A 115,343-nucleotide genomic window follows, 5' to 3' on the forward strand; every position below is an offset into this window, starting at 1 on the left:
CATCAGCCAACTCGAGCGCGGGCTGGCGCGGCCGCGGATCTCCTCGCTGCATCGCGTTGCCCGAACGCTGGGAACGACGGCGCAGGCGCTGTTGTCGAGCGGCGAGGCACGCAGCTATTCGCTCGTGCGGCGCCGGTCTGGTGACCGTGTCGTGGGGCTCAACGAGGAGTTGTCCGACAACGTGCGTCCCCTGGTCCGCGGCGACCGTCCGCTCACCGGTATCGAGTTCCGCGGTCTCGCGGACGAGATGGGTGAGTACTACGAGCACCCCGGGGAGGAGTTGTTCCTGGTCGTGACCGGCACGGTCGAGGTCGACCTCGACGGCGACCTGCTGGTACTCGAGTCCGGCGATTGTCTCTCGTACGACGGGCGTCTGCCGCACCGCAGCCGCTCGGTCGGTGACGAGTCGGCGCTGGTGTACCTGATCACGGCACGTGACGAATCGCGTTGACCAACGGTGTGTCGCCACTGTTCGTTCTGGGTGAACACGTCGAGGCGGTCGCGCCGAGCGGTCGTTCATCCTGCGGACGGATATCAGGGAGATCCACGGCGTTCACATTCCGGAAACCTGCGGCTCGTCGACCATGGCTAGTGTTCACCCAGGATGAACACTCGGGCCAAGAGGCTCGGCCGAGACCAAGGGATGGAACATGCTGAAGAGACGTGCGTTGTGGTCGGGACTGATCGTGATCGGCGTGCTCGCAGCCTGTGGCGACGACGAGCCCGTTGCGAGCCCGTCCGCGGCAACGCCGACGACCGACCCGTCAGCGGAGGAGTCCGGCTCCGACGCTGCCTCGGAGGAGAGCGATGACGGAGCGGAACCGGTTGCCGAGCCGACCGACGAGACCGAGCCGACCGACGAGACCGAGCCGACCGACGAGACCGAGCCGACCGACGAGACCGAGCCGACCGACGAGACCGAGCCGACCGATGAAGCGTCCGCCACCGACCTGACCGGCGTCTGTCCGAATCCGCTCGTGCTGCAGACCGACTGGTTCCCGTCGCCCGAGCACGGCTACGCCTACGGGTTGATCGGAGAGTCCGGCAGCCTCGACGCGGAGACCGGCACCTTCTCCGGCCCACTGCTCGACACCGGCATCGATCTGGAGATTCGCGCCGGCGGCCCGTATCTCGGGTACCAGCCGGGCACGAGCACGATGTTCCTCGACGACAGCATCCATCTCGCCTACGTGAGCACCGACGAGGCGGTGGCAGCCGCAGCCGACGGGCGCCCGACGGTCGCCGTCGTCGCGCCGCTCGAGATCAACCCGCAGATCCTCATGTGGGACCCGACGGTGCACTCGTTCGACTCGTTCGCCGACATCGGCGCCTCAGGTGCCACCGTGCTGTACTTCGCCGGGGCGACCTACATCGACTACATGGTCGAAGCGGGAATCCTGTCACGGGACCAGGTCGACCCGTCGTACGACGGGGCGCCGGCTCGATTCGTCGCCGAAGAGGGCGCCGTGGTGCAGCAGGGTTTCGCGACCAGCGAGCCGTACTTCTACGAGAACGAACTCGCCGAGTGGATGCGTCCGGTCGAGTACCTGCTCGTGCACGACGCAGGCTTCGAGGTCTACTCCCAACCCCTGGTCGTCCGTGAGGACGCGCTCGAGGAGCTGCGTCCGTGTCTCGAGGCCGTCGTGCCGATCTTCCAGCAGTCGGTCGTCGACCACTGGTCCGATGCCGACGCGACGAGCCAGCTCATCCTCGACATCGTCGAGGACCTCGACTCCTTCTGGGTGCTCTACCCCGGCCAGATGACCTACTCGGTCGAGACCGCGCTCGAGCTGGGCGTGGTCGGCAACGGCCCGGACGACGTCGTCGGGAACTTCGACGAGACGCGGATGACCGAGGTCGTCGATCTCCTCAAGTCGGTGCTGCCCGACGTCCCCGACGAGCTGACCGCCGAATCGACGTACACGAACGAGTTCATCGACTCGAGCATCGGGTTCTGAGCGATGCCGGTCTCCGCCCGTGTCCCGCTCGTCGACCTGACGGGGAGCGACGCTCCGGGCCCTGACCGCGACGCCGTGGTGGCGACGATCGCGAAGGCATGCACGGACGTCGGGTTTCTCGTCGTCCGCGGCCACGGTGTCGCTGACGAGGCGATTCGCGAGATCGAGTCGGCGGCGAGGGAGTTCTTCGCGCTGCCCGAAGACGAGAAGCTCCGGTGCACCCGAACCGGAGGCGCCTATCGGGGTTTCACCCCGGCGCAGCGGTCCGCCCTCGCCGCCTCGCGTGACGTCGAGACCCCACCCGACCTGTGCGAACTGTTCACGATCAACCGGTTCGACGACCCCGACGTGGCCCGTCGGTCGGGCCTCGAACCGGGGCGCGAAGCCTTCTTCGCCCCGAACGTCTGGCCCGACGAACCCGAACGGTTCCGGGGTGCATTCGAGCGGTACTACGGCATCATGGAAGAGCTCGCGGCGCGACTGATGAGGTTGATGGCGCTGGCGCTCGATCTCGACGAGGACTGGTTCGCCGACAAACTCACCGATCACATCACGAATCTGACGGTGAACCACTACCCGGAGATCGCGACGCCGCCGGCGCCGGGACAACTCCGGCGCGGCGAGCACTCCGACTGGGGGAGTCTGACCATCCTCTACACCGACGGCGAACCCGGGCTGCAGATCCGATCGCCGGCCGGGGTGTGGGAGGACATCCCGATGGTGCCCGGCGCGTTCGTGATCAACCTCGGTGACCTGATGGCGCGGTGGACCAACGGTCGCTGGACGTCGACGACGCACCGCGTGGTCGTGCCGTCCGATGTCCGCGGCGATCGCATTTCGATCGCGTTCTTCCAGCAGCCGGCCTACGACGCGTTGATCGAGTGCATCCCGACGTGTGCGACGCCGGACGCCCCGTCGCTGTTCGAGCCGATCACGTCGGGCGAGTGGATCGTCTCGATGCTGGACAAGACGCTGTACTGAAACGAGCATGGGAGCCCGATGAACGACGATCCGGACGTCTCCGATCCCGACGGCACGTCGGCACTTCGCGCGGCCCTCGGGCAGGCGAGGCTCGGGCTCGACGAGGGTGGTGTTCCGATCGGAGCCGTGCTCGTCGACGGGACGGGCACGATCATCGGGTCCGGTCGTAACGGGTCGGTCCAGTACGACGATCACCTGATGCACGCCGAGACGGCAGCCGTCAGATCCGCCGGCAGGTTGTCGGACTACGCCGCGACGACGTTGGTCACGACGATGACGCCCTGTTGGTACTGCGCAGGCCTGGTCCGATTTCTGGGAATCGGGTCGGTCGTGGTCGGCGACGGTCGGTCGTGGTCGACCGAAGCGGCCGAGTGGCTCGCTGATGCGGGTGTTGCTGTCTCAGTGGTCGACGACGACGGCTGTATCGAGCTGTTCTCGTCGTGGATCGCGACCGCTCCCGCGGCCTGGACGCTGCCCGAGAGCGTCGACGGGGACACCGGTCGATCATGAGTCTGTTCCGAGTGATGTACTCACCCGACGACTTCGACGCTGCTGCGCACTTCTTCCAGGAGGTCCTGGGTCTCGGCGTGGTCGGTTCGTGGGACGACGACGGTCGCGGCGCGATCTTCCAGGCGCCGGCGGCCCAGATCGAGATCTTCGGTGGGCCGGCGTCGCCCGAGCGGCCGCACCGACCCGATCCGGCCGCCGGTCCGGTGCCGATCGGACTCGCGTGGGAGGTCGTCGACGTCGACGGTTGGACCGAGACGGTCGTCGCCCGCGGCGCCGAACTCGTCGCTCCGCCCGTCGACCGGCCGTGGGGTATGCGTGCCGCGACGGTGTGCGGTCCCGACGGCCTTCTGGTGACCGGCTTCGAGTTGATCTGATTCGTTCCGGTCGGTCGGGTTCGCTCACGAGGTTCGCTCACTAGGGTGGTGGCGTGGCCGACGTCGTCTTGATCTCCGGGTTGTCGGGTGCCGGCCGAAGTGCGGCCGCCGACGTACTCGACGATCTCGACTTCTACGTGATCGACAACCTGCCGACGTCGCTCGTTCCCACGATCGTCGACCTCGCATCGACACCCGGCAGCCCGATCGGCCGGCTCGCGCTGGTGTCGGGGCGCAATCACGACGACCTGCTGCCGGGCGTGTCCAAGATGCGCGGTGCGGGGCACAAGGTCGTGCTGCTCTTCCTCGACTCGCAGACGCCGGCGCTCGTGCAGCGATACGACGCGACGCGACGCAAACACCCGTTCGCAGGCGAGGCCGACGGGCTCCTCGAGGCGATCGAGACCGAACGACGACTCCTCGAACCGGTCAAGGCGCAGGCCGACCTCGTGATCGACACGACCGAGCTCAACGTGCACCAATTGAAGGAGCGGCTCGTCGCTGCGTTCGACGAACCCGACCGGGAGCACCTCCAGATCGCGATCGAGAGCTTCGGCTACAAGAACGGTCTACCGCTCGACGCCGACATCGTGATGGACGTCCGGTTCCTGCCGAACCCTCACTGGGACGAAACGTTGCGTCCGCTGACCGGGCACGACCCACGTGTGAGCGACTACGTGCTCGAACGCGAGGCGACGAGCGGGTTCCTCGACAATCTCGAGACGCTGCTCGTCGACCTGCTGCCGCGCTACAAGGCCGAGGGCCGCAGCTATCTCACGATCGCGATCGGTTGCACCGGCGGTCGCCACCGGTCGGTCGCCATCGCCGAGGAGTTGTCGCGGCGGTTCGGGGCGCGCGGCGTCGCCGTCCGGACCTCACATCGCGACGTCGGCAGCGGCGGCTGAACCGGAGCGCGATCGGTCCGTTCGAGCTGATCGGTCGATCACTTACATACCGTTCAGTAGTGGTGCAACTAGTGTCTGTGTCCGGTAGGTCTGAACGCGGTCGACACGATGTCGGCGACAGAGCATCCCCCATGAAAGGAACCTGGACATGACGGTGCGAGTTGGCATCAACGGCTTCGGTCGAATCGGGCGGAACTTCTTCCGTGCAGCGAAAGAACGCAATGCGGACATCGACTTCGTCGCGGTGAACGATCTCGGGTCGCTCGACACGATGGCCCACCTCCTGAAGTACGACTCGGTCATGGGCACGCTGCCGCAGAAGATCCGGGCCACCAAGACCGGCCTGCGCGTCGGCAACGACTCGCTGCGTGTGCTGTCCGAGCGCAACCCGGCCGATCTGCCGTGGGGCGACCTCGACGTCGATGTCGTCATCGAGTCGACCGGCTTCTTCACCAAGCGCGACGACGCCGCCAAGCACGTCGACGCGGGTGCCGGCCGGGTCATCGTGTCGGCCCCGTCGGCGGGTGCCGACCTGACGGTCGTGTACGGCGTCAACCACAAGGACTTCGACAAGAAGCAGCACCAGGTGATCTCCAACGCCAGCTGCACCACGAACTGTTTCGTGCCGCTCGTCAAGGTGCTCGACGACGCGTTCGGCGTGACCAACGGTCTGATGACGACGATCCACGCCTACACCGGCGACCAGCAGCTGGTCGACGGCCCGCACAGCGACCTGCGTCGGGCCCGCGGTGCGGCGATCAACATCGTGCCGACCAGCACGGGTGCAGCCCGGGCGACGAGCCTCGTGATGGAGTCGATGAAGGGCAAGCTCGACGGCACCTCGTTCCGCGTGCCGGTGCCGACCGGCTCGATCACCGACTTCACCGCCAACCTGAAGAAGAAGGCATCGGTCGACGACATCAACGCCGCCTACGCCGCCGCTGCCGCCAAGGGTGATCTCAAGGGCATCCTGCGCTACACCGAGGACCCGATCGTGTCGAGCGACATCGTCGGTGACCCGGCCTCGTCGATCTTCGATGCGGGCATGACCATGGTCAACGGCAAGATGGCCAAGGTCTGCTCGTGGTACGACAACGAATGGGGCTACTCCAACCGCCTCGTCGACCTCGTGCTGCACGTGGGGCGCTGAGGCCGCCGGTGATCAACGGCATTCCGACGCTGGAGGACCTCGGCGACATCGAGGGCCACCGCATCCTGGTCCGCACCGACTTCAACGTGCCGATCGACGGTGATCGCATCGTCGACGACTTCCGCATCCGGGCCGCGCTGCCGACCATCCAGTGGTTGCAGCAGGCCGGTGGCAAGGTCGTGTGCGCCAGCCATCTCGGGCGCCCGAAGGGCGAGCCGGACCCGAAGTACTCGATGGACCCGGTGCGGGCTCGGTTGGCCGAGCTCGCACCGGGTGTCGAGTTGCTCGAGAACCTGCGCTTCGATGCGGGCGAGACCGCCAACGACGACGCGTTCGTGGCGAAGCTGGTCGACGGCGTCGACCTCTACGTCAATGACGCGTTCGGTGCCTCGCACCGCGCACACGCGTCGATCGTCGGGCCCCCCAAGACGTTGCCGTCGGCGATGGGCCGGTTGCTCGCCAAGGAGGTCGAGATCCTGGGCGGTCTGCGCGACCGCCCGAAGCGCCCCTTCGTGGCCGTGCTCGGCGGCGCCAAGATCTCCGACAAGCTGGGCGTGGTCGAAGCGCTGCTCGACACCGTCGACTCGTTGGTGATCGGCGGGGCGATGTGTTTCACGTTCTTCGCCGCGCAGGGCAAATCGATCGGCGACTCCCTGTACGAGCCGGACCAGGTCGACACGTGCAAGCGGATCCTCGCCGAGAGCGGCGACAAGATCCATCTGCCCGACGACCTCGTCGGGGTCGACGCATCCGGCGAGTTCGCGACGTTCGGCACGCAGTTGCCCGACGGTGCGAAGGGGTTCGACATCGGCCCGGGTTCCGCGGCTGCGTTCACCGACGTGATCATGGACGCCCGCATGGTGTTCTGGAACGGCCCGATGGGCATGTTCGAAGACGAACGGTTCGCGAACGGCACCAAGACCGTTGCGCAGGCGATGGCCGACACCAAGGCGTTCACCGTCGTCGGAGGTGGCGACTCGGCGGCAGCGCTGGCCCAGTTCCGGCTCGACGACGAGGTCGACCACGTGTCGACCGGAGGCGGCGCGAGCCTCGAACTCCTCGAGCTCGGCGACCTGCCGGGCCTCGCCGCCCTCCGCAGCGCCCCGAACGCCTGACATCACGAGTTGTGCCAGGCACAACTCGTGATGGGGCAGCACTCGTACACGCCACGAATCGAAGGATGACCCGATGACCAAGCGAACTCCCATCATCTCCGGCAACTGGAAGATGAACCTCAACCACTTCGAGGCGATCCAGACCGTGCAGAAGCTGCACTACTCGCTGCCGAAGGAGATCTACGAGCAGGTCGACGTGAGCGTGCACCCGCCGTTCACCGACATCCGCAGCGTGCAGACCGTGATCGAGGCCGACAGTCTCGAGCTGCTCTTGGGTGCCCAGCACTGCCACCACGAGGACGCCGGAGCGTTCACCGGCGAGGTGTCGCCCGCATTCCTGGCCAAGCTCGACGTCAAGTACGTGATCTGCGGCCACAGCGAACGCCGCGAGATCTTCGGTGAGACCGACGAGACGGTCAACGCCAAGGTGCGGGCCATCCTCAGGCACGGCATGACGCCGATCATGTGCTGCGGGGAGACGCTCGAACAGCGCGAGGCCGACGAGACCGAAGCGGTCGTGCTCGGCCAGGTGGCCGCCGGCCTCACCAAGGTCAAGGCCGACCAAGTCGCCGCGATGGTGATCGCCTACGAACCGATCTGGGCGATCGGCACCGGCAAGACGGCGACTTCCGACGACGCACAGGCGGTGTGTCACGCGATCCGCGGCGCGATCGGTGCCCAGTTCGGCGCCGAGACCGCGGCCGCGGTGCGGATCCAGTACGGCGGGTCGGTCAAGGCCGGCACCACCGAAGAGCTGATGGCGCAACCCGACGTCGACGGTGCGCTGGTCGGGGGAGCGAGCCTTGACCCCGACGAGTTCGCTCGAATCGTGCAGATCGCGGCCGGCTGACTGCTCGCTGCGTCAAATTCTGGAACAGATCGACCGGACCTTTAACGCGTTCGAAATGCCTCCGTCGCTACCGATGGGTAGGAACTGCTGCTAGGTTTGGCCAAGGCCCGAATTGCTCGGGGAGGACGATTCGGGTTCGCTGACGCATCAGCGCTGACCACGGGGCCGGGACAATTTGGTTCCTACGTGGGTGCTGGGCGACACGACATACCTCCCTCCATCAATCCCCAGGAGGATCTACGTGAAGACCCGCAGGAGTACCAAACTCTTCGCTACGGTCGCCGCTGCATCGCTCGTTCTCGCCGCTTGTGGCGGAGACGACGACGACGCCGGTGACGACGACACGACCGAGGCCGACGACACGGCTGACGGCAGCGCTGACGAGCCGACCGACGACGGCGATGAGCCGACCGACGACGGCGATGAGCCGACCGACGACGGCGATGAGCCGACCGGCGACGGCGATGAGCCGACCGACGACGGCGACGAGCCGACCGACGACGGCGACGAGCCGGCCGGCCAGGCAGTTGCGTACGGCAACGCGCAGGAGTTCAGCAACTACAACAACGGTCTCGCATCGAGCAACTCGGTGAAGAACACGATCGTGCTGACGCAGGTGCTCCCGGCGCCGTTCAACTTCGCCGGCCCCGGTGGCGAGCTGCAGATGGACGAAGAGTTCGTCGACGCCGTCAACGTGGTCAGCGATGACCCGCAGGTCATCGAGTACGTCATCAACGCCGACGCCGTCTGGTCCGATGGTGATCCCATCGACTGCAACGACTTCTACTTCGGTTGGGCATCGAGCAACGGCACCTACAAGCAGCTCGACGACGAGGGCAACCCCGTCGTCGACGAGGAGTCGGGCTCCGAGCTCGGTCTCTTCGAGGTCGCCGGCACCGGTGGCTACGAAGACATCGAGTCGGTCGAGTGCTCGGATGACGGCAAGACCGTCACCACCTCGTACAGCGCGATCTACTCCGACTGGCGTGCCCTGTTCGCCGGTCTGCTGCCGGCCCACATCATCGAGGCTGCGGCAGGTGCCGAGCCCGGCGGTTCGGTCGAGGCGTTCCAGTCGGACAACCTCGAGGCGATCACCGCGATGGCCGAGTTCCACAACAACGGTTGGTCGCTGAACCCGGGTGAACTGAAGCCCGAGATCATGCCGTCCGGTGGCAAGCTCATCATCGACTCGTGGGAAGCGGGCGCCAGCCTGACCCTCGTGCCGAACGAGAACTACTGGGGCACCATGGCCAACGGCCCGGTGACGATCCGCTACATCGCCGAAGAGGCACAGGCCCAGGCGCTCGCCAACGGCGAGATCAACGCCATGGACCCGCAGCCGACCCCTGACCTGCTCGCGCAGCTCCAGGGCACCGACGGCGTCGTGGTCGAGACCGGCAACCAGTACGTCTGGGAGCACTTCGACTTCAACTTCAACACGGCGTTCGGTAACCGCGACGTGCGTGAGGCGTTCGCGAAGTGCCTCCCCCGCCAGCAGATGGTGTCGAACCTGATCCAGCCGCTCGTGCCCGATGCGCAGATCCTCAACAACCGCACGATCCAGGAGTTCGAGGCGGCATACGTCGACAACTCCGGTGGCCAGTTCGACGAGGTCGACATCGAGGGCGCGGCGGCACTGCTCGCCGGTTCCGGTGAGGCCCTGCCGATCGACGTCCGCGTCGGCTGGTTCGACAACGGTGGCAACCAGCGTCGTACCGACCAGGTCGCCCTGACGGTCGAGAGCTGCAACCAGGTCGAGGGCTTCAACGTCATCGACGCCGGTTCGGAGACGTTCTTCGACGTCGAGCTGTCGGCCGGCGACTGGGACGTCGCCATGTTCGCATGGGCCGGTAGCCCGCTGAAGTCCGGCCAGGACGCGATCTACGGTTGCGAAGGTGGCATCAACTTCACCGGCTACTGCAGCGAGGAAGTCGACGCGGTCGCCGCGGCGATCAACGCCGAGCTCGACGCCGATGCACAGCTCGAGCTGTCGAACGAACTCGACGTTCTGATCTGGGAAGACCTGGTCACCATCCCGGTGTTCAGCTTCCCGGGTGTCGCCGCCTGGAGCGAGAACGCCGAGAACATCGTCTACAACCCGTCCAACAACGGGCTGATGTGGAACGCTGCTTCCTGGCAGCTCTCCTGAGCCGCCAGGTCGGTGATCCACTGACCTGACGCTTCGTTGGTGTGCCGGGCCGCTTCGGCGGCCCGGCACACCGCACGATCCGGACCTCATCTCACATGTTCTTCTTCATCGTTCGTCGATTCCTGGTGTCGATCCCGATCCTGTTGGCGTCGACGTTTCTTTCGTTCTTCCTGGTCACCATCTCCGGTGACCCCCTCGCCGAGTATCGCCAGTCGAGAGACCCGAACCGCGAGCAGACGATGGCGCAGATGCGCAAACTGCTCGAACTCGACGTGCCGTTCCACGAGCGGTACTTCTCCTGGCTCACCGGTCTGTTCCGTGGTGACTTCGGCGTCAACCGTGACGGCCAAGACGTCTGGGCACTGTTGTCCCAGGCGATGGGCACCACGTTCCGGCTGATCATCCTCGCGACCCTCGCGTCGATCCTGATCGGCCTCGTGATCGGCATCATCACGGCCGTTCGCCAGTACAGCGCCCTCGACTACACGTCGACCTTCGCTGCGTTCCTCTTCTTCTCCCTGCCGGTGTTCTGGCTCGCCGTGATGCTCAAGGAGTTCGGCGCCATCAAGCTGAACAACTACCTCGAGGAGCCCGGCTTCTCGGTGGTCGGCATCATCGTGATCGGCGTGTTGTCCGGGCTGATCGCCGCGGGCCTCGTCGGCGGGGCACTCCAACGACGAGCCGTCGCGTTCTTCGCCGTCGGCGCCGTCATGGTCGGCCTGTTCGCCGTGCTCGACGCCACCGACTGGATCGTCAACCCCGGCCTGTCGTTGCCGGTCGTCATCCTGCTGTCGCTCGCCGGTGGTGTGCTGGCCGCCATGATCTACGCGCCGCTCAGTGCGCAGCAGGTCGTCATCTCCGCGCTCGCCGCAGCGTCCCTCGCCGTCGTCGCCTCGCTCGTGTTCGATTCGTGGATCGACGACATGACCTGGACCCGCATGTTCCTGCTGACCATCCTGACCCTCGGTCTCGGTGCTGCAACCGGTGCCGCACTCGGTGGCGAGATCGACCGCCGTCCAGCGATCCGGGCCGGCATGACGGCGGCGTTCCTCGTCGGCGCGATCGTGTCGTTCGATCGCTTCATCTCCGCCTGGGAGCCCGGTCGCACCATCGCGACGATCGGTCCGAAGACGCCGAACCTCGACGCTCCGTTCTGGGAGACGATGGTCGACTACGCCGGTCACCAGATCCTGCCGTCGCTCGCGCTCGCGCTGATCGGGTTCGCCACGTTCATGCGGTTCACCCGCTCGTCGATGCTCGACACGTTGAAGTCCGATTACGTCCGCACGGCCAAGGCCAAGGGCCTGCCGGGTACGCAGGTCATCATGCGTCACGCATTCCGTACGGCACTCATTCCCGTGATGACCGTCGTCACGATCAGCTTCGCCACCATCATCGAGGGTGCGGTCATCACCGAGCGTGTCTTCGCCTGGAAGGGCATGGGTTCGCTCTTCGTCGAGGGCCTGGTCGACGTCGACCCGTACCCCGTCATGGGCTTCCTGGTCATCACGTCCGTCTCGATCGTGTTGCTGAACGCGGTCGCCGACATCATGTACGCCTATCTCGACCCCAGGATCCGCCGATGAACACCGAGAATCAGGGCACACCGCCGATCACGGGCGAGGGCAACTCCTCGATCGCCGGCAGTGTCGTCACCGACGCCATGACCTACGACGAGACCGCCATCGCCGGCGACATCGACCGAGAGTTCACGGTCGAATCCAAGACGCAGCGCCAACTCGTCATCTCCCGCTTCTTCCGCCACCGGTTGGCCATGGTCAGCCTCGCGATCCTGGTCGCGATGGTGATCCTCGCCTACGTCGGTCTGCCCCTGTGGAAGTACCCGGCCGACAAGAGCGGCATCCTCGAAGACGGTGGCCGCCCGACGCTCGACGCGATCCCGTGGCTCGACGGTGACGGGCTCCAGCTCGGTGAGCACCCGTTCGGCCAGGACAACATCGGTCGTGACTACTTCGCCGTGACGCTCCGTGGCGCCCAGCAGAGCCTGCTGATCGCCGCCGTCGCCGGTCTGCTGGCCACCTTCATCGGCACGGTCGTCGGCGGACTCGCCGGCTACTACCGCGGATGGGTCGACAACGTGCTCATGCGCTTCGTCGACGTGCTGTTCACGATCCCGCTCCTGGTCGTGGCCGCCGTGCTCGGCCGTCGCATCCAGTCCGACAGCTTCCTGGTGGTCGCGCTGATCATCGCGCTGGCGTCGTGGCTCACGACGTCCCGTGTGGTCAGGGCCGAGTTCATGTCGCTGCGCGAGAAGGAGTTCGTCGAAGCAGCCCGCGCCATGGGTGCGAGCAACTCGCGGATCATGTGGAAGCACATCCTGCCCAACGTGATCGGATCGGTGATCGTGCTCGGCACACTTCTGATCTCGGCCGCGATCCTGGTCGAAACGGCGCTCGCGTATCTGGGTATCGGTGGTGGTGAGATCTCGCTCGGCAAGCAGGTCTCCAACTACCAGACGGCGTTCAACACGCGGCCGTGGCTGTTCTGGTGGCCGGGACTGTTCATCGTGACGATCGCACTGTGCATCAACTTCATCGGTGACGGCCTGCGCGACGCGTTCGACCCCCGCCAGACGCGGGTCCGTCAATGAGCGCCGACACGGGCAGCGACGTGTCCAAGAGCGATGAGATCCTGCTCGACGTCGACGACCTGAACGTCACCTTCCCGTCCGAGGACGGCATGGTGATGGCGGTACGCGGTGTCAGCTACCAGGTGCGACGCAACGAGGTGTTCGGCATCGTCGGCGAGTCGGGTTCCGGCAAGTCGGTGTCGCAGATGGCGCTCATGGGTCTGCTGCCGAAGACGGCGTTGATCACCGGCACGGCCAGGTACCTGGGCAACGACCTGATCGGCGTGCCCGACCGCCAGGTCCGGCATCACCGCGGGAACGACATCTCGATGATCTTCCAGGATCCGATGACGTCGCTCAACCCGGTGTACACGATCGGCTACCAGCTCGGCGAGATCGTTCGTGCGCACCACCGGGTGACGCCGAAGGAAGCCAAGATGCGTGCGATCGACGCCTTGCAGCTCGTCGGAATCCCGCAGCCCAAGCAGCGGGCCGATTCGTACCCGCACGAGTTCTCGGGTGGCATGCGCCAGCGCGTCATGATCGCGATGGCGATGATGAACGATCCCGACATCATCATCGCCGACGAGCCGACTACTGCGCTCGACGTGACCGTGCAGGCGCAGATCCTCGAGACGTTGATGTCGGTCAAGGACGAGCTCGGCGCCGCGATCATCCTGATCACCCACGACCTCGGTGTGATCGCCGGCGCCGCCGATCGGGTCGCGGTCATGTACGGCGGGCGCTTCGTCGAACGTGGTTCGGTCGACGAGATCTTCGAGATCCCGCGCATGCCCTACACGCTCGGACTCCTCGGTTCGATCCCGTCGCTCGACCAGGACGAAGACGAACTGACACCGATCCCCGGCACGCCTCCGAGCCTCGTGAATCCGCCCGACGGTTGCCCGTTCGAGCCGCGTTGCACGATGGCGATCGACACGTGTCGCAAGGTCGAGCCCGACCTCGAACCGACCGAGCGGCCCGATCACCTGGCTGCGTGCCACCGGTGGGAAGACCTGGTCGGCCTGTCCGATGAGCTGAAGGCGTTCAAGCGTCCCGCCGAGAACCAGGGAGCGATCTGATGGCCCTCCTCGAAGTCCGTGACCTCGTCAAGGAGTTCCCGGTCAACAGTGGTGGCCTCATCCGACGTCAGGTCGGCAAGGTCCACGCGGTGTCCGGTGTGTCGTTCGACCTCGACGCAGGGGAGACGCTCGGTCTCGTCGGCGAGTCGGGTTCGGGCAAGAGCACCACGGGCCGAGCGATCCTGCAGCTCCACGAACCGACTTCCGGATCGGTCAAGTACGACGGCCGCGAGCTGATCGGCCTCGACCGTCGACAGCTCCGCGATCTGCGCAGAGACATCCAGATGGTGTTCCAGGACCCGTACGCATCGCTCAACCCGAAGATGCCGGTCAACGACATCGTCGCCGAGCCGTTCGTGATCCACGAGGATCTGAGCGCATCCGAGCGCCACGAGAAGGTCGCCGACCTGCTCAAGGCCGTCGGACTGCGCCCCGAGCACGGCAACCGCTACCCGCACGAGTTCTCCGGTGGCCAGCGTCAGCGCATCGGTATCGCCCGGTCGCTCGCTCTCGACCCCGGTTTCATCGTGCTCGACGAGCCGGTCTCCGCGCTCGACGTCAGCGTGCAGGCGGGGGTCATCAACCTGCTGCGCCGTATCCAGGAAGAGCGCAACATCGCGTACCTGTTCATCGCCCACGACCTGTCGGTGGTGCGCCACGTGTCCGACCGGGTGGCGGTGATGTATCTCGGCAAGATCGTCGAGATCGCCAACCGTCGCGACCTGTACCAGAAGCCGACCCACCCGTACACGGCCGCGCTGCTGTCGGCCGTGCCGGTGCCGTCGCCGAGCCGCGAGCGCGAACGCAACCGCATCGTGCTCCAGGGTGACGTGCCGTCGCCGGTAGATCCGCCCAGCGGGTGCCGGTTCCGGACCCGCTGCTGGCGAGCCACCGACGTCTGCGCCGAAGTGGAGCCGCCGCTCGTGGAACGTTTCGAGGGATCGTTCTCGGCGTGCCACCACCCGCTCGAGCCGGGTGAGCCGATCGAGGTCACGGCCGCTCACGCCTCCGCCTGATCGGCGTGGCGATCTTCTCGAACGTTCCCGTCTACGACGACCGCTCGATCACCCTGCACTCCACCTGGACCGGCATCGTGATGTCGTTCCTCGGCGCGACCATGTTCTTCGCGTTCTCGGTCCTGCTCGTCTGGGACATCGGCGCGAACCTGGTCACCGTCGGGTTGCTGGTGTTGTCGGTGCTCTTCGCCGGGGTGGCCGTGTTCGACCTGCCGATCTCGGCCGAGTTCCGTCGTGACGGCGTGGTCCGGCGCACGCTGCTGCGGCATCAGTTCATCGAGTGGGACCGCCTCAACCGTCTGCGGCGCCTCCGGGTGGGTGTGTGGCGGACGCGGCGCGACGGGCGCGGCGGCGGACTGATCGCCGACATCAAGGGTCGCAACTACGTGCTCGTCGACACGATGGAGAGCGCGATCGAGTTCGACGACATCCGACGACTGTTGGGGGAGTGGGCCGACGCCCTTGCGCTCAACGACGAACTGCGTCCGCCCGACGGCCGTAGCCCGACGTGGTTGTATCGCCGCGATCGTTGGAAGCCGGACTCGGCCAGGAGCAGATAGCATGCCCAATCGTGCGTGACGTCATGCTGTACATCGTGTTGGTGATCAATGTGGTCTCCATGTTCGCCCTGATCGCCGGCATCCTGCTGCACAGTGGGCGTGGCGGTGGTTTGTCCGACATGTTCGGCGGCGGCAGCGGCGCGGCCCTCGGGTCGACCGCAGCGGAGCGCAACCTGAACCGCATCACCTTCGTGTTGTCGCTGGTGTGGATTTTCACGTTGGTTGCTCTGAGTTTCCTGTTCGTCCGGGTCTGACAGCCGATAGCCTGGCGGCTCACGCAACACAGTCACGTCGGAGTGGCGGAATGGCAGACGCGCTAGCTTGAGGTGCTAGTGCCCTACTAATGGGCGTGGGGGTTCAAGTCCCCCCTCCGACACAACAGGTCCCGTACCACTGGGGTGGAGTCCGACCTCGTCGAGTTTGACGAGGAAGGGCGGAGCCCCGGTGACGGTGACTTCGAGCCGGTCGGCGTGAATCGTGACGGTTTCGATGAGTTCTTCGACGAGCACGCGGCGTTCTTTGTCGTTGGCGTTGGCCCAGATGTCGTCGAAGTCGAAGTCGGGATCGCGCAGGAGTGCGGCGGCTCGTTCGAAGGCTTGTGCGAGTGCGTTGGTGGTCTTGGCGGTTTCGAGGGTTTCGGCGTGGTCGGCTTCGAGGGCGTTGATCTTGTCGGTGATCTGGCGTTCTTGGGCGGCGAAGTAGTCGTCGGTGATCTTGTCGTCGAGATACAGCTGGAGAAGCCTGTCGCGTTTCCTGGTCAGGTTGGCCAGCGCTCCGGAGCGTGTCGGCTCCGCCGCCCCGCCTCCGGCTCGCTCGGCCTTTCCTGCGAGCTGAAACCGGATCGCGTCGATCAGCTGGTCATCGGTGCGCAGCAGCTCGATGCCGAGACGTGCCGCGCGATGTAGCCCGGCAGCGGAACGGCCGGGGATGCGGCAGCCGTGGCCGCGGTGTCGGCACCGGTAGATCGGTTGGTTTCGTCCGTTGGTGTCGATCGCGGTGAGACGCCCGCAGAGGCCGCAGCGGACGCGGCCGGTGAGCAGGTCGGTGCCACGGCGTCGTCCAGGGACGTGCCCGCGGTGGGCAGCGTCGAACTGCTCCGGCGAGACGAGGGCTTCGTGTCGGCCGGGGAACCAATCGTCACGGATGCAGACTTCTCCCAGGTAGACCCGGTTCTGCAGTAGGTGCCGGACACGGGAGTACTTGAGCCCGGTCGCGTCGGAGACCTGGGGCAGTGATGCGCCGGCGGCCCGGGCCTCGAACGCCCGGCGGACGAGATAAGCATCGTCGTTCGCGACGAGGACCCGGTCGACGAGGTCGTAACCGATGGGCGGGGTGTTGAGCCAGTACCCGGCGCGGGTGAGTTCGTGCATGCTCGTCGTGACATTCTCGATGATCTTCTCGCGTTCCAGCTGCGCCAACAGCCCGTGCATGCCCGCCGTAAACCGCCCCGAGGCTGTGACGGATTCGACGGTGCCTTCGCTGAGTGAGTGCACGATGACGCAGTGACGCTCGAACAGCTTCAGGAGCCGGTTGACGTCGCCTGAGTCACGTGAGAGGCGGTCGATGCGCCACACGATCAGGTTCGCGACCTGGTCGGCTTCGATCAGCTCGATCAGCTGTTGCATTGCAGGCCGGTCGAGGTTCTTGCCCGACAGGCCTTCGTCGCACAGGAACCGGGGTAGCTCGAGGCCGTTCGAGCGGGCGTACTCGGCACAGCGTTTCCGTTGGGCAGCGGGGGAGTGCTCGACTTGGTCGTCAGTCGATACCCGGACGTATCCGATCGTCAGCATCAGCAAACTCCTCGGCTGGGTGGTGTGACCAGGACCATACGCGCTCGCGCCGAGTGCGTCGGAGATCAAGAGCGTTCCGCCATCGCCCACCGGGCTCGGCAACTCAGAAGGGGAGTGCCCAAGGAGGTACTGTGCAGTTTGAGGGTGCTGTATTACAGAGAACGCACCCGCAACACATTCTGTGGACGTTTACGGGCGAGATTCGGAGATTCACTGGCTAGCCGAGTCGCGCGCGGGCCTTGCGGTTCTGGTCGGTGACTCAGGTGTCGGCAAGTCGACAGTCCTTCGGCAGGCCCAGACAGCCTCGGCTGATGCGATCGCCCCAGCTCCCGTGCTGATGTCCCGCGCGCCCGGCAGCCTTCAGATCGCGTTGCTCGATGCACTGGGGAGTGCGGTAGCGATGATCGCCATCAGGGAAGATGCCCTGCAACGGATCGGGCGCACGCTCGTAGATGCCGCTGAGCGGGTAGGGCAAGCCCGCCTCAAGGACCTCGGGGCCGCAGTCGGCAACTATCTCCTTCATGCGGTGAGACGTCACCTCGGTGATGACGCTGCTCAGGTGTTATCGGACATGGCCGACTCTCTCATCGCCTCCCAGGGTGAGTCGCTATCGGCCAGGATCACCGCAGCGAGCGACGACGATGTCGTCGATCTCCTAGTCGGCTTTCTCCAGGAGGCTTCAGCGCTTGCTGGCGAAACGTCAGTCCTTCTTGCGCTCGATGGACTGGAACGTCTAAGTGATGACGATCAGCGGAGGCTCGCCGACGTGGCGGACAAGCTTCCTGGCGGCGTTTCTATCCGTGCCAGTTATGCAGCCTCCGACTCCGACTCACGCCGACGTGCCGACGAACTCGCAATAGCGGGCGCGCAGCTCCTGCCCTTGACCGGGCTCGACGTGGACGCAGTCAGAGAGTGGCTAGCGAATGTCGGTCTCGACGCTCGGCTAGCGGAAGCAGTCGTCGCGGCGACCAATGGCTATGGCATGCACGTCGCGGATGCAATCTCGCTGCTGGCGTTCGATCCGCGCCCAGCCACTCTTCAGGCTCTGACACCAACCGACGTCGTGAGCGCCCGGGCCCGCCTCGCATGGAACTCCCTAGACTTCTTGACCCAGATTTCCGTTGCCAGACTGCTCGTGTACCCGTCTGCCGTAACGGACGAGCGCGTCTGCCAGTTGCTAGCAATGGATGGCTTTGCCTGGCGAGCGCTTCAGCTGCGTCTTATCGATGCAGGTTTGATGGTTGAGTCGGCCAACCCCTGGTTTCACGAATTGCGGCGACGGGTTCTGTGGGACTTCGTTCTCACCGAGGAAACTAAGCAGAGCGCGCTAGAGGCCGCTCGGATCGAACTGAGCGCCCAACTGGAACTCCCTGGCGCACAGGCTTCAGACTTCATGACCTTCTCGATGGTCAGCGCGCAGACCATCGATGGAAATGCTCCCGGAGTCAACGAAGCGCTCGCACTGTCAGTTGACGAGTTGGCGATTGCAGCGGCCACACTGGAGCTGGTTGAGTTCGATCAAGGCGAACAGGCCATCATTGCATCCCCGGTCGTTCAACATGCCCGATCCGCGTTCGGGTTGGCCGGCAACGCTGCAGACGCGATCGAGGGTCTCGCAGCAAGCGGCCTTATTCACGTGGCCTCCAACGAGACCACTACTGTCATCGTGCCAACATGGCGGAGCGCGGACGCTGTGGCGGCCCTCCTTGGGCGGTCGGCGAACGAACTTGGTCGCCTACCTATCACCCAAATTGCGTCGTTGCTGTTCCAGACCGTAGTGGCGCGCGAGCTCGGCGAGTTCGATCGAGGCATCTACGGCGTCGGCGACCCAGACGGTCCAGAACTTGTCCGACAGCTGGCGGAACTACTGCGCGATATCAACCGTGGAACTACGCGTCTCCCGCCGCCCGAGACGCCCTGCATGCTGGCCAAGGCGGACTTCGGCGGCGTCCCGCTCTACTTGGCCATCGCGTTCTTCACAGCCGAGCAGAGAGACGGCGCTCTAGCACGCTTGACCGGGCTAGAGGCTGAAGTGCTCGACACGCTGCTGCGCGTTCACTTTATCGCCCCGAACCCGGGACCGCCCGTGCCATCCGGGCGCTTCGCCAACGCCTGGCGATTGGTGAGCGGTGCGGTCGACGATTCGCAGCGCTCGAACTTGAGTCTCGATGAAGAGGTGCGGGAACGCGTCCAGCTCTTGAATGCTCTTCGCCTTGTGTGCACTCCACTTGAGCGCACGGTGTACGGCCTCGAGCGCGAGATCGGGTACGTGTACGGCGGCGACGCATCCGGCAGCACGCTGGTCGAGATCACCGGCCTCAATCAGGCGCTTCGGGTTCCAGGCGACAGTCATCAAGGTCTATTCGTATCGAACGATCGCCTCCGGATGCTTCATTCGCTTGAGGTTCCCGCTAGCGCACGTTTCGGCCGAGCGACGACCCGATTTGGGATCGCAACCCGGGATGGCATCGAGGCGGAGATCAAGGCGCTGGATGAGAGCGCAAGATCCTTCAATCAGCATTCCCGGCGTGCTGAGTTTGCGCTGACGGAACATCACCTTGGGCCGGCGCTTGACGAAGCGATGAAGCGCCGGTACTCGGACGCAGCTCAGATTGTTGGCTCCATGACCGCTGGCCAGCCCGACCTTTCCGTCACCAGAACGCTCATCTTGCTTGAGTTAGACGAACCGCAGCGTGGCTTCGTCGATGGGGCCCATGCTCGGTTGCTTACCGCTACGTTCGACCACGGCGGAGCCGATCAACCGGAGACTGAGCTAAGGGTGGTGCCCGGTGATCCAACCACAGGCCACCGCAGGAGTCGTGAGGAACCCCTGGAACGCGTGAAATCAGCCTTCGGTGTTGATACGTCGAACGCGTTGTCTTGGACCTCCGGGATGGCGCTCTTCTCCCTATCAGCCATGCTTGGCTATCAAACCGATGAGGTCCGCTTTCGCTATTGATCGGATCCTTGAACGCGTCCTGCGTCAGCCAAGCCGCCAGTGGCTGGTACGGGATCGCGTCGTTCGGTCCTCCGACACCAAATGACCAGGGCAAATGCCCTGGTCATTGTCGTTCTCACCGGCGGCGGTCGACGCCATGCCGGGCCCGCGTCTCGGGTCGATGAGCCCTCGCTGGATTCCTGGTGGCTTGCTTCGGGCAAGTCGCATCGGTCCACCGGGGCCGTGGGGCCGCGTCGAGATCGGTCCCCGTGAACGACCATGTTCCGCTACGTGTCACGATGAGCGCATCGGACCACGAATGCGGAGGACACCATGTCGATCATCAGGACCCGTTGGGCAGCGATCGGCGCGCTGGTCGCGACCACGCTCGGCGGCGGTGGGGTCGCCATCGTCTCGGCGGCGCAACCCGACGGTGCTCTCGCGTTCGTGCCGATCGCCCCGTGTCGGGTGATGGACACCCGCGCCGAGTTCGCGGTCGGCCCGAGAACGTCGCCGCTCGGCACCGGTGAGACCTACACCGTGAACACGACCACCTCGGACACCGGCAACTGCACCGAGATCCCGCTGACGGCTCGCAGCGTCTCGATGAACGTCACCGCCATCGATGCGACATTGCCGACGTTCATCGTCGTGTGGGCGACGGGGACGACGCAGCCCGCCGTGTCGAACCTCAACCCGGTGCCAGGTTCACCGCCGACGCCGAACGCGGTCACCACCGGCATCAACGCGAACGGCCAGTTCGACGTCTTCAATCTGCAAGGCGACGTGCACGTGATCGCCGACGTCAACGGCTACTACACCGACCACCGTCACGACGATCGCTACTACACGAAGGCCCAGGTCGACCTTGCGATCGCCGCCACGATCGACGACCTGCCGGTCGACACCGCTGCACTGGAATCCCGGATCTCCGCCCTGGAAGCAGCGCTCGCCGCGGTGACCGACCCATCGGGCAACTGGGCATTCCCCGGCGACGTCGCCATCGCAGGGTCGGTGTCGGTCGGCAGTTCCGTGTCGGCCGGCGGAGGCGCTTCGTTCGGCAAGTCGTTGGCGGTCGCGGGGGACGCGGCGGTCAACGGTGGAGCCACGATCTCCGGCCCGCTCGCAGCAGGCGGCGATGCGACGCTCGGACGGTCGTTGTCGGTCGGCAACGGTCTCGCGGTCGGCGGTGCGCTGGCGGTCGACGACGGCGCGTCGGTCGGTGCCGATCTGTCCGTCGACGGCAGCTTCGCAGCGGGGCGGGACACGGTGCTCGGCAGGTCGTTGCAGGTCGGTGCCGGTCTGAGCGTCGGCGGACCCGTCGCTGCAGGCGGTGACGTGATCACGAACGGCGACTTCATCGACAACACGCCGTGATCGACGACCGAGGCGGCGAGCCACCATCGAGCGCCGCTCGAGCACAGTCGCTCGCGATCGCAGCCGGCCGGGCCGAGCGTGGTGGGAGCGTCGATGAGAGCGTGGGCCAGTCGTATTGTCGGTGAACGCATGGCGAAGGCCTCGCCGGCGTGTCGCCGGGCCGGGTCGGGCCGAACACGGCCGCGAGTCAGCGGTCGCGGAAGCCCTTGCCGGCGAGGATCTTCGGGACGAACTTGTCGATCCGGCGCTCACGCGTTGCCGACTGCTTCGCCGAGGAGATCTGGAGGTGGTACTCCCGCTGTCGGCCCGGGGTGAGCGATTCGAACGCCGCCTTCAGCTCCGGGTTCTCGTCGAGCCGGTGCTGCAACTCGTCGACCAGTTCGAGTTCCGGGGCGGGTTCGACCTCGAGCCCGGCCTCCTCGACTGCGATCGCCTCGTCGAGGTACTCGGCGACGACGCCGGCCAGGCGTTCCACATCGTCGACGGACGTGAACTGGATGCGACGCGCCGAGCGCGAGTTCGGACCCTGCGCGTGGAGAACACCGGCCGGATCGCTCAACAATGCGCCCTTGAAGAACATCAGGGCCAGGAAGTGCTTCATCTCCTGCACGATGGCGATGTTCGCACCACCATGGCGGTAACACGGCTTGCCCCACTTGGTTGCCTCGGTCAACCCGCTCGCGAGCAGGATCGGACGCAACGCCGTGATCTCGTCCGGCCACTGTTCGGTGCGGCTGATGTACGTGTCGACGTCGATGTCGGTGTCCATGGGTCCTCCCTCCCGTAGATCACCGCATCGTAGGGGCTTCGGCCCGATGAGGTCAGCTGTCGGGGTCGCTCCGAACGCAGGCGCCGATAGCGTCCCGACGTCACATCTCCGGCCGCCGGACGGCCCGACTCCCTGGAACTCCCATGATCGACAGTGCCCTGCTCGCCCTCGCCTCGAACCACCGGTGGTCGTGGCACCAACCGACCCGACGGTTGCTCGGCACACTGCCCGGTGCAACCGCCGGCACACATCCGGTCACCGTGCTGCAGCGAGCAGATGTCGCAGCGCTGGACTCCTGGGTCGAAAACCACCGATCGACGCTCGACGAGTTGGCCACCGAATTGGCCGCCGTGGTCGACGCCGTGTCGACGGTGAGCATCGCCTACTTCTCCCCGGAGTTCGGGATCGCGGCGGAACTGCCGCAGTATTCGGGCGGCCTCGGCATCCTCGCCGGCGATCACCTGAAGAGCGCCAGCGATCTCGCCCTGCCGCTGGTGGGTGTCGGCCTCTTCTACCGCGAGGGCTTCTTCCGTCAGTCGATCGACGGGACACAGCAGCACGAGCGCTACGAGCAGGTCGACCCCGAAGCGGTCGGCGCCGTCGACACCGGTGCGGTCGTGCACGTCACGATCGGCGGGTTCGAGGTGGCGGCAAAGGTGTGGCAGCAGCAGGTCGGCGCCACTCGGCTCGTCCTGCTCGACACCGCCGTCGACACCAACCCGGCGTGGGCGCAGCAGATCACCGACCGTCTGTACTCGGGCGGTCGTGAACATCGCCTCCACCAGGAACTGATGCTCGGGATCGGTGGAGTGCGAGCGCTGCGCGCGCTGGGGTTGCAGCCCGACGTCTTCCATCTCAACGAAGGTCATGCCTGCTTCCTGCTGTTCGAGCTGCTCGCCGAGCACGTCGAGGCGGGGCGGAGCCTCGACGACGCGATCACCGATGTGCGTCACCGTTCGCTGTTCACCACGCACACGCCGGTCCCTGCTGGGATCGACCGGTTCGCCGCAGACCTCGTCGGGCCCGAACTCGGCGTCTGGGCCGATCGGCTCGGCGTCACGGTCGACACGCTGTTCGACTGGGCTCGACTGCCGAGCGACCCGCCCGCCGAACCGTTCAACACCGCCGCCCTTGCGTTCGAGCTCTGCGGTCGAGCCAACGGCGTGAGCCAACTGCACAGCGGCGTCAGCCGGAAGCTCTTCGGCTCGCTGCCGCGAGCAGCCGGCGTCGAGGGCATCACGAACGGTGTCCACGCCCGGACCTGGGTCAGCCCGGAACTCCAGACCTTCTTCGACGAACACCTGGGCCCTCGCTGGTCCGACGGCGCAGCGACGGCATGGGCGAGTATCGGAGCGGCGCCGCGCGAGGCGTTCGACGCGGCACGAGCCCCCGGCCGTGCACGGCTGGTCGACCTGATCCTCGATCGCACCGGGGTCACGTTCGACGCCGACCGGTGCATCATCGGTTTCGCCCGTCGATTCGCCACCTACAAGCGCGCAGCACTCCTCCTGCGCGACCGTGACGGGTTGCGCCGCTCGCTCGACGCCGGCGCCCAGTTCGTGTTCGCCGGCAAGGCGCACCCGGCCGACGGTGAGGGCAAGGCCGTGCTCGCCGAGATCGCCGCCTTCGCGGCCTCGGACGAGGCGCAGGGCCGGTTCGCACTGATCCCCGACTACGACATCGAGATCGCTCAGGAGATGTACGGCGCGTGCGACGTCTGGCTGAACAACCCGGTCCGACCGCGCGAGGCCTGCGGCACGAGCGGCGAGAAATCGGCGCTCAACGGCGGCCTCAACTGCTCGATCCTCGACGGTTGGTGGGCCGACTGGTTCGTCGACGGCATCGGCTGGGCGATCCCGACCAGCGATCTCGACGACCCGACGGCCCGTGACCTGGCCGAAGCGAGGGCGCTGCACGATCTGCTGGCGACCGAGGTGCTGCCGACCTTCGACGACCGCGACGCCTGGTGGTCGATGACCACGGCGATGCTGCGCCACCTCGGCCCGCTCGTGACGTCCGGCCGGATGGTCGCCGAGTACGACGAGCGCTTCTACCGGCCGCTCGGGCGACGCTAGGACGCACCTCCGAAGCGTCCGTACACTGGGACGCGCATCCAATGAGGTGGGACACGCCTCATCCGAACCGCAATCCCGTCGAATCGATCGACGGCAGAAGGACAACACCATGGTCACCGTGAACGCAGCTCGTCGCACCAAGATCGTCGCGACGATCGGCCCCGCCTCCGACTCGCGCGAGCAGGTCGCCGCCCTGATCGAGGCGGGCGTCGATGTCTTCCGCCTCAGCATGGCCCACGACGACATCGCCTCCGTGCTCGAGCGGGTCAAGCTGATCCGCTCGGTCAGCGACTCGATCGACGCAGCGCCGGCGATCCTCATCGACCTCCCCGGCCCCAAGGTTCGGGCCGGAACGTTCGGCGACGAGGGCGTGATGCTCGAAGGCGGCAGCGAGGTCGAACTGCGTCCGGGGCTCGAGCCGAGCACCGCCGAGGTCATCCATGTCAGCCACGACGCGCTCGTCTCCGACGTGCGCGAGGGCGACCTGATGCACCTGGGCGACGGCAAGGCGACCATGCGCGTCAAGCACGTCACCGACGACGCCGCGATCGCCGAGATCGTGCACGGCGGTCTCATGCGGGGCCGGCCCGGTGTGCACATCCCGTCCGACCGCCTGAGCATCACCACGCCGACCGACTTCGACCGTGAGGCGCTGGCCGCCGTGGTCGCCGCGGGCGTCGACATGATCGCGATCTCGTTCGTGCGCAGCGCCGCCGACCTCCTGTCGCTCGAACTCCCACCGCCGCCGGCGGGCCCGATGGTCGTCGCCAAGATCGAGACCCGCGCCGCCGTCGACGATCTCGACGCGATCTTGGAGGCCAGTGATGCGCTGATGGTCGCCCGTGGTGACCTCGGCCTCGAGTGTTCGCTCGCACAGTTGCCGGCGTTGCAGAAGCAGATCATCGAGGCGACCGTGCGCGTCGGCCGCCCGGTCATCACCGCGACGCAGATGCTCGAGACGATGATCGACAACCCGCAGCCCACTCGGGCCGAGGTGTCCGACGTCGCCAACGCCGTGTTCGACGGCACGTCGGCGGTCATGCTGTCGGGGGAGACCGCCATCGGGCGTGACCCGGTCAACGTCGTCACGATGATGGACGAGATCCTGCGAGAGGCCGAGAGCGCCTTCGACTCCGACTCGTGGGCCCACGCCGTCGAGGAGATCGGCCAGACCGAGGCCAAGACCGACAACGGTCGCGTCGCCAACGCGGTGTCGGCCGCCGCCGCCCGCGCGATCCGCGCCCTGGCGCCGCCCGCCGTGGTGTGCATCACGGGCAGCGGGGCGACCGCCCGTGCGATCACCCGCTACCGCCCGAAGGCCGCCGTGCTGGCGGTGACGGGCAACGAACGGGCCTTCCGGCAGCTCAATCTGGTCTGGGGCGCGACGCCGATCCTGGTCGCCTCCCACGGCGAGGACGCCGGGCGCGTGCGCCGCGTGCTGTCCGAACTCGAACAGCGCGGCTATCTCGACGTCGGGCAGATCGTGCCCGTCGTCGCCGGTTCGTCGAACGAGGCCGTGGCGTCCAACATTCTCCGCGTCGAAACGGTCGAGCCCCGGCTCTGATCCGGCCTCGCCCCGGCCACGGGGCGGCGGTCGTCAGTCGGTCAGCGCAGCGGTCATGGCCGCCGGTCGGCCGGCGATGACCCCGTCGACGCCGTCGGCGAGCAGCTCGCGGTAGAACGTCTCATTCTCCTGCGACGACGCGTCGTCGGGCCATACCCAGACGACGCGTCCCTCGGCGTGGATCCGGTCGACGACCTCGGCGGTGATCACTTCGATCTCGCCCTGGAACGGAGGGAGTTGGAGCACCTCGAAGTGCGGCTCGAGTTCGGCCGCCGAGAGGAACCACTCGGTGAGGCGCCCGAGCCCGGGGCTGACCGAGACGTCGGGTGCGATCGCGTGGAACGCGTCGACGACCTGATCGTCGAACGACACGACGACGACGCTGCGTTCGCGTTCCAACTCCACGAGTTCCTCGGACAAGCGTTCGGCGACCGCAACGGCATCGGGGAACGTGCCCTTGATCTCGATGTCGAGCGGGAGATCGGGGAACCGGGTCGCGATCTCGCGGAAGGTCGGCACCGCGAAATCGTCGGCGGTGTAGCCGGGCGGGGGAGCGACCGTTCCCGTTCGCACACCCCGGTACACGTACTCCTCGGTGGGTCGGTCCTTGCAGGGCCAGCACTCGGGCGAGAACCAGTAGGCGTTGTCGAGCGCGTGCAGTTCGTCATAGGTGAGCGCCGAGACGGGCCCGGTGGCCTCGGTGGTCTTGTCGACGGTGTCGTCGTGCTGGACCACGAGCACGCCGTCGGCGCTCAGTTGCACATCGAGTTCGAGCACGTCGGCACCGGCAGCGACCGCCTCGGCGAACGCGAACGGTGTCGAATGCGGAGCATCCTGGTCGCCGCCCGCGTGGGCCAGGTTGAGGACCGCGCCACTGTCGATCAGGTCACGGATCGACGGAGCGCCGGTCGTCGGGGGAGCGGCCGACGTCACGGGCACGGATGATGCCGGAGCGCTCGTCGCGGTCGTCGCGGTCGGCGGTGGAGCGGTCGTCGGCGCGGTGTCGGTGGGAGCGGACGTCGTCGGTGGGGCCGATTCGGTGGTCGTCGGCGTGGTCGACGTGACGGCAACCGTGGTGGTGAGGTCCGTCGACGACGGTGTCGCCGCCGGGTCGTCGCTCGAGCCGCCACAGGCTGCGACGAGCACCGCAGCCGATACGAGCAGGCAGATGCGCCGCGCCATCACGCGCGCCGCCGTCCGTCGGCGATCAGCAGGCGTTGGTACCACCCCGCCGGGAGTCGCGACACCAGGTCGAAGACTTTGGCGTCGGGGCCGATGAGCGCCCGGCGTCGGTTGCGTTCGACCGCGGTGAGGATCTGTTCGGCCGCCCGCTCGGGTGTCGTACGGGCGAGTCTGTCGAACTCGTCGGCGAATCCGCCGGCGTCGCCGCCCACGTCGGCCACGCTCGCGTCGACCCGAGCGTTGCGGGCGATGTTGGTCTTGATCCCGCCCGGGTGGATCGTGGTGACCGAGACGTCGGCGCGCTCGATCTCGAGTTCGATTCGCAGGGCATCGGAGAAACCCCGCACGGCGAACTTCGCCGCGTTGTACGCCGACTGGGTCGGGATGCTGACCAGGCCGAACACGCTGGAGATGTTGACCACATGTCCCTCACCGGACGCCTTGAGGTGGGGGAGGAACGCTTTGGTGCCATGCACGACACCCCAGAAGTTGATGCCCATCAGCCACTCGATGTCGTCGTACGACGATCGCTCGACCGTCGCCCCGACGGCGACGCCGGCGTTGTTGACGATCATGTTCACGCGGCCGTGGTCGGCGACGACCTCGTCGGCCCAGGCGAACACCGCCTCCCGGTCGGCGACGTCGACCATCGCCGACGTCACCTCGGTGCCGGAACCGTGGCACATCGCAACCGTCTCGGCGAGTCGGTCGGGGTCGATGTCGCTCAACGCGAGGTGTGCCCCGCGCCGCGCCAGGTCGATCGCGAGCGCCCGACCGATCCCCGAGGCCGCCCCCGTGATCGCGACGACCCTGCCCCCGAAGCCCTGCATGAGCCGGAGGTTAGGCGGATCAGATGTCGAACACGGCGTCGGCGATCAGCAGCGCTGCACCGGCGACGGCGACGAACGACAGCACCCGGCCGATCCACACGAGGACGGGCCGTTCCGGATCGGCGCCGATCTCGAGGGCGCTGAGCGCGGTGAGGACGGCCACCGCGATCGCCAGGCCGATCGCATACACGCCGGGGCCGTGGTCGGCGACGACGCTGAACCCGGCGAGCAGGATCGCCGGCCGCATGAACAGGGGGAGCGCGACCGGCATGATCGCCGCCCGCAGGCCGTCGAGTGCCGGTTCGTCGGTCGTCGGGCGTCGGCCGATGTCGATACCGGCCGAGAGCAGGCAGAGACTGCCGGCGGCCAGGCGCATCGCCGGTTCGCTTGTCCCGACCAGGTCGATCACCCAGCCGCTCGCGGCGCCGACGGCGAAGAGTACGACGGATCCGAGCAGCCCGCCGAGCAACGCCAACGACGTCCGACGGCCGAGTGTGCCGTTGCGCGGCATGCTGAATGCCGCTCGCACCGGGTTGATCGTGCCGAGGATCACGAGGATCCAGAGCCAGGCCGCCGGCGACGGATGCCCCGTGTCGAACGGGGCCGCTTCGAGGATCGGCATCGCGAGGAGCAGCGCGCTCAACGCGTGCTGCTGATCGTCCATGCGAGTCACGTCGTCGATGAACCAGGCGCCCTCGACCTTGCCGGGGTCGGGATACTCGGCGGCCTCGTCGGCGTCGGCTTGGGCCTCGACTGCGAGGCCGCTGATGCACAGGGCTCGCTCGCCGAGCGGTGCCCGTTCCTCGACGAGTCGATCATCGAGCTCGGCCGCTTGCCAGAGCCCGGCGAGTCCCTCGCCGAACACGCCGTAGCCTCCGCCGCGTGGGGTGAACGTGCCGCGAACGACGGTTCCCCAGGGGCCGAACCGTTGGCTGATCGAACGGACGCGTTGACCCATGAGGTCTCCCTGTCGTCGCACGAACTCCACCTCTTCCTCGGTCAGCGGCTCGCCGCGCGGGCGATCCGGAAATGCAGCGGTCTCGGCCAGCCCGTAGCCCGACCAGTGGTCGGCCAGCGGTGGCCAGATGTCTTCGACGTCGTCGCGAACGGTTGCCATGTACTCGCCCATCCGGTCGGCGGTGGCGCCCCATCCGGCGGTCGGATCGACACGGTGCAGTCGTCCGAGCGCCCAGTAGGCCTCACCGGTGTAGTAGATCGAATACGTCTCGGGCCGAGCCTGATCGGGCCCCAGGTCGTAGTAGGCGAGCAGCGCTCCGCTCGGCTCGACCTGCCGATCGAGGAATCGCGCCAGGTTGCCCATGAACACGTCGTAGGTCTCTTCGCCCGTCATCAGCCGTCGCTCGACCAGCGCTGCCAGGAGGAGCGCGTTCGTGCCGGCCTGGATCGTCGATGTCGTGGTGACCCCCGCCCAGTCCTCTCGCTCGACGACGTTGTCGAGCGCCCACATCAGGCCCCGGTCGGCACTCTCGAGGGCGCCGTCGATGTCACGTGCGGCCGCCTGGTAGAGCGACGACATGACGCCGGCGTGTCGCACGATGTTGTAGTCGTCGACCGCCCGGTCGCGGACCCGGTCGTACTCGTACAACCAGGTACCGTCGGGCTGCTGGTTGTCGATGAGCCAATCGGCAGCCGACGTCGCCGCCGCCCGCAACGAACTCGGCGTGAGATCGGGGCAACGCTCGGGCGGAGCGCCGGCACCGAACATCAGCACCCCGGCGCCGAGCGTGCCGCCGAGCAGCGTGGCGACCCGACGGATCGCAGCGTTCACCACGGCTCGGCGCGCGTCGACGGGGGATGCATCCGTCGATTCTGCAACATCGGAGCCCTCGTGCGGGGGACTCCGAGCGGAGCGAGTGCGCGTCGGATCAGGCGGCGACGTCGGCGACGGCCAGAACGCCGTTGATGTGCGGGGCCGCCATACGGAGATCGCAGCCGATCTGCACGAGCGCGTCGCGGGTGCGGGTCGTCCCCGACGCCGCGCCCACCGCTGCGATCCGGTGCAGGAACCCCTGCTTGCCGAACGCTGTCAGCTCATGGCCGACTCGACGCAACCGAAGCCGTGCCTCGACCTCGCTGAGCGACCGGAACGCTTCGTCGAACGATGCAACGTCCGTCGAGAATCCGGCTTCGTCCAACGCCACGGCCGCTGCGGCCCGCGCCGCCGCCAGGTCGCCGGCCTCGGTCGCCCGAACCGCGATCACCAGCGCCCCCAGTGTGGCCTCGCGCAGGAGGACCGAGAGCTGTGCCGTCGTGGGCACCTCGAGCACCCCGAGGTCGGAGGTGTGTCCACACTCGTCGCAGGTGACGATCGGATCGTGTTCGCCGAGCGGCACGATCGGCACGCCGAACACGCACGCCCATCGAGCCGGGACCGTCTCCGCACCAGTGCGGTCGAGACCGCATCTCGGGCACACGAGTTCGACCGAACGAACTGCTCGTTGCCGCACTTCGATGCTGAAGATCATGGAGTCACGTCCTGGGGGTCCGTCCTCACCGGAGTGTGAGGTGCACTGCCATCGACGGGATGGAAAGGGCGCTTGATGAACCCTGAGACAGTCTTGAGGGGCCACGTGCGATCGCTGTGTGATAACGCCCGTTCCACGTCAAGTCCGATCCAAGTCGGACGCGATCCGACGGCGCTCGTGACGTCCGGCCGGAGGTGCCGGTGTCGGGTGTGCTCCAATGTGCGTGTCACGTCGACGATCGAGGGGGACTCGGCATGGAGTGCAAGGCGGGGGTGGTCCGTGGGATCGGTGAGATGTGGTCGATCGATGTCGACGCGCCCGAGACGTGCGGGGCGGTGGTGCAGCGGACCCACGTGATGCGCTGCCACGGCGACGAGCACCCCGGACTCGACGAGCTGATCACGATCACCTACTCGCTCGACGGCATCGACGTCGGCGACCAGGCGATGCGCGACGGTGAGAACATCCGCGGCGTCATCGTGCACGGATCCTGAAGGGACCACGACCATGGACGAACTCCGACCCGAGCCGGGAGCGATCACCCGACTCGCCGACATCAGCGCGTACTGGGCCGGCGCAGCACCCGACCGCATTGCCCTGACGGCCGGTGACCGCAGTTGGACGTACTGCGAGATCGACACGGAGGCGCAGCAGGTCGCCCAGGGGCTGACCGAACTCGGTGTCGGCGCCGGCGATCGCATCGCGTATCTCGATCGGAACACGCCCGAGTACTTCATGCACCTGTTCGGCGGTGCGAAACTCAACTCGGTGTCGGTCGCGGTCAACTGGCGACTCGCGCCGGTCGAGATGGAATACATCATCGACGACGCCGACGCCAAGATGCTGTTCGTCGGCGAGGAGTTCATCGGGCACCTCGACCAGATGACGCTCCCGAAGGTCGAACTCGTCGTGGTGATCGGTGACCCCGGCGACAGCGGTCATCTGCGATATACCGACTGGGTCGCCGGCTACGACCCAGTGGAGCCCGACGTCTCCATCGCCGGCGACGACACGTGCTACCAGCTGTACACGTCGGGCACCACGGGTCTACCGAAGGGCGTCGAGCTCACCAACGACAACTTCATGTCGACGATGGCGATCGGGCGAGAGGCGTGGAAGTTCGACTCGACCGCGGTCAATCTCGTCGCGATGCCGCTGTTCCACATCGCCGGGAGCGGCTGGGCGCTCGCCGGCATGGTCAACGGTGCGCACACGGTCATGACCAAGGAGGTCGACCCGATGGAGATCATCGGGTTGATCCCGAAGTACGGCATCACCCACGCGCTGTTGGTGCCGGCGGTGCTCCAGTTCGTGCTCGCCGTACCCGGCGCGAGCGACGCCGACTTCTCGTCGATGCGGACGCTGGTCTACGGCGCCTCACCGATCAGCGAGGCGGTGCTCGTCGGCTCGATGGCACTGTTCGGGTGCGACTTCGCCCAGGCATACGGTCTCACCGAAACGACCGGGGGCGTGGTCCAACTCGACCCGGAGGACCACGATCCGGGAGGTGAACGCTCCCACCTGTTGCGCGCCGCCGGCCGGGCGTGGGGCGACGTCGAGCTCCGGATCGTCGACGTCGAGTCGCAGCGCGACGTGGCCGACGGCCAGGTCGGCGAGGTCTGGGTGCGGTCGTCGCAGGTGATGAAGGGGTACTGGAAGAATCCCGGTGCCACCCGCGACGCGATCGTCGACGGGTGGTTCCGCACCGGCGATGCCGGCTACCTCCGCGACGGCTACCTGTACATCCACGACCGGGTCAAGGACATGATCGTGTCGGGTGGCGAGAACATCTATCCCGCCGAGATCGAGAACGCCCTGATGCGCCACGACCAGATCGCCGACGTGGCCGTCATCGGCATCCCGAGCGAGCGTTGGGGCGAGACGGTGATGGCCCTGATCGTGCGCTCGGACGATGCGCTCGACGAGGACGGGGTGATCGACTTCGCCCGCACCCAGCTCGCCGGCTACAAGGTGCCCCGCTCGGTGCAGTGGGTCGATGCGCTGCCGCGCAACCCGTCGGGCAAGGTGCTGAAGACCGAGCTGCGGGCACCCTTCTGGGAGGGCCACGACCGCCAGGTCAACTGACCCTGTCCGGCGGATCAGAACGAGGCGTCGAGGTCGAGGTCGACCATCAACTCGTTCGCGAGCTCCTCGAGCGCCGAACGAAGCGACTCGAGATCGGTGCCGGTTCGGATTTCGAGCTCGGCCGTCGCCTCGAACAGGAGCCCACCCGCCATCGGGGCCTCACGCGTTGCGGTCGCCAACGACTCGATGTTGACGTCGTGCGCGGTCAGCACCCCGGTGATGTCGCTGACGATGCCCGGCCGGTCGGAGCCGAGCAGGTCGAGCGTGAAACGCCGTCGGCCGTCGGGGTCGGCGTCGGTGCCGTCGCCGACGGCGCGCTGGACGGTGACGTCGAGCAACCCGCTGAGCGGTTGCATCGCATCGGTGAACTCGTCGACGCGATCGTCGGGAATCGTCACGAGCACGATCCCGGCGAACTTGCCGGCCAACTCGGCCATCTCGCTGCGCTCCCAATTGCCGCCGTGCCGGGCGACGGCGGATGCGATCGCGTTGACGAGCCCCGAGCGGTCGTCGCCGATCAGGGTGAGCACGAGTGGGGTCATCGGCACATCGTAGGCAACGCACGTTCTCGGCTGTGCTGTGCCCGCACCGTGGGCCGACGGGGTCGCGTTCTGCGATACTTACCCGATGGGCGTTCAGCTCGATCCGGTCAGCGTCGTCGAGCAGTGGCAGGCGCGCGCCTGGGGTGCTTGCGATCTCAGCGTCGTCGACGAACTCGCGGCCGACCCGCTCCTTCGTCACGGTCCGGCCGGTACCGAGTACCGATCGCACGCCGAACTCAAGCGTGACCTGAAGAGCTATCAGCGTGCACTCGGGGCCGCCGAGATCACCGTCCACGACCGTTTCGTCGACGGCGACCGTGTGTGGAGCCGGACGACGATGCGCGGCGCCAACATGGAGACCGGGATGCCGCGGACGCTGCAGTGGCTCCAGATCCACCGCGTCGTCGACGGCAAGCTCGTCGAGGTCTGGTCGCTCTACGCCTCCGATGTCAAGTGGTGAGACATCGTGAAGTGTCGGAGTGATGTGACGCCGATCGATGCGACGTCACGCAATGCGTTCGAGTTCGCTCGGATCGTTCACGCCAACGCGACGGCGTCACCGAACCGCTGACGCGTGCGTTTGCTCACCGCCAGGAACACCACCATCGCGATGATCACCGACGCGCCCATCATCGCCAGGGTCTCGCGTAGCCCGAGGCGATCGGCGAGAATGCCGAGCGGGAGCGCCGCCATCCCGAACCCGCTGAACGAGAGCATCATCAGGCTCTGCACCCGGCCGTGATACTCGAGGTCGGACAGAGCGAGCACGAGCGAGTTGTTCATCGCCTGGAAACCCGCTGACGCCGCGCCGACAGCGATGATCACCGGCACCGACGCGAGGTAGGAGGGTGCGATCGCGAGGACGATGAGCGCAACGCCAAACGTCATGCCCGAGGCGGCCTGGATCCGCCACGCTGCGCGACCCGTGCCGCGGCCGGCGATGAACGCGGAGATGGCGACGGCGCCGACAGCAGACAACGCAGCGAGGAACCCGTATCCGGCGGACCCCACCTCGAGGACGTCGGTGGCGAAGCGGGGGAGGAATGCGATGAAGGGAAACCCGATCATCACCACGACGAACGAGACGACCACGAGGTTGACGATGTGGCGCCGCTCCCAGACGTATCGGAGGCTCTCCGCGAACTCGGCGCGAGCGGTCGTGTCGAGATCGTCGCCACGGGGGAGCCCGGGCGGCAACTTCCGGCAGGAGAAGAACGCCATCGCGCTGAGCGCCGCCGAGAAGTAGTAGACGCCGGCCGTACCGATCCATGCGATCCCGATGAACATCCCGGCGATCGCCGGCCCGATGACGCGGGCGCTGTTGATGCTCATCTGACCGAGCACGATCGCGTTCGCGATGAGTCCGTGGCCGACCACCTCGCCGGTCAACGCCATGGTCGACGGCACGAGGAACGAGAACGCGGTCGCCTGCATCGCGGAGGTCGCGAGCAGCATCCAATACTCCACGAAGTCGAACGAGACCGCGACGGCGATCCACAGGGCGCTCATCGTGAGGAGTGCATTGGTCAGGAACAAGATGGTGCGTTTGGCGTACCGGTCGGCGGCGACGCCGCCGAGCGGAGTCGCGATCAGCATCGGCACGCCGAAGGCCATGAACACACCGCCGAGGCCGGTGTTGGAGCCGCTCAGTTCGTTGGCCAGCCAGCCCCGAGCGATCGCCTGCGCCTGGGTCGCCACGAATCCGAACGCGCCGATGGTGAACAGGGTTCGGTACGCAGGGATCCGCAACGAGGCGTACGTGTCGACCCGGGCCCGCTCGTTCGATGAGGGTGGGGGGTCGGGCATCGGATCAGTCTGGCGCGCCCGGACGACGAACTGGCTGATGGCGGTCGGCATGGAGCCGCTGACGGCGCGGCCGACCCTGGTGGCGAACCCACCAGGGTGCCCACGGCTTTCGGTCGATACGATGTCACCCATGTCCGAACAGGTGTCCATCACTGGGTCGTTCCCCGTCAAGCGGGGACTCGCGGAGATGCTGAAGGGTGGCGTCATCATGGACGTCGTGACCCCCGGCCAGGCCAAGGTGGCCGAAGACGCAGGGGCGACCGCCGTCATGGCGCTCGAGCGCGTGCCGGCCGACATCCGTCGCGACGGCGGCGTGTCGCGGATGAGCGACCCCGACATGATCCAGGGCATCCAGGAGGCCGTGTCGATCCCGGTCATGGCCAAGGCCCGCATCGGCCACTTCGTCGAGGCACAGATCCTCGAGGCGCTCGGCGTCGACTTCGTCGACGAGTCCGAGGTGCTGTCGCCGGCCGACGAGGCCCACCACATCGACAAGTTCGCGTTCACCGTGCCGTTCGTGTGCGGCGCGACCAACCTGGGCGAGGCGCTCCGCCGTATCTCCGAGGGCGCCTGCATGATCCGCTCCAAGGGTGAGGCCGGCACCGGCAACGTGATCGAGGCCGTCCGCCACCTGCGCAGCATCATCGGCGACATCAAGAAGGTCGGCCAGGCCGACTCGGCCGAGCTGTTCGAATGGGCCAAGCAGCTCCAGGCGCCGCTCTCGCTGGTGCAGGAGATCGCCGAGACCGGCAAGCTCCCCGTTCCGCTGTTCTGCGCCGGTGGGCTCGCCACCCCGGCCGATGCCGCGCTCGCCATGCAGCTCGGTGCCGAGGCCGTGTTCGTCGGCTCCGGCATCTTCAAGAGCGACGAGCCGGAGCGCCGCGCCGCTGCCATCGTCGAGGCCACGACCCACTTCAACGATGCGTCGATCCTCGCGAAGGTCAGCCGGGGCCTCGGCGCCCCGATGACCGGCATCGGGATGGACGAGATCAACCAGCGGTACGCCGACCGCGGTTGGTGAGCCCCGGCGTCCACATGATCGGCGTGCTGGCGTTGCAGGGCGCCTTCCACTCCCATCAGGCGCTGCTCGACGGCCTCGGCCACCGCACGCTCCAGGTGCGCACGCCGGCGGATCTCGCTCGCGTCGACGCGCTGGTGATGCCCGGCGGTGAGTCGACCACGATGTCGAAGCTGCTCGTCACCAGCGAGCTGTTCGACCCGCTGGCCGCCCGCCTCGCCGACGGCATGCCGGCGTTCGGCACCTGCGCCGGCATGATCCTGCTGGCCGCAGAAGTCCTCGACGGCCGCCCCGATCAACGATCGTTCGGCGTGATCGACATCTCGGTGCAGCGCAACGGTTACGGCCGTCAACTCGACAGCTTCGAGACCGACCTGCACGTACCCGGACTCGGCATCGACGCCGATCGATTCCACGGTGTGTTCATTCGTGCGCCGAAGGTCACTCGTGTCGGTGTCGACGTCGAGATCTTGGCCGAGCACGCCGGTGTCCCTGTACTGCTGCGCCACGGACCGATTACCGTGGCATCGTTCCACCCGGAGCTGGCGAACGACGCGAGGTTGCACGCCCAGTTCCTCTCGAGCTTCCTCACTACATCGCAGACGGAGATCTGACATGTCGGGCCATTCCAAATGGGCAACCATCAAGCACAAGAAGGGCGCCGCCGACGCCAAGCGCGGCAAGCTGTTCGCCAAGTTGGCGCGCCAGATCGAGGTCGCGGCGCGCGCCGGTGGAGGCGACGCCGACATGAACCCGACGCTGCGCACCGCGGTGCAGAAGGCCAAGGCGGCCTCGATGACCAACGACGCCATCGATCGTGCGATCAAACGCGCCACCGGCGAAGGTGACGGTGGCACCTACGAGGACATCATGTACGAGGGGTACGCGCCAGGAGGAGTGGCGCTGCTGATCGACGTCTTGACCGACAACCGCAACCGCACCAGCGCCGACATCCGCAACATCCTGTCGAAGCTCGGCGGCTCGATGGCCGAGCCGGGCGCGGTCGGATGGCAGTTCGCCCGCCGTGGCGTCGTGCTCATCGAGGGAGCGGTCGACGAGGACGAGTTGATGATGGCAGCGCTCGAGGCCGGTGCCGACGACGTCTCGGGCTCTGGCGAGGCGTGGACGGTGACGTGCAACCCGAGCGACACGTTCGAGGTCAAAGAGGCGCTCGAGGGAGCCGGTTACACGGTGATCTCCGCGGACATGCCGATGGTGAGCGACAACCTGGTGCCCGTCGACTCGGTCGAGGATGCCAAGAAGCTGCTCCGGATCCTCGACGCGATCGAGGACAACGACGACGTGCAGGACGTGTACTCCAACTTCGACATCAGCGACGACGTCATGGAAGCGGCGTCGGCGTGAGTGTCGGGATCGGCGACCGCGCCCCGGAGTTCACGTTGCCGGGTCCCGGAGGTCGGACGGTCTCACTGTCCGACTACGCGGGCAAGCCGGTCGTGCTGATCTTCTATCCGGGCGACGATTCGCCGGTCTGCACCAAGCAGCTCAACGCGTACAACGACGGTCTCGACCAGTTCGAGGCGCTCGACGCGCAGATCCTCGGCGTCTCGGCACAGGACGTGGAGAGCAAGGACGCATTCGTGGCGAAGTACGGCTACGAGTTCCCGTTGCTGGCCGACACCGACAAGGAGGTCGCGGCCGCGTACGGCACGCTCGGCCCGATCGGGTTCCCCCGACGCAGCACCTTCATCATCGACGGCGACGGCGTGATCCGCTACGCCCATCGGGCGATCGCAGGCCTGACGTACCGGCCGGTGAGCGAGCTCATTCAAGAACTCGACAAGCTTCGCTGAAACGGCGGACTTGACGTTTACTTTGCACAAATCGGGGCATAGCTTCGTGGTCGCTCGGGATGTGCCGAGTTCCGCTCAAATATGTCAGGAAAGTGCAAAGTCGTGTTCGCCTCCCAAGTCTCCCCCCAGAACGTCGAAGCGCCGGGTGTCACCCGTGACGCCGGCCTGTCGTTGATCGAGCTGCTCTGCGTCATCGTGGTGCTCGGCGTGCTCGCCACCATCGTCGTGTTCTCCGTCGGCGGCACGACCGACCGGGCGGCAGAGGCCGCCCGCGGTGCCGATGAGACCACCCTCGTGACCGCGCTCGAGGCGTACCACGTGCAGCACGGGTACTACCCCTCCGAAGAGGTGCTGGTCGGTACCGGCCTGCTGCGTGCCCCGTCCGCTCTGTGGGACGTCGTCGTGGCCGACGACGCCGACGACTTCACGCTCGTGCCGGTGGACTCCACCGTGCCGACGACGGTCGCCGCCGCGCCGACGAACCTCCCGACCACGGCCGCGCCGACGACCACGGCCGCGCCGACGACCACGGCCGCGCCGACGACCACGGCCGCGCCGACGACCACGGCCGCGCCGACGACCACGGCTGCTCCGACGACCACGGCCGCTCCGACGACCACCGTCACGCCGACGACCACCGTCACGCCGACCACCGTGCCGGCACCGAGCGCGGTGACCTGCTCGTTCGTCGTGTACGACGCCTGGGGCAGCGGCGGCAATGCAGCGCTCTCCATCCGCAACGGCGGCGACGCCAAGATCACCACCTGGACGGTCCGTATCGCCCACGGAGGGCGCACGATCAACCTGTGGGGAGCATCGGATGCGGGTGTCGACGGCACATACTTCACGGCGAGCGATGCCGGTTGGAACGCGGTCGTCGCTCCGGGCCAGACCGCCCAGCCGACGGGCGGGTCGGTGTCGGGAGCCGGACTGACGAAAGGTCAGGAACTCGGTTGCACCGTCGTGCCGACGCAGGTCGACACCGGCAAGGTGACGTGTTCGTTCACGGTCACCGGCACGCCCTGGCCGACCGGCGCGAACGCCACCCTCACGATCGCCAACGATTCGTCGGCCAGGATCACCAACTGGACCGTCGCGATCGCGACCTCGGCGAAGCGGGCGATCAGCGTGCGCAACGCCTCGACCACCGTCGACGCCACGTCGGTGACGGCATCGAGCCTGTCGTGGAACGGCGTCGTCGAAGCCGGCACGTCCGCCACGCCGGCCAGCGGTTCGATCTCCGGTCCGGGGATCATGGCCGGCGAGTCGATCGACTGCGTCGTCGTCAGCGTCGGCTGAACCGGCCGCGTCCGCGACGAGCGGCGTGTGACCGGCCACACTGGTCGGATGGTCATCGACATCATCGACCACCCCGATCCGGAGCGTGCGGCCGAACCGGCCGCCACCGTGGTCCTCCTGCGTGACGGGCCGGCCGAGGAACTCGAGGTCCTGATGATCCATCGGGGCATCGACACGGCGTTCGGTGGCTTGTGGGCGTTCCCGGGCGGGGTGATCGAGGCGCACGACGTGCCGGCCGACACCGCCCCCGACCCGCTTCCGGCCGCTCGGCAGGCGGCGGTGCGTGAAGCGCACGAGGAGCTCGGGTTGGTCGTCGATCCCTCGTCGCTCGTCTACTGGAGTCACTGGCTGCCGCCGGACGATACGCGCCGTCGATTCTCGACCTGGTTCTTCGTGGCCCCGGCCGACGCGTCGCATGGTGACGAGCACATCACGGTCGAGGAGGGCGAGGTGCTCGACCACCGATGGATCGCCCCCGCCAACGCGCTCCGGATGCAGGCGAGCGGCGACGCGTTGGTCGCACCACCGACGTTCGTGACACTCGAACAGCTCGTCCGGTACGGCGACGTGGTCTCGGTGCTCGCCGCCGTCGAGCCGGCCCACTTCGCCACCGAGATCGTCGTCGCCCCCGACGGGGCCCGGATCTGCCTGTGGGAGGGCGATGCCGGATATGGCATCGGCGACCCGATGGTGCAGGGGCCACGTCGCCGACTCGTGATGGACGAGGACGCCGGGTGGCGCTACCTCGTCCACGGCTGACAGGCTGCGCAGATGTCGGTGCTGTCGATCGGATCGTACGTGTCCGTCGGGTCGATCGACTCGGCGGCTGCCGTGGGGTCGATCATGTCGGTGGGGTCGGCAGGTTCCATCGCGTCGGTGGCGTCCGCAGGTTCCCTGCTCTCGATCGGGTCGGCAGGATCGGTCCTGTCGCTGGGGTCGGCGGGCTCGCTGCTCTCGATCGGCTCGGCCGGCTCGATCCTGAGCTATCGCAGCAGCGAAGCCATCCTGCACTGGAACGGGCGCCGGATGAACGCATCGCAGATGCTTCGCCACATCGCCGCCATCGCGGCGGTGGGGATGTTCGCCGCCTCGGTCGGGGCTACAGGCGTCGGACGGCTCAAGCGACGCTGAGCGTCGGCCGGCGGCAAGCGCGGACGACGAGCTGACAGGTGTGGTGCTGCGTCACATCAGGAGCGGGACGACCACGGCATATGCAGCGACGAGGATGATTCCCTCCCGGCGGCTGACGACGTAGCTGCTGCGCATCGCGAGCGCGGCGAGACACGCGACAGCGATCGATGCGATCACCGCGACCGCCGTGAGCGATTGGTTGTCGATCCGCGGACCACCGATCAGCCCGACGACGCCTCCGGCGACCAGGGCGTTGAACAGGTTCGAGCCGAGGAGATTGCCGACGATCAGGTCGGTCTCCGAACGGCGCGCCGACTGGACGACCGTCACGAGCTCCGGCAGCGATGTGCCGACTGCGACGAGCGTTGCGCCGACGAAGCCACCCGACAGTCCGGCACGGTCGGCCAGGTCGATCGCTCCCCAGAGCAGCAGCTGGGCGGCCCCGAGCGTCCCTGCGAGCCCGATCACGAGCCGACCGGTCTCGCGGGCCAGGCGGTGTTCCGTCGTGTCCGAGAACTCGATCACGTCCGTTCCCAGCGGGTCGTCAGTGCTGGTCCGGATGACCACCACGAGTACTGCCACCATCGCCGCCAGCAGCCCGACGCCTGCGATCCGTCCGATGCCGCCACCCTGCACGGCGAGACCGAACCCGACGGTCGCCGCCACGACCAGCATCGCCTCGCGTCGGACCGTTCTGGAATCGACGGCGAGGGGCACGAGGAGTGCGCCGACACCGAGCAGGAGTGACAGGTTGGCGATGTTCGAGCCGACGATGTTGCCGATCGCCACTTCGGGTTCGTCGCCCACCACGGCGAGAACGGAGACGAGGAGTTCGGGAGCGCTCGTTCCGAATCCGACGACGACGATGCCGACGACGAGGGCCGGTACCTGCTTGATCAGGGCGACACGTGCCGCCCCGATCACGAACTGATCGGCAGCGACGGCGAGAACACCTGCCCCGATGAACAGGGCAGCTAGAGCGGTGAACACGATGAACCTTTCGACTCCGGACGATTCCGGTGGCGGGAATCTATCGACCGATCGCCCGGCTGCGTGTGCCGTCGGGCGTTCGGCGACCCGGTCGGTCACCGCCGGGGAGCGGAGCGGTCAGTCGTCCGACGTGAGCTGGGCGACGACGTCGCCGACCGGCACGTCGGACCGTTCGCCGGAGCGACGGTCCTTGACTTCGACGAGGCCGTCGGTGATTCCGCGGCCGACGACGACGATCGTGGGGACGCCGATCAGCTCGGCGTCCTTGAACCGCACGCCGGGCGAGACCCCTTCACGGTCGTCGAACAGCACCCGGAGGCCGGCGGCTTCCATCGCCGTGGCGAGCTCTTCGGCGGCGGGCCGTTGCGGGCCGCCCTCCTTGCCGGCGATCACGAGATGGACGTCGGCGGGGGAGACCTCGCGCGGCCAGATCAGGCCGATGTCGTCGTGGTTGGCCTCGGCCAGCGCGGCGACCGCGCGTGACACACCGATCCCGTACGAACCCATGGTGGGCGTGACCCGCTTGCCGGCTTCGTCCTGCACCTGCAGGCCGAGCGCCTCTGAGTACTTGCGACCGAGCTGGAAGATGTGGCCCATCTCGATGCCGCGAGCGATCTCGACGTCGCCGCCACAGTTGGGGCAGACATCGCCTGCCTGCACCTCGGCCGCCTCGATGACGCCGTCCGCGGTGAAGTCGCGTCCATACGTCAGGTCGATCACGTGTTTGCCGGGCTCGTTGGCGCCGGTCACCCAACGGGTGCCGTCGACGATTCGAGGGTCGACGAGGAGCCGAATGCCCGACGCGCTGTCGCTACCGAGAGCTCCCGGGCCGATGTAGCCCTTGACCAGGGCGGCGTTCTTGGCGAAGTCGGCTTCGTCGAACGCTTCGATCTCGGCCGGCTCGACCTGGGCGCCGAGACGCTTGAGGTCGACCTCGCGGTCGCCGGGGACGCCGATCGCCACCGGTTCGGTGGTGCCGTCGGGGTGGCGGAGTTTCACGATGACGTTCTTCATCGTGTCGGCGGCGGTCCACGCACCTTCTGGCCGCGCGAACTCCGCGTGTGCGTTGAGGTGGTCGACGAGCGTCTGGATGGTCGGGGTGTTCGGGGTGTCGACGACCGTGGCCGGGCGGGCGTCGTCGAACGGCACGGTGTCGGGCACGGGCACCCGGACGGCTTCGACGTTGGCGGCGTAGTCGCAGGCGGTGCATCGCACGTACGAGTCTTCGCCGACCTCGGCCGGAGCGAGGAACTCTTCGGACGCCGAGCCACCCATCGCCCCTGACATCGCGGAAACGATCACGATCGGCAGCCCGAGTCGCTCGAAGGTCTTGATGTAGGCGTCGCGGTGGGCCTGGTACGAGTTCGTGAACGACTCGTCGTCGATGTCGAAGCTGTACGAGTCTTTCATCACGAACTCGCGGCCGCGCAGCAGGCCGGCGCGGGGCCGGGCCTCGTCGCGGTACTTGGTCTGGATCTGGTAGATCGACAGCGGCAGGTCCTTGTACGACGCGATCAGATCCTTCACGACGAGCGTGAACATCTCTTCGTGCGTCGGGGCGAGCAGGAAGTCGTTGCCGTGGCGGTCTTGGAGGCGGAACAGGTTGTCGCCGTAGTCCTCGTACCGGTTGGTGGCCTCGTACGGTTCCTTGGGGAGCAGCGCGGGGAAGTGGACCTCCTGGAACCCGGCCGCGTCCATCTCTTCACGGACGATGCGCTCGACGTTGCGGAACACGATCCAGCCGAGCGGCAACCACGTGAACCCGCCGGGTGCTGCCCGACGGATGTAGCCCGCACGAACGAGGAGCCGGTGCGATGGCACCTCGGCGTCGGAGGGATCGTCACGCAGCGTCTTGAGGAACAGTTTCGACATCCGGAGCACGCAGCGACGATACCCGTCATCACCCCGGCGCAGGGTGGGCGTTCGGCGAGGATCGATTGATTCGTCGGCGGCGCGCATCACGCAGCGGTTCTTCGCGTGTGTGCTCGGGCCCGGGTGTGTTCGGCGAGGTCGGGTCGGGTTCGGCCGAACACCGTGCCATCGGGTTGGTGGATGATCAGCGTTCGGTCGGGTTCGAGCACGAGCGACCACCCCACCTCGTGCACCACGTGGTGGTGCCGGGAACAGATGGGGATCAGGTTGAGCAGATCGGTCGGGCCGCCGTGCTCCCATGGCGTGATGTGGTGGATCTCGCAGCGGTCGAACACGACGTCGCAGCCGTGGAAGGCGCAGGTCCGGTACATCGCCCTCAGGGCCCGGCGCTGCTTGCGATTGGCGAAGCGAACCGTGTCGCCGGCGTCGAGCGCGTTGCCGTCGGTGTCGACGATGATCGGTGTGACCCGGCCGCTGCAGAGCAGGCGCAGGATCGAGGCGGGTGGCAACTCGAGCCCGTCGCCGGTCTCGCAGGCCGAGTGGTCGTTCAATTCGCCGGTCGTCACGGTGCGTTCGTCGACGATCACCGTGATGTCGGCCTCGAGCGGGCGCACCGCCTGATGTCCACCGGCCACGAGACAGCCGAGCGCTTCGGCGGCGACCCGATTGCGATCGACAGCCCGATCGACGAATGCCGGATCGCCGTTGCGTTCGCCCTCGGCGATCATCGCTGCCACCTGTCGGTCGACGGCACCGAAGACCTGGTTCGCCAACTCGGGGTGGAAGGCGAACCGCCCCTCGACCATGCCCGTCGCTCCGTTCAGCTTGCGGGAGAGGTACGTCTCACGACGTTGACGCGTGTTGCGCTCGACGCCGTTGTCACGCTCGATCCGCCTGGCGCGGTCACGGACGTGCCGACCGAAGCGCTCCGGCGACATCGACGCCGCTGCGCCGAGCAGATCGGAGGTCTCGCCGAGGAGTGATGCCTTGACCTCGTCGTCGAGCCGGGCGGTGGCATTGGCGAGTGCGTCGACGTGCTCGGCACCGATCGCGCCGTCGGCGAGCGCATCGCCGAATGAGGGTGCCTCGTCGAGCGTCTTCGAGCGGCGTTCCTTGCGTTTGCCCTCCGCTGCCGACACGCCGCCGCAGCGGGTGTGCAGGTCGGCCGCCGGAGCGGCGCCGGCGGAATCGTGGAGCACGGTCATGCGCGAGGTGATGCGGGCCTCGGCGGCGTCGAGCCAGCCGCGTGCGAGGCGGACGTCTCGGAGCAGATCGGCGCATCGGGCCGAGTCGGCCGCGGTGACATCGCCGTCGATTGCCTTGATCGCAGTGATCACCCCGTCCCGATTCATGCCCCCATCATGCGCATGAGGGTGTCACAGGGAACCGGCCGCCGAGGTACACCTGGACGTCGTCTCCCAAGATCTGCTCGTGGGTGGACAACACGACGACCGAGCCGTCCGGGCGGATCACCACCTGGGAGGTCGGGCTCGAGAACTGGTCGCCCAACCGGCACCGGCGAGCCGCGCTCCCGGAACCCGCGGACGGTGCGAACCCCGACGCCTATGGTGTCGGTGTGACGACGCCGACTCGGTACCTGGACGATGGCGACAGCGCTCGCTGGCTCGACTTCGAACTCCGGGATGACGACATCATCATCAGCACCCGTTCCAAGTCCGGTACCACCTGGGTTCAGATGATCTGTGCGCTGCTGATCTTCGACTCGCCGGATCTCCCGCGGCCGCTTCCGGAGCTGTCCCCGTGGCTCGACTGGCTCGTCCTCCCGAAAGACGAGCTCTTCGAGGACCTCGGGGCGCAGACGCACCGCCGGTTCATCAAGACGCACACACCGCTCGACGGGCTGCCGCACGACGATCGAGTCACGTACATCGTCGTCGCCCGGCACCCGCTCGACGCCATCGCGTCGCTGTATCACCAGATCCTCAACATCAATCGCGAGCGCCTCGCCGAGCTCATCGGAAAACCGGACCTCGCCCAACCCAGACCTCTGCCGCCGCTCGATGAATGGCTCGCCGAATGGATCGAATCGGAAGAAACCGCACAGGAGGACCTCGACTCGTTCGGCGGGATGTTCCACCACCTCACCGATGCGTGGAGTCGACGAGGCGAACCCAACGTCGTGCTCGTGCACTACGCCGACCTGCTGCACGACCTCAGCGATGAGATGAAGCGGATCGCCGGCCTGCTCGAGATCGATGTCACCGACGAGCGAGTCGACGAACTCGCAGAAGCAGCGACGTTCGGGTCGATGCAAGCGAACGGCGACATGCTCGTGCCCGACCCTGCAGCCGTGCTCACGGACAAGAGCCGCTTCTTCCGTTCCGGCCGATCCGGGGCCGGCAGCGACATCCTCGATCCCGACACGCTCGCCGCATACCTCGCCCGGGCATCGCGCTCGGCGCCACCCGACCTCCTCACCTGGCTCCACCGCGGCTGACCACCGTCCCCTCGACACCGAGGCGCGGCGAGCGAAGCCGGCAAACTCAGCGCAACTGCGCGAGCGCCTGTTCGTGGACATCGAGATCGCGTGGCTCACCGTCGGCCCACGGCGATCCGTACACGATCAGGTCGTCGAACCCCAGCTCGGTCGCACGCTCGGCGGCGTCGAGGAAGCTGCCCACACTTGCCGTCGGGTGCACCCGACCGAAGCCGAGCAACACCGAGCGCCGAACGCTCGCCGGGTCGCGGCCCTGCCGGTCACACGCCTCGCCGAAGCCTTCGACCTGACGGCCGAGGAGTTGCCAGAAGTCGTCGCCGTCGAGGTCGGCGGTCCCGGGCCCGCCATACGTGTTCCAGGTGTCGGCATGGGCCGCTGCCAGCGCGAGCGATCGTGGACCGTGACCGGCGAGGACCAGCTCGGGCCGTTCGACGCCGTCGGGCCGCGCCGTCGTCTGGAGCCCACCGAAGGCCGTCGCGTCACCCTGCCAGTCGGTGGCACCGTCGAGGACCTCCAGGTATCCCCGAACCACATCGGCGAACCGGGTCGAGGACTCACCGACGGAATCGCTGACGCCACGATCGGCCTCGACACAGAACGGCGCCCCCATGCCGACACCGAGGACGAGTCGACCGGCACTGATGTCTTGCACCGTCATGGCCACCCGAGCCAACGACACCGGGGAACGGAACGCCGACGAGGCGACCAGCGTCCCCAACATGATCCGATCGGTGACCGCAGCGGCCGCCGTGAGCGTGGTGAAGGCCTCGCCCAACCACGACCCCGGGAACGTCGGATGGGTGAGATGATCCGCCGTGTACACGACGTCGTACCCCACCTCCTCCGCCCACCGGTACCCAGGCGCCTGCGCACTCCAGGGCCCAACGGGCGACAGGAGCAGACCGAGACGGCTGAGACTCATGGATGGATGTTGCCATGCCGCTGCAGCAGGGTAGGTATGTCGACGACTTTCGACACAGCCGACCGCAACGCCTCCAGACGGGCCCCGAACTCGTGATCGGCCATGCATGAGGTCGTCGGCCGAGGTGCTGCCGTCTCGCTGCCGCACGTGTCGGGTACCCGACTCGGGCGGGGCTGCGGTCTCACGGTGATCGAGATGTGCGCCGACACCAGGGTGCGTTTCGTCCAGGCCGACAGTGCCGGGGTGCCTGCTACGTTGCGTTTCGTGCGGATCGCCGACCCACGCCGCCGTTGCTCGCACTCCGATCGCGACGCCGGTGACCGAGTGGCACGGTGCGAGACGTGACGGTGGCCCGCTGGGCCGCTCGCCGACGACGTCGACCGATCGGCGCAGCGACCGCCGCATTGTTCGCGATCATTGCCGCCGCGTGCGGCGGTTCGTCGGTCGAGCCGTCGGCTGCATCCACGACCGACCTGGTCGACACCACCGTGCCGAGCACCTCGTCGCCCGCCGCCACGTCGCCAACGAGCAGCACCGAAGCCCCGAGCAGCACCGCGAGCGGCACGACGACGTCGGCACCCACCCCCGAACCGCTTCCGGTCGTGATGGTCGAGGTGATCGGCGACGAAGAGGTCGTGTTCGACTACTCCGAGCAGGCGTGCGGCGACTTCCAGCGCCCCGACCTGCCGGCACGCGCGTTCCGCAGCGCCGACGGCTCGACCAGCGTCATCCTCTCGGCGCCCTCCAACACACGCCTCGTCGGCCCGAGCCTCGACGACGTTGCACCCTCGTGCGAGATCATCCGCCCGTCGAGCTACGACCACGACCCCGCCGCGCACGCCCACTTCGAGTGGATCGCGGCGGTGTACACCGACGACGGCGAGACGGTTCACGCCGTGATCCACAACGAGTACCACGGCTACGAAGCGGCACTCGCCGACTCGCGACGAGCCCTCCTGAACGAGTACGGCGACCAGGGCTGGTCGTACCTCGCCCGCACCGGCGCCGGGCCGGTCGAGATGACCCCGGCCCTGTCGGGCTACCGACACGGCGACACGCTCTGCCTCGTCGACTTCTGGGGTGCCCACCCCGACATCGGGTGCGATGCCGTCCGCCGCTACACCGCACCGTCCGACGGCAGGTACGTGATCGACGTCTCGGCTGGACGCGCAGCGACCGGGGGCGACGGCGTGACCGTCACCGTCGTACGTGGCGACGACGTGCTGCTGTCCGAGGTGCTCGACGACGGCAACCCCGCCGTCGAGCAGCGACTCGACCTCGAACTGACGGCGGGGGAGACCATCGACTTCGTGGTCGTCGCCGGTGCCGACTCGAGCTTCGACGCCACCGAGTTCGCCGTGGTGATCACGTCGGACGGCGAGGTCTGCACCGGCGACACGTGGGATTGCCAGCAGGTCGAACTGACCTCGTCGGTGTCGACCGACGGTGGTGCCACGTTCAGCCCGTCGACGGGAGCATCCGGCGTGATCGCATCACCGGGCGTGCCGTACGAACACGACGTCGGCCTGTTGGCGATGTGGCAGCCGAGCAACATCGTGCGCCACCCGACCGACGGCCACTTCTACATGCTGTCGCAGTTCGACGATCGTCGCGACCGCGGCGTGCAGTTCACGTGCCTGCTCCGTACCGACACCATCGACGACCCGTCGTCGTGGCGCGCCTGGGACGGCGACGGGTTCAACCTCTCCTTCGCCGCATCCGCCTACGACGGCAACGTCGACGCGCCGGCCGACTGCGCGTCGGTGGTGTCGCCGCCGATCGGTGGCCTGACCTGGAACACCCATCTCGAACGGTTCGTCGCGATCGGAGGATTCACCAACCACGGCCCGAACGGCCAGTACCTGACCACGTCGACCGATCTCATCACCTGGACCGATCCGGTGTTCATCCAGGCCGCCGAATTCGTCTACACCGCCGACGCACCGCCGTTCGAGCCCTACGCCACGCTCATCGACCCGGCGAGCGAATCGATGAGCTATGACACCACGGGCGAGACGCCGTACCTGTACTTCACCCGGATCAACGCCACCGACCCGCTCGACTTCGACCTCGTGCGGGTGCCCCTCCGACTCGACCAGTCGTAGGGCCCGTCATCGGGTCGGTGTCGGCACGGTCCGGTCGTCGAACCTCACCGCCCGTTCGAGGTCGCACCGACGCGTCGGCGTCGGTGGGGTACCTGTCCCGGGCGGTGCCCGCGACCAGACGATCAGGCGAAAATCAGGCGGAGCGGTCGCCGGCGAGGTGGAGGTCGGCCAGGGTGCCGACCGCGGTGCGACCGTCGTCGGTGACGGTCAGGATCTCGGCGCCCGCGTCGGTGACGAGCACGGTGTGTTCGAACTGGGCCGACGGCCGATTGTCGTCGACGTGTTCGGTCCAGCCGTCGTCGGCCTGGTGAAAGCCGGGGCGGCCCGTGAGGAGCATCGGTTCGACCGTCAACGTCATGCCCGGCACCACGACGGCCTCGTCGCGCCGGTCGACGCAGTGGTGCACGTGCGGGTCGGCGTGGAACGTCCGACCGATGCCGTGCCCGCCGTACTCGGCGACGACCCGGTACCCACGGGACGTCGAGAACGTCTCGATCGCATGGGCGACGTTCTGGAGCGGCTCGAACGGTCGGATCGCGGCGATACCTCGCAGCGTCGCCTCCCTGGTCGTCTCGACGAGGCCGACCATCGCCGGCGTCGGTGTGCCCACGTGGAACGTCGCCGAGTTGTCGCCGTGCATCCCGTCGATGAATGCGGTGACGTCGATGTTGACGATGTCGCCGTCTTCGAGCGGGCGGTCGTCGGGGATGCCGTGGCAGATCACGCCGTTGACCGACGTGCAGATCGACTTGGTGTACCCGTGGTAATGCAGGGTGCTCGGGTAGGCGCCGAGCTCGATGTAGGTCTGGTGGGCGATCTCGTCGAGCTCCTCGGTGGTCCGGCCGACTTCGACGTGTTCGCCGGTGCGCAGCAACACCTCGGCGCCCACCGCGCATGCGTGACGCATCCGGACGAGCGACTCGGCGTCGTGGATCTGGGGTGTCCGTGGCGTCGAGATGCGTCCGGTCGTGACGTAGTCGGGGCGCTCGATGTGGTCGGGGACCGGTCGGGGTGGCGTGACGTTGCCGATGCGAACCGGTGGGTGGTCGAGTGCACGGCGATCGCCGTGGCAGCGCTTGTACTTGGCGCCGGTGCCACACCAGCAGGGATCGTTCGCCTTCGGCTTCATCCGAGGCAGTCTATGGGCGTAGACGCGAGGTGTCTACGGGGTGAGACAACAGGGCTAGATTGTGTGCATGGCGCCCATGGTGAACACCGAAGAGCTGATCGACTCGCGGGAACTCGCGTCGCTGCTCGGTCTGGCGCACGCCAACAGCGTCAGCCTGTATCAGCGTCGCTATGCGGACATGCCCCGCCCGGTCGTCGATCTCGGCAACGGTCGACCGCGACTCTGGCTGCGCCCCGCCATCGTCGAATGGATGGAATCCCGCCGCTGACGCACTGATCACCGCGCGATCAATCCGGGGGACGGTCGACGACGAAGGTCTCGCCGCCGCCGATCCGTCGAACGACGGCTGTCGACGATCGCCGTTCTGCCCGAGCTCACGTTTCTGCCTGCGGCAGAAAGGTGCATCACCACCACGTCCCGCGGCGACGCTGGCGGGATGACCCTTGCTGCTGCCCGACCGTTGTCCGACCGGTTGCTCGATGCGCGGATCCTCATGCTCGCCGACGAGGTGTCGGACGAGTCCGCCCACCGGCTGATCACCGAACTCCTGGCGCTCTCCGCCGACGACCCCGACTCCGACATCTGCCTGTTCATCAACTCGCCCGGCGGCTCGGTGCTCGCCGGTCTCGCCGTCTACGACGTGATGCAGTTGATCCCGAACGACGTCGTCACCGTCGCCACCGGCCTGGCCGCGAGCATGGGGCAGGTGCTGCTGTGCGCCGGCGCGGCGGGTAAACGGTTCGCGCTCCCGAACGCGCAGGTGTTGATGCACGAAGGGTCGGCAGGGATCGGGGGAGCGGCGGCCGACGTGGAGATCCAGGCCGCCAACCTCGTGGCCACGCTCGACCGGATGCGCTCGATCATCGCCCGGCACACCGACACCCCGATCGAGCAGGTCGTCGACGACGTCGGCCGCGACCGGTGGTTCGACGCGGAACAGGCACTCGAGTACGGCTTCGTCGACCACATCGTCCACTCGCTCGACGAGGTGTTGCCGCGACGAGTGGTCCGGCGGGTCGGCCTGGCATCGGGTGTGCAGGGGAGTGCGGCATGAGCAGCTACACGATCCCCACCGTCATCGAGACGACCCCGCGCGGTGAACGCGTCACCGACATCTACAGCCGGCTCCTCGGCGACCGGATCATCTTCATCGGCACGCCGATCGACGACGGCGTCGCCAACGTGGTGATCGCACAACTGCTCCACCTCGCCGCTGTGCAACCCGACCACGACATCCACCTCTACATCAACTCGCCGGGCGGGTCGTTCACCGCGATGCTGGCGATCTACGACACGATGCAGTTCGTCGCACCCGACGTCGCCACGCTGTGCGTCGGCCAGGCAGCCTCTTCGGCGGCCGTGCTGTTGGCCGCCGGAGCCCCTGGCAAGCGGGCCGTCCTCGAACACGCCAGGGTGTTGCTCGATCAACCACACGCCGACGGCCGGCGCGGGTCGATGAGCGACCTGGCGCTCGAAGCAGCCGAACTGGCCAGGGTCCGTGGCGAGATGGAGTCGTTGCTCGCCCGCCACACCGGCCGATCGGTCGCCGACGTCCGAGCCGACACCGACCGGGCGTTGGTGCTGGCCGGCGCGGAGGCCGTCGCCTACGGCGCGGCGGACGTGGTGCCCGCCGCGAACTCAGGCGGCCAGCTGGAAACGGGTCGTGCGCTGACCCCGAACACCATCTGAACGCGCCGCCGACTCGATCCGGTGTTGGACCGAGCGGCCCTCGATGCGGAGGCGCTCGGCGGACCGTTCGAGGATCTCGACGAGCGGCAGATCGAGTGCCGTGCCGATCGCATCCAAGACGTCGGAGGACACCTCCTTGCGGCCACGCTCGACCTCTGACAGGTAGGGCAGCGACACGGCGGCCTCGTCGGCCACGTCGGCCAGGGTGCGCTCCTGGCGCTGCCGTTCGTCGCGCAGCACGTCACCGATGACGTCACGGAGGCGGGGTGGGTCGACATCGACCTGCGTCGCGACGGGTGGCCGGTTGGAGGGGAACCGCAGGACCGTCGCTCCCGAGCCGCGGGACCGCTCGGATTCGGGTACCGTCCGATCGCTCGCTCCCTCGCTCACGACCGTGACGCTACACCGATCGCGACCGACGGGTCATCGCTGCTCGCTCCTGCAGGGGCCGCCGATCGACCCTGGAGTACGGCCGCCGAGCCCGATGCTCAGGCGTCGCCGGCGATGTCGACACGACGACCGGTCGCCGCCGAATCCATGACCGCCGCGATGGAGCGGACGGTTGCGAGCCCACCGAGCAGGTCGCAGGGTGGGGTCGCGGTTCCCGCGGCGACGTCGAGGAACGTCTGCGCCTGGCTGGCGAGCCAGCGACGATGCGGGTCGTGACTCGTGCTCACCGTGGCCCAGGTGCCGTTCGGTCCGGAGGACCGGGACAGCGTGTCGCCGTACAGATCGAGACGCAGTGAGCCGGCCGTGCCGTGCACGGTGATGATGAACTCGAAGAGCTCCTGGTGGTGGCCGATCGAGTACACCGCCATCACGGGACCGTGACGCCCCACCATGTGCACGGTGTCGGGGACGTCGACGTCGCCGAGCACGTAGTTGTCGGTGTCGGCCGAGACCTCGGTCATGGGACCGAGCATCCATTCGCCCATGTTGACCGAGTGGGTGAGGATGTCGTAGACGACGCCACCACCCGTGGCCAGATCGGCGTAGTAGGTGTCTGCGTAGTCGGGTCGGACGGTCGGTTGGTGGGCGCCGCGCATCGACACGAACTGGATCGGTGTTCCGATGTCGCCCGACAGCACCCGGTCACGCAGTTCGATGACGAGGTCGCTGCTGATCAGCGGGTATGCGACCATCACCGGTACGCCGGATGCCCTGCACTCCTCGGCCCACTCGGCGACACCGTCGGGGACGAGGGTGAGTGGCTTCTCCATGAGGAGAGGGAACCCGGCAGCGGTGACGCGTCGGCCGACAGCGAGATGCGTGTGGGCCGGCGTCGCGACGACGACGCCGTCCCACGATCCGTCGAGCGCGGCATCGAGATCCGTGACCAGACCGACGTCGGGTGCCATCTCCGCGATCTCTGCCAGCTGCGCGTCGTCGGTATCGCACATCGAGATCGCGATCGAGGTGTGCTGTGTCCTGAGGGACGAGAAGGCTTCGAGGTGGCGGCGGCCCATGAGGCCGGCGCCGACGATGAGGACGTGGTGGTCGGTCACATGGGCTTCCTTGGGTCGAGGGGCGGGTTTCCGGCTCGGCACGGGCGTTCTCGGCGAGGAGTTCCTCGCCCGGAGCGCTCGTTGCGAATCATGTGACCCTGTCGCCGGCGGCATTGTCGCGCCCCAGTCGCGCCGCGCTCCAGGGTCAGTGCCGGTTGCGGCGGATCGCTCGCTTCGTGGGCCGCGGCGGCGACGCTAGCCGAACAGGCACCCCGCCAGAAGGGCCCCGCCTCCGGCTATAGTAGAGATCCCTATTGGTTTGGTGACCGAAAGGCGTGGGCTCCGGCTCACGCCTTGTTTTGTGAAAGGAGGCGAATCGACATGACCGACAGTCCCGTACTCCAACGAGTCCGCGAGCTGATCGAACCGATCGCCTCCGACCTCGACCTCGACCTCTACGACCTCGAACAACGGGGCGGCACGCTGCGGGTCACGATCGACACGCCCCCCGGTTCCGAGGGCGGCGTCGACATGGACAAGCTCGCACTGGCGACCCGTCTGATCTCTCGCGAGATGGACCACCACGACCCGATGCCCGGCCGGTACACGCTCGAGGTCACGAGCCCGGGTGTCGAGCGCACGTTGCGCACTCCCGCCCATTTTCAGCGCGAGATCGGCAAGACGATCAACGTGCGTCTCGCCGACACCAATGCCGAGCAGCGTCGCTTCGAAGGTGTGCTCGTCGCCGCCGACGACACGACCGCGACGGTCCGTCTCGACGATGCCGACCTGACCGAACAGGTCGTCGCGCTCGCCGACATCGACCGCGCCCGAACCGTGTTCGTGTGGGGACCGCAGCCCAAGCCGGGCGGCAAGGGTGCCCCGAAGAAGAAGCAGAAGAGCACCAAGAGCAAGTCGCCGCAGCCCTCGAAGTCGGGCGCGCAGCAATCGTCGGATTCGAAGAAGGAGCCATCGTGAGCAATCTCGACATGAGCGAAGCCATTCGCCTCCTCGCCCAGGAGAAGGGCATGTCGGAGGACGATCTCCTCCACGTACTCGTCGACGCGTTGGCGAGCGCCTACAAGCGCCGTCCCGGCGCGGCCGACGAGGTCGTCGTCGAGGTCAATCCGACCACGATGACCTTCTCCTTCACCGCCTACGACCTCGACGAGGACGGCAACTGGGTCAACGAGCGCGACGACACGCCCGACAAGGAAGACCTCGGACGCATCGCCGCCCAGACCTTCCGTCAGGTGATGAGCCAGCGCATCCGCGAAGTTGAGCGCGATCGCAAGTTCGAGGAGTACGCGAACCGCGAGGGCGACATCGTCACCGGCATCATCCAGCAGACCGACACGCGCTACACGCTGCTCGACCTCGGCCGGGTCGAAGCCCTGCTGCCGCAGGCCGAGCAGGTCCCGTACGAGCGCCCCAACCCGGGTGACCGTGCGAAGGCCTACATCGTCGAGGTCCGCAAGACCGCCAAGGGCCCGCAGATCGTCGTGTCCCGCACGCATCCGGGTCTCATCAAGCGCCTCTTCGAACTCGAGGTGCCCGAGATCGCCGACGGCATCGTCGAGATCAAGGCATGCGCCCGTGAACCAGGGCACCGCACGAAGATCGCCGTCTGGTCGAACGACCACAACGTCGACCCGGTCGGTGCCTGCGTCGGTGCACGCGGTGCTCGCGTCCGCATGGTCGTCAACGAGTTGCGAGGCGAGAAGATCGACATCGTGCCGTTCAGCGAAGACCTTGCCGACATGGTCGCCAAGGCGCTGTCGCCGGCCAAGGTCAACCAGGTCAACATCTCCGAAGATGGCACCGCCGCCGACGTGATCGTGCCCGACCACCAGCTCAGCCTGGCGATCGGCCGCGAGGGTCAGAACGCTCGTCTGTCCGCTCGCCTCACCGGCGTGCGTGTCGACATCCGATCCGAGACGCAGGTCGCCGAGGGCGTCCCCGCCGGGAGCTACCTCGACGACCACGTCGAGTACGCCGAGGGCGAGTGGAAAGAGAACGAAGCCGGCGAAATGGAATGGCACGCCGCCGATGGCAGCGTGATCAGCCAGGCCGACTGGATCGCTCAGACCGAAGGCGGCGCAACCGACGATGCTGCTGCCGAGTCGACCGATGACGCTGCTGCCGAGTCGACCGACGATGCTGCTGCCGAGTCGACCGACGATGCTGCTGCCGAGTCGACCGATGACGCTGCTGCCGAGTCGACCGACGATGCTGCTGCCGAGTCGACCGACGATGCTGCTGCCGAGTCGACCGATGACGCTGCTGCCGAGTCGACCGACGATGCTGCTGCCGAGTCGACCGCCGACGACACCGAGCCGGAGGCCGCCGCTTCCGCCGAGGGTGAGGATGACGCAGCCGGGTGACGCTCACGTTCCGATCCGTACGTGCATCGGGTGCCGTCAGCCGCACCCGCAGACACGATTGCTCCGCTGCGTCCTCGACGCCGACGGAACGATCCGTGTCGATCGCCGAGCGCCCGGTCGTGGCGCCTGGTTGTGCGGATCAGGGTGTCTCGAGCCGGCACGCCGCAAGCGTGCCTTCGATCGAGCCTGGCGTACCACGGTGCGCCCGGAGGCGATCGAGCAACTCAGCGCTCGACTGGCCGAACTGAACGACTGAACAGGTGGGGAACGCCCCCGCCTCTGCGAGACTGACGAACGACGAAAGGTTGCCCACAAGGTGGCGAAGAACATCCGAGTACATGAACTAGCCAAGGAACTCGGCATGACGAATGCCGAGGCCGTCGACCTGTGCGGCGTGCTCGGCGTTCCGATCAAGAGCCATTCCTCCTCGCTCAACGAGGCGTATGCCGACATGGTTCGCCGGCGGGCAGTTCGTGACGGCCTCACCCGGGACGAACAGCCCGAGGAGCCGAAGCCCGAGCCGAAGAAGAAGCCGGCCAAGAAGAAGGCCGCCGCCAAGAAGGCAGCGGCCAAGCCGGCAGCGAGCGAGGCGAAGCCCGCCGAGGAGCCGGCGGCCGAAGCACCCGAGCCTGCTGCCGAGCCGCCCGCCGCCGAAGCGCCCGCGCCGGAGCCGGCCGCCGAGCCGCCCGCGGCCGAAGCACCCGAGCCTGCTGCCGAGCCGCCCGCCGAGGCACCCGCCGAGGCACCCGCCGCCGAAGCACCGACTCCCGAGCCGGCACCCGAACCTGCTGCCGAGCCGCCCGCCGAGGCACCCGCTCCGGCTCCGGCCGAGGAGCCGGCCGCCGAGCCCATTTCGAGCCCCGGCCCCGAGTCGGCCGCGGCCCGCACCATTTCGAGCCCCGGCCCCGAATCGGCTGCCGCCCGCACCATTTCGAGCCCCGGCCCCGATTCGGCTCCCAAGCCCCCGGCACGGCCCGAGGCCGCCGAAGCCAAGGCGGCGCCGGCCGCTCCGCCGACACCCCCGAGGGCGCCGTCGGGCAAGCCGATCCCGCCGCCCCCCGGTCGTCCGGTCTCCGCGTCGGGCAAGCCGATCCCGCCGCCCCCCGGCTCAGCGCGGCCCGCAGCAGGTCGTCCTGCCGGCGGTCCCGGCGGTCGCACGGGTGGCTACGCAGGTCGCCCTGGTGGCGGAGGTGGCCCCGGTGGGTTCGCCGGTCGCCCAGGTGGCGGCCCCGGTGGCGGCCCCCGCCCCGGTGGCGGTCGCCCGAGCGGCCAACGCCGACCACCACGTCGCAGCAAGCGGCGTCGTCGTCGCGATCGCGACGAGTTGCAGCCCCAGGAGCAGAGCTTCACCGCAGCAGATGCACCCGTGCCCGAGGGCACGGTCGTCATCGAGCGCGGTGTCTCGGCCCAGGAGTTCGGCCCGAAACTGAACCGCACCGCCGGTGACGTCATCAAGTTCCTCCTGCAGCACGGCGAGATGCTCACGGTCACCATGGGCCTCTCCGACGAGCACATGGAGTTGTTCGCGCTCGATCTCGGTGCCGACATTCTCCTCGTCAACCCGGGTCAACAGCAGGAGATCGAACTCCAGGCGATGTTCGACGACAGCGACGACGACGACGAGGAGTTGCTCGAAGAGCGGCCGCCCGTCATCACCGTCATGGGTCACGTCGACCACGGCAAGACCACGGTCCTCGACCGCATCCGTTCGGCCAACGTCGTCGACGGCGAGGCCGGCGGCATCACCCAGCACATCGGCGCCTACCAGGTGGAGAAGGACGGCAAGAAGCTGACCTTCATCGACACCCCGGGCCACGCGGCGTTCACGCAGATGCGTGCCCGCGGCGCGCAAGCGACCGACATCGTCGTGCTCGTCGTCGCCGCCGACGACGGCGTGATGCCCCAGACGATCGAGGCGATCAACCACGCGAAGGCGGCCGACGTGCCGATCGTCGTGGCGGTCAACAAGATCGACAAGGACAACGCCGATCCGCAGCGTGTGCTCACCGAACTCGCCGAGCAGGAACTCGTCCCCGAGTCGTGGGGTGGCGACACGATCGTCGTCGAGATGTCGGCCCTGCAAGACCTGGGCATCGACGACCTGCTCGACCAGCTCAACGTGGTCGCCGAACTCGAAGACCTCCAGGCCAACCCGACCGGGCGGGCCAAGGGCATCGTGCTCGAGGCCAACCTCGACAAGGGTCGCGGCCCCGTTGCCACGATCCTCGTCGACAAGGGCGAACTCAAGGTCGGCGATCCGATCGTGGCCGGCCCCGCGTGGGGCAAGGTCCGAGCGATGATCAACGACAAGGGCGAGCAGATCAAGGTCGCCGGACCGTCGACGCCGATCGAGGTGCTCGGTCTGGGCTCCGTGCCCGAAGCGGGCGACGAGTTCCGTGCGGCTCCCGACGAGAAGACGGCTCGCACCGTCGGTGAGGCTCGCGAGTTCCACCGTCGGGTGCGCGACCAGCGCGGCGATGCCCGTGTGAAGTCCGGCGTCAAGCTCGAGGACATCTTCGATCAGATCCAGAGCGGCGAGTCCGCCACGCTGAACCTGATCCTCAAGGCCGACGTGCAGGGTTCGCTCGAAGCGGTCACCGAGAGCCTTCGCAAGCTCGGTCGTGACGAGGTCGACCTCACGTTCGTGCACCGTGCCGTGGGTGGTATCACCGAGAACGACATCACCTTGGCCGCCACGACCAACTCGACCATCATCGGCTTCAACGTCCGTCCGGATCGCAAGGCCCGTGAGGCGGCCGAGACCGAGAGCGTCGAGATCCGCACGTACGAGATCATCTACAAGCTGCTCGAAGACATCGAGCAGGCGATGGTCGGCATGCTCGCCCCCGAGTACGAAGAGGTCGTCACCGGCGACGCGGAAGTTCGCGAGATCTTCCGGGTACCGAAAATCGGTGCGATCGCCGGTTGCCTGGTGCAGAACGGCGTCATCACCCGTGGTTCGAAGGTCCGCTTCCTCCGCGACGGCACGATCATCTGGAAGGGCAGCATCACCTCGCTGCGCCGCTTCAAGGACGACGCGCAAGAAGTGCGCGCCGGTTTCGAGTGCGGTATCGGTCTGTCCGACTTCCAGGATCTCAAGCCCGGCGACGTCATCGAGACCTACGACGAGCGCGAGGTCGCTCGCACGCTGAGCAGCTGACCATGGCAGGGCGTGGCAAACGATCGACTCGTGGCGGGGGCGGGCACAAGTACCCGCGCTCGGCGCGGGTCGGCGAGACGCTGCGCGAGATCATCGCAGAAGAACTCGTCCGGATCGACGACGAGCGCCTGGCGTTCGTCACGGTCACCGGTATCGAGGTCGACAACGAACTCAATCGTGCGCATGTCTTCTTCGACTCGCTCGCGGGTGAGGACGGCGACGCCGACATCATCGCCGCGCTCGACGAGAACCGGGCCCGGCTGCAGTCGTCGATCGGCAAGCAGATCCGGGCCAAGAAGACGCCGATCCTCGACTTCCAGCCCGACATCGCGCTCCGGTCGGCAGAGCGGATCGACGACATTCTCCGCGAAGACCGTCAGCGCCGTGGCGAGGCGTAAGCCCGCCACCACCCACGGCCTCTGCGTCGTCGACAAACCCGCCGGCGTCACCAGCCACGACGTCGTCGGCATGTTGCGCCGACGGTTCCACGAGCGGCAGGTCGGTCATGCCGGCACGCTCGACCCCGACGCCACCGGCGTCCTCGTGGTCGCGGTCGGCATGACCACGAAGCTCCTCCGGTTCATCGAGAAGACCGAGAAGCGGTACGTCGGCGAGGTCGTCCTGGGGACGGAGACCTCCACCCTCGATTCGTCGGGCGAGGTCACGGCCACGTTCGACATGGCGGCGGTGACGCTCGACGACGCCCGGCGGGTCGCCGCCGAACACCTGACCGGCGACATCATGCAGATCCCGCCGATGGTGTCGGCGATCCGGGTCGACGGCAAACGTCTCCACGAACTCGCCCGTGAAGGCATCGAGATCGAACGCGAACCCCGACCGGTCACGATCTCGTCGTTGACGATCGATGCGGCACCCGATCCCGGCGTGTTCACGATCGACGTGACGTGCACGGCCGGGACGTACATCCGAACCCTGGCGGCCGACCTCGGGCACCTGCTCGGCGGGGGAGCGCACCTGCGACGCCTGCGCCGCACGGCGGTCGGGGCGTTCACGATCGAGGAGTCCGGCGCTCCCGACGAGTGTGAGCTCCTGCCGGTCGAGACCGCCGTGCGCGGGCTCACCGCGGTCGTCATCGACCAACCGACTGCCGCGCTCGTCGGCAACGGCCGGGTACTGCCTCGGTTCGAGGGAGTCGGACCGTGGGCACTGTTCACCGACGACGGGGTCCTGCTCGCGGTCTACGAGCCCTTCCGTGACGACGAGGCCAAACCGTCCGTCGTGCTCCCGACCGCCATCGGCAGGTAGCGTCAGCAGGCGTGCTGGTGATCACCGACGCCTCGACCGAACCGTTCCCCTCCGAGCGGACGGTGCTCACCATCGGAGCGTACGACGGGCTGCACCACGGCCACCAGGCCGTCATCGCCCAGGTGCGTGCGCTCGCCGCCGAACGCGATGCCCGGTCGGCGGTGGTGACCTTCGATCGGCACCCGGCGACGGTCGTTCGTCCCGAGTCGGCGCCGAAGTTGCTGACCGATCACGATCAGCGCATGGAGCTCCTCGAGGCGACCGGCATCGACGCCGCGGTGGTCCTGCCGTTCACTCAGGAGATGGCCGAAGAGTCGCCGCTCGCGTTCATCGAGCGGGTGTTGGTCAAGTGCCTACACGCCGAATGCGTGGTCGTCGGTGACGACTTCCACTTCGGGCGCCACCGCGAAGGCAACGTCGCACTACTCCGCGAGATCGGTGAGACGTACGGGTTCGACGTCGAGCCGGTGGTGCTCGTCTCACGGGCCGACGGTGTCGACGAACCGGTGAGCAGCACCGCCATCCGCCGTGCGCTCGCCGGTGGCAACGTGGCCCTCGCGACCGCGATGCTCGGCCGACCGTTCGAGGCCCGCGGCGTGGTCGTCCAAGGTGACCAGCGGGGCCGATTGCTCGGATTCCCCACGGCCAATGTCGAGGTGTCGAATCGTGTCTGTCTGCCCGCCGACGGCGTGTACGCCGGTGTCTACGAACGTCCTGACGGCTCGCAACACCCGTGCGCGATCAACCTCGGGCGCCGGCCGACCTTCTACGAGCATGCCGACAGTTCCCTGCTCGAGGCGCACCTGCTCGACTACGAAGGCGACCTCTACGGCGAACCGGCCAGGGTGCAGTTCGTCGACTTCCTCCGGTCGGAGCGCAAGTTCGACGGCATCGACGCCCTGGTCGAGCAGCTCAAGCTCGACATCGAACACGCCCGCGGAGTCGTCAGCGAGTGAGCGGCGGGACGCGCCGAGAGGTGCGCCCCGCCAGCCTGCTCACGCGCCGTGCGGTCAGCCCGGCCAGACGACCGTGCCGTCGGCGTCGTACAAATCGGCGACCAGGTCGGGCTCGAAACGACCGTCGATCGCGGGTGCCCCGGCATCGCCGTACACGCCCACCGAGTCGTAGGTCGCGATCTCGGCCGCGAGCAGCTCGGCGTCAGGCACGCCGGGGAAGCTGTCGGCGGGTGTGGTGTCGCTGATCAGTTGCGCGTCGGTCGCCCAGCGGAACGCCTCGCCCTCCGGCGACAGGAAGTTCGGGTTGCCGTTGCCGTTGATGAGGTCGACCGCGATCGCCGCGGCTTCCGCCGGGTCGGCGATCGCGTCGGCGAGGCCGCGCATGGCCGCCCGCATGAAGTCCTCGGCCGCGGTCGGGTGCTCGTCGAGGAACGTGCGGTTCGTGTAGATGAGGCCGAACGAGCCGGGGATGTCATAGTCGGCCGGGTCGTACAGCGTGAACGGGACACCGGCCCGTTCGAGCGCGCCCGGCTCGTTGCTCTTCCATCCCGGCACGGCCGAGATGCCCTCGACTTCGAAGTGCGCGATCGGGTTGAACCCGTCGAGCAGCAGCGTGTCGAAGTCGGTGCCCTCGACCAGGCCGACCTCGGCCAGCATCGCCGCGATGCTCGGTGGCAGCTTGCCCTTCACGCCGATCGTCGTCCCGGCGAGCGACTCGAGATCGTCGAAGCCCGGCTTGACCATCAGGCTGTCGATCGACACACGTCCTTCCACCGCGAGCGCCACGAGGTCGGCGTCGTTGACGGTGGAGAAGGAGGCGAGTTCGCTGAACGAACCCGACGACGAGAACTGGGCGTCGTTCGCCGCCACGAGCGGGTAGTTCGCCGTGGAGAACGATGCCGCAACGTCGACGTCGAGGCACAGTTCGTCGAAGTAGCCCTTGGCGTCGGCGACGAGCACTTCGACGATCGAGGCGGTGGCCGCGTAGTCGAACCCGGTCAGATAGCTGATCGTGCCGGCGGCCCGATTGGCCTCGCACCGGGCGTCGGGGAACGCCTCGCCGTCGGTGACCCGGAGGTCATCGGCGGCGTCATCGTCGTCGGCCGAGGGGTCGCTCGGAAGCGGGGGTGCATCGACCGACGAGGACGGTGCGTCGGCGGTGCCGGGGGACGTGTCGTCGTCGCCACCACACGCGGCAGCGATCAGGACGAGCGGAAGGGTGAGCAGGGCGAAGGCGCGCTGGCGCTTCATGGATGTCCTCCAAGAGGTGGATGATCGGATGTAGCCAGCACACGACCGAGGCGAACCGTTGCTAGAGGTCGGTTCGACGTCGAAAACCTTCGTGTACCGGCACCATACCGAGCACATCGGACGATCACGAGTTGTGCCAGGAGGTCGAGCGGATGGGTGAGGCTCTGCCGAACCTGGCCGCTCGACACTCCCAATGGATACGGGGAGGAATCAGCGGAATGAAAAGGAGCGGAGCGACCTATCCGCTGATCCTCCAGGCACAACCCGTGACGCCGGCGGTCAGGCGGGGGAGCGACGCTGCGAGGCGTGCCAGTGCAGCAGCCAGCGTTCGATCACCACGACGACGGCCTGGCTCCCGATGCCGAGCACGGCGGTGCACAGGATCGTCGTCCAGAGGATCGAACCCTCGTTGAGCGCTGCGGCCCGCTTGCCGGCCTCGCCGAGACCGTTCGAACTCAAGGCCGCCCCCTCGGCGAAGTAGGCGGCAGCGAGCCCCAGACCGACGTTGAAACGTGCGGCGGTGAACAACGACGGCATCGCCGACGGCAACCGCAGCCGCCACAGCACCTCCCACCGCGACGCGTCGACCGAGGCGAACAGTTCGCGCGCCGCCGGATCGGCACCGCGCATTCCCCCGACCGTCGCGTAGACGAACGCCGGGACGGTCACGAAGACGACGAGGAACAGGATCGACGGTGTCCCGCGTCCGACCCACAGCACGATCGAGCTGATGTAGGCGACCCACGGCGTGACGAGGATCAGGACCAGCAGCGGTTGGCTCGCCTGCTCGAGCGGCCGGAACGCGGCGAGCAGGGCGCCGAGTGTCACGGCGATCGCGAGCGAGACGACGAGCCCGATCGCGAGCCGCTGACCCGTCACCCAGATGTTGTCGAGGTAGTAGCCGGGGGTCTCGAGGAACGTCGACACCACCTCCGAGGGCGGGAGCAGCACGAACTCGCGCACGTTGCGCAGTCGCACGAACGCCTCCCAGAAGACGCCGAGCGCGACCGCACCCACCGTCGCCCACATGACCGTGCTGTTGCGCAGTCGTTCGATCATCGGCCGGCTCCACTGTGCAGCATCTGACGGAGCTCGCGTTCGTAGGCGAAGAACGCCGGGTCGTCCTCGGTCTCGGGCACCCGCGGTCGAGGCAGGTCGATCGTGACCGTGCCGACGATGCGCCCCGGACGAGCCGACATCACCGCCACCCGATCCGAGAGGAACACCGCCTCGGCGATCGAATGGGTGACGAACAACACCGCTGCGTTGACCGGCTCGCACAGTTCGGCCAGCAGGTGCCGCATGTCGGCGCGAGTGATCTCGTCGAGCGCCGCGAACGGCTCGTCCATCAGCAGGTATGGGGCGCCGAGCGCGAAGGCGCGCACGAGCGCGACCCGCTGTTGCATGCCGCCCGACAACTCGTGCGGGTACGCGTCGGCGAAGTCGGCGAGTCCGACCTGCTCGAGCAGGGTCGTCGGGTCACGACGCATCGGCGGCTCGGCCTCGGGGCGCAGGTCGCGCAGCAGCCGGGCGTTCGCGGCGACGGTGCGCCACGGCAGGAGCGCCGGCGCCTGGGGGACGAAGCCGATCCGCTTGGCACGCCGAGCGACGGCGGGGGAGCGGTCGTCGATGGTGATGCGGCCACCGGTCGGCTGCTCGAGCCCGGCGATCAAGCGCAACAGGGTGGTCTTGCCGCAGCCGCTCGGCCCGAGCAGCGTGACGACCTCGCCGGGCGCGACGTGGAGGTCGACGGGAGCGAGCGCCTCGGTCGGGCCGAACGACTTCGTGACCTGGCGTACCTCGACGCCGCTGCTGGGGTCCACGCGGCGGGAGCGTACTGGTTGTGTCCGGTCGTGGCTCGCCCGTAGCATTGCTGCGTCCGTCGAGGTCCCGACTTCGGCGTGATGCGATCGGCCCGCCCGGGTCGACGCGACCTCCATCCGGAAGGCAGAACACCATGGCACTCACCGCCAAGAAAGACATCGTCGCGAAGCACGGCTCGTCCGAGAACGACACCGGCTCGCCCGAGGTGCAGATCGCGCTCCTGACCGATCGCATCCAGCACCTGACCGAGCACCTGAAGGTGCACAAGAAGGACCACCACAGCCGTCGTGGCCTCCTGATGCTCGTCGGCCGCCGTCGTCGCATGCTCGACTACTTGGCCGACATCGACGTCGAGCGCTACCGCAAGCTCATCGCCGAACTCGGCCTCAGGCGCTGATCTCTGCGGCGATCGCGGCGTTGCGCCTCGCCGCTTCTCCATCACCAGATGGAGAGCGGCTCGTCGCGCCTTGCGCTCCCCACAGATCTCAGCGCCTGAGCAACTGATGACCGCGGCCGTGTGCTGGTCGGGTCTCAGCGGCGCGTCCAGTTGATCCGGCGGCGATTGCGTCGTCAGCCGGCCTCCGCGCGGCAGTGCTCGACCCATCGCTCGAGACTGTCCGCCGTCCCCGGCGCGTCCAACATGCAGGCGGTGTACGCCGCCTCGTACGTCGAGAGGCAGGTCTGGATCCGACGTTCCGCCCCGTCGGCCGAGACGGGCCCGTCGGTCGCACACGGCTCGCTCCCGGCCGATGCGGAACCGATGGTGCCGAGTCCGACGAGCGAGCCGGTCGCGACCAGTGCTGCTGCCGCGAGCAGCCGCCGGAGCCGTGGGGCCGTTCCGGTGCGCTCGGCGTTCTGCAAGGATTCGGGTGCGGTGATCATGATGGGTGTCCTTTCATCGGGCTCATCGATCGATGAGCGGCGTCGGTGTGCACGTTCGCGACGACCGCTTGTCGACGGGTTCCGAACCGGCAAGGGAGCGAAAAACCGGCCCTTTACCGGTCGTGGGCATCGTGGAGCCGACGGGATGTGACAGGGGGACGGCTGGGTGAAGGACTCGAACGGTGTGGTCGAGCAGACTCGATCGGCGTGGTACCGGATACGGGTGCTCGGTCCCGTGGTCGTCGAGCGCGACGGGGAGCCGGTCGACATCGGCGGTCCGAAGCCGACGCTCCTGCTCGCGCTCCTGACGGCGGTCTCCCACCAGGTCGTCTCGGTCGACACCCTGATCGATGGCTTGTGGGGCGATGATCCTCCGGCGACGGCCCGCAAGGCGCTCCAGGTGCATGTGTCGAACGTCCGGCGGGCGCTCGGCGCCGAGTTCCCGCTCCGCACGGCCGGCGGTGGATACGTCGTCGATCGCGACCGGCTCGATGTCGACGCGATCCGATTCGAATCGGAGCTCGCTGCCGCCGTGGCGGCGCTGCCATCGGATCCACGGAGTGCACGGGACCAGGCGGTTGCCGCGTTGGCGCGGTGGCGGGGCGCTGCCTACGCCGGACTCGACGCTCCGGAAGCGCTCCGGGGCGAAGTCGCCCGATTGACCGAGCTGCGGCACCAGGCCAACACCGTGCGACTCGAGTCGCGGTTGCTCCTCGGTCAGCACACCGACGTGGTCGCCGAGCTGGATGCCCTCACGACCGAGCACCCGTATCGTGAAGACCTCCGTCGGCTCCACATGATCGCGCTGTACCGATCCGGGCGGCAGACCGATGCGCTCCGTTCGTACGATCGGACTCGCGACCGGTTGCGTGACGACCTCGGGCTCGACCCGTCCGCCGAACTCCGGGCGCTGCAGCGGCAGGTGCTCGACCAGGCGCCCGAGCTCGATCTGGCTCCGAGCGGGCCGGCGACCTCAGGTCGAGCCCCCACGGCCGCAGGTCGGCTCGAGATCGACGAACCTGAGGCGCGCGACATCTCCGGTCACGCCGTGCGCGGCTACGAGTTGCGTGACCCGTTGGGCGAGGCGGCGCATGCGGTCGTGTACCGGGCATACCAGGCGTCGGTCGGGCGCGAGGTGGCGATCAAGGTCATCCGGCCCGAGTACGCCAACCAACCCGGGTTCGTGAAGCGTTTCGAGGCGGAGGCGCAGTACGTCGCCCGCCTCGAGCATCCGCACATCGTGCCGCTGTACGACTACTGGCGGGACCCGGATGGTGCCTACCTGGTGATGCAGTGGCTGCGGGCGGGCAGCCTCGCGAGTGCCCTCGAGGAATCGCCGTGGGATCCGCCGGCCGCGCTCCGCCTGCTCGACCAGGTGGGGTCGGCGCTGTCGTACGCCCACCGGCACGGTGTGCTGCACCGTGACGTCAAACCGGCGAACGTGCTCCTCGACGGCGAGGGCAATGCCTACCTCGGCGACTTCGGCATCGCGGCCGGCCGCGAGAACGTGCGGGCGGACTGCGATGACTCGTCGCGCACCTACGTCGCACCGGAGGAACTCGCCGGCGTGAGCGTGGGAGCGCCCGCCGACCTGTACGCCTTCGCGCTGCTCGCGAACGAGCTGCTGACGGGCACTCGACCGACCTGGGGGAGCCCTCCCGTCAGCGTGACCGTCACCCGGCCCGACCTGCCGGTCGCCATCGACGCCATCCTGGCGAAGGCCACCGACGCCGACCCCCAGCGGCGATACCAGCGTGTCGAGGACCTGCTGCGAGCGCTGCGTCAGGCGTTCGGGTCCGACGTCGTCACCCGTGAAGTGGTTCCCGACGCCGAGGTCAGGAACCCGTACAAGGGGCTCCGAGCATTCACCGAGACCGATGCATCCGACTACTTCGGTCGGACCGAACTGGTGGAGCGGGTCGTCGATCAGATCTCGAGGTCGGGGCTCACCGTGGTCGTCGGACCGTCCGGCTCGGGGAAGTCGAGCCTCGTCAAGGCCGGAGTGCTCCCGGTCGTTCGTCGCGACGGACTCCGCGGTCGGAACCTGGACCACGGCGACGTCTTCGTCGCCGAGATGTTCCCGGGTACGTACCCGTTCGAAGAACTCGAGTCGGCTCTGCTCCGCGTCGCGGTCGACCGACCGGCGAGTCTGATCGACGACCTGACCGCCGACGATCGTGGTCTGCTGCGCGTCTCGAAGCAGATCCTTCCCGACGACACCACGACGCTGCTGCTCGTCATCGATCAGTTCGAGGAGTTGTTCTCGATGACCCCCACCGAGGAAGTCCGTCGCAGGTTCCTCGACAACCTCGTCACGGTGGCCGGCGACGAGCGGTCGCGCGTGCGGATCGTCGCGACGATCCGGGCGGACTTCTTCGACCGCCCGCTGGCGTACCCCGCCTTCGGTGCGCTGATGTCGGCGGCGCTCGTGCCCGTGCCGACGCCGACCGATCGAGAACTCGCCGCAACGATCGCCGGCCCCGCTCGCAACGCCGGTCTGGACGTCGAGACCGGCCTGATCCCGCTGATCACCCGCGACGTCGCCGACGAGCCGGGGGCGCTCCCGTTGATGCAGCACGCGCTGTCTGAGCTGGTGGGCGAGCGCGAGGGGCGAACGCTCACCATCGAAGCGTACGAGCGGACCGGCGGCGTGATCGGTTCGCTCGCTCGTCGGGCCGAGGACATCTTCGTCGGGCTGCCGGCGGGAGCCCGGTCGGTCGCAGAGGAGTTGTTCGTCCACCTCGTCGTCGTCGACGAGGAGAGCGACGACACACGCCGCCGGGTTCGACGGACCGAACTGGACTCGATCGGACTCAACCCGACGGCTCTCGACACGGTCTTGGGCGACTTCGGGTCGTTCCGATTGCTGACGTTCGATCACGACCCGGTGACTCGCGGGCAGACGGTCGAGGTGGCCCACGAAGCCCTGATCCGCGAGTGGCCGCGACTGCGGGGTTGGATCGACGCGCGGCGCGAGGGCCTGATCCTCCAGCGACGGCTCCAGACGGCGACGAACGACTGGTTGGCGAGCCGACGGGAACCCAGCTTCCTGTTCGCAGGTGGACGGCTGGACCAGTACGAACTCTGGGCGGGCGCGACGAATGTCCGCTTGACCGCCGACGAGAGCGCGTTCCTCGACGAGGGCCGACGGGTCAGCGACGACCGTGACCGACGCGCAGCGCGACGGCGCCGGTCGGTGCTGGCGGGCGTCGCCGGTCTGGCCGTGGTAGCGCTCGTCGTGGCCGCGGTCGCCCTCGTTCAACGGCGGCGGGCAGACCAGTCGGCAGCGGCGGCCGCGGCGTCGGCGATCGAGGCAGAGGGAGCGGCGAGGGAAGCCGATGCCCTTCGTGTCGTCGCCGACGAGGTCGCCGCCGAGGCAGAGGCCGAGCGTGAGCGTGCCGAACAGTTGCGTTCCGAAGCGGAGCGACGAGCGATGATCGAAGCGGCCCGGGCGGTCGGGTTCGAGGCCTCGCGGTTGTCGGCGACGGACCCCGACGGTGCGCTCGAGGCAGCGATCGAGTCGGCGGACCGGTCAGCCGCCATCGGCGTGACGCTCCCGGAAACGATGAGCGGTTTGTGGGACGCCACGCAGAGCTACCGGCGTCTCGGCGAGTTCCAGGGCAACGGGTTCTTCACGATCACCGGCCAAGTCGCCGGGGTGTCGCCCGACGGCCGCCGCGCTGTCGTGACCGTTCCGCTGACACGGTCGGAGGACTCGGAGTCCGTCACCCGGATCCACGACGTGTCCGACGGCCAGGTCGTCCGCGAGTTCGGACCGCCCGACGGGATCCAGTCGACGTGGGACCAGCGCGACGACGAGATCATCATCGCCACCGCCGGTGGCGAGCTCCAGTGGTGGGACCCGACCGGCCGGCGGCTGCTCCGGAGTGAGCAACCCGAGCGCGGAAGCATCTGGTACGTCGAGGCCACGGACGACCACCTGACCTACTCCCGGGTCCGCAACCGGTCGAACGGGGTGTCGACCGTCGTCATCCGGAACCGTGCGACGGGCGATGACGTGGTGCGCATCGATGACGCCTACTGGGCTCGCCTCTCGCCGGGCGGCCGGTTGGCGGTGATCTTCCTGATCGGACGACAGGTCGCCGTCGTCGACCTGGAGGATGGCTCGGAACTCATGCGGATCGATCACGGGCTCGACCCGTACATGGCAGGGTCGAGTGTCGAATGGATCGGCGACGACGATCGTCTGCTCCTGCCGCGTCCCGACGGGACGATCGCCCACGTCGACGTACGCGAGGGCTCGATCGTCGACCCCTACCCGAACACATTGGTCGGCTTGGTGCCTGTCGGAATTCGTTCGAGCCCCGACGGTCGGCTGTTCGCCGAAGCCGACAGCGATACCAGCGTGCGCGTCTACGAGACCGATTCGCACCGTGAGGTGCTCCGCCTGGATGGTCACGACGCCCCCGTCGGCGCCGTCCAGTGGGTCGGTGCGGATCGTCTCATCTCGAAGGACGACTCCGGGCGCGCCATCGTGTGGGACCTCGCGCCCCCGTCTGCTTCGACCACTCCGTTCGTCAGCGCCGGCGAGTTCCCGGTGCACCACGACACGTTCGAGGATCGATACGTGATGGTCTCCAGCCGGAGAGCACGCGGGCAGGTGTGGGACACGCTCACGGGCGAGCTCGTGGTCGAGTTCGAGATCGGTGACGATCTCCAGGACCTCAACACCGTGACACACACCGAACTCGGCCTGATCGCGGCTCCGGCGGCTTCGGGCATCCGTGTCTTCGACGTCGGTCGCCGCGAATGGGTGCTCGATCTGCGGTCCGAGGCACTCGATCATCCGCTGGCGTTCTCACCGGACGGCCGACTCCTGCTCGCCGGTTCCGCGTACTCGGCGCTCAATGCAGGGGCCACGCAACGTTCGGTCACGGCGATGATCGACGTCGCCACGGGCGAGGAGCTCTGGAGGTTCGACGACGCGCTGACGGTCGCGGGGGAGTTCCTGCCGGACGGGGGGACGGTCGTGCTCTCCGGTCCACGCGATGTCAACATCATCGACTTCGCGACCAGGTTCGTCGACGTGGATACCGGCGTCGTGGTCGGGGACCAGCGGCTGTTCTGGTGGATCAACGACATCGCCGTCGCCCCGGACGGTACGAGCGTCGCCGTGGCCCAGAGCGGAGACGACGGGGAGATCGTGGTGTACGACGTCGCCCGCGCAGTCGTGGCTCCGCTGGCCGACGCGGTGGAGAACGAGACGGTCGTGTCCACGCGTGGCAGCATCAAAACCCTGGAGTACTCGCCGGACGGATCCATCTTGTTCGTCGGGTCCAACGACGGTGTCCTGCGAGCGCTCGACGCGTCGAATCTCGAACCGGTGTGGTCGATCGACAACGGTTTCGTGTTCACCGAACTCCGTTTCGTCGACGGGCTGATGCGCTTCGCGGTACCGGCGGGTCTTCCCGTCGGGATCGGGCACGGGCCCTACGGCATCATCGGCGTCCCCTACGACCAAGCCGAGTTCGCCGACTGGGCCCGCTCCCTCATCCCCTGATCGCGAGTTGTGCCAGGCACAACTCGCGATGCGCCGGCCCGCCGCCCATCCCCACATTGGGGGCGGGTGACGGTACACTCTGACTTCGGAATGCGGAAGGTCCGCGTTCTGCACAACGAGCGGCGACGAGTTGGTTGCCGGTTGCCCATCCCGTGTCCTGAACTTGCAGGTCAGCGGGGTCGCCAACTGGGAACCGACCCGGCCGCTCCAAGAGTGGCGACGGCAGTGTGCCTCGCCTGAAAGGAGCCATTCGTGGCTGACCCCATTCGCGTATCCGGACCCATCTCGGGCACCGAGCGCACCCTCACCTTCGAGACCGGCAAGTTCGCGCCGCAGAGCCAAGGTGCGGTCGTGGCATCGATCGAGGGCACCAAGGTGCTCACGACGTCCAACGCCGCCAAGAACCTGCGTCCGGGCATGGACTTCTTCCCGCTGACGGTCGACGTCGAGGAGCGGGCCTACGCGGCCGGCAAGATCCCCGGTTCGTTCTTCCGTCGTGAAGGCCGCCCGACCGAGGATGCGATCCTCACCTGTCGCCTCACCGATCGTCCGCTGCGCCCCTCGTTCGCCGAGGGTTTCCGCAACGAGACCCAGATCGTCACCACCGTGCTCGGTGCCGACCAGCACAACCCGCACGACGTCCTGTCGATCAACGCCGCATCCGCTGCGCTCATGATCTCGGGCATCCCGTTCGACGGTCCGCTCGGCGCGGTGCGCATGGCGTACAGCCAGGACGGCGAGTGGATCGGGCACCCGACCTTCGAGGAGATCGAAGAGGGCACGTTCGAACTCGTCGTGGCCGGCCGCGAGCTCGACAACGGCGACGTCGCCGTGATGATGGTCGAAGCCGGTGGCACCGAGAAGAGCTTCTACTACTACGAAGACGGCGCCAAGAAGGTCGACGAGGCCGTCCTGGCCGATGGCCTCGAGGCCTGCAAGGTGTGGATCAAGGAATCGATCGCCCTCCAGCGCCAGCTCGTCGCCAGCGTCATCGCCACCCACGGCCCGATCGTGCCGCTCGAGTTCGAGCCGGTCATCGACTACAGCCCCGAGGTGTACGCCGCCGTCGAGGGCGCGGTGTCGAGCGACATCGCCGACGCGATCAAGATCGCCGACAAGCACGAGCGCAACGCCGCCACCGACGCGGCCACCTCCAAGGCGCTCGACGCCCTGTGCGGCGAGGGTGCCGAGTTCGCCGGCCAGGAGAAGGCCGTCAAGGAAGCGGTTCGTTCGCTCACCAAGAACTCGGTCCGTCAGCGTGTGATCGACGAGGGCATCCGCCTCGACGGTCGCGCCGCCGGCGACCTGCGTCCGGTCAGCGCCGAAGTCGGCGTGTTGCCGACCGCTCACGGTTCGGGCCTGTTCCAGCGTGGCGAGACCCAGGTGATGAACGTCCTCACCATGGCGATGCCCCGCATGAACCAGATGATCGACTCGCTGTCGCCGAGCGACACGAAGCGGTACCTGCACCACTACAACATGCCGCCGTGGTCCAACGGCGAGACCGGCCGTGTCGGTTCGCCCAAGCGTCGCGAGATCGGCCACGGTGCGCTCGCCGCCCGTGCGGTCCTGCCGGTCGTGCCGAGCCAGGAAGACTTCGCGTACACGTTGCGCCTCGTCTCCGAGGTCATGGCCTCCAACGGCTCGACCTCGATGGCCTCGGTCTGCTCCTCGAGCCTGTCGCTCATGGACGCCGGTGTGCCGATCCGCGAAGCCGTCGCCGGCATCGCGATGGGCCTCATCAAGGACGGCGACAACTACATCACGCTGACCGACATCCTCGGGGCCGAAGATGCCTTCGGTGACATGGACTTCAAGGTCGCCGGTACCGCCGACGCGATCACCGCCCTCCAGCTCGACACGAAGATCGACGGCATCCCCGCCGACGTCCTGAAGGACGCCCTGGCGCAGGCCAAGGTCGCCCGTCTCGAGATCCTCGAGGTCATGAACGCAGCCATCCCGGCCGCCCGTGACGAGGTCGCCGAGACCGCACCGAAGATCAAGACCCTCACCATCCCGATGGACAAGATCGGCGAGGTCATCGGCCCGAAGGGCAAGGTCATCAACACGATCCAGCAGGAGACCGGCGCCGACATCAGCGTCGACGACGACGGTGCCCAGGGCTTCGTCACCATCGGCGCCGTCGAGGCGTGGCGCATGGAAGAGGCGATGAACGCCGTGCTGGCGATCGTCGACCCGCCGAAGGCCGAGATCGGCAAGACCTACATGGGCCGTGTCGTGAACATCACCAAGTTCGGTGCGTTCATCAACATCCTCCCGGGTCGTGACGGCCTCGTGCACATCTCCAAGCTCGGTGGCGGCAAGCGGATCAACTCCGTCGAAGACGTCCTCGAGCTCGGTCAGGAGATCGAGGTCAAGGTCGAGGAGATCGACGACCGCGGCAAGGTCAGCCTGGTCCCGGCCGGCGACATGCCCGAGGCTCCCGCCAACTCCGGCGGGTCCGACGGCGGCGACAGCGCCCCGGCTCGCTCACGTTCGAACGACCGGCCGGAGCGCAGCTCCGACAACGGTTCGTCCGACAAGGGTTCCGACAAGGGCTCGTCCGATGACGTCGAGACCGTCTCGTTCGAGGAGGCGCTCGACGCCGAACTCGCCGACGAACTCGGCGACCTCGGCCCCGCCGGTGAGAAGCGCAACGACGGTGGCGGTCGCGGTCGCGGCGGCGACCGAGGTGGCGACCGTGGTGGTCGTCGCCGCCACCGCTGACCGATCGCGAGCGGTGCCAGGCACCACTCGCATCTGACCGTCCGACACCCCCACCCGCTCCGCCGGGTGGGGGTGTCGCCGTTTTCGGCGATTGACTGGTCGTCTCATGTCCGAGCGCGTCGTCCAGTTGCCGTCCGGGTTGACCATCGCCGTCGAACCCATGATCTCGACCCGTACGGCGTCGATCGGCGTGTGGGTCGGGGCCGGCGCCCGCGACGAGACCCGTGAGCGGTCGGGCATCAGCCACTTCCTCGAACACCTGCTGTTCAAGGGCACCGAATCCCGTTCGGCGATCGACATCTCGCAGACGATCGATCGCCTCGGCGGTGACATCAACGCCTTCACGTCCAAGGAGTACACGGCGTACTACTGCCGGATCCCGGCCCGTCACGCCGCGACCGGCGTCGAGTTGCTCGGCGACGTGCTCACGGCGCCCGCCCTGCGCGACGACGACATCGACAGCGAACGGCAGGTGATCCTCGAGGAGCTGGCGATGGACGACGACAGCCCCGAGGACGTGGTCCACCGCGAGTTCGGCACCGCCGTGTTCGGCGACCACCCGCTCGGGTGGGACACCGCCGGCGACCGTACGTCGGTGCGGGGGCTCACCGCCGAGGCCGTCAGGAGCTACTACGCCGAGCACTACGTCACGGAGAACACGGTCGTGGCGGTCGCCGGGGCCGTCGACCCCGACGAGGTGATCGACCAGGTCACCAAGGCCTTCGACCGCCTGCCGTCCGGGAGTGCGCCGCGTGACCGCCGCGAGCCGTCGCCTGCGGCGATGCAGCCGGGAGCGACCGTGGCGTTCCACGACGACACCGAGCAGGTCCACCTGGTGGTCGGGGGACGCTCGATCCGTCGCCTCGACCCCGATCGGGAGGCGCTCGACATCGCCAACCACATCCTCGGCGGTGGGCTCTCGAGTCGGCTGTTCGACGAGATCCGCGAACGCCGCGGGCTCGCGTACTCGGTCTTCTCCTCGGCGGCCGCGTACGCCGACATCGGTGCCTGGTCGGTCTACGCCGGCACGATGCCCGAGCACGCCGCCGACGTCCGTTCGTTGATCGGTGTCGAGGTGGCCCGGCTGGTCGAACACGGCATCACCGCCGACGAACTCGACATCGCCCAGGGCTACCTGGCGGGGTCGTACGAAATGGGCCTCGAAGACTCCGGCGCCCGGATGTCATGGCTCGCCGGTCAACTCACGATCCTCGGTGAGCTCCGGAGCGTCGAAGAACAGCTCGACCGGTGGTCGGCGGTGTCGCTCGACGACGTCCACCGCGTGGTCGAACGCGTCTACGGCGCCGACGAGCCCGTCACGGTGAGCGTCGGCCCGACCTGATCGAAGCCGCCTCGGCGCCGTCGCTTGGCTACGGTCGTGGATGTGACGATACGGGTGGGAGTCAACGGAGCCGGCGGACGGATGGGTGCGGCGGTCTGCGCCGCGGTCGGGGCGGAGGCCGACCTCGAGCTGGTCGCCCGGGTCGACGTCGGTGACGAGCTTCGGGCATTCGCCGACGCCGAGTGCGACGTGGTCGTCGACTTCACGGTGGCCGACGCGGCTCGCGTGACGCTGCCGTGGCTGGCGATGCACGGCATCCACGCCGTCGTCGGGACCACGGGGCTCGGTGACGACGACCTCGAGTCGGTTCGGTCGGCCTTCGGCGACGGCAGCGCGCACTGTCTGTTGGCGCCGAACTTCGCGATCTCCGCCGTGCTGATGACCCGGTTCGCCGAGCTGGCAGCGCCGTTCTTCGACACCGCGGAGATCATCGAGTACCACCACGACCGGAAGATCGATGCGCCGTCGGGTACCGCCGTCAACACCGCCGAACGGATCGCTGCCGCCCGTGGCGATCGTCCGTGGCATGCCGACCCGACCGAGCACGAGGTGTACGCGGGTGCGCGCGGAGGGACTTCGCCCGGCGGTGTGCACGTGCACGCCGTTCGGATGCACGGGATGGTCGCCCATCAGGACGTGATCTTCGGCGCGCAGGGCCAGTCATTGACGATCCGCCAGGACAGCTACGACCGGGACAGCTTCATGCCCGGTGTCGTGCTCGCGTGTCGGCGCATCGCCGAACACCCCGGTGTGACCGTCGGGCTCGAACACTTCCTCGACATCTGACACCGTCGGCCCCGTGGGCCGACCGGCCGACCGGCCGATCAGTCGAGGGCGGCGAGGGCGGCATCGTAGTCGGGCTCGTCGGCGATCTCGCCGACGAGTTGGGTGTGCACCACCTTGCCGTCGGCGTCGAGCACGACGACCGAGCGAGCGGTGAGGCCCGCGAGCGGGCCGTCCTGCAGCCGGACGCCGTAGTCCTCGGCGAAGCTGCCGCGGAACGCAGAGCCGGTCTTGACGTTCTCGATGCCCTCGGCACCGCAGAAGCGGCCGGCGGCGAACGGCAGATCCTCCGACACGCAGAGCACGACCGTGTCGTCACGGTCGGCAGCGCGCTCGTTGAACGTCCGGACGCTCGTCGCGCACGTCGGCGTGTCGATGCTCGGGAAGATGTTGAGCACGACCTTTTTGCCGCTCAACGAGTCGGCGGTGATCTCCGACAGGTCGCTGCCGACGAGCGAGAAGCCCGGGGCAGAGGAGCCGACAGCGGGCAGTTCGCCGCTGGTGTTGAACGGATTGCCGCGAAGTGTGACTTGTGCCATCCGCCAGTTGTATCAGCCGGCGGCGCCCTTGCGGAAGTTGCGGGCGTTCACGGCGATGACGAGCGCCACCGAGATTCCCACGAGCCACCACGAGTAGCGCTGGAGCCAACCCACGAAGTCCTCGAGTTCTTCTTCGAAGATCTGCGCGAGCCACCAGATCAGTACGAGGCGGCCGAGGATTCCCACCGAGAGCAGCAGTGCCAGTCGACGAGGTGACGTCCGATGGATCCCGCTCAATGCCGCGATGAGGTTGCTGCCCGCGAAGAACGGGATGATCACCCACTCGGCCCGGTCGAACATCCGATCGAACTGTTCGAGTGCTTCGGGTGTCACGCCCAGGTACTTGACGAACCAGGTCAACGCCGTCGTCGAGTAGGCGCGTCCGATGAGGTGGCACACGAGGAACGCTGCGCCGATCCGTACGAAGCCGACCCCCCAGTAGGCGAGTGGTGAGACGTCGGCGCCGAGCGACAGCACCAGGTACCGGTTGCGTGACGACAGGAGCAGCAGCGTTTCCGGACTGGACTCGAGGAGTTTCGCCCAGGTCGCACCGGCGATGTTCGTACACACGACCAGTCCGACGAAGGCGGCCAGCGTGAGAGGCGCCCAACTCGGCCGATCCGGCGGGAACGGCGCGTCGACGGTCTCGGTCATCGGGACGACGCTAGCGGGCCGACGGCCACCGACCGCTCGGCCGGACCCTCACGGCTCGTCGGGCAGGTCGGAGGTCGCATCCGCAACCGCGTCATCGGTCGATCGGCTGCGAACGACACCCCATGCGGCCTGTCGCGTGCTGTCGTGACCGGTGACCGCGATCAGGAACGGTGTGCGATCGATCGCCAGCAACAGGCCGTCGCCGACCGAGGTCACCGTGGCCGTTCGGGGGACGGATGCGAGCAGGGCGACCTCCCCGAAGCCCTGACCCCGTCGAGCCAGGTAGACGGGCGTGCCGCTGACGGTGACCTCGAACGAGCCGGACATGATCGCGTAGTAGCGATCGCCCTCCTCTCCCTCGACGACGATCCGCTGGCCCGGTGTCGTCACGACCTCTTCGCCCGCTCGGCTCAGCGTCTCGAGCTCGGCTGCCGGGAGCGACGCGAATACGGGGAGCCGACGGATGACGCTCATCGAGACCACCGGCACCGTCGCCGAGGAATCGGCCAGGCGCATCGAACGGAGCGTCACCACGACGAGCAGGATGAAGAAGCCGCCGGTGCCGTACAGCGCCGCCTCGACGTCTCCGATCGCGAGCAGCGCCTGCGCGGCGATCGACCCCAGGATCAGTCCCAACCCGGCGGCGATCTCGATCACGGCGTACACCGACGCGAGGAGTTCGGGCGGAGCCGATCGGTGCAGGAGCACATCCGCGACGAGGTCGATCACGCTTCGCGACACACCGATCAAGGGCAGCAGCACGAACGCCGCCACGACCGTGACGCTCGATCCGAGCGCGAGGGCGAGCCCTGCGACCAGCAACATCGCGCCCACGAGCACCGGGGCCAGTCGGTCGAGCCGGATCAGGAACGTCGTCACGACGCCGCCGGCGAGGGCTCCGACGCCCACCAACGTGAGGAGCACACCCGGTCCGGAGTCGCCCAGGTCGAGCCGTTCCTCGGCGGCGACGACCGCGATGATGTCGAGCGCGCCGATGACGAAGAACTGGGCGCCGGCGACCAACAGCACGCCCAGGACTCCAGGGCGGGAGCGGAGGCCGCTCACGTTGTGGACCACCCGTCGGATGCTGCCCCGCGACGTGTCGACCGCGGCGCCGCCGCCGGGAGGGTCGACGAGGCGTGGCACGGTGCTCACCGCCGCTCCGGTCGCCGCCATCGCCGCACAACCGGCCAACACCGCAGCCGGGCCGCCGAGCGCGAGCAGTCCGGTGGCCGCGAGCGGGCCCAGCAGGGCGCCCAGACTCTCGGAGTAGCCGGTCCAGAGGTTGCCGACCGAGAGCTCGCGTGTCGAGCGCACGATCGCCGGCAGGATCACGGCGCCCGAGGTCCGCAAGGTGGTCACCGCACCGACACCCAGCATGCTGGCGACGATCACGATCCAGAGGCTCGCGCCGGCCGTGGCGGCGGCGCTCGCGGCGCCGTAGCCGACGACCTGCACCCCGAGCCCGCCGAGTCGGACACGGCCGGGTGGGAACCGCTCGGCGAGGCCTCCGGCGAAGAACGCGGCGCCGATGTACGGCACGAGCAGGGCGATCGACGCGACACCGGTCGCCCTGGCGCCACCCTGGTCGAACGCATACACGAGCACGCCGATGAACACGGCCCAGTCGGCAGCGGTCGAGAGCAGGTGGACGACGACGTGACGAAGCAGGTCGCCATTGCGCAGGGCGGCACGCTGCAGGCGGTGCGAGGCGTCCGAGGTCGACGTCGTCACGTCGGCCGCTCCACCACGTGCAGATCATCGCGCACCACCGGTGCCTCGACGTGATCGGTGGCGGAAGGTCGCGCTACCGTTCGCCGCCATGCAGGGACTGATGCAGGATGTGCCGCTCACGATCACCCATCTGTTCGATCGCGCCGAGCGCTATCACGGTCACAAGGAGATCGTGACGGCGACGGGGACCGGGCGTGAGCGCACGAACTACGCGGAGTGGGCCGACCGCACGCGCCGACTGGGTGGTGTACTCGATCGGTTGGGCATCTCGGAGGACGGCCGGGTCGCCACGTTCGCGTGGAACACGGCCCGTCATCTCGAGCTCTACTTCGCCGCCCCCTGCACCGGTCGGGTACTCCACACGCTGAACATCCGACTGTTCCCCGACCAACTGACGTACATCGTGAACCACGCCGACGACGAGGTCATCTTCGTCGATCGTTCCCTCCTCGCCCTCCTCGCGCCGCTGCTCCCGACGTTCGAGAACCTGCGCCACCTCGTTCTGATGGACGACGGTGCCGGCGAGATCCCCGACGATCTGGCGGGGCACGAGCTGCTCGACTACGAGGAGCTGCTGGCCACCGCCGAGCCGGTCGAGTTCCACGTCGACGACGAGCACCGGGCCGCCAGCATGTGTTACACGAGTGGCACCACCGGCAACCCCAAGGGTGTGCTGTACAGCCATCGGAGCACGTTCCTGCACACGTTCGGCGCGATGACCGTCGACAGCCTCGGGGCACGGGAGGCCGACGTGATCCTGCCCGTCGTTCCGATGTTCCACGCCAACGCGTGGGGGCTCGCGCACGCCGCCGTCGCCGCCGGCGCTTCGTTGGTGATGCCGGGCGCCGACCTGTCGGGGTCGGCGCTCGCCGACCTGATCATCGACGAACGGGTGACGGTGGCAGCCGGGGTTCCGACGATCTGGATGCAGGTGCTGCCGGAGCTCGAGGGTCGCGACACGTCGAGCCTCCGGGCGATCCCGTGTGGCGGGTCGGCGGTGCCCAAAGCGTTGTCGGAGGCGTACCGCGAGCAACTCGGCAAGCCGATCCTCCAGGCGTGGGGCATGACCGAGACCAGCCCGATCGCGGCCGTGTGCCACCTCGACGTCGACGAGGCGAGCCTGCCGTTCGACGAACAGGCCGATCTCCGGACGATGGTCGGCCGCATCAGTTTCGGTGCCGAGATGCGCGTGGTCGATCCCGACTCGCAGGAGCCGGTGCCCTGGGACGCCGAGAGCAGCGGCGAATTGCAATGCCGCGGCAACTGGATCGCGGCGACCTATTACGAAGACGAGCGTGCGGGCGAGAGCTTCACTGCCGACGGTTGGCTCCGGACCGGCGATGTGGCGACCGTCGACCAGCGTGGCCGGATCCGTCTCGTCGACCGGACCAAGGACCTGATCAAGTCGGGCGGCGAGTGGATCTCGTCGGTCGAACTCGAGAACGAGCTGATGGCTCATCCGAAGATCGCCGAAGCCGCCGTGATCGGCGTGTCGCACCCGCGCTGGTCGGAACGCCCGCTCGCGTGCGTCGTCGCGGTGCCCGGTGCCGAGATCACCCGCGAGGAGATCATCGACTACCTCTCCGGCAAGGTCGCCAAATGGCAGTTGCCCGACGATGTGGTCTTCATCGACGAGGTTCCGAAGACGAGCGTCGGCAAGTTCTCGAAGAAGACCCTGCGCGATCGATTCGAGTCGTACGAACTCCCGACGCCCTGATCGCGTGGCGGCGAATGGCCGCCACCACCCGCAGCGGAGACGGTGCGCGTCGCCTCGGCGGTCCTCGACCCGCGTTCCGTCGACGCCGCGTGTCACCCGAGGACGTGTCGGATCGGCGCGCCACGAAACACCGACCCTTGACGGTGAGACAGATTGTGTCTTACTGTCTCACGGGTGCGCACCCATGCCGCAGAGGCCCAGATTCTCGATGCCGCCAAGGCGTGCTGCGAGCGGTGGGGTGTCGACAAGGTCACGGTCGACGACATCGCCGCCCATGCGGGCGTCTCGCGGGCGACGCTGTACCGGTTGTTCCCGGGCGGCAAGGACGTGCTCTTCGAGGCGCTGCATGCGCGTGAGCGCGCCGAGTTCTTCGACACGTTGACGGGTGAGATCGGCGACACCACCGACTTCGAAGACCTCGTCGTCACGCTGGTGGTCACCGCGACCCGGGAGCTCCGCTCCGATGACCACCTCGCCGTGATGCTCGCGTCCGAGCCGGGCGCCGTGCTGAGCGAGCTGACCGTCGACGGCATGCCGCAGATCATCCGGGTCGCCAACGACTATCTCGGCCCGATCCTCAAGCCGTTCCTCGATCCCGAACACGCCGAACCGCTGATCGACCTGCTCGTCCGCATCACGATCTCGTACTTCCTCGCGCCGAGCCCCCACGTCGACCTCGGCGACGTCGAGTCGGCTCGGTCGTTCCTCCGCCCCGGCCTCGCCGTGCTGTCCCCATCCATCCGCCGCCCCACCACCTGAAGGAGCCCACATCATGAGCGTCACCCATTCCAGTAACGAAGACATCATCGGCCGAGACGACATCAACGACGTCGAGGCGATCCTGTCGGTGGTCAACACCGACGTCGACGAGGTCGAGCACGTCGTCAAGGACAACGCAGACGCGATCTTCACGTGGGACTACTCGCTGGCCCGCCCGCAGCTCCGCAAGCTGTACGAGAAGGCCAAGGTCGGCCAGTGGAACGCCACCACCGACCTCGACTGGGACACCGACATCGACGTCGAGAAGGTCGTCTCGGCCGATCGGGCCGCCGAGTCGGCCGGGTTCACCGCCGATCACTACCAGGGCACCGTCGTCGAGAAGTGGGGCGACAAGGAGTGGCTCGAGTTCGGCATCGACCAGCGCCGCTGGACGCTCTCGCAGTTTCTGCACGGTGAGCAGGGCGCACTGCTGTGCACCGCCAAGATCGTCGAGACCGTGCCGTGGTACGACGCCAAGCTGTACGCCGCGACCCAGACCGTCGACGAGGCCCGTCACGTCGAGGTGTTCCACCGCTACCTCGACGAGAAGATGGGCGGCAGCTTCCAGGTCAACGCGCACCTGCGGATGCTGCTCGACGACATCATCGAGGATTCCCGTTGGGACATGACGTACCTCGGCATGCAGGTCATGGTCGAGGGCCTCGCCCTGGCCGCGTTCGGCTTCATGCACCAGATGACCGAGGAGCCGCTGCTGAAGAAGATGCTCCGCTACGTGATGAGCGACGAGGCCCGCCACGTGGCCTTCGGGGTGCTCTCGCTCAAGGAGGTCTACGACGGCATGAGCGACGCCGAGATGAAGGACCGCCAGGAGTTCGCCTTCGAGGCCGCGATCCGCATGCGCGACCGGTTCCTGAGCCAGGAGGTCTGGGAGCGCCACGGCGTCAACCCGCGCGACGTCGTCCCGCTGGTGCTCAAGGACCCGACCCGCGACGTGTTCCAGATGATGCTGTTCAGCAAGATCGTGCCGAACTGCAAGAAGCTCGGCCTGCTCGACCGCAACGATCAGTGGCTCCGCCGTCGCTTCGAGGAGATGAACGTCATCCAGTTCGAGGACTGGGAGGACACCGGCTCCGAGTACATCAAGTTCGAGCTCGACGAAGAGGCGCCCGACCCCATGTCGCAGGGTGCTCCGGTCGCCGGCGACTGATCGGGACGCACCACTTGTAGACAAGTGGCATACAAGTTGGGTACAGTCGACGGATGGCGACCGTCGATTGGGATCCAGCGCAGTACGAGCGGTTCGCCGCGGAGCGGGCGCAACCGTTCTGGGATCTCGTCGACCTGATCCATCGCGGCGCGATCGAGCGCGCCGTCGATCTCGGTTGCGGCACCGGCACGCTGACGGTATCGGCTGCCGAACGGCTCGGAATCGGGCACACGACCGGCATCGACAACTCGCCGGCGATGCTCGAGGTCGCCGAATCACACGGGCGGGTCGAGGTCGACTTCCGCTACGGCGACATCTCCCGGTGGACGTCGGACGGTGACCACGACCTCGTGCTCGCGAACGCGGCTCTGCAGTGGGTGCCCGATCACCGGGCGGTGCTCGAACGGTGGGTGGGAGCGCTCGCCCCGGAGGGCCAACTCGCCGTGCAGGTGCCGGCCAATCACGATCACCCGTCGCACCTGGCGAGCACGGCGGTCGCCGGCCGCGAACCGTTCCTGTCTGCGCTCGGGGGCACGCCTCCGCCCGATCCCGTCGCCGCCAACGTGCTCGCGCCCGAGCAGTACGCCGAGGTGCTATACGAACTCGGCGTCACGGAACCTCACGTGAGGCTGCAGGTGTACCCGCACGTGTTCGCCTCGTCGGCCGACGTGGTCGACTGGACCCGGGGCACGTCGCTGACCCGATTCTTCAAGCGCCTGCCCGCCCACATGCACGAACCGTTCGTCGAGGCGTATCGCGACGAGTTGCTCGGCCGCATCGGGCGGCACGAGCCGTACTTCTACGCGTTCAAACGGATCCTGATGTGGGGTCGACGTCAGCCGTAGATCGCCTCGCCGGCGCCGGCTGCGAGCCCTGCCAGCACCAGACCGATCAGGAACACCGCGACGAACAGGCCGAGCAGGAGCCACGCTCGGCGCAGTCCGCGGGCGACCGGCTCACGCGCACGTTCGCCGGCCTCGGCGAGATCGTCGGGGTCGTGGCGGAACTCCCAGATCTTGCGGGTGTGGCGCCACACGAACTGTCTGCGCCGCAGGTCGTTCGTGGAGATGGCGACGACGAGCACGAACACGGGCACGACCAGCAGCACGACCACCGGGACCACCGCCGGAACCGGGAGCACGGCCAGCACGACGGCGGTGATCGCCATCACGGTGACGAGCCGCTTGAATCGGAACAGCAGCTCGGTTGTCGGCACCATCGTCGGAGCGACCGCATGGCGATCTTGCGAGGACGACGGAGGTGTCGGGGCGGCCGGCGGCGGGAGGTCGCTCACGCCGCCGAACCTACTCGGGCGTGACGTACGCAGCGGTCAGGCCGCCATCGATCAGCAGGTTGCTGCCGGTCATGTAGGACGACTCGTCGCCGGCGAGGAACAGCGCAGCATTCGCCATCTCGGCGGCGCGTCCGAAGCGTCCCATCGGCACGTGGACGAGGCGTCGGTCGCGTTTCTCGGGTGTGTCGAGGTACGACATCAGCAGATCGGTGTGCAGGGGGCCGGGGGAGAGCGCATTGACCCGGATGCCCTCCCGGGCGTGGATGACCGCCAGCTCGCGGGTGAGCGCCAGCACGGCGCCCTTCGACGCCGTGTAGGCGATCTGCGGGGTGGCGGCGCCGACCGACGCCACGAACGATGCGGTGTTCACGATCGAGCCGCCTCCGGCCCGCCGGAGCGCCGGGATCCCGTACCGGCAGCCGTGGATCACGCCCTTGACGTTGATCGCGAGCGTCCGGTCGATCACGTCGTCGCTGGTGTTCATCGCGTCGTCGTCGCCCGGCAGCATGACGCCGGCGTTGTTGAAGATGATGTCGACACGGCCGAACTCCGACTCGGCGAGGTCGAACAGGTCGCTGACCGAGCGGGTCGACGTGACGTCGACCGTGGTGCTGATCATCTTGCCGCCGGCGTCCTGCACGAGCGCAGCGGTCGCGGCGTTCGCATCGGCCGAGACGTCGGCACCGACGATCACGGCGCCCTCCTCGGCGAATCGGAGGGCGGTCGCCCGGCCGATCCCGCCCGCGGTGCCGGTGATGACGGCCACCTTGCCGTTCAGTCGCATCGTGACCTCTCAGATCCGCTCGAAATACCGGGCGCGTTCCCAATCGGACACGGCGGCCTGATGGGCCTCGACCTCGATCCGGTGGAAGTGGGCGTAGTGATCGACGACGTCGTCGCCGAACGCCGTCCTGGCGGCATCGCTGGCGGCGAATCGTTCGGTCGCGTGCTCGAGGGTTCGCGGCACCCGGGGGAGGTGTTCTGCCTGGTAGACGTCACCATCGAACGGGTCGGGCGGCTCGATCTGCTGTTCGATCCCGGCGAGGCCGCTCGCGATCGTGGCCGCGAACGCCAGGTACGGGTTGCAGTCGGCGCCGGGGATCCGGTTCTCGATCCGCAGGCTCGGCCCGTCGCCGATGATGCGGAACCCGGCTGTGCGGTTGTCGCGTGACCACGCGATCCGGGTGGGTGCCCAGGAGCCGTCGGTGTACCGCTTGTACGAGTTGATCGTCGGGGCGTAGCAGACCATGAAGTCCTGCACGTGTGTCATCCAACCGCCCAGGAACCACCGGAACGTGTCGCTCTCGGCCGCGCCCGAGTCGAAGACGTTGGTACCTGCCTCGGCGTCCCAGAGGCTCAGGTGGAGGTGGCTGCTGCTGCCCGCTTCGTCCGTCGTCGGCTTGGCCATGAACGAGACGCTCACCCCCATGGCATCGGCCACCTCCTTCATGGCGTGCTTCATCACCGTGTGGCGGTCGGCCATGTCGAGCACGTCGGCGTAGCGGATGTTGAGCTCGTGCTGGCCGCGCCCCCATTCGCCCTTGGAGTTCTCGACCGGGATGCCCGAAGCCGCCAGAGCGGTGCGAGCTGCCCGAACGTACGGTTCGACGCGGCTGGTCGACAGCAGGTGGTAGTCCTCGATGTACCAGCCGGCCGGTTCGAGCCCGGCGTATCCCTTGGCGTGCGCCGTGCGGTACGAATCCTCGAAGATGAAGAACTCGAGTTCGGAGGCCGCCTTCGCGACGAGGCCGTGCTCTGCGAGCCGTTCGACCTGGCGTCGCAGGATCGTGCGGGGAGCGACCGAGACCGCCCGGTGGGCGTCGTCGTCGATCACGTCGCACAGCACGATCGCCGTCCGGTCGGTCCAGGCGGCGTTGCGGAGCGTCGACAGGTCGGGCACGAGGTGGACGTCGCCGTAACCCTGTTCCCAACTGGCGAACGCGTACCCGGAGACCGGTTCCATCTCCATGTCGATCGCGAGCAGGTAGTCGCACACGTGTGTGCCGTCGTCGAGGGACTCGAGGAAGAACCCGGCATCGAAGCGCTTGCCGAGCAACCGGCCGTACAGGTCGGTGAACGCGAGGATCACGGTGTCGGTCGTGCCATCGGCGACCGCCGCGCGCAGTTCGTCGAGTCGCATCGTCATGAGCCGGACTGTAGATGCTGGGTCGGCGTCCCACCGGAGTAGAGTCGATCAGCGATGTCGAGCACTGCTGCGGATCGGTCGTACCGGAGTTCGTCCGCCATCGGAACGGCTTCGTCGTTGCCCCGGCCAGGTCACTGCGGGCACGATGGTCGGGTGACCAGTCCGCATTCCTCCCTGGAGACTTCCTGATGCCGCACTTCGGCCGAATTCTGACGGCGATGATCACGCCGTTCGACGCCGCCGGCGCGGTCGACTACGACGTCGCCCAGCAGTTGGCCCGTCATCTCGTCGCGCAGGGGCACGACGGTCTGGTGATCTGCGGCACGACGGGGGAGGCGCCGACGCTCACCGATGACGAGAAGCTCGGGATGTTCGCCGCCGTCGTCGAGGCCGTCGACGTGCCGGTGATCGCCGGCACGGTCGGGTACAACACGCAGCACTCGGCCGAGCTGTCGCTCCAGGCCGCGAAGTTGGGCGTGCACGGCATCTTGGCGCTGTGCCCGTTCTACAGCCGGCCGTCGCAGGCCGGTATCGAGGCGCACTTCCGAGCGATCGCCGACGCGTGCGACCTGCCGCAGATCATCTACGACATCCCCAAGCGCACCGGTCGCAAGATCGACACCGAGGTGCTGATCCGACTGGCGCACGAGGTCTCGAACATCGTCGGTCTGAAAGACGCGGCCGGCGACCCGGCCGAGTCGGCGCGGCTGGTCGCCGAGGTGCCCGATTCGTTCGAGGTGTACTCGGGCGACGACGCGTTCACGCTGCCGCTGCTCGCCGTCGGTGCCGTCGGCACGATCGGTGTCGCGACGCACTGGACCGCTCCCGATCACGTCGAACTCTTCGAGGCGTGGGACCGCGGCGACGTCGCCGCCGCTCGCCTCGTCAACCGGCGAATGCTCGAGAGCTTCGCCTTCGAGACCGGCGATCTCGCACCCAATCCGATTCCGACCAAGGCGATGCTGCGCACACACGGATGGGCGGTCGGCGAATGTCGGCTCCCGCTCGGCGCAGCTCCCGACTGGGTCGAACCCCGAGCCCGCGACGTGTGGGCACAACTGGAGGCTTCCCGTGGCTGATTCCGTCCGTATCGCATTTCTCGGAGGGCTCGGTGAGATCGGCCGGAACTGCATGGCGATCGAGCAGGGCACGGGCGACGACCGCTCGATCATCCTGATCGACTGCGGCCTGATGTTCCCCGATGCCGACATGCACGGTATCGACCTCGTGCTGCCCGATTTCACCTACCTGCGCGACAACGCCAACGCCATCGTCGCGCTGGTTGCCACGCACGGACACGAAGACCATGTCGGCGGTATCCAGTTCCTGCTCCGTGACGACGACGGCATCGGGCACCTGCGCGACGAGCCGTTGCCGATCTACGGAGCGAAGCTCACGCTGGGCCTCGCCCGCAACCGCATCGAAGAGGCCGGATTGCTCGGCCGCTGCGACATGCGCAATGTCAAGGACAACGAGACCGTGAAGATCGGCCCGTTCGAGGTCGAGTTCATCCCGGTCACGCACTCGGTCCCGCACGCCCATGCGATCGCCGTGCACACGGCGCAGGGCATCGTGCTGCATTCGGGCGACTGGAAGCTCGACCTCACCCCGGTCGACAAACGCACGACCGACCTCGGCCGGCTCGGCCAACTGACCGCCGGTGACGGCGTCCGTCTGCTGATGGGCGACTCGACCAACGCCGAAGAACCCGGCTACGCGCCGAGCGAGACCACCGTTGGCACCGTGCTCCGCTCATTGTTCGCCGAACACCGTGGTCGACGCGTGATCACCGCCAGCTTCGCCAGCCACCTGCACCGAATCCAGCAGATCGCCGACGCCGCCGTCGCCGACGGGCGCAAGGTGGCCACGCTCGGGTTGAGCATGAAGAAGAACGTCCGGCTCGGTCGTGACCTCAAGGTGATCGACATCCCCGAGTCGTCGTTGATCGACATCGCGGACATCGACAACTACGAGCCGGGTGAGATCTGTGTGATCTCGACCGGTTCGCAGGGGGAGCCGATGTCGGCTCTGTCGCTGCTCGCCCGTGGCGAGAACCGATTCGTCAAACTCGGCGACCACGACACGGTGATCCTGTCGAGTCATGCGATCCCCGGCAACGAGAGCGCCGTCAACAAGGTGATCGACGGGCTGCTGCGTCGCGGCGCCGAGGTGGTGCACTCCGGTGTGCAAGACGTGCACGCCACCGGTCACGCCCAGGCCGACGAGATCAAGACCTATCTCTCGCTGGTGCAGCCCGAGTGGTTCGTGCCGATCCACGGTGAGTACCGCCACATGACGGCCAACGCCCGGCTGGGCGAACTGATGGGTGTGCCGCACGACAAGGTGCTCCTGTGCGAGGACGGCGACGTGATCGAGTTGTCCGACGACGGTCTCGAGCACGCCGGACGTGTGCCGGCCGGGTACGTCTACGTCGACGGGATCGTCGGCGACGTCGGCCAGGGGGTCATTCGTGACCGCCGTGTGCTCGGCGAGGAGGGCGTGGTCGTCGTGGTGGTCACCGTCGACATGCAGACCGGCAAGGTGCTCACCGGCCCCGACATCATCACGCGTGGCTGGGTGTACGCGCCCGAGGCCGAGGATCTGCTCGACGAGGCGTGCGACCGTGTCTCCGCCGCGGTCGAGAAGGCCTTGAAGAACGGCGAGCGCGACGTCGAGGCGCTCGAGCGCGACGTCCGTCGTACCGCCGGCAAGTTCGTGAGCGAACGCACCAAGCGGCGGCCGATGATCGTGCCCGTCGTCATGGAGACGTGAGAACGACCTCGTTCGTTGCCGTTGCGCTCGGGCTCCTGGCGGCCGCGTGTGGTGGCTCGGGCGGCGATGCCGGCGTGCCCGGTCCGCGCATCGAGTTGATCCCTGACGCCGTCGCGGCGATCGAGGACCACTACGGCGCTCCGCAGGAGTACTTCGAGATCAGCGCCGGGCTCGACGCCGTCGGGTTCGTCGTCGCCGTCGACGAGGCCACGATGGCCGAGCAGGGCTCCTACGGTTCGGACGGCACCTTCGTGGCGCCGGAGCCGGTCGGCGAGGCGTCGGGCGAGACGTTCTTCGCCGACCAGATCGACTTCGATCCCGACCTGATCTTCGAGCAGGTTCGTGAGGAGTTGGACGACCCGGTCATCGTCGACCTCGCGATCCAGGGCGGGCCGAACGACACCGTGGTCTACGATGCTTCGATCGCCAGCGACGGCGGTGGTGTGCTCCTGGTGCTGCTCGGTCCCGACGGCACGATCCAGGGCGCCCAGGGGCAGTAGCGTCTGCCGCCGCGAGTATTCGCCGCGGAGCGCTTGACAGTTGTCATACCCTCGGGTCATGGGGTCTCTGGGGTTTGGTTCGCATCGTTCCTCGTGTGCTCGGCGCTTCGGTGGCCGCCGCTTCACCGTGTGGGCCGCGTGTGTGGGCATGTTGGCGAGTGTCATGGTCACTCAGTTGCCTGCCTCGCCGGCAGTCGCGGCACCGACGCTGGACCTGGTGTCGATCGTGCCGGCGCGGTTGTTGGAGACCAGAACCGGACCGAACGAGAAGACGGTGGACGGTGTCTCGGAGGGCATCGGACGCGCCGACGCCGGAACGGTCACCGAGTTCGTCGTTGCCGGGCGCGGTGGTGTTCCTGCCACGGCGACGGCAGCGTTCTTGAACGTCACGGCGGTCGATCCGTCGTCGCTCGGTTTCTTGACGGTGTTCCCGTGCGGGAGCGAACGGCCGTTGGCATCGAACGTCAACTATGCAGCCGGTGATGTTGTTCCGAACGCGGTATTGGCGAAGATCGGTGTCGACGGCAAGGTGTGCATCTACACGTTGGCCGCGACCGACATGATCGCCGACGTGAACGGGTACGTGCCGCTCGGTGGCTCGCCCGAGCCCGTCGAACCGGCGCGAATCCTCGAGACCCGGAGTGGCGAGGGCAACGAAACAACCGACGGATTGTTCGAAGGGATCGGCCGGATCGACGCGAACGAGACGCTCGAGCTGCAGGTCGCAGGCCGAGGCGGAGTCACCCCTGATGCCGACGGTGTGTTCTTGAACCTGACGGCGGTTTCGCCCTCGGCGGCAGGTTTCCTGACGGTGTTCCCCTGCAACGAGAAGCGGCCGACGGCGTCGAACGTCAACTACATGGCCGGCGACGTCGTACCGAACGTCGTCCTGGCCAAGCTCGCCCCCGACGGCACCGTCTGCATCTACTCGTTGGCGGCGACCGATGTCGTCGCCGACGTGAACGGCTACGTCGCTGATGGCCGCACCCCGAACACGGTCAACCCGTCACGGATCCTCGAGACCCGGATCGGTGAGGGCAACGAAACCGTCGACGGGTTGTTCGAGGGTATCGGTTTGCGCGCCGCGGGTTCGACGCTCGAACTCACGGTGGCGGGTAGGGGTGGTGTGCCCACCGATGCGTCGGCGGTGTTCTTGAACGTCACGGCCGTCGGGCCGAACGCGCCGGGGTTCGTCACGGTGTACCCATGTGGTGAGGAACGGCCGCTCACGTCGAACGTCAACTACTTCCCCGGCGACGTGGTGCCGAACTCCGTCCTGGCCAAGATCGGAGAGGACGGCAAGGTCTGCCTCTACACGCTCGCTGCGACCCACCTCATCGTCGACGTCGCCGGCGAGGTTCCCCAGCCGTCCGTCAAGGGCCTCGTCGACGTCTCGGTCGGGGCGTCGCACTCGTGTGCCCTCGACGACGAAGGCGGTGTCACCTGCTGGGGGGTCTACCTCAACGGTGAACTCGGTGTCGGCGACATTTCCGGGATCGGCAGCTCCAACAGTGTGCTGCCGGTCACGATTCCCGACCTCGAAGCCGTCGACGTGGCAGCGAGCAGTCGCTTCACCTGCGCGGCGTTGGAGAACGGAAGGGTCGCGTGCTGGGGGCGCAACTTCAAGGGGCAGATCGGCGACGGCACGACGACGGATCGTCTCACGCCGACCGAGGTCGACGGTCTGACGGGTGTGGTCGGCGTGACCACCGGGCTCCAGCACACGTGTGCGCTCAAGTCCAACGGCGACGTCTGGTGTTGGGGTGACAACCAGTCCGGTCAGCTCGGGAACGGTACGTACGAGATCAGCGAGACGCCGGTCCAGGTCACCGGCCTCTCCTCGGACGCGGTCGACATCGACGCCGGACGGAACCACACGTGCGCGGCGCTCGATGACGGTACGGTCGAGTGCTGGGGTTCACACAGCCTCGCGGGCGGCACGACCAACACGCCCACCCAGGCGGTCGGGATGGCCGACGTCGTCCAGATCGAGGCCGGCGAAGGCGCCACGTGCGGCCGAATCGACGATGGCACGGTCGACTGCTGGGGGCAGCTCGGCAAGCTCGGCAACGGTGACCAGGGTCCCGGCACGACGGCGGTACCCGAGACGGTCGGCGGGCTGACCGGCGTGGTCGACCTGTCGGTCGGTTTCACGACGCTGTGTGCGGCACTCGACGACGGCACCGCCGAGTGCTGGGGTTCGAACTCCTACGGCCAGGTGGGCAACGGCACGGTCGGTGGCGACCCCGAGTTCATGCCGGTGCCGGTGCAAGGCATCGATGGCGAGGCCGTGCTCGTGCACGCCTCGGCCGACGGGTGGAACACGTGTGCAACACTGGCCGACACGTCCGTCGTGTGCTGGGGTCGCAACGCCGACAAGCAACTCGGCGCGCTGACGCCGGGGGTGGATCCCCGTGCAGCGACGGCCGATCCGCTCGTCGTCGGTTCGAGCGGCCTCGGCTGAACGCCGGCTTCATCGACGTCGAGTCGGTCACCGTCACGAGTTGCCGGTGCCGGCGGCGGTTGCCGGATCCAGGCGTTTGTTCGGCAGGGTGCGACGGGTATTCATCGGTCGCCGCAACTCTTCGACCGCGGCGTCGAGTCGACCTCTCCCGGACTGGAGCTGAACATGGAGATCGTGACCATCGAGACACCCTCGCTCGGCGACCGGAGCTACCTCGCCCACGACGGGCACGTCGCATTCGTCGTCGATCCGCAACGTGACATCGACCGTGTGCTGGCTGCTGCCGACGACGCCGGGGTGTCGATCACGCACATCGCCGAGACGCACGTCCACAACGACTACGTGAGCGGCGGGCTGACCCTGGCGAGGGTGACCGGTGCGACGTACCTCCACGCGGCCGATGCGACACTCTCGTTCGATCACGAACCGGTCGGCGACGGCGACGTCGTCGACGTCGGGCGGATGCGCGTGACGGTGCATTCGACCCCCGGCCACACGAAGCACCACGTGTCGTACTTGGTCGAGGTGCCGGACGAACCGCCGGCGGTGTTCTCCGGCGGTTCGATGCTCTACGGCACCGTCGGGCGCACCGACCTCGTCGCCGACGAAGCCACCGAGGAGTTGACGCGGGCGCAGTACCGGTCGGTGCACGGTCTCGCTGCCGGATTGCCCGACGACGCCCGCGTGTACCCGACGCACGGCTTCGGCAGCTTCTGTTCGTCGGCATCGTCCGACGAGGACTCGGATGGAACGCTCGGCACGGAACGGTCGGTCAACGTCGCGCTGACCGCGACCGACGAGGACGCGTTCGTCGAACGGCTGCTCGCCGGTCTCGACGCGTACCCGAAGTACTACGCCCAGATGGGCCCGATCAACACCGCGGGCGGCGTGGCGATCGACCTGTCCCCACCCGCCGACGTCGACCCGGTCGAGCTCGCACGGTGCATCCACCGGGGTGAGTGGGTCGTCGACCTCCGACCCCGGCGTCGGTTCGCCGAGGAGCACCTCGCCGGCACGATCGGCATCGAACTCGCCGATGGCTTCTCGACCTACCTGGCGTGGCTGCTGCCCTGGGGAATGCCGGTCACACTGCTGGCCGACGATGCAGACGACATCGCCGAGGCGCAACGACAGTTGGTACGGGTCGGCATCGATCGGCCGGCGGGGGCAGCGACCGGCGGTCCCGACCAGTGGTGCGGCGACAGTGAACGTCGCAGCTACCCGCTGATCGACTTCGCGGGTCTGGGCGACCTCGCCGACCCCGTCGTGCTCGACGTCCGACGCAGCGCCGAACATCGTTCACAGCACGTTCGAGGCGCTGTGAACGTGCCGCTGCACGAGCTGCTCGATCGGCTCGACGAGGTGCCGGCCGGGCGGGTGCACGTCCATTGCGAGAGCGGCTATCGAGCCTCGATCGGTGCCTCGTTGCTCGACCGCGCCGGGCGCGACGTGGTGGTGGTCGACGACGATTTCGAGCGCGCCGACGCCTCCGGCCTGGCGATGGTGTCGGACGACGGGGCAGCGGGCGAGGGCAGCGACGCCGCCCCGTGAGGCGGGTCCCAGGGTGCGACGGGCTGCCGGCTGGCCCGGATCCGTTGGACGGCACGGTCGGCATGCCCCGGTCCGCCCGGTCCGGGTTGGTACCGTGGGACAACTCATGAGTACCTGGGGTCCATCCAAGAAGCCGCGCGCCTCGACGTCGAAGAAGTCGACGTCGGGTTCTTCGCGCTCGTCGTCGAGAACGTCGGCAGGCTCGTCGCGGTCCGGGTCGCGCCAGGGCGGCGTGAAGGATGCGACCCCGCCGGGCACCCGTCGGCGGGGCCAGGCACAGGCCGACCTCAAGCAGGCCGTCGACGGGCGTGAACACGAGTTCATCGGCTTCGCGTTGCTCGTGGTCGGCGTGCTGCTCGGCCTCGCGATGTACTTCGATCTCGCCGGCCCGCTCGGTCGCGGCGTCGAGGCGTTCATCGGGTGGTTCGTCGGTTTCGGTCGGTACGTGTTGCCCGTCGTCCTCGTGTCCTCGGGCATCGCACTCGTCAAGAAGGGCCAGTCGTCGAGCCCGACCCGGCTCGTGATCGGGTGGGGCCTCATCGGGGCCGCGATCCTCGGACTGCTCCACATCGTCCGCGAGCCGGAGTCGTTCACCGATCTCGACCAGATCGGCGATGCGGGCGGCTGGGTCGGCGCCGCGATCGCGGGGCCGCTCCAGGCATTGGTCGCGTCCGCCGGTGCGGTCGTCGTCCTGTTCGCCCTGTTCGTCGGCGGCGTCCTGCTGATCACCAGCACGTCGCTCAAGACCATGGCGAGCCGCACCGGACGCGGGGTCGGCACGGTGGCCCGCCCGATCGGGCGCGTCGCCAAGAAGGCGATCTCCGACCTCTCGACCCTCAACAGCGATCGCGAGGACGATCCACGCGGCGAACGCCGCAGCGAACGCCGGTCGCGACGCTCGACGCCAACCGACTCCGCCGCCGACACCGGAGAGAACTCGGTCGCCGGCGAGCCGCTGGCACCGTCGCTGTACGACGGTGCGGCCGACGATGATGCGCTGTTCGCCGACGCACCCAAGAAGGCGCCGGCCAAGCGCCGGAAGAAGCCGGCGGCAGCTCAGCAGCCGTCGCTGCCGATCGATGGTGAACAGGTGGGCGACTGGGTGCTGCCGCCGCTCAGCTACCTCAAGCAGGCAGGCGAACAGTCGGTCAACATGGCCGAGATCGAACGGCGCGGGCAGACGCTGCAGGAATCGCTCGCCCAGCACAACGTCGAGACCGAGCTGATCGGCATGACCGTCGGCCCGACCGTGACCCGGTACGAACTCGAACTGGGCCCGGGCGTGAAGGTCGCGAAGATCACGAGCCTCCAGAAAGACATCGCGTACGCGATGGCGGCCACCGACGTCCGCATCCTGGCGCCGATCCCCGGTCGGTCGGCGATCGGTGTCGAGGTCCCGAACCATCAGCGCCAACTCGTCGCGCTCGGCGACCTGATGGTGTCGCCCGAGGCGGCCGAGGCCACCCACCCGCTCGAGGTCGCCGTCGGCAAGGACATCGCCGGCAAGGCGGTCTTCATGGACCTGTCATCCACGCCGCACCTGCTGATCGCCGGAGCGACCGGCGCCGGTAAGTCGAGCGGCATCAACTGCATCATCACGTCGCTGCTGATGCGCACCACGCCCGACGACGTGCGCCTCATCCTGATCGACCCGAAGCAGGTCGAGATGGGTCAGTACCAGCGCCTTCCGCACCTGCTCACGCAGCCGGTCACGAACCCGAAGAAGGCCGCCAACGCCCTCGGCTGGGCCGTCAAGGAGATGGAGCGGCGCTACGACGTGCTCAGCGAGGTCGGCTACCGCGACATCACCGGTTACAACGACGCCTACGCGAAGGGCGAGATCGAGCCGCCGGTCGGCGTGCACCCCGACGACTCGCCGTACGAGCACATGCCGTTCATCGTGGTGGTCGTCGACGAGCTCAACGACCTGATGATGGTCGCCGCGCGCGACGTCGAGGAATCGATCACCCGCATCGCCCAGAAGGCCCGAGCGGTCGGTATCCACCTGATCATCGCCACGCAGCGCCCGTCGGTCAACGTGATCACCGGTGTCATCAAGGCCAACGTCCCCGCCCGCATGGCGTTCGCGGTGTCGTCGCTCACCGACTCGCGCGTGATCCTCGATCAGCCGGGCGCCGAGAAGTTGGTCGGCAAGGGCGACATGCTGCTGCTGCCGGGCAACTCGTCGGTGCCGAACCGCATCCAGGGGTCGTTCGTCGGCGAGGACGAGGTTCGCAAGGTGGTCAAGCACTGGCGTCAACAGGCGCCGGAGCCCACGTACACATCCGAGGTCGAAGGCGACGCCGAGCCGACGCCCGGCACGAGCGGCGGCCCGATGCAGCAGATGACGCTCGACTCGGCGCCATCCGGCGGCGTCGGCGGCACGATGGGCCTCGACGTCACCTCCGACGCCAACTCGTTCTCGGCCGGTGACGACGACGAAGACGCGGTGATGATGCGCCAGGCGATGGAGCTCGTGGTGCGGAGCCAACTCGGGTCCACGTCGATGCTCCAGCGCAAGCTGAAGGTCGGTTTCGCCCGAGCAGGCCGCATCATGGACCTGCTCGAAACTCGCGGTGTGGTCGGCCCGTCCGAGGGATCGAAGGCCCGCGAGGTGCTGATGACCGTCGAAGAGTTCGAGTTGCTCCAGCAGAACGGCCAGCTGTGACGGCCGCCCGATCCTCCCGGCACGTTTGACGGCACGGGGGCGGGGCAGTCTTGACCATGATGGAACAGGTGGGTGCTGACGACGGGTGGGGCGCACGCGTCCGCCTGCGTTCGGTCGCCGATCTGTCGATGATGCGACGTCGGGTGCGCCAGGAACTGGTCGACGCCGGGATCGCCGCCGGCAAGGTCGCCGACACGGTGCTCGTCGTGTCCGAGCTGGCGACCAACGCGTTCGAGGCGTCCCAACCGGGGACGTCGGTTGTCGTGCGGCTACGGATCGGCCGACCGGCCGCTCGCAGCGCCCGGCACATCGAGGTCGACGTCGACAACGTCGGCGCTCCGGTCGACGGCCATCTCGTGCCCCGGTCCGAGCACATGAGCGAGCAGAGCTCGCTGGCAGGACGCGGCTTGGCGATCGCGGCGACGCTCGGCGACGTCGTGGTCGAGGGACGCATCGGCGGGAGCCGCGCGATGTTCCGCACGCCCACCGACTGACCTGCTCGGCCGTTCCCGCCCGGCCAACAGCGCGATCACGTGTTGTGCCTGGAGGATCAGCGGATAGGTCGCTCCGCTCCTCTTCATTCCGCTGATTCCTCCCCGTATCCATTGGGAGTGTCGAGCGGCCAGGTTCGGCAGAGCCTCACCTATCCGCTCGACCTCCTGGCACAACTCGCGATTCGGTCAGCGTTCGTAGACAGGTGCGCCGGCGAGCCAGGTCTGATCGACCTGCGCTCCGGCGATCTCCTCACCGGCGATCGCGGTGATGTCCTGGTCGAGCACGATCAGATCGGCCCGCTGCCCGACGGCGATCTCACCGACATCGTCGTCGAAGGCCTGGTAGGCACTGCCCTTCGTGTATGCACGGATCGCCTGCAGGATCGGGATCCGTTCCTCCGGGAGCCATCCGCCGAACGGCTCACCACGTGCGTTCAGGCGGGTCACCGCGGTCGCCAGGCCGTCGAGCGGACGATGCGACGAGACGGGCCAGTCGGAGCCGAAGCTGATCGGTGCACCCGACCGGGCGAGCGTGCCGATCGGATATTGGAGCGCCGAACGTTGCGGGCCGAGGCGCGGGAAGGTGAGGTCGAGCATCGAGTCGTCGTGCTGTGCCCAGAGGGGTTCGAAGTTGGCGATCACGCCGAGCGCGACGAACCGCGGTCGGTCGGCCGGGTGCACGAGTTGGGTGTGGGCGATCACGGGGCGCCGGTCGCGTCGGCCGTTCTGACGTGCGGCGTGCTCGATCGCGTCGAGTGCCATCCGAACGCCGGCATCGCCGATCGCGTGGACGTGGATCTGGAAACCGTCGGCGTCGAACGCCCTGACGGCCTCGGCGAGCCCCTCGGCCGACCAGTTCGGGAGACCGCACGAGTGCGGTGCGTCCTCGTAGGGCTCGAGCAGGTATCCGGTGCCGGCCTCGATCACCCCGTCGGCGAAGAACTTGATCGTGTTCGCCGACACGGCCGCCGGTCGGCCACCGTCGGCCTTCGCTCGTCGGCGTCCCTCGACGAATCCGTCCCGCTGCCGTCGCCAGGTCGCCGGGTCGGCCCGGAACGCGGCGTTGAAACCGCACGGCGCTCCGGCCCGAGCGCGGTCCAGGTAGACGTCGAGTTCGTCGAGCCGCACCGAGGCGTCCTGCGCCCAGACGATGCCCTCCATCGACATCAGGCGGATCGCCTTGGCGAGACCTCGGTGTTGCGTGTCCGTACCGATCGTCGGCACGTGTCCGTCGAAGAGGCCCATGCCGCCGAACTCCAGGAACATGCCGATCGGCGCGCCGTCGCCGTCACGGACGATCTCGCCGAGCGGGGGTTCTGGCGTGTCGGCGGTGATGCCCGCCGCTGCCATCGCGGCGGAGTTCGCCCACACCGCGTGGTTGTCGGTGGGGTAGAGGGTGACGGGACGGTCGGGGCAGGCTGCGTCGAGCCACTCGGCTCGGCCGAACGCATCCGGCAGGATCGACGGGTCGTAGCAGCGGCCGACCACCCACGCCTCGTCGGAATGGTCGACGCGCCATCTCCGCAGCGCATCCAGGGTGCCGTCGAGGGTGCTGATGCCGGTGAAGTCGAGCGACAGTCGGTTCGTGCCGGCGTGCAGGGGATGGGCGTGGCCGTCGCGGAACGCCGGGAGCAGCGGGCGCCCGTCGAGTTCGACCACGCGGTCGAACGATGCTCGCCAACGCTCTGCCTCGTCGCCGACGGCGACGATCCGGCCGCCCGACACGGCGACCGCGTTCGGGACCGGGCCGCCGTCGAACGTCACGACCGGACCACCCCTGAAGAGCACCGACGTCATGCCGGCATCATGCCAGGTCGCGAACAGTCAGAGGAGTTCGCTGAGCGCGTGGATGACGATGCCGGCGAGACCGCCGACGAGCGTGCCATTGATGCGGATGAACTGCAGGTCGCGGCCGACCTGGAGCTCCATCTTCTCGGCGGTCGATTCGCCGTCCCAGCGCTCGACGGTGTTGGCGATCAGATCGCCGACCTCGCTGCGGTACCGGTCGATCACGTACCCGACGGCACGCTCGACCCAGTCGTTCACCTTGAGCTGCAGCGTCGGGTCGGTGCTCAGACGGGCACCGAGTTGCTGCAGGCTGGTCGCGGCCCTCACCCGGAGTTCGGAGTCGGGATCGTTGGCGGCGTCGATCATCGCCTGCTTGGTGCCGAGCCACAGCGACTCGATCCAGGCCCGGAACTCGGGGTGGTCGAGCAATTCGTCCTTGAGCGCCTCACCCTTGGCGAGCATCTCGGGATCGTGCTTGAGCCGTTCGGCGAGTGCTGCGACCCGGGTGTCGACCGAACCGCGCACCTCGTGGTGCGGGTCGGCGCCGACGTCGGCGATGAAGCTGCCGACGGCGGTGTAGATCTTCTCGAACACGCGGTCGTCGATCGGCTCGGGCACCCACCACGGCGACTCCTCGTCGAGCCGCTTGCGGAACGTCGTCCGGTTGTCGTCGAGGAACCCGCCGAGGCCGACGAGCACCGAGTCGAGTAGCCGTTGATGGTGGCCGCCGTCGATCGTGAGATCGATCGCCTTGCCGAACAGGGGAGCGGCAGGGGTGGAGGAGATCCGGCGCCGGACGACGCCTTCGAGGCCGTGCTGGACCTCCTTGTCGTCGAGGACCTCGAGCGTGCCCTTCAGCGCGTCGCCGAGCGCCTCGCTCGCGCGCTGGGCGTTGGCGGGTTCGGAAAGCCACACGCCGAGTCGGCGACCGATGTCGGCGTGGGCGAGTCGCTCGCCGAGCACCTCCTCGGTCAGGAAGTTGCTCTCGACGAACTCGCCGAGGCTGCGGCCGATCTGGTCTTTGCGCTTCGGGATGATCGCCGTGTGCGGGATCGGGAGGCGGAGTGGGTGACGGAACAGGGCGGTCACCGCGAACCAGTCCGCGAGTGCTCCGACCATCGCCGCCTCCGAGAACGCACGGACGTATCCGACCCAGCCTTCGCCGCCGTGGACGTTGGTGATCACGTACACGACCGCGGCCGCGACCAGGAGCGCGAGTGCCACGGCCTTCATCCGCCGCAGGCTGCGTAGCCGTTCGGCGTCGTTCTGGCCCGGTTCCATCGGCTCGGACGCTACCTGTCGTGCTGCCCCGTTCTACGGTGGGTGGATGACGCGACTGAGCATGATCGGCCCATCCGGACTGTCCGAGGAGCAGCAGCAGCTGTGGGACGGCTTGACGGCGAGCCGCGGGAGCGGACTCGAACTGACCGATGAGCACGGGCATCTCGTCGGCCCGTTCAACGCCTGGCTGCACGTGCCGAAGATCGGTCGGCGGCTGTCGTCGCTCGGTGCCCACCTCCGGTTCGAGACCTCGATCGAACGACGGCTGAGCGAGGTCGCGATCTGCACGGTCGGGGCGCACTGGCGCTCCGAGTTCGAGTTCTTCGCCCATGCGCCGATGGCGCTCGAACACGGTGTCGATCCGTCGGTGATCGAGGCGCTCCGGGCCGGAGAGGTGCCGTCGTTCGATCGCGACGACGAGCAGATCGTGTACGAGGTGGCCCGCCAACTGTTGAACGATCGACGGGTGACCGACTCGACGTATGCGTCGGCCGAGTCCCTGCTGGGCGAGGCGGGCATGGTCGAACTCGTGGCGCTGATCGGCTACTACTGCCTGATCTCGATGCTGCTCAACCTGTTCGAGGTGCCGCTCCCCGGCGACGCCGAACCCAACTGGCCGTGAGCGCGTCCGGCCCCGATCGAGGAGAACCGGACGAGTTCGCGCTCACCGCCGATGAACGGCGGCAGGTCGAGCGCTCCATCGAGCGCGAGAGTGTGTGGCATCTCATCTGGCTGGGGCTGGCGATCACGTTCGTCGCCGGGATCGGTCTGTGGTTCGCGAAGTGGGACGCGGCGACGTTCGACAGGTTCGATTCGGTCGACGGACGGACCATCGCCGTGCCGTACGAGTGCAACGCGCCGGTGCGAGTCCACGTCGACGAACGGGCAGATCGGGTCGTGGTGCGACTCGAGACCCGCACGCCCGCCAACAACCAGGATTGCGCGAACTCGGTGTGCGTGCACCTCGATGCGCCGCTCGGTGATCGGCCCGTGATCGACGAGCGGACCGGCTCGACGGCTCGTCGCGGGTTCGACGATTTCTGCGGTGAGCCCTAGCAGCAACACCTAGCTCGCCGGTGGGCCGAGCAGGTCCCAGCGGTTGCCGGCGATGTCGTCGAACACGACGACTCGGCCGTACGGCTCGTCTCGTGGTTCGCCGTGGAAGGTGACGTCGGCATCGACCATGCGCTCGTAGGCGGCGTCGAAGTCGTCGACCTCGAGGAAGAACGAGACCCGGCCGCCGGTCTGATCGCCGACACGGGCCGACTGTTCAGCGCCTCGCGCCTCGGCCAGGAGGAGTCCGGTCTCGGCCCCCGGCGGGCGCACGACGACCCACCGCTTCGGTAGGCCGTCGTTCGTGAGCGACGGAGCGTCCTCGACCAGGTCGAAGCCCATCACGTCGACGAAGAACTGGATCGCCGGGTCGTAGTCGTCGACGACGAGCGTGACGAGTCCGAGGTGTGCCATGGGGGGAGTCTCGCGTGCCGCGCCCGAACGCGACCGTTCGCCCCGACCGATGGTCGGAGCGAACGGACGAGTCGCGGCTCGGGTCAGAGCGACAGACCGTTGCAGTCGAACAGGTCGTCGCCCAACTCGTCCTCGCTCACACCTTCGGCGTACCCGTCGGAGGACGGCATGTACCCGAACACTCCGAGCGAGATCGGCTCGAAACTCGCATCCCACACGGCGTACGTGTCGTCGTCGTCCCGCTCGAATCCCCAGCTGGTGATGTAACCCTCGCCGCACACGACGCCGGCACCATGGGTGACCGAGGCGCCGCTGTAGACGCTGAAGTCGCCGCCACCGTCGGCCTGATAGCGGATGATGCACCCGCCTTCGAGGAACGTGAACACGCCGATCTCCACCGTGGAGGCGCCGCCACCGACGACGGCGAGCAGTTCGTCGCCGCCGTACGTCAGATCGACGTCGGCGAACCCGATCGCGCGGACCCCATGGGCTCCGGCACCGCTGACCTCGACCTCGGACTGAGCGCCGGTCGAGAACTCGACCCGGAGCTTCCAGGTGCCGTCGAAGTAGGCGACGATGCGGTCGTCGTCGCCGCCGACGCCGTCGATGTCGACCCAGAGTTCGTTGCCGACGATCGCGGTGCCTGGCAGGGTGGGGAGCGGGCCGCACAGCAGCTCGTCGTCGGGTGACGCCAGGTCGTCGATCTCGGTCGGTTCCGGCGGGTCGACCGGCTCGACGGCGAGGTCGTCGGCGCCCGGCTTCGGTGCGGTGTCGATCGCCCGGATACAGCCGGTTTCGTCGGTGGCGAAGGTCCAGCGCTGGTCGGTGTCGTTGTCGACGAGCACGATGTGGTCGCCCTCGTCGCCCTCGACCGGACCGGTGAGGTAGGCCCAACCGGAGATCGCGTCGACGACCGCTTCGGAGACGATGTCGTTCTCCACGACCCGCACATGCCAGCCGCCCTCGGCGCCGTACGCGGTGACGGCGTCGTCGGCGTGACCGTCCCCGTCGGTGTCGAAGGCGAGGGTCGGCATCGAGTCGGGCCGAGGGGGCATCGCGCCGAACGCTCCGCACGGGTCCGGCGCTTCGGTCGTCGGCGGTGCCGTTGGCTCGGGGGAGTGTTCGACGACGTCCGCCGTCGTGGTGGTGTGCGGTGCCGTGCTCGGGGCCACGCTCGGCTCGGTAGTGGCGGGCGCAACGGTGGCGACCGTCGAGTCGACCGCCGGGGTGCCCGGGGAGGTGAGGGTGGTGCCGGTACCGCAGGCGCCGGCCACGAGCATGGTGGCCGCGGTGACGACTGCGAGGCGGTGACGGGGTGAGATCAGTGTGTGCTGCATGCCCGTCCAGATGGCCGTCGACGCCGCACCTCGCACATTGTCGCGAGAAATCTCGGGGTGGGCCGGGCGACGGACGACTCAGGCGGCGCGAACCCGTGCGGCGCGCGGCGGTTCGCCCATCACCCGCTTGTAGGCCCGACTGAATGCCGCCTCGGACTCGTAGCCGACCTCGGTGGCGGTCGACGCGACCGTTCGCCCGTCACGCAGGAGGTCGTGGGCGACGTGCATCCGCCAGCGGGTCACGTACCTCATCGCCGACTCGCCGACGAGTTCGGTGAACCGAGCGGCGAACGCGGAACGCGACATGGCCACCTCGTCGGCGAGTGACGCGACCGACCAGTCACGGGCCGGTTCGGCGTGGATGCGGGCCATCGCCGCGCCGATCTGCGCATCGCGCAGTGCGCCGAGCCAGCCGGTCTGTGCGGCCGGGTCGTTCTCGATCCAGCTCCGGATCGCCTGCAGCACGACGATGTCGCAGAGTCGGCTGATCACGGCGTCGCCTCCCGGTCGCGCCTGCTGCGTCTCCTCCGCCATGAGATCGAGCGTGGTGCGCATCCAGTCGGCCCGGGTGGAGCGGCTCGCTTCGATGTGGATGCACCGTGGGAGTGCGTCGATCAGCTGGCGGGCTGCCGGGTGCTCGAACCGGATGCCGCCGCAGACGACGTTCGTCGGGGCGCCGCCACCTCCGTGTCGGAGGATCGCGTAGTGCTCGGTGATGTAGTCGTGGGGGAGGTCGAGCACGATCGGGGTCTCGGTCTCGGTCGCTCCCCATGCTCGGTGCCCGGTGCCGTGCGGGACGACGATCAGATCGCCGGCGCGCAGGGTGAGGAGCTCGCCGTCGACCTCCACGTTGCAGACGCCGTCGACCACCGCGTGGAACCAGACGCAGTCGTCCATCGGCGGCAACGCGAGGCCCCACGGTTCGGTGAGGTACGACGGGCAGTAGAAGACGCCCGACATCTGGATGTAGCGCAGCGCCTCGCCGATCGAGGGCACCGTGGTGGACGCGTCCATGCCGCCAGTGTGCCGCGAACCTCACCGGTCGTCCAGCCGGCTGGACGAACGAGCATGAAATGGGATGCTTCGGTCATGGACAATCCAGAGAGGGTCGCTCATCCTGGAGCCATGCACAACAACGACACCACCACCGCGACCGCCACGACGATCCTCGAACCGCTGCCGGCGGATCTCCACCGGCCCGATCCCGAGCAGGTGGCCCGTGCGATCGCCAAGCGTTCCTTCGCGACGCTCGCCTCCGTGTCACCCGCGGGGCGCCCGCACGTCGCCGGCGTCCTGTACGAGGCCGTGGCCGATCGGCTGTACATCAGCACGCTGCGATCGAGCCGCAAGGCGCGCAACGTCGCCGCCAACGGGCAGGTCGGCGTCTGCATCCCGATCCGTCGGCTGCCGATCGGGCCGCCGTCCACCGTGCAGTTCCAGGCGGTCGCCGACGTGTTGGCGGCCGACGACCCGGTGATCTCCGGCCTCGTCGCCGACGGTCACCTCGCGTCGATCACCGGCCACGGCGAGCTGGAACTCGCGGACGGATGTTTCCTGCGGATCGCGGTGCCGCCCCGCCAGCTGACCTACGGATTGGGCATGTCGTTGCGCAGCCTGATCAAGGATCCGCTCGGAGCGAGCGGCATCGTCGACCCGGCCCCGGCGCCGTGAGTTGGGTGGTCCCGGCGATCGTCGCCGGTGCGCTCGCGGCCGCGATCAACGCCGGAGCGTTCTTCGTGTTCTCGAACTTCGTGATGCCGGCGCTCGCCGACCTCCCCCCGGCCGAGGGGGCGGCGGCGATGCAGTCGATCAATCGCTTCGCACCCAACCCGATGTTCATGCTGGCCCTCTTCGGCGCCCCGCTGATCGGGGTGCCGGTCCTCGTGGCCGACTGGGGTGAGCGGTCCGGAGCGGAGTTCCGCTGGGTCGCCATCGCCGCGTTCACGTCGATGCTCACGGTCGTGGTGACCGCGGCATGCAACGTGCCCCGCAACGACGCGCTCGCAGTGCTCGACGCCGCGTCGCCGTCGACGGCGTCGTACTGGTCCGACTACGTGACGACGTGGACCCGCTGGAACACGGTGCGGACCGTCACCTCGGTCGTGAGCGTCGGTGCCTGGGCGTTGGCGCTCCGGGGCCGATGAGACCGGGACCGGCGGCCGGTCTCGTGTCGGTCAGATGTCGGGGCGGTCGCCGAACTCGGGCCGCTCGGTGCGGGTCCGCTTGAGCTCCCAGAAGCCCGGCACGTCCATCATGGCGGTCAGCGCGTCCCAGAGTTTGAGCGACAGGTCGCCCGGCGGGACCCGGGTGATCACGGGGCCGAAGTAGGCCTGGCGTTCGCCCTCGCTGTTGTCCATCGCGATGATCGGCGTGCCGATGTCGTTGCCGGCGAGTTCGAGACCGACGTCCATGCGACGACGGATCTCGTCGTCCCACGACTCGTCGTCGGCAGCCGCGGCGAGCTCCGGGTCGAGACCGAGGTGCTCGAGCATCTTCGTGAAGTCGGCGGTGTCGCGCTCGCCGTCGTGGTGCACGGTCGTGCCGGCCAGCAGGTACCAGCGCTGCACGGCGGACTCGCCGGCGTCGGCGCGGACCGCTTCCATCACCCGGAGCATCTGGTGCGTCTTGAACACCGGGGCGTAGTTCTCGGCGTCCGGCTGGACGTCGTTCTTGAACATCAGGCTGATCGGTTGCCAGACGACGTTCAGATCACGGTGTGGTGTCACTTCGTCGACGACCCAACGGGCCGTCACCCAGCACCATGGTCAAATCGGGTCGACCCAGAATTCCACATCGGTAGCCATCGTCCGAGTATGACGTCTTGCGCGCGCAATTACTCCTCGGAGGTCATCGGTCGGAGGCCCGGGGCGCACGGATAGCCTGGGCGAGCCATGTCGCAGCGCTTCTACGTCGAGACTCTGGGGTGTCCCAAGAACCAGGTCGACTCCGACAAGTTGATCGGGACCCTGCTGGCAGACGGCATGGAGCCCACCGACGACGCGTCGGTCGCCGATCTCGTCGTCGTCAACACGTGTGCGTTCATCGACGACGCCCGCAAGGAGTCGGTCGACACGATCCTGGCGCTCGACGAGCAGCGGGCCCCCGACGCGCGGCTGGTCGTCACCGGATGTATGGCCGAGCGGTACGGCGCCGAGCTCGCCGAGGCGTTGCCCGAGGTCGACCAGGTCGCCGGGTTCGGCGTGCCCGTCCACCAGCGGACGGCGGGCAAGACCCTCATCCCGGTCACCTCGGCACCACTGCCCGAACTCGACCTCCTCAACCTGCCTCGACCGAAGTCGATCTCACCGTGGGCGTACGTCAAGATCGCCGAGGGATGTGACCGGTCGTGCGGGTTCTGCGCGATCCCCAGCTTCCGCGGCCCGCAGCGCAGCCGTGACATCGCACAGATCGTGACCGAGGTCGACGAGCTCGCCGCCCGCGAGATCGTGCTGGTGGCGCAAGACCTCGCCTCGTACGGCAAGGACCGCCCGGACGAACTCGGAGCGGGTTCGATCGTGCCGTTGATCGAAGCGGTCGCCGAGCGGACCGACTGGGTCCGCCTGCTCTACCTCTACCCGAGCGACCTGACCGACGAGCTGATCGACACGATCTGCGCGACCGAGGTGCCGTACTTCGATCTGTCGCTCCAACACGTCAGCAAGCCTCTGCTGCGGCGCATGCGCCGGTGGGGTGACGGCGACCGGTTCCTCCATCGGATCGGCGACATCCGCGCCCGGCAACCAGACGCAGCGTTCCGGTCGAACTTCATCGTCGGCTACCCCGGCGAGACCGAGGCCGATCACGATCAGCTCCTCGCGTTCGTCGAGGCGGCGCAACTCGACTGGTGCGGCTTCTTCGCCTACTCGCCCGAAGAGGGAACCCACGCCTACACGCTCGACGGCGCCGTCGAGCGCTCGTTGATGCACGAACGCCTCGCCGAGCTGCGCGAGCTGCAAGACGACATCACGGCCGAGCGTCGCGACGAGATGATCGGGCGCACGGTCCGGGTGCTGGTCGACGAACCCGGCGTCGCCCGGAGTGTTCGAGAGGCGCCCGAGATCGACGGCGTCATCCACGTCGCGGCCGAACTCGCGGTCGGCGAGTTCGCCGACGTCCGGATCATCGATGCGCTCGGGCCCGACCTGGTCGCCGACGGTGGGGTGCTCACCGACGAGGACGACGACTGATGCCGGTCGACCCGAACGCGCTCGCGACGTGGGCGAATGCCATCACCGTCGGTCGGCTCGTCGTGTCGCCGATCATGTTCCTCGTGATCCCCGATCACAACCGTGGCTCGTGGCTGGCGTTCATCCTGTGGTTCGTGCTGTGCGTCAGCGACGGCATCGACGGCTATCTCGCCCGGCGTCACGGGACCACCACCTCGGGGGCGTTCCTCGACCCGCTCGCCGACAAGGTGTTGGTGCTCGGCGCGATGTTCACCCTCGTCACACGCGACGTGTTCTGGATCCTCCCGGTCGCACTGATCGCCGGACGCGAGGTCATCATCAGCGTGTATCGCACGTTCGTCGCATCCAAGGGCGTCAGTATCCCCGCGAGTCAAGTCGCCAAGTGGAAGACCGTCTTCCAGCAGTCGGCGGTCGGATTCGCGCTGTGGCCGTGGTTCGCCGTCGACGCCAAGTGGTTCTGGGTCACGCTCCTGTGGGTCGCCGTCGGCCTGTCGATGCTCAGCGGGATCCAGTACCTCTGGTACTCACGGGTCACCGGCAGGGCGCTCGACGAGGCCGGGGTCCACTGACCGTGCGTTGCGACGTCCTCGCGGTCGGGACCGAACTGCTGCTCGGGCAGATCATCGACAGCAACTCGGCGTGGATGGGCGAACAGCTCGCTGCGCACGGCATCGATTCGCTCGTCCAGGTCAAGGTCGGCGACAACATCGGGCGGATCACCACGATGCTGCGGCGGATGCTCGACGACAGCGACGCCGTCATCATGTGCGGTGGGCTCGGCCCGACGCACGACGACCTCACCCGCGAGGCGATCGCGGCGGTCATGGGCGTCGAACTCGAACTCGACCATGCGGTCGCCGACACGATCCGCGACATGTTCGAACGTCGCGGACGGCGCATGTCCGACAACAATCTGCGCCAGGCGATGGTGCCGGTCGGGGCGTCGATCATCCCGCAGACACGAGGCACCGCCCCCGGCCTCGTGTGTCCGGTCACGATCGACGGCGTCGACAAGGTGGTGTTCGCCGTCCCGGGCGTGCCGCACGAGATGAACGACATGTTCGAGCGTGGCATCATGCCCGAGTTGCTGCGGCGCAGCGGCGATCGTTCGGTGATCGGGAGCCGCGTCCTGCTCACCTGGGGTGAGAGCGAGAGCGGTCTGAACGAACGACTCGACGGCGTCATCGCCGAGTTGGAGGCGCTCGGCAACCCGACGCTGGCGTTTCTCGCGAGCGGGTGGAACGGCCTGAAGATCCGGCTGACGGCCAAGGCGCCCGACGCGGCCGCATGTCGTGCGCTGCTCGACTCGTGGGAGGCGATGGTGCGCGCCGAGGTCGGCGACATCGTCTTCGGTGTCGACGGCGACTCGATGGAGTCGGTCGTCCTCGACCTCATGCGCCGGAACAACTGGACGCTGGGCCTCGCCGAGTCGGTGACCGGCGGTCTGGTCGGGGCTCGGCTGACCGGGATCTCCGGATGCAGCGACGTGTTCCGTGGCTCGATCGTGTCGTACGCCACCGAGGTCAAGCAGCAGGTGCTCGGGGTGAGCTCCGGTCCGGTCGTCAACGAGGAGGCCGCGCTCGAGATGGCGCGCGGCGCGCGTGATGTCCTCGGCGCCGACGTCGCACTCTCGTTGACGGGCGTCGCCGGCCCGGGCGAGCAGGACGGTATGCCCGCCGGCACCTTGTGCATCGGGCTCGTCTGGCCCGACGGTGAGCTCACCCGCTCGGTGCGTCTTCCCGGCCTGCGTGAGCAGATGCGACAGTTCTCGGTGATCACCTCACTCGACCTGCTCCGGCGCACGCTCGACTGACCTCACCCGGCGTGCCTGCCACACCACGAACCGCGCTACTACGGTGGTGCCGGTGACGTCACCACTCGGGCCGCCCAACGAGCCGTCCAGCCCGCCCCCGCCGCAGCCGCCGGCCATGCAGCCGAAGTACCTGATCGGGCTCGGTATCGCCGCGGTCGTGGTGCTCGTCGCCGCGGTGATCGTGCTCGTCGCCCGGTCGGGCGGCGGTGACAGCGTCGCCGTCGACGACGGCGTGACGACGACGCTCGACGAGACCGCACCGACGACGTCGCCGATCCCGCTGCCGGCCACCACGACGGTCACCAGCACCACCACGACCACGTCGACCACCAGCACCAGCACGACGTCGACGACGACGCTCCCGCCGCTGCCGCCCGTGGCGAATGCGGGCGACGATCTGGCCGCCGACGCTGGCTCCGACGTCGTCCTGACGGCGATCGAGATGAGCGAACCGAACCAGGCGATCGTGTGGCGTCAGATCGGCGGCCCCGATGTGACCGACGGAGCGGGCCGCCTGCGGGGCAACGACGCGAGCTTCGCGGCACCGGCGTCGCCGTCGACGCTGTACTTCGAACTCGATGTGACCGGCCGCGGTGGCGAGGTCGTCACCGACGAACTCCGCATCGACGTGTTCGAGGATGCGAGCCGGGCCGTCTTCGTCGACGGGGACGGCGGCGACGACGCCGGTGACGGGTCTCGCGACCTCCCGTTCCGCACCCTCGTCCGGGCACTCGACTTCACGGGTGGCACGTCGACCGACATCTACGTGCGGTCGATCGACCGGGCGTACTCGACGGGGACGGCACTGCTCGATCGTGGTTCGAGCCTGTACGGCGGGTACGACGACGACTGGGTACGTGACCTCCGACGTCCGGCGTCGGTGTCCGGCACCGATGCCGGCATCGCCGTGTTCGACGCCGATCGCGCCGTCATCTCCGGCGTCGAGGTCGTCGGGCCCGACCTCGCCACCGGTGACCCGTCGTACGGGATCGTCGCAGCGGGCGTCGGCCGACTCGAGATCGACCACGCCAGCGTCCGTGCAGGGACGTCCACGGGCGTCAGCGTCGGTCTCGCGACCGAGGCGGTCGGCACGCTCGTCATCACCGAGGCGAGGATCAGCGGCGGTGCCGCCGGCGACGGCGACCCCGGCGTCGTCGGCGAACCGACCTCGGCGGTCGCTCCGAGCGGAGCCGACGCGCCGGCAGACCCGCCGACTCCCGGGCCCGCCGGCGGCAACGGCGGCGCGGGTGGCGAAGGTGGTGCGGGCCTCGAACGGGGCGACGACGGTGCCGGACCGGCCGGTGGCGTCGGCGGTGAACCGCGTCAGGCCGGTGGCTCGGGCGGCGGTGGTGCCGGTGGACCCGGTGGTGTCGGCGGCGACGGCGGAACGGTCGTCGACGACGATCCCGCCAGGGCCGGTGCCGGGCAGCCGGGAGCGCCCGGTGGCGAAGGCGTCGGTGGGTCCGGTGGCGGTGGCGGCGGCGGTCTCATCCTCCACGACGGTGGCGGTGGCGGTGGCGGCGGTGGCGGCGGGACGGGCGGCGCCCCGGGCCTCGGCGGCACGGGAGGACATCTCTCGGCAGGCATGTGGCTCGTCGACACCGACGACGTCGTCATCAGTGCGTCCACCATCGAGGGTGGCGTCGCCGGGTCGGGCGGTGCGGGCGCTGCCGGTGCCGCCGGCGGGCAGGGCGGCGGCGGCGGTGGCGGTGCCGAAGGCGTCTCGACGTTCGTCGACACATCGGGTGCCGGTGGCGGCGGTGGCGGCGGTGGTGCCGGCGGGCAGGGCGGCACCGGTGGCGGCGGTGGCGGTGGTCGGTCGGTCGGGTTGGTGACCTCCGGCGAGGGTGTCATCGAGGTGATCGGTTCGGTGATTCGTGGCGGTACCGGCGGCGACGGCGGACCCGGCGGTGACGGCGGGCTGCCCGGCAATCCAGGATCGGGTGGTGCCGGTCGACTCGGCGGGGGTGGTGCCGGTGGGCTGCGTGCCGACGGCCCCGTGGCAGCCTCCGGAGCGCCCGCCTCCGGCGGCGACTCGATCGGATGGTGGGACGTCGGCGGCTGGTCGCGCACGATCACCGACACCACGATCCGGGCCGGTACGCCCGGGCGAGGTGGTGGCCCCGATGCCCGTTCCGCCGCCGCGCTCGACACCGTGTTCTGACCGAACCCCGCGCCGGCATCGTCGGCCGCCGTGCATCGACCCGATCGAGGTGGATACATTGCCCGGTGCCCCCGTAGCTCAGCTGGATAGAGCGTCGGCCTTCTAATCCGAAGTGCGCAGGTTCGAATCCTGTCGGGGGCGCTGTAGCCTGGGAACACGCTGTTTCCGGGTCGACCGGCAACGTTTGGACGCGAAAGGCACTGCGTGAACTTCAAGAAGGGCGAGACCGTCATCTATCCCCAGCACGGCGCATGCGTCGTCAAAGGGACCAAGAAGATGGAGGCCTTCGGTGAGAAGCAGGACTACCTGATTCTCGAGACCGTCATCAGCGAGATGGTGTTGAAGGTGCCGGTCGACAAGGCCGAAGAAGTCGGCGTCCGGCCGCCGGTGAGCGCCGACGAACTCGAAGACCTCGTGGCGGTGCTCGCCAAGCCCGACCCGCGCGTGCCGTCCAACTGGAGCCGCCGGTTCAAGAACCACCAGGAGAAGCTCAAGAGCGGCGACGTCTATCAGGTCGCCGAGGTGGTTCGGAACCTGGCGGCACGCAACCGCGACGCCTCGCTGTCGGCCGCCGAGCGCACCATGTACGAGCGGGCTCGGGTCAACCTGATCTCCGAGATCTCGCCGGCGCTGAAGGTCTCCTCCGAGGCCGCCGAGGAGTACCTCGACGAAGCGCTCGCCAAGGGTGTGCTCAAGCCGGAGAAGGCCGAGAAGCCGGAAAAGGCCGAGAAGCCGGAGAAGGCCGAGAAAGCCGAAAAGGCCGAGAAGGCCAAGAAGTAGCGTCCCGGTCGCCTCAGGCGACCGGGAAGTCGCCCTGCACCCAGGGCATGTCGAACGTCACGACGAACAGCTTCGGCGCGCCGGCGATCGGCTCGGTCACCCGTGTGGCGGCGACCGTCGCACCGGCCGGGAGGTCGACCGACCGTGCGTCGTCGATCCCGACCTGTTCCGGGCGGAACCACACGAGCGGTGCCGGTGGGGCCCCCATCGACTCGGGGTCGGGCACCCCGACCGCATGGCCGATCGTGTAACCGGAGTGATCCGACCGCTCGACCACCACGAAGTGGGCGATCCGTCGATGCCGTGACCAGGTCGACGAGTGGTTGTTCGCGACGACGCTCGCCGAGTCACCGACCGCGTGGCGGGTGAGCACCGCCAGGCCGACACCCGAACCGGGCAGGAGCCGACTGGTCGGGTAGTACGACAGCTCCCAGGCGTGTCGGACCCGGAGGCGGTCGGCGAGTCGTTCGACGTCGTCCTCGGTGATCGACTGGAGCGCGATCGCGTCGGCATCGAGGGCAGCGAGGGCGTCGCCGACCACTCCGGCGTCGGCGTGGGGCACGAGCCAGCTGGCGATCGTCCACGTGCGCGGCACCGTCTCCAGGGGCATGTGACCAGTCTGGCTGACGCGGACCTCGTTCGGGGGTTTGGCCGGCCTCGCGAGGGATCTGCGAGAATCGGACCATGGCACGAGTCGCATTTCTCGGGTTGGGCGTGATGGGTGGGCCGATGGCCGGACACCTCGCACGGGCCGGTCACGAGGTCACCGTTTACAACCGAACCGCCTCCAAGGCATTGGCCTGGGTCGGTGAGCACGGACACCAGGCGTCGCCGACGCCGGCCGAGGCCGCCGAGGGTGCGGAGTTCGTGATGATGTGCGTCGGCAACGACGACGACGTCCGTACCGTGGCCCTCGGCGCTTCGGGGGCGGTGCCGGCGATGGCCGAAGGCGCGGTGCTGGTCGATCACACGACGGCGTCCGCCGACGTCGCCAGGGAACTCGCAGCGGCGTGCGCCGAGCGTGGTCTCGGCTTCGTCGATGCGCCGATCAGCGGCGGACAGGCCGGTGCCGAGAACGGTCAGCTCACGGTGATGTGCGGGTCGGATGTGACCGAGGTGTTCGGCGCCGCTCGCGAGATCATCATGGCCTACGCGCGCGAATGCCGCCGATTGGGCGATGCCGGCGCCGGCCAGACCACCAAGATGGTCAACCAGATCTGCATCGCCGGGCTGGTCCAGGGACTCGCCGAAGGGGTGGCGTTCGCCCAGAAGGCCGGCCTCGACATCTCCGAGGTGGTCGCCACCATCGGCAAGGGGGCGGCGGCGAGCTGGCAGATGGAGAACCGAGCCGAGTCGATGGCCGCGGGAGAGTTCGAGCACGGTTTCGCGGTGGAATGGATGCGCAAGGACCTGGCGATCTGCCTCGCCGAGGCCGACCGGCTGGGTGCCCGGCTCCCGGTGACCGCGCTGGTGGACCAGTTCTACCAACACGTGGTCGAGCGGGGAGGACGTCGGTGGGACACCAGTTCCCTCGTGCAGTTGTTGCAGCAACCCTGACGCTGGGCGCGGCTGCCTGCGGTGGGTCCGACGGTGGCGGCGATCCACCCCCGGTGCTCGAGGTCGCCCGTGGGCAGGTCGAGTCCGGAGCGCGGGGTTCGACGGGGGAGCAGAGCGCGGACGGGTCGCAGGCGGGCCCGACCGAACTGCCGCCACCCGACCCGTCGGCGTTCGAGGGTGCGCACCGGGTCGTCAACCTCTTCGCCGAGCCGGTCGGCGGCGACGCCGGCCCGACCGCCATCGACGTGTGGGGCCGCCGTACCTTCGAGCACGGCCCGGTCCTCCTGGCCGAGAACGTCGGGTTCGGCGCTGCATCGGGGTACTTCGCGGCGCCCGTCGGTTCGTCCGTGGTGATCGTGAGCGCCGGAGCCGGCCCCGACGGCGAGGAGCGCGCGGTGCTCCCCGACGTCGGCGACACCGATCAGGTCACGTCGGTGTTCACCAACGGTGCCGATCCGGCGAGCGAGCGGACATCGGCCATCCACGAAGTCGGCGCCGACCTCGCGCCCGCCCCGCCGGCCGAGGGGCACGGCATCGTGATCGTCGTGGCCGCCAACCTGCAGGCCTTCCGCGACGAGTTGCTGGCGTCGGTCGGCGCCGATTCCTTCTTCGTCGGCGACGGTTCCGACACCTGTCGAACCCAACGGATCGAGGCGACCGGTGCCGCGCCCGCCGTCCTCGGGACGGCGGAGCGCGTCGAGCTGGAGGTCGCGTCGGGGTCGGCGCAGGTCTCGCTGCACGCCTGGTCGCCGAGGGGCGGCTGTGACGGTCCGTCGATCCTCGACGCGACGGTCGACGTCGTCGCCGGCTCGGTCACGACGCTGTTGGTCTCCACGCGTGACGGCAGCGGCTTGTCGTCGCTCGCGCTGCCCGCCGGCGGGTGATCCTCCGTCAGCGGACGGTCAGGGGCATCCGGTCGACGCCTCGGATGGTGATCCGATCGCGCCAGTGCGGTTCGTCGGCGAGCTCGATCTGCTCGAATCGGCGGATCAGGCGAGTGATCGCGACCGTCGCTTCGAGCTTCGCGAGCGAGGCGCCGAGGCAGTAGTGGATGCCCGCCGCGAACGCGGTGTGTCGCCCGGCGTTCGGTCGGTCGAGCCGAAGCGTGTGCGGATCGTCGAACATCGCCGGGTCGTGGTTCGCGGCGCCGAGCACGGTGAGGATCGTGTGCCCGGGTTCGACCACGACGCTGCCGCCGGCCGCATCGGCGAACGACATCGGCTGCATCGCCACGCGGACCGTGTGCTGCACCGGACCGTCGTAGCGGAGGAGTTCATCGACGGCGTTGGCGTCGAGCGTGGTGTCGGTCCGCCATCGGTCGAGTTGGTCGGGATGGCGGAGGAGCGCCAGCATGCCGTTGCCGATCAGGTTGACGGTGGTCTCGTGGCCGGCCACGTACAGCAGCACGACGAACGAGATCAGCTCCTCGAAGCTGAGGGTGTCGCCATCGTCTTCGACCGCGAGCAGCGCCGAGAGGAGATCGTCGCCGGGGGCTGCACGTCGGGCCTCGATCACCTCGATCAGGTACGGGACGAGCGCGAGCACGGCGGCTTCGGCGGCGTCGAGGTCGGCGAGGGTCGCCGCCGGCTCCAGACTGGCGGTGAGCGCCTGGCTCCAGTCGCGGAGTTCGTCGGCACGATCGGTCGGCATGTCGAGCAGTTCGGAGATCACCTGGAACGGCACGGGGAAGGCGAGGTCGTCGATCAACTCGATCGTGCCTCGGTCGGCGGCGGCGTCGAGCGCTTCGTCGACCATGTGCTCGATGCCGGGTCGGAGCAGTTCGATCTGGCGGGGCGTGAACGCCTTGGAGACGAGCCGGCGCAACCGGGTGTGGTCGGGTGGGTCGAGGTTGAGGATCGACTTGGCGCCACCGCGGCGCCGTTCGCGACGGCGGATCCCGACCTCGTCGGTCGGCGCGACGATGGCGTTCGCCTCGACGTCGCGGCTGACCTCGTTGCTCCGCAGCGTGGCGAACACGTCGGCGTAGCGGGTGAGCACGGTCTGTCCGCCCGGCGCCAGGTAGGCGGGAGCCTCCGTGCGCAGCCGGTCGTAGTAGGGGTACGGGTCGGCCCGGAACGCCGGGTCGAAGGGGTTCCACAGGGTGGTGCTCATGTCAGGTGCCTTCCGGGGGAGCGATCGCAGGGTTCCATTCGTAGGTGTCGGGTTCGACCCCGGGCCAGACGACCCACTGGGCGCCGGAGATCCGCTCGTCGAGCGATCGGGTGACGACGTCGGCGATGCGTTCGGTCGGCATGATCTCGAGTCCGATCGCTCCGATCATCTCGCGGGCGTGCTCGCCGATGATGTTGGTGTCGGTGAACCCCGGGCAGATCGCGCTGATGCAGACGTCGGGTGTGTCGGGCCCGTCGAGCGAGGCGGCGACCGACCGGACGAAGCCGACGACGGCATGCTTGGTGAGCGCGTACACCGGGTCCATGCCGACCGGGACGAGGCCGGCGACCGAAGCGGTGGCCACGATGTCACCGGTGCCGCGTTCGACCATGCCCGGCAGCACGGCTCGGGTGCCGAAGACAACGCCGTCGACGTTGATCGACATGATCCGTCGGTACGCCTCGTCGGTGAGCGACGCGATCGAGAGGCCTTCGGTCGGAGGGAGACCCTGGTTGGTCGAGATCCCGGCGTTGAGGAAGGCGATGTCGAACGGGCCGGCGGTGGCGACGACCCGGGCCCAGGCGGTCGGATCGCCCACGTCGAGCATCGCGAACGATCCACCGACCTGCTCGGCGACCGCTGCGCCGCCGGCCTCGTCGATGTCGGTGACGACGACATCGGCGCCGAGTTCGGCCATCGCGATCGCCGTCGCCTTGCCGATCCCGCTCGCTCCGCCGGTGACGATCGCCCGACGGTCGTCGAGTCGCATGGTGCTGATTCCGTTGCTCATCGACAACAAGTAAACACTGGTGTATACATAGAGGTCAATGCGGACGTCGACGAATCCAGCGCACGGGGCACCCGGCAGCTCGCCGGGGGCGGTGCGGCTGCCGCGTGCCGAGCGTCGTGCCCAACTGATCGGAGCCGCCGCGTCGGCGTTCCTCGAACGCGGTTACGACGGCACCTCGGTCGAGTCCGTGGCGGCGCAGGCCGGCGTCACGCGGCTGATCGTCTACCGCAACTTCGACGGCAAGGAGGCGCTGTACCGGGCCGTGCTGAACTCGGTGACCGAGCGGTTGCGTGTCGAGTTCGACGACGACCGGACCACCGAGATCGCCGCCCGGCTGCTCCGAGTGGCGCGCGAACAGCCCGATGCGTTCCGGCTCCTGTGGCGTCACGCTCGGCACGAGCCGGCCTTCGCTGCCGAGGCCGAGATGTTCCGTCTGGTCGCGGGCGAGTACGCCGACGCGATCATCGTGCGGTACATCGCCGACCCCCGATACCGGCGGTGGAGCGCAGCAGTCGTGGTCGACCACCTCCACGAAGGCATCTGCACCTGGCTCGACATCGGTGATCCGGCGCTCGACGACGAGTTCGCCGAGCGGTTGCGCGCCGGGGTGCGTGCGCTGGTCGCCGCGTGGTCCGACTGACGCACCTCGGCCGTTCGGCCGTGAGCGACGGCGATACGGTCCTGTCATGACCGACTTCCCGCCCGGATTCTTCGATCGGGCCGACGACGCTCCCGATTCGGTCTTCTACGAGCCCGACCGGTTCGTCACCCACATCGACGACGGCGCGATCGCCGCCGTTTCCGAGCTGTACCGCGAGCTCGTTCTCACCGGCGACGTCCTCGATCTCTGCTCGTCGTGGGTGTCGCACTTTCCATCGACGCCCGACCGGCTCGTCGCCCTCGGCATGAACGCGAACGAGCTCGCGGCGAACCCGGCGGCGACCGACACCCTCGT

General features: G+C 68.1%; 104 protein-coding genes and 2 tRNA genes (2 of these 106 running past the window's edge). 73 read left to right on the forward strand and 33 right to left on the reverse strand.

Features of this window, described 5'->3' with window-relative positions; genetic code table 11:
• From R8G01_00565 to R8G01_00660, 20 genes are all read left to right on the forward strand, one after another.
• A protein-coding gene (locus R8G01_00565; GenBank protein MDW3212461.1) for an XRE family transcriptional regulator crosses the window boundary here: on the forward strand, window positions 1-451 show its 3' portion. Its footprint begins 137 nt before the window's first position; only the last 451 of its 588 coding nucleotides appear in the window; its start codon lies beyond the left edge, outside the window; its stop codon occupies window positions 449-451.
• 199 nt (window positions 452-650) lie between these two features.
• Window positions 651-1,958 carry a hypothetical protein gene (locus R8G01_00570; protein ID MDW3212462.1) on the forward strand — a complete coding sequence of 436 codons (1,308 nt, stop codon included), beginning with the start codon at window positions 651-653 and terminating at the stop codon, window positions 1,956-1,958.
• Between the two features lie 3 nt (window positions 1,959-1,961).
• The gene (locus R8G01_00575; protein ID MDW3212463.1) at window positions 1,962-2,939 is read left to right on the forward strand and encodes a 2-oxoglutarate and iron-dependent oxygenase domain-containing protein; all 978 of its coding nucleotides are present in this window, start codon (window positions 1,962-1,964) and stop codon (window positions 2,937-2,939) included.
• Between the two features lie 18 nt (window positions 2,940-2,957).
• On the forward strand, window positions 2,958-3,449 hold the full coding sequence (locus tag R8G01_00580; protein ID MDW3212464.1) for a nucleoside deaminase: 492 nt from the start codon (window positions 2,958-2,960) through the stop codon (window positions 3,447-3,449).
• A complete protein-coding gene (locus tag R8G01_00585; protein MDW3212465.1) occupies window positions 3,446-3,823 on the forward strand; it encodes a VOC family protein in 378 nt (125 codons plus the stop codon). Before R8G01_00580 ends, R8G01_00585 begins: the two co-directional genes overlap by 4 nt.
• A 53-nt stretch (window positions 3,824-3,876) precedes the next feature.
• Window positions 3,877-4,728 carry an RNase adapter RapZ gene (gene rapZ, locus R8G01_00590; GenBank protein ID MDW3212466.1) on the forward strand — a complete coding sequence of 284 codons (852 nt, stop codon included), beginning with the start codon at window positions 3,877-3,879 and terminating at the stop codon, window positions 4,726-4,728.
• A gap of 148 nt (window positions 4,729-4,876) precedes the next feature.
• Complete coding sequence (gap, locus tag R8G01_00595) at window positions 4,877-5,878, forward strand: type I glyceraldehyde-3-phosphate dehydrogenase (protein ID MDW3212467.1); 1,002 nt, start codon at window positions 4,877-4,879, stop codon at window positions 5,876-5,878.
• Between the two features lie 8 nt (window positions 5,879-5,886).
• Window positions 5,887-6,993 carry a phosphoglycerate kinase gene (locus R8G01_00600; protein ID MDW3212468.1) on the forward strand — a complete coding sequence of 369 codons (1,107 nt, stop codon included), beginning with the start codon at window positions 5,887-5,889 and terminating at the stop codon, window positions 6,991-6,993.
• A 73-nt stretch (window positions 6,994-7,066) separates the two neighbouring features.
• Entirely contained in the window at window positions 7,067-7,843 is a 777-nt protein-coding gene (gene tpiA / locus R8G01_00605; protein MDW3212469.1) for a triose-phosphate isomerase, read from the forward strand.
• A gap of 241 nt (window positions 7,844-8,084) precedes the next feature.
• The gene (locus R8G01_00610; GenBank protein ID MDW3212470.1) at window positions 8,085-9,992 is read left to right on the forward strand and encodes an ABC transporter substrate-binding protein; all 1,908 of its coding nucleotides are present in this window, start codon (window positions 8,085-8,087) and stop codon (window positions 9,990-9,992) included.
• 95 nt (window positions 9,993-10,087) lie between these two features.
• Window positions 10,088-11,578 (forward strand): ABC transporter permease, encoded by a 1,491-nt coding sequence (locus R8G01_00615; GenBank protein MDW3212471.1) that lies wholly within the window; start codon window positions 10,088-10,090, stop codon window positions 11,576-11,578.
• Complete coding sequence (locus R8G01_00620; GenBank protein ID MDW3212472.1) at window positions 11,575-12,603, forward strand: ABC transporter permease; 1,029 nt, start codon at window positions 11,575-11,577, stop codon at window positions 12,601-12,603. Before R8G01_00615 ends, R8G01_00620 begins: the two co-directional genes overlap by 4 nt.
• Window positions 12,600-13,664, forward strand: coding sequence for an ABC transporter ATP-binding protein (locus R8G01_00625; protein MDW3212473.1), 1,065 nt, complete (start codon window positions 12,600-12,602; stop codon window positions 13,662-13,664). The genes R8G01_00620 and R8G01_00625 overlap by 4 nt, the downstream gene beginning before the upstream one ends.
• The gene (locus tag R8G01_00630; protein MDW3212474.1) at window positions 13,664-14,680 is read left to right on the forward strand and encodes a dipeptide ABC transporter ATP-binding protein; all 1,017 of its coding nucleotides are present in this window, start codon (window positions 13,664-13,666) and stop codon (window positions 14,678-14,680) included. The genes R8G01_00625 and R8G01_00630 overlap by 1 nt, the downstream gene beginning before the upstream one ends.
• Before the next feature lie 5 nt (window positions 14,681-14,685).
• A complete protein-coding gene (locus R8G01_00635; GenBank protein MDW3212475.1) occupies window positions 14,686-15,240 on the forward strand; it encodes a hypothetical protein in 555 nt (184 codons plus the stop codon).
• A gap of 11 nt (window positions 15,241-15,251) precedes the next feature.
• Window positions 15,252-15,494 carry a preprotein translocase subunit SecG gene (gene secG, locus R8G01_00640; GenBank protein ID MDW3212476.1) on the forward strand — a complete coding sequence of 81 codons (243 nt, stop codon included), beginning with the start codon at window positions 15,252-15,254 and terminating at the stop codon, window positions 15,492-15,494.
• 36 nt (window positions 15,495-15,530) lie between these two features.
• Window positions 15,531-15,616 (forward strand) — tRNA-Leu (locus R8G01_00645).
• Window positions 15,617-15,638: 22 nt separating this feature from the next.
• Complete coding sequence (locus tag R8G01_00650) at window positions 15,639-16,145, forward strand: hypothetical protein (protein MDW3212477.1); 507 nt, start codon at window positions 15,639-15,641, stop codon at window positions 16,143-16,145.
• A gap of 1,216 nt (window positions 16,146-17,361) precedes the next feature.
• Window positions 17,362-19,989 carry a hypothetical protein gene (locus tag R8G01_00655; protein ID MDW3212478.1) on the forward strand — a complete coding sequence of 876 codons (2,628 nt, stop codon included), beginning with the start codon at window positions 17,362-17,364 and terminating at the stop codon, window positions 19,987-19,989.
• A gap of 312 nt (window positions 19,990-20,301) precedes the next feature.
• Window positions 20,302-21,345 carry a hypothetical protein gene (locus R8G01_00660; protein ID MDW3212479.1) on the forward strand — a complete coding sequence of 348 codons (1,044 nt, stop codon included), beginning with the start codon at window positions 20,302-20,304 and terminating at the stop codon, window positions 21,343-21,345.
• Between the two features lie 187 nt (window positions 21,346-21,532).
• Here the strand turns inward: R8G01_00660 and R8G01_00665 are convergent, their stop codons facing one another.
• Window positions 21,533-22,114 (reverse strand): YdeI/OmpD-associated family protein, encoded by a 582-nt coding sequence (locus R8G01_00665; GenBank protein ID MDW3212480.1) that lies wholly within the window; start codon window positions 22,112-22,114, stop codon window positions 21,533-21,535.
• Window positions 22,115-22,257: 143 nt separating this feature from the next.
• On the opposite strand from R8G01_00665, the gene glgP reads away from it, so the two are divergent.
• Together glgP and pyk are read left to right on the forward strand one after the other, a co-directional pair.
• The gene (gene glgP, locus R8G01_00670; GenBank protein MDW3212481.1) at window positions 22,258-24,189 is read left to right on the forward strand and encodes an alpha-glucan family phosphorylase; all 1,932 of its coding nucleotides are present in this window, start codon (window positions 22,258-22,260) and stop codon (window positions 24,187-24,189) included.
• 118 nt (window positions 24,190-24,307) lie between these two features.
• Entirely contained in the window at window positions 24,308-25,753 is a 1,446-nt protein-coding gene (pyk, locus tag R8G01_00675; GenBank protein ID MDW3212482.1) for a pyruvate kinase, read from the forward strand.
• Window positions 25,754-25,786: 33 nt separating this feature from the next.
• On the opposite strand, the gene R8G01_00680 is transcribed toward pyk, so the two are convergent.
• The 4 genes from R8G01_00680 to R8G01_00695 all read right to left on the reverse strand — a co-directional run bounded on the left by R8G01_00680 (window position 25,787) and on the right by R8G01_00695 (window position 30,251).
• Entirely contained in the window at window positions 25,787-26,935 is a 1,149-nt protein-coding gene (locus tag R8G01_00680) for a glycerophosphodiester phosphodiesterase family protein (GenBank protein MDW3212483.1), read from the reverse strand.
• Window positions 26,935-27,765, reverse strand: a complete 831-nt coding sequence (locus tag R8G01_00685; protein ID MDW3212484.1) for an SDR family NAD(P)-dependent oxidoreductase — start codon at window positions 27,763-27,765, stop codon at window positions 26,935-26,937. Before R8G01_00685 ends, R8G01_00680 begins: the two co-directional genes overlap by 1 nt.
• A 19-nt stretch (window positions 27,766-27,784) precedes the next feature.
• The gene (locus tag R8G01_00690) at window positions 27,785-29,554 is read right to left on the reverse strand and encodes a hypothetical protein (protein MDW3212485.1); all 1,770 of its coding nucleotides are present in this window, start codon (window positions 29,552-29,554) and stop codon (window positions 27,785-27,787) included.
• Between the two features lie 97 nt (window positions 29,555-29,651).
• The gene (locus R8G01_00695) at window positions 29,652-30,251 is read right to left on the reverse strand and encodes a hypothetical protein (protein ID MDW3212486.1); all 600 of its coding nucleotides are present in this window, start codon (window positions 30,249-30,251) and stop codon (window positions 29,652-29,654) included.
• Between the two features lie 254 nt (window positions 30,252-30,505).
• Here R8G01_00695 and R8G01_00700 point away from each other — a divergent pair, with 254 nt between their 5' ends.
• Window positions 30,506-30,745, forward strand: a complete 240-nt coding sequence (locus R8G01_00700; GenBank protein ID MDW3212487.1) for a hypothetical protein — start codon at window positions 30,506-30,508, stop codon at window positions 30,743-30,745.
• Window positions 30,746-30,758: 13 nt separating this feature from the next.
• Complete coding sequence (locus R8G01_00705) at window positions 30,759-32,336, forward strand: long-chain-fatty-acid--CoA ligase (GenBank protein MDW3212488.1); 1,578 nt, start codon at window positions 30,759-30,761, stop codon at window positions 32,334-32,336.
• A gap of 14 nt (window positions 32,337-32,350) precedes the next feature.
• Here the strand turns inward: R8G01_00705 and R8G01_00710 are convergent, their stop codons facing one another.
• Window positions 32,351-32,878, reverse strand: a complete 528-nt coding sequence (locus tag R8G01_00710) for an ACT domain-containing protein (protein ID MDW3212489.1) — start codon at window positions 32,876-32,878, stop codon at window positions 32,351-32,353.
• An 85-nt stretch (window positions 32,879-32,963) separates the two neighbouring features.
• On the opposite strand from R8G01_00710, the gene R8G01_00715 reads away from it, so the two are divergent.
• A complete protein-coding gene (locus R8G01_00715) occupies window positions 32,964-33,338 on the forward strand; it encodes a nuclear transport factor 2 family protein (GenBank protein MDW3212490.1) in 375 nt (124 codons plus the stop codon).
• A gap of 77 nt (window positions 33,339-33,415) precedes the next feature.
• Here R8G01_00715 and R8G01_00720 read toward each other — a convergent pair whose 3' ends face one another.
• Window positions 33,416-34,684, reverse strand: coding sequence for an MFS transporter (locus tag R8G01_00720; GenBank protein ID MDW3212491.1), 1,269 nt, complete (start codon window positions 34,682-34,684; stop codon window positions 33,416-33,418).
• Between the two features lie 130 nt (window positions 34,685-34,814).
• Here R8G01_00720 and pdxS point away from each other — a divergent pair, with 130 nt between their 5' ends.
• The 7 genes from pdxS (at window position 34,815) to R8G01_00755 (ending at window position 39,946) form a co-directional block, all read left to right on the forward strand.
• On the forward strand, window positions 34,815-35,705 hold the full coding sequence (gene pdxS, locus R8G01_00725; protein ID MDW3212492.1) for a pyridoxal 5'-phosphate synthase lyase subunit PdxS: 891 nt from the start codon (window positions 34,815-34,817) through the stop codon (window positions 35,703-35,705).
• A complete protein-coding gene (gene pdxT / locus R8G01_00730; protein MDW3212493.1) occupies window positions 35,702-36,316 on the forward strand; it encodes a pyridoxal 5'-phosphate synthase glutaminase subunit PdxT in 615 nt (204 codons plus the stop codon). The genes pdxS and pdxT overlap by 4 nt, the downstream gene beginning before the upstream one ends.
• Before the next feature lies 1 nt (window position 36,317).
• The gene (locus R8G01_00735; protein ID MDW3212494.1) at window positions 36,318-37,067 is read left to right on the forward strand and encodes a YebC/PmpR family DNA-binding transcriptional regulator; all 750 of its coding nucleotides are present in this window, start codon (window positions 36,318-36,320) and stop codon (window positions 37,065-37,067) included.
• Window positions 37,064-37,516 carry a peroxiredoxin gene (locus R8G01_00740; protein MDW3212495.1) on the forward strand — a complete coding sequence of 151 codons (453 nt, stop codon included), beginning with the start codon at window positions 37,064-37,066 and terminating at the stop codon, window positions 37,514-37,516. The genes R8G01_00735 and R8G01_00740 overlap by 4 nt, the downstream gene beginning before the upstream one ends.
• Window positions 37,517-37,618: 102 nt before the next feature.
• Window positions 37,619-38,815: a cellulose binding domain-containing protein gene (locus R8G01_00745; GenBank protein MDW3212496.1), complete on the forward strand. Its 1,197-nt coding sequence runs from the start codon at window positions 37,619-37,621 to the stop codon at window positions 38,813-38,815.
• A gap of 48 nt (window positions 38,816-38,863) precedes the next feature.
• Entirely contained in the window at window positions 38,864-39,574 is a 711-nt protein-coding gene (locus R8G01_00750; GenBank protein ID MDW3212497.1) for an NUDIX hydrolase, read from the forward strand.
• A 12-nt stretch (window positions 39,575-39,586) separates the two neighbouring features.
• Window positions 39,587-39,946 (forward strand): hypothetical protein, encoded by a 360-nt coding sequence (locus R8G01_00755; protein ID MDW3212498.1) that lies wholly within the window; start codon window positions 39,587-39,589, stop codon window positions 39,944-39,946.
• 51 nt (window positions 39,947-39,997) lie between these two features.
• On the opposite strand, the gene R8G01_00760 is transcribed toward R8G01_00755, so the two are convergent.
• The 3 genes from R8G01_00760 to R8G01_00770 all read right to left on the reverse strand — a co-directional run bounded on the left by R8G01_00760 (window position 39,998) and on the right by R8G01_00770 (window position 44,160).
• On the reverse strand, window positions 39,998-40,936 hold the full coding sequence (locus R8G01_00760) for a sodium:calcium antiporter (protein ID MDW3212499.1): 939 nt from the start codon (window positions 40,934-40,936) through the stop codon (window positions 39,998-40,000).
• A gap of 117 nt (window positions 40,937-41,053) precedes the next feature.
• The gene (locus tag R8G01_00765; GenBank protein ID MDW3212500.1) at window positions 41,054-42,808 is read right to left on the reverse strand and encodes a proline--tRNA ligase; all 1,755 of its coding nucleotides are present in this window, start codon (window positions 42,806-42,808) and stop codon (window positions 41,054-41,056) included.
• A gap of 86 nt (window positions 42,809-42,894) precedes the next feature.
• Window positions 42,895-44,160 (reverse strand): HNH endonuclease, encoded by a 1,266-nt coding sequence (locus tag R8G01_00770; protein ID MDW3212501.1) that lies wholly within the window; start codon window positions 44,158-44,160, stop codon window positions 42,895-42,897.
• A gap of 83 nt (window positions 44,161-44,243) precedes the next feature.
• On the opposite strand from R8G01_00770, the gene R8G01_00775 reads away from it, so the two are divergent.
• Window positions 44,244-45,266, forward strand: a complete 1,023-nt coding sequence (locus R8G01_00775) for a sulfotransferase domain-containing protein (protein ID MDW3212502.1) — start codon at window positions 44,244-44,246, stop codon at window positions 45,264-45,266.
• 46 nt (window positions 45,267-45,312) lie between these two features.
• On the opposite strand, the gene R8G01_00780 is transcribed toward R8G01_00775, so the two are convergent.
• Window positions 45,313-46,188 (reverse strand): LLM class flavin-dependent oxidoreductase, encoded by an 876-nt coding sequence (locus tag R8G01_00780; GenBank protein ID MDW3212503.1) that lies wholly within the window; start codon window positions 46,186-46,188, stop codon window positions 45,313-45,315.
• Window positions 46,189-46,529: 341 nt separating this feature from the next.
• Here R8G01_00780 and R8G01_00785 point away from each other — a divergent pair, with 341 nt between their 5' ends.
• Complete coding sequence (locus tag R8G01_00785; protein ID MDW3212504.1) at window positions 46,530-48,293, forward strand: hypothetical protein; 1,764 nt, start codon at window positions 46,530-46,532, stop codon at window positions 48,291-48,293.
• A 133-nt stretch (window positions 48,294-48,426) separates the two neighbouring features.
• On the opposite strand, the gene map is transcribed toward R8G01_00785, so the two are convergent.
• Window positions 48,427-49,422: a type I methionyl aminopeptidase gene (map, locus tag R8G01_00790; GenBank protein MDW3212505.1), complete on the reverse strand. Its 996-nt coding sequence runs from the start codon at window positions 49,420-49,422 to the stop codon at window positions 48,427-48,429.
• A gap of 67 nt (window positions 49,423-49,489) precedes the next feature.
• Between map and R8G01_00795 the strand changes: the two genes are divergently transcribed.
• The 3 genes from R8G01_00795 (at window position 49,490) to R8G01_00805 (ending at window position 51,111) form a co-directional block, all read left to right on the forward strand.
• Window positions 49,490-49,690, forward strand: a complete 201-nt coding sequence (locus R8G01_00795; GenBank protein ID MDW3212506.1) for a hypothetical protein — start codon at window positions 49,490-49,492, stop codon at window positions 49,688-49,690.
• Between the two features lie 168 nt (window positions 49,691-49,858).
• Complete coding sequence (locus R8G01_00800; GenBank protein MDW3212507.1) at window positions 49,859-50,476, forward strand: ATP-dependent Clp protease proteolytic subunit; 618 nt, start codon at window positions 49,859-49,861, stop codon at window positions 50,474-50,476.
• The gene (locus R8G01_00805; protein ID MDW3212508.1) at window positions 50,473-51,111 is read left to right on the forward strand and encodes an ATP-dependent Clp protease proteolytic subunit; all 639 of its coding nucleotides are present in this window, start codon (window positions 50,473-50,475) and stop codon (window positions 51,109-51,111) included. The genes R8G01_00800 and R8G01_00805 overlap by 4 nt, the downstream gene beginning before the upstream one ends.
• Here R8G01_00805 and R8G01_00810 read toward each other — a convergent pair.
• Together R8G01_00810 and R8G01_00815 are read right to left on the reverse strand one after the other, a co-directional pair.
• On the reverse strand, window positions 51,061-51,501 hold the full coding sequence (locus R8G01_00810) for a helix-turn-helix domain-containing protein (protein ID MDW3212509.1): 441 nt from the start codon (window positions 51,499-51,501) through the stop codon (window positions 51,061-51,063). The two genes, R8G01_00805 and R8G01_00810, sit on opposite strands and share 51 nt — an antisense overlap.
• A gap of 98 nt (window positions 51,502-51,599) precedes the next feature.
• Complete coding sequence (locus R8G01_00815) at window positions 51,600-52,616, reverse strand: Gfo/Idh/MocA family oxidoreductase (protein ID MDW3212510.1); 1,017 nt, start codon at window positions 52,614-52,616, stop codon at window positions 51,600-51,602.
• 321 nt (window positions 52,617-52,937) lie between these two features.
• Between R8G01_00815 and rimP the strand changes: the two genes are divergently transcribed.
• The 6 genes from rimP to R8G01_00845 all read left to right on the forward strand — a co-directional run bounded on the left by rimP (window position 52,938) and on the right by R8G01_00845 (window position 60,322).
• On the forward strand, window positions 52,938-53,534 hold the full coding sequence (gene rimP, locus R8G01_00820) for a ribosome maturation factor RimP (protein MDW3212511.1): 597 nt from the start codon (window positions 52,938-52,940) through the stop codon (window positions 53,532-53,534).
• Complete coding sequence (gene nusA / locus R8G01_00825; protein ID MDW3212512.1) at window positions 53,531-54,940, forward strand: transcription termination factor NusA; 1,410 nt, start codon at window positions 53,531-53,533, stop codon at window positions 54,938-54,940. The genes rimP and nusA overlap by 4 nt, the downstream gene beginning before the upstream one ends.
• 316 nt (window positions 54,941-55,256) lie before the next feature.
• Window positions 55,257-58,100 (forward strand): translation initiation factor IF-2, encoded by a 2,844-nt coding sequence (gene infB, locus R8G01_00830; protein ID MDW3212513.1) that lies wholly within the window; start codon window positions 55,257-55,259, stop codon window positions 58,098-58,100.
• Between the two features lie 2 nt (window positions 58,101-58,102).
• Complete coding sequence (gene rbfA, locus R8G01_00835) at window positions 58,103-58,498, forward strand: 30S ribosome-binding factor RbfA (protein ID MDW3212514.1); 396 nt, start codon at window positions 58,103-58,105, stop codon at window positions 58,496-58,498.
• Window positions 58,485-59,366, forward strand: a complete 882-nt coding sequence (gene truB, locus R8G01_00840) for a tRNA pseudouridine(55) synthase TruB (protein MDW3212515.1) — start codon at window positions 58,485-58,487, stop codon at window positions 59,364-59,366. Before rbfA ends, truB begins: the two co-directional genes overlap by 14 nt.
• A gap of 11 nt (window positions 59,367-59,377) precedes the next feature.
• A complete protein-coding gene (locus tag R8G01_00845) occupies window positions 59,378-60,322 on the forward strand; it encodes a bifunctional riboflavin kinase/FAD synthetase (GenBank protein MDW3212516.1) in 945 nt (314 codons plus the stop codon).
• Between the two features lie 54 nt (window positions 60,323-60,376).
• Here R8G01_00845 and R8G01_00850 read toward each other — a convergent pair whose 3' ends face one another.
• The 3 genes from R8G01_00850 to R8G01_00860 form a co-directional block, all read right to left on the reverse strand.
• Window positions 60,377-61,573, reverse strand: coding sequence for an ABC transporter substrate-binding protein (locus tag R8G01_00850; protein ID MDW3212517.1), 1,197 nt, complete (start codon window positions 61,571-61,573; stop codon window positions 60,377-60,379).
• 279 nt (window positions 61,574-61,852) lie between these two features.
• The gene (locus tag R8G01_00855; protein ID MDW3212518.1) at window positions 61,853-62,632 is read right to left on the reverse strand and encodes an ABC transporter permease subunit; all 780 of its coding nucleotides are present in this window, start codon (window positions 62,630-62,632) and stop codon (window positions 61,853-61,855) included.
• Window positions 62,629-63,396, reverse strand: coding sequence for an ABC transporter ATP-binding protein (locus R8G01_00860; protein ID MDW3212519.1), 768 nt, complete (start codon window positions 63,394-63,396; stop codon window positions 62,629-62,631). The genes R8G01_00855 and R8G01_00860 overlap by 4 nt, the downstream gene beginning before the upstream one ends.
• A 134-nt stretch (window positions 63,397-63,530) precedes the next feature.
• On the opposite strand from R8G01_00860, the gene rpsO reads away from it, so the two are divergent.
• The gene (gene rpsO, locus R8G01_00865; GenBank protein MDW3212520.1) at window positions 63,531-63,794 is read left to right on the forward strand and encodes a 30S ribosomal protein S15; all 264 of its coding nucleotides are present in this window, start codon (window positions 63,531-63,533) and stop codon (window positions 63,792-63,794) included.
• A 173-nt stretch (window positions 63,795-63,967) separates the two neighbouring features.
• Here the strand turns inward: rpsO and R8G01_00870 are convergent, their stop codons facing one another.
• Window positions 63,968-64,279 (reverse strand): hypothetical protein, encoded by a 312-nt coding sequence (locus tag R8G01_00870; GenBank protein MDW3212521.1) that lies wholly within the window; start codon window positions 64,277-64,279, stop codon window positions 63,968-63,970.
• A 166-nt stretch (window positions 64,280-64,445) separates the two neighbouring features.
• Here R8G01_00870 and R8G01_00875 point away from each other — a divergent pair, with 166 nt between their 5' ends.
• From R8G01_00875 to dapB, 4 genes are all read left to right on the forward strand, one after another.
• Window positions 64,446-69,800 (forward strand): BTAD domain-containing putative transcriptional regulator, encoded by a 5,355-nt coding sequence (locus R8G01_00875; protein ID MDW3212522.1) that lies wholly within the window; start codon window positions 64,446-64,448, stop codon window positions 69,798-69,800.
• Window positions 69,801-70,052: 252 nt separating this feature from the next.
• On the forward strand, window positions 70,053-72,527 hold the full coding sequence (locus R8G01_00880) for a polyribonucleotide nucleotidyltransferase (protein MDW3212523.1): 2,475 nt from the start codon (window positions 70,053-70,055) through the stop codon (window positions 72,525-72,527).
• Between the two features lie 106 nt (window positions 72,528-72,633).
• Window positions 72,634-73,869 carry a pitrilysin family protein gene (locus R8G01_00885; GenBank protein MDW3212524.1) on the forward strand — a complete coding sequence of 412 codons (1,236 nt, stop codon included), beginning with the start codon at window positions 72,634-72,636 and terminating at the stop codon, window positions 73,867-73,869.
• A 42-nt stretch (window positions 73,870-73,911) separates the two neighbouring features.
• Complete coding sequence (gene dapB / locus R8G01_00890) at window positions 73,912-74,655, forward strand: 4-hydroxy-tetrahydrodipicolinate reductase (GenBank protein MDW3212525.1); 744 nt, start codon at window positions 73,912-73,914, stop codon at window positions 74,653-74,655.
• Window positions 74,656-74,693: 38 nt separating this feature from the next.
• Here the strand turns inward: dapB and tpx are convergent, their stop codons facing one another.
• The 3 genes from tpx to R8G01_00905 are packed head-to-tail and all read right to left on the reverse strand — an operon-like array spanning window position 74,694 to window position 77,579.
• On the reverse strand, window positions 74,694-75,191 hold the full coding sequence (gene tpx / locus R8G01_00895) for a thiol peroxidase (GenBank protein MDW3212526.1): 498 nt from the start codon (window positions 75,189-75,191) through the stop codon (window positions 74,694-74,696).
• A 12-nt stretch (window positions 75,192-75,203) separates the two neighbouring features.
• Window positions 75,204-75,845: a hypothetical protein gene (locus R8G01_00900; protein ID MDW3212527.1), complete on the reverse strand. Its 642-nt coding sequence runs from the start codon at window positions 75,843-75,845 to the stop codon at window positions 75,204-75,206.
• A 48-nt stretch (window positions 75,846-75,893) separates the two neighbouring features.
• Window positions 75,894-77,579 (reverse strand): cyclic nucleotide-binding domain-containing protein, encoded by a 1,686-nt coding sequence (locus tag R8G01_00905; GenBank protein ID MDW3212528.1) that lies wholly within the window; start codon window positions 77,577-77,579, stop codon window positions 75,894-75,896.
• Between the two features lie 88 nt (window positions 77,580-77,667).
• On the opposite strand from R8G01_00905, the gene R8G01_00910 reads away from it, so the two are divergent.
• The 4 genes from R8G01_00910 (at window position 77,668) to R8G01_00925 (ending at window position 82,068) form a co-directional block, all read left to right on the forward strand.
• The gene (locus R8G01_00910) at window positions 77,668-79,296 is read left to right on the forward strand and encodes a long-chain fatty acid--CoA ligase (protein ID MDW3212529.1); all 1,629 of its coding nucleotides are present in this window, start codon (window positions 77,668-77,670) and stop codon (window positions 79,294-79,296) included.
• A 174-nt stretch (window positions 79,297-79,470) separates the two neighbouring features.
• Window positions 79,471-80,055, forward strand: a complete 585-nt coding sequence (locus tag R8G01_00915; protein MDW3212530.1) for a TetR/AcrR family transcriptional regulator — start codon at window positions 79,471-79,473, stop codon at window positions 80,053-80,055.
• A gap of 13 nt (window positions 80,056-80,068) precedes the next feature.
• Window positions 80,069-81,223: a ferritin-like domain-containing protein gene (locus R8G01_00920; protein MDW3212531.1), complete on the forward strand. Its 1,155-nt coding sequence runs from the start codon at window positions 80,069-80,071 to the stop codon at window positions 81,221-81,223.
• A gap of 53 nt (window positions 81,224-81,276) precedes the next feature.
• Window positions 81,277-82,068 (forward strand): methyltransferase domain-containing protein, encoded by a 792-nt coding sequence (locus tag R8G01_00925; GenBank protein MDW3212532.1) that lies wholly within the window; start codon window positions 81,277-81,279, stop codon window positions 82,066-82,068.
• Here the strand turns inward: R8G01_00925 and R8G01_00930 are convergent.
• The 3 genes from R8G01_00930 to R8G01_00940 are packed head-to-tail and all read right to left on the reverse strand — an operon-like array spanning window position 82,059 to window position 84,663.
• Entirely contained in the window at window positions 82,059-82,517 is a 459-nt protein-coding gene (locus R8G01_00930) for a hypothetical protein (protein ID MDW3212533.1), read from the reverse strand. The genes R8G01_00925 and R8G01_00930 overlap by 10 nt on opposite strands.
• A gap of 10 nt (window positions 82,518-82,527) precedes the next feature.
• Window positions 82,528-83,301, reverse strand: a complete 774-nt coding sequence (locus R8G01_00935) for an SDR family oxidoreductase (GenBank protein ID MDW3212534.1) — start codon at window positions 83,299-83,301, stop codon at window positions 82,528-82,530.
• A gap of 9 nt (window positions 83,302-83,310) precedes the next feature.
• The gene (locus tag R8G01_00940) at window positions 83,311-84,663 is read right to left on the reverse strand and encodes a glutamine synthetase family protein (protein MDW3212535.1); all 1,353 of its coding nucleotides are present in this window, start codon (window positions 84,661-84,663) and stop codon (window positions 83,311-83,313) included.
• A gap of 188 nt (window positions 84,664-84,851) precedes the next feature.
• On the opposite strand from R8G01_00940, the gene dapA reads away from it, so the two are divergent.
• From dapA to R8G01_00975, 7 genes are all read left to right on the forward strand, one after another.
• Window positions 84,852-85,742, forward strand: coding sequence for a 4-hydroxy-tetrahydrodipicolinate synthase (gene dapA, locus R8G01_00945; protein MDW3212536.1), 891 nt, complete (start codon window positions 84,852-84,854; stop codon window positions 85,740-85,742).
• Entirely contained in the window at window positions 85,735-87,435 is a 1,701-nt protein-coding gene (locus R8G01_00950) for a ribonuclease J (GenBank protein ID MDW3212537.1), read from the forward strand. The genes dapA and R8G01_00950 overlap by 8 nt, the downstream gene beginning before the upstream one ends.
• Entirely contained in the window at window positions 87,432-87,935 is a 504-nt protein-coding gene (locus R8G01_00955; GenBank protein MDW3212538.1) for a hypothetical protein, read from the forward strand. The genes R8G01_00950 and R8G01_00955 overlap by 4 nt, the downstream gene beginning before the upstream one ends.
• Window positions 87,936-88,152: 217 nt before the next feature.
• Window positions 88,153-90,399, forward strand: a complete 2,247-nt coding sequence (locus tag R8G01_00960; GenBank protein ID MDW3212539.1) for a hypothetical protein — start codon at window positions 88,153-88,155, stop codon at window positions 90,397-90,399.
• 165 nt (window positions 90,400-90,564) lie between these two features.
• Window positions 90,565-91,950 carry an MBL fold metallo-hydrolase gene (locus R8G01_00965; GenBank protein MDW3212540.1) on the forward strand — a complete coding sequence of 462 codons (1,386 nt, stop codon included), beginning with the start codon at window positions 90,565-90,567 and terminating at the stop codon, window positions 91,948-91,950.
• Window positions 91,951-92,182: 232 nt separating this feature from the next.
• The gene (locus R8G01_00970; protein MDW3212541.1) at window positions 92,183-94,618 is read left to right on the forward strand and encodes a DNA translocase FtsK 4TM domain-containing protein; all 2,436 of its coding nucleotides are present in this window, start codon (window positions 92,183-92,185) and stop codon (window positions 94,616-94,618) included.
• A 68-nt stretch (window positions 94,619-94,686) separates the two neighbouring features.
• Window positions 94,687-95,112 (forward strand): ATP-binding protein, encoded by a 426-nt coding sequence (locus R8G01_00975; protein ID MDW3212542.1) that lies wholly within the window; start codon window positions 94,687-94,689, stop codon window positions 95,110-95,112.
• 186 nt (window positions 95,113-95,298) lie between these two features.
• On the opposite strand, the gene R8G01_00980 is transcribed toward R8G01_00975, so the two are convergent.
• Together R8G01_00980 and R8G01_00985 are read right to left on the reverse strand one after the other, a co-directional pair.
• Window positions 95,299-96,909, reverse strand: a complete 1,611-nt coding sequence (locus tag R8G01_00980; GenBank protein ID MDW3212543.1) for an amidohydrolase — start codon at window positions 96,907-96,909, stop codon at window positions 95,299-95,301.
• A gap of 27 nt (window positions 96,910-96,936) precedes the next feature.
• On the reverse strand, window positions 96,937-98,181 hold the full coding sequence (locus R8G01_00985; GenBank protein MDW3212544.1) for a DUF445 domain-containing protein: 1,245 nt from the start codon (window positions 98,179-98,181) through the stop codon (window positions 96,937-96,939).
• 46 nt (window positions 98,182-98,227) lie between these two features.
• On the opposite strand from R8G01_00985, the gene R8G01_00990 reads away from it, so the two are divergent.
• Both R8G01_00990 and R8G01_00995 read left to right on the forward strand, forming a co-directional pair.
• The gene (locus tag R8G01_00990) at window positions 98,228-98,803 is read left to right on the forward strand and encodes a hypothetical protein (protein MDW3212545.1); all 576 of its coding nucleotides are present in this window, start codon (window positions 98,228-98,230) and stop codon (window positions 98,801-98,803) included.
• A complete protein-coding gene (locus R8G01_00995) occupies window positions 98,800-99,237 on the forward strand; it encodes a hypothetical protein (GenBank protein ID MDW3212546.1) in 438 nt (145 codons plus the stop codon). Before R8G01_00990 ends, R8G01_00995 begins: the two co-directional genes overlap by 4 nt.
• A 9-nt stretch (window positions 99,238-99,246) precedes the next feature.
• Here the strand turns inward: R8G01_00995 and R8G01_01000 are convergent, their stop codons facing one another.
• The 3 genes from R8G01_01000 to R8G01_01010 all read right to left on the reverse strand — a co-directional run bounded on the left by R8G01_01000 (window position 99,247) and on the right by R8G01_01010 (window position 101,999).
• Window positions 99,247-99,648 (reverse strand): VOC family protein, encoded by a 402-nt coding sequence (locus tag R8G01_01000; protein MDW3212547.1) that lies wholly within the window; start codon window positions 99,646-99,648, stop codon window positions 99,247-99,249.
• 83 nt (window positions 99,649-99,731) lie between these two features.
• Window positions 99,732-100,985, reverse strand: a complete 1,254-nt coding sequence (locus tag R8G01_01005) for a hypothetical protein (protein MDW3212548.1) — start codon at window positions 100,983-100,985, stop codon at window positions 99,732-99,734.
• Window positions 100,986-101,063: 78 nt separating this feature from the next.
• Window positions 101,064-101,999 (reverse strand): AraC family transcriptional regulator, encoded by a 936-nt coding sequence (locus R8G01_01010; GenBank protein MDW3212549.1) that lies wholly within the window; start codon window positions 101,997-101,999, stop codon window positions 101,064-101,066.
• 111 nt (window positions 102,000-102,110) lie between these two features.
• On the opposite strand from R8G01_01010, the gene R8G01_01015 reads away from it, so the two are divergent.
• Both R8G01_01015 and R8G01_01020 read left to right on the forward strand, forming a co-directional pair.
• Complete coding sequence (locus tag R8G01_01015) at window positions 102,111-102,656, forward strand: pyridoxamine 5'-phosphate oxidase family protein (protein MDW3212550.1); 546 nt, start codon at window positions 102,111-102,113, stop codon at window positions 102,654-102,656.
• On the forward strand, window positions 102,653-103,129 hold the full coding sequence (locus R8G01_01020) for an anthrone oxygenase family protein (GenBank protein ID MDW3212551.1): 477 nt from the start codon (window positions 102,653-102,655) through the stop codon (window positions 103,127-103,129). The genes R8G01_01015 and R8G01_01020 overlap by 4 nt, the downstream gene beginning before the upstream one ends.
• Window positions 103,130-103,159: 30 nt before the next feature.
• Here R8G01_01020 and R8G01_01025 read toward each other — a convergent pair whose 3' ends face one another.
• Window positions 103,160-103,738: a hypothetical protein gene (locus R8G01_01025; GenBank protein ID MDW3212552.1), complete on the reverse strand. Its 579-nt coding sequence runs from the start codon at window positions 103,736-103,738 to the stop codon at window positions 103,160-103,162.
• Between the two features lie 138 nt (window positions 103,739-103,876).
• Between R8G01_01025 and rimO the strand changes: the two genes are divergently transcribed.
• The 6 genes from rimO to R8G01_01055 all read left to right on the forward strand — a co-directional run bounded on the left by rimO (window position 103,877) and on the right by R8G01_01055 (window position 109,929).
• Entirely contained in the window at window positions 103,877-105,172 is a 1,296-nt protein-coding gene (gene rimO, locus R8G01_01030) for a 30S ribosomal protein S12 methylthiotransferase RimO (protein MDW3212553.1), read from the forward strand.
• Window positions 105,172-105,741, forward strand: coding sequence for a CDP-diacylglycerol--glycerol-3-phosphate 3-phosphatidyltransferase (gene pgsA, locus R8G01_01035; GenBank protein ID MDW3212554.1), 570 nt, complete (start codon window positions 105,172-105,174; stop codon window positions 105,739-105,741). Before rimO ends, pgsA begins: the two co-directional genes overlap by 1 nt.
• A 2-nt stretch (window positions 105,742-105,743) precedes the next feature.
• On the forward strand, window positions 105,744-106,985 hold the full coding sequence (locus R8G01_01040; GenBank protein MDW3212555.1) for a competence/damage-inducible protein A: 1,242 nt from the start codon (window positions 105,744-105,746) through the stop codon (window positions 106,983-106,985).
• Between the two features lie 52 nt (window positions 106,986-107,037).
• A complete protein-coding gene (locus tag R8G01_01045) occupies window positions 107,038-109,149 on the forward strand; it encodes a hypothetical protein (protein ID MDW3212556.1) in 2,112 nt (703 codons plus the stop codon).
• Between the two features lie 67 nt (window positions 109,150-109,216).
• Window positions 109,217-109,290, forward strand: a tRNA-Arg gene (locus R8G01_01050).
• A gap of 63 nt (window positions 109,291-109,353) precedes the next feature.
• On the forward strand, window positions 109,354-109,929 hold the full coding sequence (locus tag R8G01_01055; GenBank protein ID MDW3212557.1) for a CarD family transcriptional regulator: 576 nt from the start codon (window positions 109,354-109,356) through the stop codon (window positions 109,927-109,929).
• Between the two features lie 13 nt (window positions 109,930-109,942).
• Here R8G01_01055 and R8G01_01060 read toward each other — a convergent pair whose 3' ends face one another.
• Entirely contained in the window at window positions 109,943-110,539 is a 597-nt protein-coding gene (locus tag R8G01_01060) for a hypothetical protein (GenBank protein ID MDW3212558.1), read from the reverse strand.
• A gap of 74 nt (window positions 110,540-110,613) precedes the next feature.
• On the opposite strand from R8G01_01060, the gene R8G01_01065 reads away from it, so the two are divergent.
• Together R8G01_01065 and R8G01_01070 are read left to right on the forward strand one after the other, a co-directional pair.
• Window positions 110,614-111,486 (forward strand): NAD(P)-dependent oxidoreductase, encoded by an 873-nt coding sequence (locus R8G01_01065; protein MDW3212559.1) that lies wholly within the window; start codon window positions 110,614-110,616, stop codon window positions 111,484-111,486.
• The gene (locus R8G01_01070; GenBank protein ID MDW3212560.1) at window positions 111,444-112,370 is read left to right on the forward strand and encodes a hypothetical protein; all 927 of its coding nucleotides are present in this window, start codon (window positions 111,444-111,446) and stop codon (window positions 112,368-112,370) included. Before R8G01_01065 ends, R8G01_01070 begins: the two co-directional genes overlap by 43 nt.
• A 7-nt stretch (window positions 112,371-112,377) precedes the next feature.
• Here R8G01_01070 and R8G01_01075 read toward each other — a convergent pair whose 3' ends face one another.
• Window positions 112,378-113,598 carry a cytochrome P450 gene (locus tag R8G01_01075; protein MDW3212561.1) on the reverse strand — a complete coding sequence of 407 codons (1,221 nt, stop codon included), beginning with the start codon at window positions 113,596-113,598 and terminating at the stop codon, window positions 112,378-112,380.
• A gap of 1 nt (window position 113,599) precedes the next feature.
• Window positions 113,600-114,388, reverse strand: a complete 789-nt coding sequence (locus R8G01_01080) for an SDR family oxidoreductase (GenBank protein ID MDW3212562.1) — start codon at window positions 114,386-114,388, stop codon at window positions 113,600-113,602.
• Between the two features lie 37 nt (window positions 114,389-114,425).
• Between R8G01_01080 and R8G01_01085 the strand changes: the two genes are divergently transcribed.
• Together R8G01_01085 and R8G01_01090 are read left to right on the forward strand one after the other, a co-directional pair.
• Window positions 114,426-115,028 (forward strand): TetR/AcrR family transcriptional regulator, encoded by a 603-nt coding sequence (locus R8G01_01085; protein MDW3212563.1) that lies wholly within the window; start codon window positions 114,426-114,428, stop codon window positions 115,026-115,028.
• A 46-nt stretch (window positions 115,029-115,074) separates the two neighbouring features.
• Window positions 115,075-115,343 carry the beginning of a GNAT family N-acetyltransferase gene (locus R8G01_01090; GenBank protein ID MDW3212564.1) on the forward strand. Its footprint extends 817 nt past the window's final position, so only the first 269 of its 1,086 coding nucleotides appear in the window; its start codon is at window positions 115,075-115,077; the stop codon falls past the right edge of the window.

It is taken from the genome of Ilumatobacteraceae bacterium, from assembly GCA_033344875.1.
Lineage (GTDB): Bacteria > Actinomycetota > Acidimicrobiia > Acidimicrobiales > Ilumatobacteraceae > Ilumatobacter.

What these genes read in the sequence shown, in the direction of transcription:
- R8G01_00570 (MDW3212462.1), top strand. Translation starts at nt 651, where the DNA reads ATGCTGAAGAGACGTGCGTTGTGGTCGGGACTGATCGTGATCGGCGTG.
- R8G01_00575 (MDW3212463.1), top strand. Translation starts at nt 1,962, where the DNA reads ATGCCGGTCTCCGCCCGTGTCCCGCTCGTCGACCTGACGGGGAGCGAC.
- R8G01_00580 (MDW3212464.1), top strand. Translation starts at nt 2,958, where the DNA reads ATGAACGACGATCCGGACGTCTCCGATCCCGACGGCACGTCGGCACTT.
- R8G01_00585 (MDW3212465.1), top strand. Translation starts at nt 3,446, where the DNA reads ATGAGTCTGTTCCGAGTGATGTACTCACCCGACGACTTCGACGCTGCT.
- gap (MDW3212467.1), top strand. Translation starts at nt 4,877, where the DNA reads ATGACGGTGCGAGTTGGCATCAACGGCTTCGGTCGAATCGGGCGGAAC.
- tpiA (MDW3212469.1), top strand. Translation starts at nt 7,067, where the DNA reads ATGACCAAGCGAACTCCCATCATCTCCGGCAACTGGAAGATGAACCTC.
- R8G01_00615 (MDW3212471.1), top strand. Translation starts at nt 10,088, where the DNA reads ATGTTCTTCTTCATCGTTCGTCGATTCCTGGTGTCGATCCCGATCCTG.
- R8G01_00620 (MDW3212472.1), top strand. Translation starts at nt 11,575, where the DNA reads ATGAACACCGAGAATCAGGGCACACCGCCGATCACGGGCGAGGGCAAC.
- R8G01_00625 (MDW3212473.1), top strand. Translation starts at nt 12,600, where the DNA reads ATGAGCGCCGACACGGGCAGCGACGTGTCCAAGAGCGATGAGATCCTG.
- R8G01_00630 (MDW3212474.1), top strand. Translation starts at nt 13,664, where the DNA reads ATGGCCCTCCTCGAAGTCCGTGACCTCGTCAAGGAGTTCCCGGTCAAC.
- R8G01_00660 (MDW3212479.1), top strand. Translation starts at nt 20,302, where the DNA reads ATGTCGATCATCAGGACCCGTTGGGCAGCGATCGGCGCGCTGGTCGCG.
- R8G01_00665 (MDW3212480.1), bottom strand. Translation starts at nt 22,114, where the DNA reads ATGGACACCGACATCGACGTCGACACGTACATCAGCCGCACCGAACAG.
- glgP (MDW3212481.1), top strand. Translation starts at nt 22,258, where the DNA reads ATGATCGACAGTGCCCTGCTCGCCCTCGCCTCGAACCACCGGTGGTCG.
- R8G01_00680 (MDW3212483.1), bottom strand. Translation starts at nt 26,935, where the DNA reads ATGGCGCGGCGCATCTGCCTGCTCGTATCGGCTGCGGTGCTCGTCGCA.
- R8G01_00685 (MDW3212484.1), bottom strand. Translation starts at nt 27,765, where the DNA reads ATGCAGGGCTTCGGGGGCAGGGTCGTCGCGATCACGGGGGCGGCCTCG.
- R8G01_00695 (MDW3212486.1), bottom strand. Translation starts at nt 30,251, where the DNA reads ATGATCTTCAGCATCGAAGTGCGGCAACGAGCAGTTCGTTCGGTCGAA.
- R8G01_00700 (MDW3212487.1), top strand. Translation starts at nt 30,506, where the DNA reads ATGGAGTGCAAGGCGGGGGTGGTCCGTGGGATCGGTGAGATGTGGTCG.
- R8G01_00705 (MDW3212488.1), top strand. Translation starts at nt 30,759, where the DNA reads ATGGACGAACTCCGACCCGAGCCGGGAGCGATCACCCGACTCGCCGAC.
- R8G01_00710 (MDW3212489.1), bottom strand. Translation starts at nt 32,878, where the DNA reads ATGACCCCACTCGTGCTCACCCTGATCGGCGACGACCGCTCGGGGCTC.
- R8G01_00715 (MDW3212490.1), top strand. Translation starts at nt 32,964, where the DNA reads ATGGGCGTTCAGCTCGATCCGGTCAGCGTCGTCGAGCAGTGGCAGGCG.
- R8G01_00720 (MDW3212491.1), bottom strand. Translation starts at nt 34,684, where the DNA reads ATGCCCGACCCCCCACCCTCATCGAACGAGCGGGCCCGGGTCGACACG.
- pdxS (MDW3212492.1), top strand. Translation starts at nt 34,815, where the DNA reads ATGTCCGAACAGGTGTCCATCACTGGGTCGTTCCCCGTCAAGCGGGGA.
- R8G01_00735 (MDW3212494.1), top strand. Translation starts at nt 36,318, where the DNA reads ATGTCGGGCCATTCCAAATGGGCAACCATCAAGCACAAGAAGGGCGCC.
- R8G01_00750 (MDW3212497.1), top strand. Translation starts at nt 38,864, where the DNA reads ATGGTCATCGACATCATCGACCACCCCGATCCGGAGCGTGCGGCCGAA.
- R8G01_00755 (MDW3212498.1), top strand. Translation starts at nt 39,587, where the DNA reads ATGTCGGTGCTGTCGATCGGATCGTACGTGTCCGTCGGGTCGATCGAC.
- R8G01_00765 (MDW3212500.1), bottom strand. Translation starts at nt 42,808, where the DNA reads ATGTCGAAACTGTTCCTCAAGACGCTGCGTGACGATCCCTCCGACGCC.
- R8G01_00770 (MDW3212501.1), bottom strand. Translation starts at nt 44,160, where the DNA reads ATGAATCGGGACGGGGTGATCACTGCGATCAAGGCAATCGACGGCGAT.
- R8G01_00780 (MDW3212503.1), bottom strand. Translation starts at nt 46,188, where the DNA reads ATGAGTCTCAGCCGTCTCGGTCTGCTCCTGTCGCCCGTTGGGCCCTGG.
- map (MDW3212505.1), bottom strand. Translation starts at nt 49,422, where the DNA reads ATGAAGCCGAAGGCGAACGATCCCTGCTGGTGTGGCACCGGCGCCAAG.
- R8G01_00795 (MDW3212506.1), top strand. Translation starts at nt 49,490, where the DNA reads ATGGCGCCCATGGTGAACACCGAAGAGCTGATCGACTCGCGGGAACTC.
- R8G01_00800 (MDW3212507.1), top strand. Translation starts at nt 49,859, where the DNA reads ATGACCCTTGCTGCTGCCCGACCGTTGTCCGACCGGTTGCTCGATGCG.
- R8G01_00805 (MDW3212508.1), top strand. Translation starts at nt 50,473, where the DNA reads ATGAGCAGCTACACGATCCCCACCGTCATCGAGACGACCCCGCGCGGT.
- rimP (MDW3212511.1), top strand. Translation starts at nt 52,938, where the DNA reads ATGACCGACAGTCCCGTACTCCAACGAGTCCGCGAGCTGATCGAACCG.
- rbfA (MDW3212514.1), top strand. Translation starts at nt 58,103, where the DNA reads ATGGCAGGGCGTGGCAAACGATCGACTCGTGGCGGGGGCGGGCACAAG.
- R8G01_00850 (MDW3212517.1), bottom strand. Translation starts at nt 61,573, where the DNA reads ATGAAGCGCCAGCGCGCCTTCGCCCTGCTCACCCTTCCGCTCGTCCTG.
- R8G01_00855 (MDW3212518.1), bottom strand. Translation starts at nt 62,632, where the DNA reads ATGATCGAACGACTGCGCAACAGCACGGTCATGTGGGCGACGGTGGGT.
- rpsO (MDW3212520.1), top strand. Translation starts at nt 63,531, where the DNA reads ATGGCACTCACCGCCAAGAAAGACATCGTCGCGAAGCACGGCTCGTCC.
- R8G01_00870 (MDW3212521.1), bottom strand. Translation starts at nt 64,279, where the DNA reads ATGATCACCGCACCCGAATCCTTGCAGAACGCCGAGCGCACCGGAACG.
- R8G01_00885 (MDW3212524.1), top strand. Translation starts at nt 72,634, where the DNA reads ATGTCCGAGCGCGTCGTCCAGTTGCCGTCCGGGTTGACCATCGCCGTC.
- tpx (MDW3212526.1), bottom strand. Translation starts at nt 75,191, where the DNA reads ATGGCACAAGTCACACTTCGCGGCAATCCGTTCAACACCAGCGGCGAA.
- R8G01_00900 (MDW3212527.1), bottom strand. Translation starts at nt 75,845, where the DNA reads ATGACCGAGACCGTCGACGCGCCGTTCCCGCCGGATCGGCCGAGTTGG.
- R8G01_00910 (MDW3212529.1), top strand. Translation starts at nt 77,668, where the DNA reads ATGCAGGGACTGATGCAGGATGTGCCGCTCACGATCACCCATCTGTTC.
- R8G01_00920 (MDW3212531.1), top strand. Translation starts at nt 80,069, where the DNA reads ATGAGCGTCACCCATTCCAGTAACGAAGACATCATCGGCCGAGACGAC.
- R8G01_00925 (MDW3212532.1), top strand. Translation starts at nt 81,277, where the DNA reads ATGGCGACCGTCGATTGGGATCCAGCGCAGTACGAGCGGTTCGCCGCG.
- R8G01_00935 (MDW3212534.1), bottom strand. Translation starts at nt 83,301, where the DNA reads ATGCGACTGAACGGCAAGGTGGCCGTCATCACCGGCACCGCGGGCGGG.
- R8G01_00940 (MDW3212535.1), bottom strand. Translation starts at nt 84,663, where the DNA reads ATGACGATGCGACTCGACGAACTGCGCGCGGCGGTCGCCGATGGCACG.
- dapA (MDW3212536.1), top strand. Translation starts at nt 84,852, where the DNA reads ATGCCGCACTTCGGCCGAATTCTGACGGCGATGATCACGCCGTTCGAC.
- R8G01_00965 (MDW3212540.1), top strand. Translation starts at nt 90,565, where the DNA reads ATGGAGATCGTGACCATCGAGACACCCTCGCTCGGCGACCGGAGCTAC.
- R8G01_00980 (MDW3212543.1), bottom strand. Translation starts at nt 96,909, where the DNA reads ATGACGTCGGTGCTCTTCAGGGGTGGTCCGGTCGTGACGTTCGACGGC.
- R8G01_00985 (MDW3212544.1), bottom strand. Translation starts at nt 98,181, where the DNA reads ATGGAACCGGGCCAGAACGACGCCGAACGGCTACGCAGCCTGCGGCGG.
- R8G01_00990 (MDW3212545.1), top strand. Translation starts at nt 98,228, where the DNA reads ATGACGCGACTGAGCATGATCGGCCCATCCGGACTGTCCGAGGAGCAG.
- R8G01_01000 (MDW3212547.1), bottom strand. Translation starts at nt 99,648, where the DNA reads ATGGCACACCTCGGACTCGTCACGCTCGTCGTCGACGACTACGACCCG.
- R8G01_01005 (MDW3212548.1), bottom strand. Translation starts at nt 100,985, where the DNA reads ATGCAGCACACACTGATCTCACCCCGTCACCGCCTCGCAGTCGTCACC.
- R8G01_01010 (MDW3212549.1), bottom strand. Translation starts at nt 101,999, where the DNA reads ATGGACGCGTCCACCACGGTGCCCTCGATCGGCGAGGCGCTGCGCTAC.
- R8G01_01015 (MDW3212550.1), top strand. Translation starts at nt 102,111, where the DNA reads ATGCACAACAACGACACCACCACCGCGACCGCCACGACGATCCTCGAA.
- rimO (MDW3212553.1), top strand. Translation starts at nt 103,877, where the DNA reads ATGTCGCAGCGCTTCTACGTCGAGACTCTGGGGTGTCCCAAGAACCAG.
- pgsA (MDW3212554.1), top strand. Translation starts at nt 105,172, where the DNA reads ATGCCGGTCGACCCGAACGCGCTCGCGACGTGGGCGAATGCCATCACC.
- R8G01_01060 (MDW3212558.1), bottom strand. Translation starts at nt 110,539, where the DNA reads ATGCCCCTGGAGACGGTGCCGCGCACGTGGACGATCGCCAGCTGGCTC.
- R8G01_01065 (MDW3212559.1), top strand. Translation starts at nt 110,614, where the DNA reads ATGGCACGAGTCGCATTTCTCGGGTTGGGCGTGATGGGTGGGCCGATG.
- R8G01_01075 (MDW3212561.1), bottom strand. Translation starts at nt 113,598, where the DNA reads ATGAGCACCACCCTGTGGAACCCCTTCGACCCGGCGTTCCGGGCCGAC.
- R8G01_01080 (MDW3212562.1), bottom strand. Translation starts at nt 114,388, where the DNA reads ATGAGCAACGGAATCAGCACCATGCGACTCGACGACCGTCGGGCGATC.
- R8G01_01085 (MDW3212563.1), top strand. Translation starts at nt 114,426, where the DNA reads ATGCGGACGTCGACGAATCCAGCGCACGGGGCACCCGGCAGCTCGCCG.